The sequence below is a fragment of the Halalkalicoccus paucihalophilus genome (assembly GCF_001593955.1).
Taxonomy (GTDB): Archaea; Halobacteriota; Halobacteria; order Halobacteriales; family Halalkalicoccaceae; genus Halalkalicoccus; species Halalkalicoccus paucihalophilus.
The window spans coordinates 597,886-707,440 of record NZ_LTAZ01000004.1 but is presented as its reverse complement, the minus strand read 5'-3'; the positions used below and the strand labels follow the sequence as shown (position 1 = coordinate 707,440).

The following is a 109,555-nucleotide window of genomic DNA, read 5'->3' as shown; positions in this document are numbered from 1 at the left end:
TCCCGGAGGTATAATTCAGCGAACCGAGGGGTAACTCCGACGGATCACCGGTCGGTGAGGTATTGCTCGACGCGTCCCGTGAACGCGCCGTCTCCGCTACGGGAACTTCCGATTGTCCGGATAGAAGGAAAGCGGGACGCGTCGACGTTTACGCGTCGACGTAGTCGTCGTTGATCTCCCAACCGCCGTTCCCGTCGCGAACCATGTATTCGCCGTAGAAGGGCACGCGGTTTTCGACGGTCTCGCGGAACGTCTCGCGGATCTCGTCCCTGCTCATCTCGCCCATCGGTCGGAGGTCGTCGTTGCGGTTCAGACACCCTTTCAGGTACCCCTCGTGAGTCACTCGAACCCGGTGGCAGTTCGCACAGAACTCGGGGTTCTCGACGGGGTCGACGATCTCGACCATCCCGCCGTCGAAGTCGCCCGCCGGAACGGTACCTCCGTCGCTCGCGACGTCCTTGCCGATCCAGTAGCGCGCGCGGTGGTGCATCTCGCGGCGTTCGACCCGATCGGCCTGCTCTTCGAGCCAGCCGTGGACCCGCTCGATGTCGATGTTCCACTCGGGGTGGCCCGCGAGTTCGGGCATGTACTGGATGAGCTGGAGCTGGAGGCCGTCGTTTTCGACGACGTGATCGACCATCTCGGGGACGTAGCCCGCGGTGTGCTCGAAGACGACCATGTTGAGTTTGACCGGATCGAGACCCGCATCGAGCGCCGCGTGGACCCCCTCGATCACCCGGTCGTACGCGCCGCTTTTGGTGATCTCGGCGAACTCCGTCGGGTCCAGCGCGTCCTGTGAGACGTTGACCCGATCCAAGCCTGCCTCGACGAGCCCCTCGGCGCGACCGGGGAGGAACGTGCCGTTGGTGGTCATCGAGACCTCCATCTCCTCTGGGGTACGTCGAATGATCTCCTCCAAGTCGTCACGGAGCATCGGCTCCCCGCCCGTGAATTTTACCTTTCCGACCCCGAACTCTGTCGCGACTTCGAGAAAACGAACCACGTCGTCGGTAGACATCTCGTCGTCCTGTGGATCCATTGGACCGCGCGTATCGCCCAGCCCCTCGTTGTGGCAGTACACACAGTCGAAGTTACAGCGATCGGTCAGAGAGATACGAACCCCCGTGACCTCCCGTCCGAAGTCGTCGGCGAGGACACTCATGGTTCCCCGTACCAATCGGAGGGACTTAAGATAGTGGTTGGAGATACCGACCACGTAACCGCTACTGGTTACCAGAGGTACGCGACCAGAAGGGTGAGAAAGCACAGCATGAACGCGGCGGCCAGCGCGCCGACGACGTTCATCGCGCCCGCGGTGGCGACGAAGAGTAAGAGCAAATAGAGGACGGTGATTCCGAAGCCGAGCCCCGCGATCGGGCCGGTCTCGCCCGCGATCCCAACCCTGTCGTCGAACCGGCGATTCGGGTCCTCGGCTCGCCACTCGCCGTCGACCCGTTCGAGGACGATCTCCTCGCCCTCGATTCCCCCGAGGCTACTCGGACTGTAGCCCAGATCCTCGATTACGCGCGCGAACTTGAAGCGGTCGCTCCACGGAATCGGCTTCTCGAACTCCTCGACGGCGTAGGCGTCGTGGGGAAGACGGTACCACAGACGAATCGTCTCGGCGTCCTGATCGACGACCGTTTCGATCCGCGCGCGCAGCCGTCGATCGTCGATCGATCGGAGTTGGATCCGACCGAGTTCGTCGGCGAGGGCGTCGGCGTCGGACGCCGCCGTGGCGACCCCGTCGGCCGGCTGTGCTGTCGTCGTTCGGCCGCTGATGTCGTGTTCGTGCGGGTCCATTATCTCCCCCTCCCATCGTGGGATATCTACACACTACTTGGCCGACCGACATATGTATTGTGTCCGGGACTCGACCGTTCAGAAGCCTTATCGGCCCGAGAACGCCTACCACGACTATGGACGACAACGCTATCCTCGATCGACTGCGTCAGGTTGAGGATCCCGATCTCGGCGGCGATATCGTCTCGCTGGGTCTCGTCAACGACGTCTCGGTCGACCCCGAGCGGATCTCGATTTCGCTCGCGCTCGGTGCGCCGTACTCGCCGACCGAGACGGGGATCGCCGCCGATGTCCGCGAAGCGCTCTCCGATCTCGACCGGGAGATCGACCTCTCGGCACACGTCGAGTCGGGGCTCTCGGCGGACGAGCAGGTCCTCCCGAACGTCGAGAACGTCATCGCCGTCTCCTCGGGGAAGGGCGGCGTCGGCAAATCGACCGTCGCGGTCAACCTCGCGGCCGGCCTCTCCCAACTCGGCGCACGCGTCGGGCTGTTCGACGCCGACATCTACGGGCCGAACGTCCCGCGGATGGTCGACGCCGACCAGCGCCCGCAGGCCACCGAGGAGGAGAAGATCATCCCGCCCGAGAAGTTCGGGATGAAGCTCATGAGCATGGACTTTCTGGTAGGTAAAGACGACCCCGTGATCTGGCGGGGGCCGATGGTCCACAAGGTCCTCACGCAACTCTGGGAGGACGTCGAGTGGGGCCACCTCGATTACATGGTCGTCGACCTCCCGCCCGGGACCGGTGACGCCCAGCTCACCCTGCTTCAAAGTGTCCCCGTCACTGGCGCGGTGATCGTCACCACCCCCCAGGAGGTCGCGCTCGACGACGCTAACAAGGGCCTGCGGATGTTCGGCCGTCACGACACCGTCGTGCTGGGGATCGCGGAGAACATGAGCGGCTTCGTCTGTCCGGACTGTGGCAGCGAACACGAGATCTTCGGGAAAGGAGGCGGCAAGGCGTTCGCCGCCGAGAACGAACTCCCCTATCTGGGTGGGATCCCGCTCGATCCCTCCGTTCGAACCGGGGGCGACGAGGGCAAACCCATCGTCCTCGATTCGGACAGCGAGACGGGCGACGCCTTTCGGGTGCTGACCGAGAACGTCGCGAACAACGTCGGGGTGACGAAGCGCCAACGGCAGAGCCAGAAATGAGCGATTTCGAGGATCGCGACCCGGACCCCGAGCGCGTCCGATTGCTCCGAGAGACTGCAGACGATCTGCGGAGTGAAAGCTCCGAAAGCAAGCAGTTGGCAGCGATCCTCTACCGGGTGAGCGACCTGTACAACGCCGACGAGGAGACGGATCCCCAGGAGATCTACATCGCCGTGCGCAACATCCTGAACGTCAAGGAGAGCGGCGGTCTGGGGCGGTAGACGGGACGACAAGACGTTTCCCTGCAGGTCGCTTGGTGCGGGACATGGACGCCAATCAACTCTCTTCGAGCAACCCCTTTGGGATGGACGAGGAGTGTACGAACTGTCCCGAACTCTGCGAAACTCGCGAGAAAGTCGCCCACGGCTACGGTGACGTCGGGGCCGAATTCCTCTTCGTGGGCGAACGACCCTCGCCGGGGGCCGACGGGACGGGTATCCCCTTCTTCGGCGACGACCGCGGCGAGGCCGTTCAGGACGTGTTGCGTGCGCTCGACTTTGCGGGTCAGGATCCGGGCGAGGAGCCCGAACTCGACAACGCCTACCTCACCCTGCTGACACGCTGTCGCCACCCCAAGCGACCGCCGACGGACGGGGAGATCGCGAACTGCGAGCCCTATCTGAACGCCGAGATCCGGATGATCAACCCCGAGATCCTCGTCCCCGTCGGCGAGCGCGCGCTGGCGGAGATCACGGCGGAGTACACGACGACGCCCACAGAGGAGTTCGACATCGAGGAGAATCACGCCACCGAGATCAGAGGCCGGGGATTCGAGATCGTGCCGACGGTCCACCCCGCGGAGGCGACCGACGAGCAGCGCGAGGCGTTCCTGCAGGCCTTCTCGGACCTGTTCGGCCGGGACTACCGCCAGACCAAGGGGCGGCAAGGGCGATAGGAGGTCACTCCGTCCCGAAGGAGGCGTCGTAGCGGGCATACCAGTGGGCGAAGAGGGCGAACGCGACGAGCGCGCCGACGAATACGCCGATGAAGCCGGCGACGGGACCAGCCATCGAGACGAGCGGTCCGCCGACGGCCCCGCCGACGACGTACATCAACGTGAGGACGGCGAACCCGAGGATGAACCTGGTGACGACGTTCCGCTCAACGGGGTTCCGCGGCATACATATATTATTATTTTCTGATATATAATCGTTCGGATCGGGGGCGTGGTGGCCTCGCTTCGCGGAAAAGCCGCAAAGCGAACGGGGGAAGGCTGGCGTCCCGAGCGAGCGATTTCGATCGAAATCGCTCGCAACGCGGCCTGGTGGTCTCGAAAATCGCGGAGCGATTTTCTGGACCCGAAAAGGGCGAGGACAGCGAGGCGCTACGCACCTCGAAACGCGAGCGGTAAAACCGCGAGCCCGGACTGCCAAGTCCGGCCGAGGGCTTTCGTTACCAGTAGGGCGTCCGTGGCTTCTTGTCCGCCAGGGTCCCGAAGCCGACCGCGGCCAGCACCACGAGAACCACTACGAGAAGCGTTCCGACCGCCCCTGTATCGGCGAGCGTGGTCGTCACGAGCGTCACGAGCGCTCCGACGGCGAGAACCCCCGTTCCGAGAAGGAGGGCAGCGATGGCAAACGAGTCTGCGTGCATGGCTCGTGAGTCGTGCTACCGCGCTATAAACGATCCGTCCGGTAGCTTATGATCTCCCGGCCCGTACCTATTCCCGATGGTCACCCGCGTTTCGGGATGGGGAGAATCGAATCGCCAGAGGTCACGATGATCCGGCGGCTGATCGGTGCGGTGTTTTCGCTGTTGAGCCTCGTGCTGTTCGTCGGACTCCTGCTCGGCTTGATCTGGTCCGCCTCGCTGATGGGGCTGGTCGATACGAGCGGGGTCGACTCGCCCGTCATCGAGGACGTTGTCGAACCGCCACAATGGTTCATCGACTCGCCGTTCGTCTGGGAGGTGCCCGCAGAGAGTCAGGGCGGCGAACCGCCCGAGGTGGACCCGAACGCCTCGCCGCCCGAGGGTGATCCAGGCACGACCTCCGCGGGCGACGTGACCTCCGACGAGGTCGAAGCCGAGATCCACACACAGGTCAACGAGATCCGCGCCGAACACGGCCTCTCCCAGTTGGAACACGACGACGAGATCGCCGCGATCGCCCGCACCCACAGCCAGGACATGAACGAGCGCGAGTACTTCAGCCACACCAACCCCGAGGGCGAGTCGCCCGCCGACCGCTTCGGGAACCTCTACCCCAGCGAGTGTCGTGCCGTCGGCGAGAACCTCGCGTACATCCAGACCGGCTTCGGATCCGGTGGCTCCGCCGAGGAGATCGCCGAACGGATCGTTCAGGGATGGATGGATTCCGAGGGCCACCGCGAGAACATCCTCCGTGAGGGCTGGGACACTGAGGGGATCGGCGTCTACATGGCCGACGGCCGGATCGACGCCACCCAGAACTTCTGTACGACGACCTGAGTCGGTACCCGCGGATTGAAGGCGGTCGCTGGCCGACTGGCGAGTATGACTACCGTCGCCGTGTTCGCGGACCCACCACGACCGGGACTCGTCCTACCGAACCTCGTCGAAACGACGCCGATATCGCCCGAGGAGGCCGCGGATCTCTACGGCGCGATGCTCGCGGACACGTGTCTCGCCGTCGAGCAAAGCGGCGGCGAGTTGCTGGTCAACTACCGGACCGAAGAACTCCTTCCGAACGAGTACAGCGGCGATCCCGAGGCCGAGATTCGGTCACTCCTCGACGGCGCCCTCGATGAATCACCCCGCATGGAGGAACAGGTCGGGTCGACCCATGCGGCACGCGTCGGCAACACCCTCACCTATCTGCTCGAAACCGAGGAGGTCGCCTCGGCGGCCGCCCTCTCGCCGACCGCACCGCTCTGTTTCCGAACCCATATCGACAGCGCGGCGATGAAACTCAGGAACAGCCCCGTCGTGCTCGGTCCCGCCACACTAGGACGGATCGCCTTTGCCGGCTTTACCGATCCGATCGATTTCGAGGGGGCCTACGACTCGCCCGCGGTCGAGACTCTCGCGTGGCGTGCCGGTGACGCCGGCCTCGAAACGGATTTCCTCCCGATGCTCCCGGTCGTCGAGACCGGATCGGACCTCACGACGGTCGTCTCGCTGATCCGGGCGCGCCGCGTCGCGGGACGGATCGTCCCGCCGAACACGACCGAGTGGATTGAGGGCGGTGGAATTCGCGTCGAGAGCGGCGAACTCGTATCGGACCGATAGGACTTAGAAGCCCGGCCGGGAAATCCGAACCGAGGTGGGGTGGCAGAGCGGCCCAATGCGCCTGCCTTGAGAGCAGGTGTCCGAGAGGACTCATGGGTTCAAATCCCATCCCCACCGCTTTTCCGCGAGCCACGAACGGCGAGCGTCGCGAGGACGCCGCACGTTACAGCAACAGGACCGCGGGAACGCTACCGGTGGTCGTCGCCCAGTAGAGGATCAGGAACTGGATCGCGTTGAATAGACCGTGGATCGTGGCGGGGACGACCAGGTTGCCGCTGTACTCGTAACTCACACCGAGGATGAGGCTCAAAACCACGTAGGTCACGAGCGTTGGAACCAGCCCCTCGCCGGTGAGGGAGGCGACGTGGGCAAAGGAGAAGATCACGCTGGCGATACCGATGCCGATGACGACGCCGAAGCGAAGCCGGAGCAGTTGCTGAATGACGCCCCGAAAGAGCAACTCCTCGCCGGGGCCCACGAGAAGGATCGATAGCGGAACCAGTACGAGGAGCAACTCGGGGTTCTGCGTGCCGAGTTCCTGGAGGCTGTGCTGTGCGGATTCGATCCCGAAGGTAGTCTGGACGACGTTCATTCCGATCAGCGCGACGAACAGCGAGATCAGTCCGACCGCGATCCAGATCACGTCCTGGAGGTCGGGCATCGAGAGCATTAGCAGGCCGAGTCCCTCCTCGCGGGTCGAGAGGTAAAACAGCGCGACAGAGCCGAAACCGAGCCCTTGAAGCGTGACGACGCCGACGACGATCTGGAGGACCGGGCTGGCGAAGACGTCGATCCCGATCGCACCGAGGAGCCCGGCGGCGACGAAGGTAAGGAGCGTTCCGATGGCGAAGCCCGCAACACCGATCAGGAGGACGGTCACGAGCGTCGTGGCGTAGTCGAGCGCGCTCGCATCCGTCGTTCGAGAACTCATTGAGGGGAGTTCGTACCGACATGCCTTTTCCCTGTCGTTCGAGGACGACACACAGTAACCTTTTTTCGCCCTTCGCGCTCATCCCGGGTATGGACTGGCCCCACGACCCCGACGGCGAGGAGGGAAGCGAAGGGATGCGCAAGTACGGCATGGCGATCTTCGCGAAGAAGGTCGACGAGGAGGGGGACTTCCCGCTTCGATTCGAGGACTTTCTCGCCGAGCACGGCGAGGACCCGATTCGAATCAACTCCGCGAAGGTCGTTCCCGCGCGGGAGATCTTGGAGGGTGTCGACACCGAAGAGGTCGCCGACATCGTCGAGTTTCACCGCGCGATCGGGCGTGCGATGCGCGAGGGAGGGTTCTGGGACTACCATCCCGTCGGTGTAAAGCCCGAACGGAAGCCGGCCTAGTCGTCGTACTCGATCAGCGGCGGTTCGGACTCGACCGTCGACGACCCGCTCATCTGTCGGTCGCGGGCCGCCGCGATCGCGTCCTCGAGGAGGTCGATCGCGACCGTGTTGGCCCCCTCGGGGATGACGAGATCCGCCCTTTTTTTCGTCGGTTCGACGAACTGCTCGTGCATCGGCTTGACCGTCGAGAGGTACTGCTCGATCACCCCTTCGAGACCCCGGCCTCGTTCGAGGACGTCCCGGCGGATCCGCCTGAGGATCCGCACGTCGGCGTCGGTCTCGACGTAGAGTCGGAGATCGAGCCGCTCCGTGATCGTCTCGTCGTAGAGCGCGAGGATCCCCTCGAGGACGATCACGTCGGTCGGCTCGACGCGCACGCGCTCGTCGGTACGGCTGTGGACCTCGAAGTCGTACTGTGGCATCTCGATGGGCTGGCCCGAAAGCAACCGATCGAGGTCAGCTCGGAGGAGCTCCCAGTCGAACGCCGAGGGGTGGTCGTAGTTGATCGTCTTCCGCTGGCCGAACAGGAGGTCGGAACGGTCCTCGTAGTAGTTATCGAGCGGGATATGGGTCACCGATCCGGGGGCCAATGTTGTTCGGTCATCGGACCGCTCGATATCGCCGCCGGAACCCGTCCGTGAGTCACTCGAGGGTCGATCGGGACTGCCGTCGAGAGCGTCGGTCACTTCCCGGGCGACCGTCGTCTTGCCCGCACCGGTACCCCCGGCGATGCCGAGGACGAACGAGGGGGTGCTCATCACCGGTGGTGACACGCCGGCAGATTTCAACGTCCCGGTTCGCTCCCGACCCCCCCGATTCGACCGATCGGAACGACCATGAGAATAGCACACACACGATCATAACTCTGCCGGGAACACACTTTAGATCACCTGTGTGAAACACCCTCATATGGTTGAAGATCTCACCGTCAGAGACGCGATGACCACGGCCTACGTGGGGGTGAGCGAATCGGACACGATCAGGGACGTCATCGACGTGATGGTCGAGGACGGCGATACGGGTATCGTCGTTCTCCGAGGGACTGAGGCCGTCGGCACCGTCACGGAACGGGATCTCCTGCGTGCGACGACCGGAACGATCCCGACCGACGCAAGCATCGCCTCCGTGATGTCCGGCCCCGATCCGAGCGTCGAGGCGGACGTCCCCCTCTCGGACGCCGCGAACCTCCTCTCGACGGAGGACGGACGACAACTGCTCGTGCGAAACGGCGATGGGATCGTCGGCGTCCTCACTCCACAGGACGTGATAACGGCCACGGCATCGCTCCTGTCCACACCGGAACGGGAGCCCGAGACATTCGCGGCCCCCGACGAGACCGAAATGGAGAACGCCGAGTACACCACACAGAGCGTCTGTGAGATCTGCGGCTCGCTCATGCCGGGCCTCGAATCGATCAACGGTCAGGCCGTCTGTTCGGACTGTCGGGAGGTCTGAGCGGCATCGGTCGGTTCTTTGTGCTCGCGTGACTCCGTCGAGTCGATGCGGATCGAACAACCGGAACTCGACGAGGCCGCCGTGATCGCGGACCTCTGGGTGGACCTCGCTCGTGGACAGCGTGCGTTCGGCTCACATTTGAAAAGCGAGGCCAACAGTGAACCGATCGGAGAGTCGATCGGTCGCCATATCGCCGACGGCAACCTCCTCGTCGCCCGCTCGGACGACGGGATCATCGGGTTCGTGATGTTCGCCGTCGAACGGCGGCTCTACGCCGTCGATACGACGCGCGGGGTCGTTCACAACCTCTTCGTCGTGCCGGACCGGCGCGGTACGGGGATCGGTACGATGCTGCTGGAGGAAGCCGAAGCCGCCATGCTCGAAAAGGGAGTTTCGGTGGTGGCACTGGAAGTGCTCGCCGAGAACGAGGACGCACAACGATTCTACGCCGAGCAGGGCTATCACTCCCACCGGATCGAACTCGAAAAACGAGTCGAAACGGATAACACCCCGTAGCGACAGCACACAGATGCGCCAGAGGAGCTTGGGCGGTTCAAGCACCCGACTTGTAATCGGGAGTTCGGGGGTTCAAATCCCCCCTCTGGCTTTCTGCGAGCGCAGTTACGCGCGAGCGAAAGCTGACGCGATTCGAATCAACGGGGTGTCTCGCTCCGACCGTGGTTCGAATCCACTCTCCGGCTCGTTGTGGACGAAAACGGGTTTCGATCGCCGTTAGAGTCCGGTTTTTCGGTTCGACTACGGGTCTCCTAACAGGCGATTAGTGTCTATATATCTATATGATGGTCGGCCGTAGCAGTAGTCGCTGGCACACCGCCAGCATGGTGAGGAGGAGTGTGGTACTCAGGTCGCCACTCGCCGCCCACCCCCGCTTGGTCTGCTGGCTGTACGATCCGTCTCCTGTTCAGGACGAGGGCGTCTCTCGTCCCCATCCACTACGCTCGCTTGAACTCCCTCTCGCTTCGAATCTACTTCGAAAAACCGATGCGGGAAATCAGTACAGCGTTACTGCGAGCGAGGAGCGAAGAGCCACTCGGTCACGAACAGCGCAACCGCCAACGGCACGACCAGCGTGATGAGCAACAGCGATGACACACGTATTCACCTCCATATCATGATATTATTGGATATTATAAAAATATATTTATTTTGATGTATGAATTATCGGATAGTTTCTTTGACCGGTGGGAAGTTCGTTCGATGGTCGTTTCGCCCGCGTTCGCGGGCTTTGCTCCCTGTCCGGATGCCTTCGTTTCCTCGCAGTCGTTCGCGTCCGCTCATGACACGCTACGGAAGGGGCGGGATTCGAACCACGCGAAGCCTGTTGCACGAAACCGTGCGTCGGCGCTCTACCACTGAGCCACCCTTCCCAATCAAAGGACGATGTTTGTGGACATGAAACCAGCGGTCAGCAGCCGGTTCGTATATAGGTCGCGCTCACGGAGGGTTCGCCATGCTCCTCAGCGGTACGGTCGTCGTCGACTCCTCGACGATCGTCGAAGACGGTGCGGTCGTCGTCGATGGCGATGAGATCGCCGCCGTCGGCCACGCGGTCGACCTCGTCGATCGGTATCCCGACCACGAGCGTCGAGCGTTCGACGTGCTCATGCCGGGACTCGTCGGCGCACACGTTCACTCGGTTCAGAGCCTCGGTCGAGGGATCGCCGACGACACCGCCCTCCTGGAGTGGCTCTACGAGTACGTCCTCCCGATGGAGGCGAACATGGACGCCGAGGCGATGGAGGTCGCAGCGCTGCTTGGCCATCTCGAACTGATCGAAAGCGGCGTCACGACCTGCATCGACCACCTCTCGGTCTCCCACGCGGACCGGGCGTTCGAGGCCGCCCGTGCGGTCGGGATTCGGGGGCTGTTCGGTAAGGTGTTGATGGACAGGGACGCTCCCGAGGGCCTGCGCGAGGACACCGACGCCGCACTCGACGAGAGCGAACGACTCCTCCGTCGCTACGACGGCGCGAACGACGGCCGGATTCACTATGCCCTCACACCACGGTTCGCGGTCTCCTGTACCGAGGCCTGTCTCCGCGGGGTCCGCGACCTCGCCGACGAGTACGGGGTTCGGATCCACGTCCACGCCAGCGAGAACCGCGAGGAGTGCACGGCGGTACGTGAGGAAACGGGAATGGAGAACGTCGAGTGGCTCGACGAAGTCGGCCTCACCGGTGATGACTGCGTACTCGCTCACTGCGTCCACACGAGCGAGCGGGAACGGGAGATCCTCGCCGAAACCGGGACCAACGTCGTCCACTGTCCCTCCTCGAACATGAAACTCGCGAGCGGAGTCGCCCCGATCGAAGAATACGTCGAGCGGGGGATCAACGTCGCACTCGGTAACGACGGCCCGCCGTGTAACAACACCCTCGATCCCTACACCGAGATGCGCCAAGCGAGCCTCCTGGGAAAGGTCGACTCGCTCGATCCGACCGCCCTCCCCGCAAAACGGGTCTTCGAGATGGCGACGGTCAACGGTGCTCGTGCGGCGGGATTCGACCTGGTCGGCGAACTCCGAGAGGGGTGGCGCGCCGATATCGTCGGCCTTTCGACGGAGCTGACACGGGCGACGCCGATCCACGACCTGCTTTCGCATCTCGTGTTCGCCGCCCACGGTGACGACGTCCGCTTTACGATGGTCGACGGTGAAGTCCTCTACGACGACGATGTGACGACTGTCGACGCCGAGGCAGTGAGAAAACGGGCCACCGAACTCGCGAAAACGATCGTCTGAACCTCAGTAACTCCGAACCTTCGGCTCGTAGGTCTTGTCCTCGCCCTCGAGGATCACGGGCTTGTACCAGAGTTCGGGCGTCCCGTCGTTCCACGACAGCAGCGTGTGTTTGAGCCACTTCTCGTCGCGGCGTTCCTGATACTCCTGACGCCAGTGGGCACCGCGGAACTCGTCGCGCGCGAGCGCGCCCAGCGTGATCGCCTCGGCGGTATCGATGAGGTTGCGCATCTCGATGGTCTGTTGGAGGTCGGTGTTGAACGTCCGCGAGGGATCGTCCACGTAGACGTCCTGATACTGTTCTCGCACCTCGCGGATGTCCCGGAGCGCCTGCTTGAGCCCCGCCTCGGTCCGGAAGACGTTGACGTTTTGCGTCATCGTCTTCTGGAGCTTCGCGCGGAGTTCGGCCTGCTGGACGCCCTCGTCTTTCTCCATCAGGTGGTCGATCCGTCGGTTCTCGGCCTCGAGCGCCCGCTCGACGACCTCGTTCGGTTCGGGAATGACGCCTGCGCCCTCGCCTCGTGGGTCACCACCGTCGGCGACCGCGTCCTCGTCGGTGTCGCCCGCGTGGATCGCCCCGGGCGCGACCGGGGTGTCGACCTCGCCGATCTCGGTGTCCTCGGTCCGGCCGGTCTCGATGATCGCCTCGCCGAGGTCGGTGCCGGCGGCGTGGCGGCCCGCACGGGCACCGAAGACGATGAGTTCGGGAAGCGCGTTACCCCCGAGTCGGTTCGAGCCGTGAACGGAGACGCAGGCACACTCGCCGACGGCATAGAGCCCCGAGACGAGCGTCTCGCCGTTCTCGTCGGTTTCGATCCCGCCCATCGCGTAGTGCTGGCCGGGTTTGACCGGCATCGGCTCGACCAGCCCGTCGACGCCCTCGAAATCGCCCGCGAGATGCAGGATGTTCTCCAGTCGGTCGATGATGCGCTCCTCGCCCAGATGACGCATATCGAGGTGGACATACTCGTCGTCGACGCCGCGGCCCTCGTTGACCTCGGTGAGTTCCGCGCGCGCGACCACGTCGCGGGAGGCCAGTTCGCCGTCGTTCGAGGCGTAGCCGTGCTCGAACATGAACCGCTCCCCGATGTCGTTGTAGAGGATCCCCCCCTCGCCACGGACCCCCTCGGAGATCAGTACACCCGTCGAGGGCAACGTGGTGGGGTGGAACTGGATGAACTCCATGTCCTCCATCGGGACACCTGCTCTATAGGCCATCGCGGGGCCGTCGCCGGTACAGGAGACGGCGTTGGTGGTGTGATCGAAGACCTGCCCGGGGCCGCCGGTCGCGAGGACGACGCCCTTTCGCGCCCGGAACCCGGCGACTTCGCCGGTTTGGACGTCGAAGGCGACGATCCCGTGACACTCGCGCTTTTCCGGGTCGGGGTCTTCCGTCACAGCCAGCCGGCTGACGTACCACTCGTCGTAGACCTGAATACCGCGTTTGACGACCTGCTGATAGAGGGTGTGAAGCAGGTGGTGGCCCGTTTCGGCCCCGGCGTAGGTGGTTCGGGGGAAGGACAGTCCGCCGAAGGGTCGCTGGGAGACCCTGCCGTCGTCCTCCCGCGAGAAGGGCATCCCCCAGTGTTCTAGCTGGATCGTCTCCTCGGGGCTGTCCTGACAGAGGGTCTCGATCGCGGGGGCGTCCCCCAGATAATCCGAGCCCTTCATCGTGTCGTAGGCGTGGTCCTGCCACGAGTCGCCGTCGCGCAGCGCAGCGTTGATGCCGCCCTCCGCCGCGCCGGTGTGGCTGCGAACGGGGTGGAGTTTCGTGACGATCGCCACGTCCGCGCCCTCCTCGTGGGCCGCGATCGCGGCCCGGAGGCCGGCACCGCCCGCGCCGACGACGAGTACATCGTGTTCGTGCATGATTGGTGATTTGAAGTGTGTCGTATTGAGGCTGTGGTCTGTGTTGCTGTGGTACTCGGGTTACCAGAACTTGAGGTTCTTCTTGACCGCTTCGCGTTTCAGTTCCTGGATGTGCTCGGTCAGCGGGATGTCCTTCGGGCAGACGTTCGTACAGGAGAACTGGGTCTGACACCGCCAGACGCCGTGTTCCTGTTCGATGATCCGAAGCCGGTGGTCCTGTATGTCCTCGCCCTCGCGTTCGTCCATCGCGAAGCGATAGGCCATGCTGATCGGCGCCGGACCGAGATACTGGTCGTCGCCCGCCGCGATATTACACGAGGACATACACGAGGCACACCAGATACACCGGGTCCCCATCTTGATCTTCTCCCTGTTTTCCCGGCTCTGGCGCTGTTCGTCGAGGTCGCCCTCGGGCAGGTCGTTTGTCTGGAAGTACGGCTCGACGGCTTCCATCTGCTCGTAAAACGAGTCCATGTCCACGACGAGGTCCTTGACGACCTCCTGGTGGGGAAGGGGCTCGATCCGAACGGGGGTGTCCAGTTCCGCGATCTGGGTCTGACAGCCCAGCCGCTGGCGGCCGTTGATGAAAAACGCGTCCGAGCCACAGATCGCCTGCCGACAGGAGTGTCGGAAGGTGAGCGAGGAGTCGTAGTGATCGCGCGCGTACATCACCGCGTCCAGCACGGTCATCCCCTTCTCGAAGGGCACGTGGAAGGTGTCGAAACGGGGTTCTTGCTTCTCGGCGACCTCCGGGTCGTAGCGAAAGACCTTGATCTCGACGGTCTCCTCGCGTTCTCTCGTGCGCTCGTCGCTCTCACGCTGGCTCTGTTCCTCTCGTGTCGCCTTCTCTTGGAGACGGCGGTCCTGATGGGGCGAGTGTGGTTTCGAATCGCCCGCGTCGACCTCCGCGCCCTCCTGTTCCTGTGTAGCGTGTGTGCTCATGTTAGAACGAAATCCCCGCGAATGCGTTTGCCGTTCGAATCCCCTGAACGATCAACAGCGCGCTCGCGACGACCAGTACCCACTTGACGGCCGTCTTCTGGGTGCCGTCGAGTCCCTGATTGACCAGCGCGTTGTAGACGCCGTTGACGCCGTGAAACGTCGCAGTGACGAGAAACGTCACCATCAGCGAGTAGTAACTCAGCGTCCCCATTCGATACTGGCTGCCCGCGAAGGTGATCTCCGAGGCGTGGTTCACGAAGTGAAGCAGGAAGAAGTGAAAGGCCAGTACGATGACCAGAAACGCCGCCGTCACGCGCTGGAGCAACCAGAGGGTACCGCCGGGTTTGAACGAGGAGTAGCGCTCGGCCATCTAGAACACCCCCTCGACGAACGTCGGGACGCTCGCGATGGCGATCACGCCCGTCAGAATCAATGCCGCGTAGAAACTCTTGTCCTGTGCTTCGAGGCCGACCCCGAGGTCGACCATCAGGAGCCGGACGCCGTTCAGGATGTGAAAGACCGCGACCGAGAGTAGTCCGACCTCGAGGACCCGAACGATGAACAGGCTCTCTAAGCTCTGGAGGGTCTCGGTGTAAACCCCGGTTCCGATGGTGGCCGTACTCAGGACGGCGATGTGCGTAAAGAGGTACCCCACGAGCACCCAGCCGGTGAACTTGTGGAAGATCCACGCCCACATGCCGGCGGTGAACTCCCGCCACCGGCCGAAATCCTCGATGAGACCGCGATTGTACGACTGACTCATTCCTGCTTGGGCCTTGGACTCATGGACTAAAGAGGTTACTACCTCACACGATCGGCCGACTCGATAGCGGTCGCGTCGGGCCTCGGAGGCTACGTACTCTTGACCGGGTGTTGGGACGAGACGATGTGTTCGATGGCTTCGTCGAGTTCGACGAGGTGGCACAGCGGGTTGCCCGGATAGACCACGGGGTTCTCGAGAACGCCGACGAGCAGCCCGGTAAACGGGGCCTCGACGACGTCCGTTTCGGTCATGAACGGGTTGGTAATCGTACAGATCGCCTCGTCCTCGTAGACGAGTGCTCCCCGTCGATGATGCATGTCGACGATCCCACCCGAGTCCGCCCGGATCCACGTCTTTTCGAGATCGTCTTGGATCACGGTTCGCCACCCCGGCCACCGGACCTGCTGTTTGGGCCGGAGTCCGTACTCGGCGAAGACGCTCTCGGTGCCCGACAGTGCCTCATCGATCAGGTCGCGCTGGAACTGGTGGGCCCCACCCATCTCGATCGTCACAGTGGGGATCCCGTCGTCACTGGCCTCCCGGCGGAGGGTTCCTTCGGGGCCTTCTCCGGCGATGATGACGTTCGAGGCGAAGGCGTTCGCGAGGCGCTCGACGGAGGGGTCCTCCATGTTCGCCCGGACGTGGAGCATGTTGTTCCGCCCGCGCGTCGAGGTGTGGAAGTCGAGCACGAAGTCGCCCGGTTCGATGAAGTTGCTGTAGATCCGATGGGCCATCCGCCGGGCGCTCGTTCCGGACTCGTAGCCGGGGAAGGATCGATTGAGGTCCCGGTCCAGAATCGGGAGGTATCGCTGCTGGGCGAGGAATCCGGGGACGTTCAACACGGGCAGACAGACGATCGTCCCGTGGAGGTCGCTGTGGTCCCACTCGTAGGCGACCGCGCGAACGACCTCGATCCCGTTCAGTTCGTCTCCGTGGGTCGCAGCAGTGAGACACGCGGTCGGCCCGTCGTGTTCGCCGTTGACGATCGTCACGGGGATCCTGATCGGGTCACCGAGGTAGGTCTCGCTGACGGTGTACCGGATGTTCGCCGTCTCACCGGGGGCGACGGTCCCCCCGTTGTAGGTAAACGGCGAGGGCGCGGGTGTCATGGGTGTCCCTGTGGTCCGAGCGTATAATAAGCCTCCCACGCGGCCGCATCGGCAACGTTTTTGCACCCGCCACGAGTTGTCGCTGGTATGGAATCCGGGAGCGTCCGTGTCGGGGTGCTGAGCCTGCACAGCAGCAAGGAGACGAAAGCCATCCTCAACGCCGTCGAGGACCTCGGCCACCACGGGGAGTGGATCCGACAAGAGAACACCGCGATCGAGATCGATTCCGAGGGGGTGCATCTCGAACCCGACGTCGACGTGATCGCCAACCGACTCCTGCTTTCGAACACCGGCCATCCGAGCGAGGAACTCGGACTCGCGACGACCTACGAGTCGCTTCGCCCGATGCTCAACAAACCACAGGCGACGCTCACGGCCCTCCACAAGTTCGCGACCGGCGTGAAACTCGCCGACGCCGGGGTCCCGGTGCCGGACGCGCTGCTCGCACTGGACAACCGCCGGCTCAACGAGGGAAGAGGCGAGTTCGGCGAGGAGGTCGTCTACAAGACCGCGATCGGCACCCACGGCGGCGGGACGTGGAAGATCGGCCCCGACGAGACGGTCAACCCGCGGGTCGGAAACCGACAGGCGTTCCTCCAGAAGCTCATCGAGCGCGACGGCGAACACCACCGCGACCTGCGCGTCTACGTCGTCGGCGACCGGATCATCGGCGCGATGAACCGCTACGCCCCCGAGAACGACTGGCGAACGAACGTCGCCCTCGGCGGGGACGTCGAGGACGCCAGTGACCGGCTTCCCGACGAGGTCATCGAGATGGCGACCGAAGCGGCCGACGTAGTGGGGCTGGACTACGCCGGCGTCGACCTCATCGAGGGCGAGGACGGCTGGTTCGTCCTCGAGGTCAACCCCACGGCGGGCTTCCGAGGGCTGTACAAGGCGTCGAACGTCAGTCCCGCGCCCTACATCGCACAGCTCGCGATCGAACTCGGCGGGGGCGAGGTCGACGAAGAACGCGTCGCGGACCTCTCGGCGACGCTCGACGACTCGCGGCCCGCCTCGATGCCACCCGAGGCCGAGCAAGTACGCAACGAAGCCGTCAGTATCGGTTACACCGAGGAGGTGCTGGTCAGCGGGACCAGCGGGAGCCAGACAGTCATCGCCAAATCGGACACCGGGGCCGCCCGCACGAGCATCGACACCGGACTGGCCGCCGAGATCGGCGCCGGCCCGATCAAGTCCATCACGCGCGTTCGCTCGGGAAGCTCGAAATCCAGCCGCTCGCGGCCGGTCGTCGACCTCGTTGTCGGCGTCAGCGGCAACCAGCACACCGTCACCGCGAGCATCGAAGACCGCAGCCACATGGACTATGCGCTGCTGTTGGGTCGGGACATCCTCGAGAACTACCAGGTCGACGTCCGCCGGCGCGCGGAGGCCGAAGACTACGACCCCGATAAAGAAGAAGAGGAAGAAGAAGAGCTCTAAGGCGGCTCAGTCGCTCTCGTAGGACGCCCAGACGTACTTCGTCCCCGCCGATCGGTACGGCCGCCAGGCGTCTGCGATCTCGCGCATCTCCGTTCGGGTGAGCGTTTCGCCGTCGTTGTACAGCTGTTCGATGCCGCGTCTGACCGCGAGATCCCCCAGCGGGAGGACGTCCTCGCGGTCGAGGACGAAAAGCAGGTACATCCGGGCGGTCCACTCGCCGATCCCGCGGATCCGTGTCAGTTCCTCGATGACCTCCTCGTCGGTGTGATCCGCGAGTCCCTCGCGGGTCAGATCGCGGTCGAGAAACGCCTCGGCGGCGTTGTTGACGTACTCCGCCTTTTGCTCGCCGAGTCCCGCGTCGGCGAGCGCTTCGTCGTCCGCCGTGAGGATCGCGTCGGGCGTGATCGGTCCGTCGAACAGTGCGTAGACTCGCTCTCTGACGGCGTTTGCGGCGGCCGTCGAGATCGACTGGTTGATCACCGAAACGACGAGACGCTCGAACTCCTCGTTCCACTCGGGCTCGGTGTAGGGGTCGTGTTTCTCGATCAGCCGCGCCATCACCGGGTCGCGTCGGAGGACGGCCATCGCATCGTCATCCATGGTCGGAATACAGCGTCGAGAACCCTGAGTGTGGCGTTCGGCTCCTCGGGTTCCCACGAGTCGTGGTTGCAACTACCTGTCACAGTATTAAGTGGACGGGTCACCAGTGATCGATCATGGCGGAGAATTCGAACCGACGCGACGGCCCGGAGAACCGATCCGCCGCGGACGCGGACGCGGACGCGACCAGCGATGCCACGGACGAGGAGTTCGGCAGGTCCGAGCGGGGCGCTGGAACCAGCCAAGGAGCGCGAGCCGACACGACGGGGTCGACCCTGACCGACGCCGAGGGGAAGACCGTCGTCGACTACGAGGGTAACACCGTCGGCCTCGTCGACGAAATCGAGGGCGAAACCCTGTATATCGAGCCTGATCCCGGGATCACCGACCGTATTTCGGCGACCCTCGGCCGGGCCGGCCGCTACGACGGGGACTGGCGGATCGAAACCGACCGGATCGATACCGTGACCGCGACGAGGTCGTCCTCGAGCACACCGAGGACGTCGATACAGGTGGCGACTCCGCCGCCGACACCGACGTAAGCGGGGCGAGCAGCGGGCCATAGCGGCCCCGATCGTCCCCTTTGCGGCTCTATCTCGAAATAATCTCTCGCATCTCCGCTCGTCCCACCAGCAGAAGCCCCGTATGGGCCGAACGGGGGACCGTCGATGGTCCCGACGGATCACGAATTTTCGACGAATAAACTAGCTACGGGTTGTTAACTACGGAGAGGGAAACGTTGAAACGGCTTCCAGTCACACTGTCGGTATGGAGATAGACGACGTCAACACCATAACGGTTCTCGGTGCCGGAAACATGGGCCACGGGATCGCGGAGGTCGCTGCGCTCGCGGGCTACGACGTGTATATGCGGGATATCAAAGAGGAGTTCGTGCAGAACGGCTACGAGGGGATCGAGTGGAGCCTCGGGAAGCTCGCGGAGAACGACCGGATCACACAAGAAGAGGCCGACGCGGCCCTCGCTCGAGTCACACCCGTCGTCGACGTCGAAGAAGCCGTCTCGGGAACCGACTTCCTCATCGAGGCGGTCCCCGAGCAGATGGAGATCAAAAAGGACGTCTACGAGGAAGTCGAGGGGTACGCTCCCGACGAGGCGATCTTCACGACCAACACCTCCTCGCTTTCGATCACCGAACTCTCGGAGGTCACCGAACGACCCGAGCGCTTTTGCGGGATGCACTTTTTCAACCCGCCGGTCCGGATGCAGTTAGTGGAGGTTATCACCGGCGAACACACGAGCGAGGAGCCCCTCGAACTGACAGAAGCGCTCGCCAAGGACTTCGGGAAGACCCCCGTGCGCGTCCACAAGGACGCCCCCGGCTTCATCGTCAACCGCGTGCTCGTTCCGCTGATGAACGAGGCCGCGTGGCTCGTCAGCGAGGACGAGGCGACGATCACCGAGGTCGACTCGACGACGAAGTTCGACATCGGCCACCCGATGGGCGCGTTCGAACTCGGCGACCAGGTCGGCAACGACGTGAGCTACCACGTCCTTCAGTACATGAACGAGGTGCTCGGCGAGGCCTACGAGCCCGCGCCGCTGCTCGCCGAGAAGGTCGAAAACGAGGAACTCGGGAAGAAGACCGGCAAGGGCTTTTACGACTACGAAGACGGTCCCGGTGCCGAAATCCCGGCCGACGAGGGCTCGGAGTTCGTCGAGGCACGCCTGCTCGCCTCGATGGCCAACGAGGTCGCAAAACTGATCGGCGGCGACATCGCCCCACCCGAATCGATCGACGAGGCGGTCATGCTTGGCGGCGGATGGCCCGACGGCCCCGTCAAACTCGTCGACGACTACGGACTCGGATCGCTTCTCGAAACCCTCGAGGCGGCGTACGAGGAGACGGGCCACGAGCGGTACCGGCCCGACGAGTACCTCAGAGAGCGCGTCGAGGCAGGCGGCTTCTACGACGCTGACGGCGACGCGGATGACTCGGAGGGCTACGAGTACGACACCATCGCGGTCGAGATCGACGACCGGGTCGGCCATCTCGCCATCGACCGGCCCCACCGGATGAACACGATTACGACCGACATGATCGAGGAGATAGACGACGCCCTCGACAAACTGACCGAGGACGAGGCGGTTCGTGCGATCCTCCTGACCGGCGCCGGCGATCGGGCGTTCTCGGCCGGGTTCGACGCGTCGACGGCAGCGGCCGGTAGCGGCCTCGAAGCCGCCGAACTGTCCCGTCGGGGCCAAGAAGTGTTCGGCCGCCTCGAAGCGGTCCCGAAACCCGTCCTCGCCGCGATCGACGGCTACTGTCTCGGCGGCGGGATGGAGCTCGCGGCTTGTGCGGACATGCGCCTCGCAAGCGAGCGCTCCCAGTTCGGACAGCCCGAACACAACCTCGGTCTCCTCCCCGGTTGGGGTGGAACCCAGCGCCTCCCGCGGATCGTCGGCGAGGGTCGCGCAAAGGAGATCATCTTCACGGCGGACAACGATTACGAGCCCGAGACGATGTACGACTACGGCTTCGTCAACGAGGTCGTTTCGACCGAGGAGTTCGAAGAGCGTGCTCGGGAACTCGCGCGTGATCTCGCGGGTGGCCCGCCGATCGCTCAGAAGCTCACGAAACGCGCGATGCTCGCCGGCCGCGGCGACGTCGACGCCGGTCTAGAGTTCGAAGCGAGCGCGTTCGGCCACCTCTTCACGACGGACGACCTCTGGGAGGGGCTCTCGGCGTTCCAGAGCGATCGGGATCCGGAGTTCGAGGGTAAATAAGCCGACGCGGAACGGAACGTTTAAACGAATCTGCCGGGAACGGTAGAATGCGCTCGGTTGGTGTAGTCCGGCCAATCATATTGGCCTTTCGAGCCGATGACCGGGGTTCAAATCCCCGACCGAGCACTCCGTTCCAGTAATTCTCTGCCACGGATAACTGAAAATCGTTCGATATAGCCAATAGTACCGAGACGGAGGGAAGGAAGAACGGCATACGAAAAGTGCCGACGATTGGAGGAACGAACCGAGGTCGACTCGACCGTGACAGCGGTTGAACCCACCAACTGCGCCGGACGAAACCGCGGCTCACTCAGCGATTGAGAAGGGATCGGACGGTGGAGAGGCCGAACGACGAACGGTCGTCGGAAACCGTGATGCGCTGATCGAGCGGAGCAGCGTCGAACTCCGCTTCGAGATACGGTTCGAAGAGGGCGGTCAGCGGGGTCGGAACGATCAGTCCACGCGATTGATTATACTCGATGACGCCGTAGTCGTCCAGTTTGGGGAGGTGTGACTGGTACAGCGCGATGTACACGCGCTGGCGTTGATTGGAGGTGAGCTGTTCGACGCTGGTCTCGTTCTCCCAGGCGGCGATCGCTTCCGCGACCGTACGCATGTTGAACTCCTCCTGTTCGGGATGAACGGCGAAGTACCGGAGTACTGCACGGCGGCGACCGTTCTGGAGGAGGTGGAACAGATCGTCCTTCGAAAGCGAGAGGTGGTCGTCAACCGTCTCAGCGGTGGCGTCTTCGGCGGGCGGCGTTTGGATACTCATGATGCCTACACAAATGTATGACATAAAGCATAATAAAAACAGAATATAGTTCAGCGACTTTTTGTCCTCCTAATCGACTCAAACGTGTCTCTAATCCGTTTTAGCGACATATTAATAACGTGATAGATAATATCGGCGGGGACGTCTCCAAAAATCCGAACGTGAAACGCTCTCCAGTGACAAATAATAGGTTCTCTTATAGGTAGTATCTACATCCGGTTCCTACCGACCGTCCGTTTACCTAGTACGTCGAAGCCAATAGAGACGATCTAGACCGCGAGTTCGCGGTTCGGGAATTCGGTGTGAACGGTATCACGAGTACTTCCGGAACGTGTTTAGTGAGGGGATAACCTCTGATGTCGTACTATCGGGAGGTGTATCGGTCGCCATCGAACGACTATCTCCCCCACAGCTGGTACCCACCAAGAGCAGCGATGATCACGAACAACGGAAGTACCCATATCCAGAGTTCGGCAACAGAACCAGCGACGAACGATCCTATCGTCAACAGGGCACCGAGGATCCCTATCGCGACGTAGACCAGTGGAAACCGGTCGCTCGTCTCGTGGGTTTGATCCATGTACGCTTCGACGTGGCCCGCCCGTTCGCGGAGTTCGACGTCCTTACTATCAGTATCGTAAGAGACGACACCCAATCCTTCGAGCTTCGGTAGATGTGTCTGATGAAGCGAGACGTAGACGCTTTGGCGGATGTTTCGCGGTGGCGGGTCTTCACCGCTCTCGAGGGCGGCGATATGTTCTGAAAGCTCCCTGATCGTCGCGCGTTCGTTGTGTTCCAAGAGAAATTCGATGACCGCCCGCCGTCGATCGTTTCTGAGGATATCGTGTATGTCACCTTCTTCCAGTACCGACGGCTCCTCGCTCATACTACCTCACATCGTCTCTCGGACGACCGATCTCCCATCATCCCCACTCGATCCACACCCGGAGATGTTATTATTGTTACGTATTTTTCCACTGGTGAGGAATCAAACATTAATATAACCGATATGTTCTCTAAGCACTGATTATCGCGTATAGTGACGTTCCGAAAGGATTAGGGTGCGATTTAGGTAATCGATGAGGAGTCTACGATCTGTCCAGCGCTCAGGCGAGCCACTCATCGGGCTTGGTATCGTAATCGATGTCGTCCGCCTCGATTGCAGCGGTTTGGTCGTCGTCCAACTCGCTCGTCTCGAACTCCATCCCGTCGTATCTGATCCGAATTCCCCGTTCGGTGGGTTCGGGTTCGCGGCTGCGTCGGCGAGCAACCTCGAGATCTTTCTCGGAGACCTCCTTGTGGATGGTCATGAGGTTCACCGGCCGGCCCCAGAGTTCGAACACCCGAGAGAGCGTCTGTTTCGCCTGTTCGATATCGAGGGCGACGCCGTTGTAGCGATGACCGAGCAACAACTCGTTTCGATTCGCGAAGTTACCGTCATGGACCTCAATGGTCGGTTTGCCGAAGTTCGTAAACTGCAACAGCAGTTTCTTCTTGACGTCTGTGGCGTCGGTGCTGGTCGCCCGGTAATCGCCCGTGGCGTGGGCGTATTCGTAGGTGAAGTAGTCGTGGCGGTCGACGAACTCCTGTGTGAGGAACTCGTCGATGAACGTTACGTCGTTGTGATTCGCCCTGATTTCGGCCATCCGCCTCCACCCCGCCGTTCGATCCACGTCCGCGATCGCCTCTTCGACGCTCCGGTAGACGGCGTCGTCGAGGACGTACCGTCCGATCCGCTCGAGATCCGTCTGGGTGATCTGCGGGAGGAGACCTCGGTTTTGTGGCTTTACGAGCGAGTAGTGGCGCTCTGCGAGTCCCTCGTAGGTGAGAACCTTCCAAGGATACCGATCCACGTCGATCTCGCCGGTTCGTGCAGACGAAAGCGCCTCGTGATCGACCGCGCTCCCGAGAGCCCCCAACTCGTCGAGTCGGTCGCTACTGATCCGGATCAGAGCATCTCGAGGTTCGAGGAGCTCTCGAACCCGGTCGAGATCGACGGCGTCGTGGAAGTTGCGCCACGTCACGCCGTCGACTCGGAGGAGTTTGTCGATCACTTCGCGCCTGTTCTCGGTGTTCTCGATGTACTCCCAGAGCTCCTTGCCGAGTTTGTAAGGATTCAGGCCGGGCGAGCCGAGCACTCGGGCTTGGTGATCGGCGTAGTCGATGAACTCCGATGCGTCGGCAAATCCCTCCTCACCCATCATCATCGACTCCCAGTAGGCCGCCCAGCCCTCGTTCATCACCTTCGTGATGCGTTGGGGAGCGAAGTAGTACGACTCCGTCCGGAGTGCATCGAGCACCTCCCGCTGCCACGGTTCCATCTCGCGGGCACGTTCTGCCTCGTCGTCGTACTGCTTTCCGTGTTCACGGAGGAACGCGAGCAGATCGGGATCGGGCGTTTCGGGGAACGACTGCGTAGAGCCGTCCTCGCGCTGGCGTTCGAGCCACTCCTCGTCGAACACCTCCCGTCTGACCGCCTCCGAGAGACCGAGTCCCTCGAGCGCTGTCTCGATGTCCTCGTGGTCGTGTTCGCTCTCGATCGTCCGCTGGCGGGCGAACACGCTGTGTTGATCGATGACGTCATCGATACAGAGCACGTTGTCGATCCAGCGTTCGACCTCGCTTCGTTCGACGTCGGTGTCTGCGATCGCCGACTCGACCGTCTTCGCGTGGCGTGCGAGCATCGCCGCCGCTTTCGGGCTGGATCCGGGCGCGTCACCCGTGAAGAGGCCGAACCAGCGGTTGTTCGCGAAGAAGTCGGCGTGTGCCTCGACGTGGGTAATCACGGCCTTCTGATCCGCCAGCGAGTTCGATTCCTGGAGGAAGGCGTTCGAGGGGTCGTCGTTGTTGACGAGTTCGAAGGCCTTCCCGCCGACGTACTGGTTCTGTTTTCGCTGGCGGTCGAACTTCATCCCCCAGCGCCAGTGTGGGTACCGTTCCTGAAAACCGTCGTAGGCGATCAGCTGGTTCATCTCGTCGTTGTCGACGATCCAGTAGTTCACCGGATACGGTTCGAGACCCAGCTTTCTCGCCAGTTCGTTGGCCTCCCGTACTGGCTCTTCGAGTTCGTTCGCGACGCGCTGGGCGTGGTAGTTCGTGGTCATGAGTCGTCCTCCGTGCTGAGTATCTCGTAGATCGCGCGTGTGACGTCGTCGGGTCCCGAGACGTACGCGACCGCGACGTTCTCCCGATCACCGAGTCGCCGCTCGACCTCCTCGGCGTGAGTCGCGTTGATCGCGCTGCCCGAGGGCTGGGTTTCGACGTAGGCGTGCAGGTTCGCGTCGATCCCCTCTATCAGCGGGAGCACGCGCTCTTCGGTGTCGTTCGAGGAGTTCTCCGAATCGCCCGCGGCGAAGACGTAGCGGTTCCACTCGCGCCACGGGTAGCGCTCTTCTAGGATCTCGGCGGCGAGTTCGTACGCCGAGGATATCTTGGTGCCGCCGCCCGATCGAATGCCGAAGAACTCCTCGCGTTCGACCTCCCAGGCGGTGGCGTCGTGGGCGATGTAGACGAACTCGGCGGTGTCGTACTTCCCGGTCAGGTACCAATCGAGCGGGGTGAAGGTGCGCTCGACGAGTTCGCGTTTGTCCTCGCGCATCGATCCCGAGACGTCGCGGATGTTGACCACGACGACGTTGTGTTGGGGTTTCGTGACGACTTCGGGGTACCGGTAGCGTTCGTCCTCCTTTCGGAAGGGGATATGGCCGATCCCTTCCCGACGGATCCGTTGGGTGAGCGGTTCGCGATCGACGTTCTCTTCCATCGCTTCGATGCTTGCCCACCGCCCGCGCTCGTCGTCGGGAATCGCGGCGAACGCGTCGTCGATCCACGCCTTCGAGACCGGAACGTTGCTCTCGCGGGCGTAGCTGAACGCCTCCTCGGGCGAGATCCCCTCGACACGGAGGAGTTCGCGGACGTACTCCTCGTCGAACTCCATCGAGAGCTTTCGCTTGAGCCCCTGTTTGAACAGGCGTTCGACGTCAAGCGTACTGTCCGGTCCCGTCCGCGTGCGGTCGGTCAGCTCGCCTTCCTCTTCGGTCTCGACCCTCTTTCCCTTCGGTTTGAGATCGAGGCCGAGCTTCTCGTCGAGTTCCTGGGCGAACTCCTCGGGGTCCATCTCGTAGTACTCGTGTTCGCCACCCTCCTCGCCGGCCTCGCCTTCGTCGCCGTCGCCGGGTTGGGGCTGGGGTTTGCCGACCGGATCGCCGGGTTCGGGCGTCCCGCCCTGTCCCTGCCCGACGCCACCTCGATCGAGGCGGTCGTAGGCGAACTCGGGCAGGGAAACGATCTTGATCGGGATGTGGATCTCCTCACTTCGTCCGAGATCCCCGTACTGGATGAACTCCGCGAGGTCCTGCCGGCGCTGTTCGCCCACCTCGCGGTAGCGTTCGAGGTCGTCCCTCAGTCCCATCGGTAGCTCACCTGTCCCATGACGTGCCGGCTCGTCAGTTCGGCCGACGCCGCCGAGTAGCCGAACTCCGAGACGAGGGTGTCGATCGTCCGCGCTTTGACCACCGCCGTCTCGGTGTTCGCCGGTGGATCATCCCACTGGTCGGGATCGAGGTCCTCGTAGACGCGGGCGGCGTCGCTCCAGCCGTGCGTCTCGAGGACGTCCCTGATCACGGGGATATCGAGCAGGTTCACCTCGTCGATCGCGAAGTCCTCGCTTCGGTTCTGCCACGCGTGGCGGTTCAGCGCCGTGATGATCCGCTCGCGTCGGAACGTCCTGACCGTCGGCATCGGCGTCGTTCCGTCGTACTCCTGTTCGCTGAACCGGCCGAGATGCTCGATCTCGAAGACCTTCATCTTCAACGGGCTTGGTTCGGTCTCGCCCTGCTCGGTTTCGACCGTGCCGTCGGTCGCCCACGCGTAGACGTGCTCGACGTACTCCTCGACGGTTTCGGCCTCGACGCGTTTTTCGTGCATGATCGCGTCGATCACGTCGGTCTCCTGCTGATCGAAGACGTGATTCTTGACCGAGACGAGACGATCCTCGAACTCCCGACGCTCGGCCCGCGAGAACATCGGTGCGTCGTGGAGCCGTTCGGCCATCGCGTTGAGCACGTCACGGGGCATGAGGACGTTTTCGACGGCCAGTTCGGGATGGCTCCGGTCGCGAGCGGTGTTGAGCAACTCCGCGATCACGTCGCGGGTGAAGGTGACCGGGATCCCGTGCGAACCGTCGCTCGCGTTCGGATCGAACTCGAAGTCGTCGGTTTCGACACGCTGATCGCCCTCGCGGAGATAGCCCCGATCGAACAGGAGCGCCTTCTCGACCAGCGAGAGCCCCTCGGGGAGGTCCTCGCGGTCCAACCGGGAGACGACGCTGTAGAGCGCCGCCGCCTCGACTGTGTGGGGCGCGAGTTCGCGTTCGCGTACCCGACCGCCGCGCTCCCCAACGCGGATTGAAAGCGGGGCCCGAACGCGTTCTCGCAGCTCTTCGCCATCGGTTCCCTCCCAGATCGCCGTTTCGCCGGCGAGTTCGCGGTGGATCAGCTCACACTCCAGTCGGAGGTTCGTTAGGTATCGGAACTCGTGTCGGTCGAGCCGGCGTTTGAGCGCCCGGAGCGGGTCCGCACCATTGCGGTCGGCGTGCTGGTTCAACTGCGCGTCGAGGTCGGGGTTCGAGATGATCAGCAGTTGAGTGTCGACATCCATCCCGATCGCCTTATCGAGCTTGACGTGGCGTTCGTCGGGCACGTTGAGCAGCTTCTGAAGCAGGTCGGCGTGCTGGGCGGCGTCCTCGACGATCGTCAGGAGGCCGTTTCCCTGTGAGAGGACCCCGTCGTAGCTGAACGCTTGCGGGTTCTTTCGCCCTCGAGAGTCGAGCTTCTGGAGCATGCCGGTCATCCAGCTTCCCACGAGGCGTTCTTTTGGTCGGCCGGCGTCCTCCGAGTGGAGCACGCCGATCCCTCGACCAACGTCCACGACGTAGTTCGTCACCCGCAGATGGCGGGGATCGGTCACCGCCGAGAACAGGTCGGCGACGCCCTCCCGACGGTAGCGCTTTTCGAGGTACTCGTAGGCCTCCCGACAGAAGGGGTCGAGGTTCGTCTCCGCACGGATCGGCGTGTGATCGCCGTATTCGGCGTCGAGGTCCTCGAGGATCGCCTCGCGGACGGGTTCGGGAAACACCGACAGCGGGTTCGACTGGACGGGACTCTGATACCAGCTGTCCTCGTCGACCGTCGGAATGTCCCCATAGGTCAGCCCGGGGGCGTCCTCGGCGCTCGCGATGTTCCACTCGACTGTGTAGCGTCGTCCTTCGGGCGTCTTCGAGTACTCGCGCAGCCCGTTGACCAGACACCGTTTGAGTTCGGACTTGCCCGTGGCGGTCGGCCCGTCGAACCAGATGATCTTCTCCTCCTTGCCGCGGCCCGCGGCGATCGAGCGCAGGTCGTCGACGAACTCGTTCAATACCTCGGTGTTGCCGAGGATCGCGTGCTCGCCGTCGTTGTGCGGGTCGTCGAAGAACCGGTAGCGATCGCGCTCTTCGCCCTCCTCGATCACGGTTCGCGTACCGGCGGCCTCGATCGCACCGAGGAGGTACTTCGAGGCGTGAGCGCCGATCGAGGGCTGGGCGAACAGCCGGTCGACGTACTCGGCGAGGCTCATAGGCTCCTCGTAGGCCGCATCGAGCTCGCGGTCGGCCTCCCGGACGTATTCGTTCCCGCTCATGTCTCGAGTTCGCTCTTTGCGACCTCCGCGCCGGCGAACTCCAGCAGCTCTATCGCGCCCTCTTGGGAGTAGCCCTGTTCGATCAGGGCGTCGACCCACGCGTTGCGCTCGTCGTCGTCGAGTTCGTTCGCGCTCACCAGCGCCGAGAAGTTGATGTTGTGTTTCTTGTCCTCCCAGAGTTTGCGTTCGAGCGCGCGGCGCAGGCGGTCGTTGTCCTGCGGGCTGAACGCCTCGCCCTCGCGCGCTCTTCTGGAGACCCAGTTCGAGACCTCCTGTCGGAAGTCGTCCTTCCTGTCCTCGGGGATCTCCAACTTCTCTTCGACAGCCCTGAGAAACGTCTCGTCGGGGTCCTGTTCGCGCCCGGTGAGGTCGTCGGGCACGGTGTCGTCGTCGATGTACGCCATCACGTGGTCCATGTACTTCTCTCCCTGACGCTGGATCTCGTCGATGTCGTAGGCCAGCGCGTGGCGCACGTCCTCGATGGCCCGCTCCTTGTACTCCTCGCGGACGAGTTCGAGATACCGGTGGTAGCGCTCGAAGTTCTCCTCGGGAATCGAGCCGTGATTTTCGAGGTTCTCTTCGAAGTGGGTGAACACGGCGAGCGGCGAGAGATACGACCGTCCTCGGTGCATCGAGTCCATGATCGCTTCGGCGATCTCGTCGCCGATGAACCGGGGCGAGACGCCGACCATCGCTTCTGCGATCTCGGCGTTGGATTCGCCCTCCTCGCGGAGCTTCTTCACGTCGATGTCGTCGCCGTCGCTCGACTCGCCGTTGTAGGCTTTCGCCTTCTGGACGATGTCGACAGCCTCGGTATCGGGCTCCTCGATCCGCGTCAGAACCCCGAACAGCCCCGCCATCTCCAGGGTGTGGGGCTCGACGTGGATGTCGGGGACGTCCGCGTTGTTGAGCAGTTTCCCGTAGATCTCCGATTCGGCGACGTACTCCAGCACGTACGGGAAGTCGATGCGCTTGGTCCGGTCGTTGAACGCCTCCATCGATTCGTCGCCCTTCTTCTCGCGGTACTCGGGCATGTTCGTGCGGCCGACGATCACTTGGTCGATATCGATCCGGGGGTTGTTCTTGGGCTTGATCGTCTGTTCCTGGGTCGCGTGCAGGAAGTCATAGAGGAACTCCCGCTGGAGTTTCAGCAGTTCCTCGCCCGAGAAGATCCCTCTGTTGGCGTTACAAAAGGCTCCCGAGTAGTCGAACGCCCGCGGATCCGACTCGCCATAGACGGCGATCTTCGAGTAGTTGACGTCGCCGGTGAGTTCGGTCTCGTCCTGATTTTTCTTGTCCTTGGGCTCGAAGGTCTCGATCGCCTGGCGCTTGTTCTCGTCGGCGATCAGTCGAACGACCTCGATGTGGTTTTCGAGCACAGTTTGAAGGTCGTCGTCGTAGTAGGCGAGCAGGCGATCCATGTAGAAACTCGACGCCGGGTCCAGGCTCTGCTCGTTGCGGATGGTGTAGGGCGCCTCGAGGCGCTCGTTGAGTTCGTCGATGACCTGCTGGCGCTGTTCGAGGGGCAGGAGGATCAGGGGGTCCTGGTTCATCGGCGACTGGACGACGTCGTCGGCGGGGTCCTGATCCGGGATCACGTCACAGAGGTTCGTCCACCGGAACGTGTACATCCGGCCTTCCTCGCGAGCGGTGTAGTCCTCGAAATATTTCCGGAGTTGGGCGTCGAACGCGGACTTCCCGGAGCCGACAGGACCCAAAAGCAGCTTGATCCGGCGGTCGGGACCCAGCCCGCGGGCCCCGCTTTTGACCTTGTTGACGAACTCGTGGATCGCTCGGTGGACGACTTCACCATAGAAGGTGTTCTCGCCGTCGCCGAGCGGGTCCTCGGAAGCGAGGAGGTACTCGACGGTTCCGGACCCCTCGTCGTAGTGCGTGCCGTAATAATCGAACATATCGGCGACGCGCTGGTGGGCGTTTCTCGTGATCTTCGGATCGTCGTGAACGGCCCCTAAGTACCACGCGAACGTCTTTGCGTCGCGCAGGTCGCTTGGAACCGTCTCTCTGTACTGCTGGCTGAGCGTTTCGAGGGTGTTGTCACCGGTCATGGTTGTTGTGGGTCGAGAGAGAGCAGAGAGACCGACGGATCCACGTCACCGACGAGATGGTGTCACACGCGACGACGAACCGCCCCGGCTGACTCGACGCGGGCCAGCATGGAGAGCGCACGCGATTGATGAGTGCTGTCATGGGACGGAAGGCCCTGCCAGCGCCCCGGTCGGAACTATCGGAAGGGGGACACGGACAGCGCGGGTCGTTCGGCGGGCGGACACCGATACTGTTTAATAATGGTGTGCTACGTTAACATAAATCTTTCTCCGGCAACGCTTGCGAAGTCGGCGAATCCGAGCGCACTTGTCGGGAGAACGCCAACGAGGGATATGGAGGAACCCCCGGGAGGATGGGTGTGCTGGAGCGACGAACCCGATCGACAGGTGTTCGTCTACCGACCGGACGTCTTCGATTCGCAGGCGTTTCCCGCCCCCTGTCTGCCGACGCTGTATCTGAGCAACGGTCCCCACAGAAACCGGCGACCCGAACAGCGCTCCAGAAATCCGGGCGATGAGTGGTATCTGACCTGTTATCTCGAACCCGACGTCGTCGTCGCGGAGAAGCGCTACGACGACCGTGCGAGCGCCGAGGAGGAGGCCGCCGAGTTCGCTCGGCGGTTCGCTGTGGGCGAGATCGACTACCGGGGCGCGTATCAGGTCCCCAGAGGGGAGTATCTCGATCGGCTCGACGAACTGACGGGGCGAGAGGCTTAACCCCCATCTGGGTCTACTGACGACAATGACCACACTCACGCTAATCGGAACGAGACTCGCCGAGGAGGGAACCGAGTTCGTCTATCACGGCGAGGCCGACGCCTGTGAGGGCTGTCCCTACCGGGGACAGTGTCTGAACCTCGTCGAAGGACGCAAGTACCGCGTCGAGAGCGTCCGGGAAAACGCCCAGACCCTCGAGTGTGGCGTCCACGATACGGGCGTCAACGCCGTCGAGGTCGAGCCTACGGGGATGAAAGCGAACGTCCCCTCGAAGGGGCTGTACGCCGGAAGTAAGGCGAGTCTGGCCGGCGAGTGTCCCTATACGGAGTGTCCGAGCCACGAACTCTGTGTACCCGACGGCGTCGAGTTCGGCGAGGAATACAGGGTCAGAGAGGTTGTCGGCGACCCACCGCACGACTACTGTATGCTGGATCGGGAGCTCACGACGGTGGAGTTCGCCCCGCCCGAGGAGTGATCGAGGCCGGTTGCCGGTGGACAGATACCGACGTTTGTGTGCATCCCTGTCGCGGCAGCATTAAACGGGTCTCGTCCGATCTCCGGGTATGTTCTCCTATACGTCGGGGATGGCGTCGCCGACCGAACTGCTCCCCCAAAAAGAGCGCGAACGACGCCTCGAGGAGGCGGGACACAACGTCTTCAACCTCGCGAGCGAGGACGTGTTCGTCGACCTCCTGACCGACAGCGGAACGGGAACGATGAGCGACGCCCAGTGGGCCGCCCTAATGGAGGCCGACGAGGCGTATGCGGGCAGCGAGAGCTTCAAAGCGCTGAAAAGCGCGATCTCCGAAGTGATGGGGTTCGATCGTGTGGTTCCGACCCATCAGGGCCGCGGCGCGGAGAACGTCCTTTATGGGTGTCTGATCGAGGACGGGGACGTCGTCCCGAACAACACCCACTTCGACACCACCCGAGCACACGTCGCCGAGAACGGCGGCGATCCCGTGGACTTCCCCGTCGAGGGGGCGGACGACCCCGACTCCGAGGAGGCGTTCAGGGGGAACCTCGACTCCAAGAAAGTCCGCGAACTCGCCGCCGATGTCGGCGCAGAGCGGATCCCGGCCGTGATACTCACGATCACGAACAACTCGGTAGCCGGTCAGCCCGTAAGCATGGGAAACATCGAGGAGACGCGTGAGCTCGCGGACGAACTCGACGCGACGTTCGTGATCGACGCCTGCCGCTTTGCGGAAAACGCCTTCTTCGTTCGCGAGCGAGAGGACGGTTACGCCGACCGTTCGACGGCGGAGATCGCCCGCGAGCAGCTCTCACACGCCGACGCGATCGTCATGAGCGGGAAGAAGGACGGCCTCGTCAACGCGGGTGGTTTCGTCGGGGTTCGCGACCCCGAGTTGTTCGAGCGCACAAAACAACGGGCGATCCTCTACGAGGGGTTTTCGACCTACGGCGGAATGGCCGGCCGGGACATGGCGGCGATGGCCGTCGGACTCCGGGAGGCCGTCACCGAGGAGTATCTCGGCGCACGGATCGGACAAGTACGTTCGCTCGGCGAACGACTCCGGCAGGAGGGTGTTCCGATCTATACCCCCGTCGGCGGGCACGCCGTCTACGTCGAGGCCGGCCGAGCGCTTTCTCATATTCCCGACGAGGAGTTCCCCGGACAGGCGCTGGTCTGCGAACTCTACCGCGAGGGCGCGGTTCGCGGTGTCGAACTCGGGAGTTTCGCCTTTCCCGACACCGATAGGCCGGAACTCGTCCGCCTCGCACTCCCCCGGCGGACCTACCACGACGAACACCTCGCCCACGTCGCCGAGACGGCCGCGGCGGTGGTGGATCGAAGCGAGGAAGTCCGTGGATTGGAGATCGTTTCCGAACCCGAAAACGAGGCCCTTCGACACTTCAGCGCCGAACTCAGACCAGTTTAGGGTCCCCTTTCGAGCGCCTCGACGTAGGTGTAGTCCTCCTCGCGGGCCTCCGGCTTTCGTCCGTCGAGAGCGATTCGCCAGCCCTCGATGGCGGCCGGACTCTCGAGGGCGTTCGTCAGTTTCGTGCGCACGTCCGTCACGTCGACGCCGTAGAAGTCCCGCGGGACGCCGTGGAGGTACTGAAGCGCGGTTTCGAACAGCGAGCGCATCCCTGCGTCATCGTGGAAGTCGACGTGTTTGTAGGTACCTGCGGCGACCTGCACCATCCCGTGGAGGAACTTGCTTTCGGTGTTCCCGCTGCCGTAATTGTACCACTCGTCTTCGAAGCAGTCGTGCGATTCGTGGTATGCGGCCGAATTGAACAGTCGCACGCCGTGGACCGTCGCCCGTCTGAGCGTTCCGTGTTCCCACCCGTTTGATGCCCCTCGATTCGGGTCCCAGCCGGCCGGCCTACCCGAAATCGGCGGCCCGACGGTGTCGTCTCGGGTGTGCTCGTCCATACGGAGCCATCAGCCCGAGGCCGCCTAACGGTTCGGGTAACTCAGTACACCGCCTCGCGGATCTCCTCTCGAAGGGTCTCGAATTCCGCGAGGTACTCCCGGCGTTCCTCGCGGAGTTCAGCGAGCTTTTCGTCGTATTCGTCGTGGTTCTCGTCGAGACGGAAGCGCTCGATCTCCATCCCCGGAACGTGTGTCGGCACTTCGAACCCGAGGGTCCCGTCATGTGCCCACTCGATCTCCTCGCGGGCGGCGGCGGTGAGAATCGCGATTGTGTCCTCGACGCCGATCCCCTCCGAGCCCACTGAACCGGTGTTCAGGACGAAACACTCGGCGTCGGTCTGACTCATGAGGTCGGCAAAACGGTTACCCTCCTCGCCCTCCGGCCCGACGATGAATGGGTTGGTACCGACGACGCGGATCGATTCTCCCGCGCGCTCGGGATCGCCCGCGCTGGTCTCGATCGACTCGCCGAGCATGAACGCCACTGCCGCCTGCTCGGGTGTGAGCCGTGCGATGGGCGGCATCAACGGGTTACGCGTGATGAAAAAGACTTGATCGGCGCGCTCACAGTCGATTTCGGGGGCGGCGCTCGGTAGGTCTTCTCGTCGAACTACCGCCCGGCCGTTGGTAGTCAGCGAGCCGTCGTCGAAGTCGATCGCTCCGTCCTCGGCGACGGCGACGTTCTCGAGGACCGCCTCGGGTTGGGTGGCGGCCCGATAGAGCGCAGGCTGTTCCTCGGCGTCGAGTCCGATCGTCTTGATGTAGAGGCCACCGCCCTCGCTTCCCGCGAGCGTATCGGGAAAGAGCGCACAGACGTCGTCCTGGAGCATGACCGCCGATTCGGGAGAGTCGAGCCAGCAGCCGTGACCTGTCAGCGTCGACTTCCCGGTGCCGGAAAGCCCGAGGAACGCCTGATACACCTCCGAGAGTCCGTCGTCGGTTTCGAGCGTGAGGCGCTTGGTCCCCGCGTGGAGTCCGAGACCGCCGCGTTGTTTCGCGCGATACATGAACAGTCGGAGGAACGACTTCTTTGCCTCTCCGGTGTAATCGCTGCCGAGAACGACGGTCACGCCCTCGTCGGGCAGGACGCGGATCGCGGTCTCCTCGGCGTCGGGGAGCTGAACGGTGTAGAAGTCCGGCTCCCGTCCCTCTGGAGCCGGATCGAGTAGCTTCACCCACGCGAGGGCGATACGGCCGTACTCCTTGGGAACGAACAGGCGACAGCAGTAGGCGTGTTCGGGGTGACGGCCGACCATCCGGTCGAGGCAGACCAGGTCCGTCGTCTCAGCGTGATCGAGCGCTCCTTCGACGAGGCGCCAATCCTCCTCGGTAAAGGCGTCGTCGACCGCGTTCTTCGTCCGATCGGCACTTCGGGACCGAAGGTCACTGACGTAGGCGGGGCTGCCGTACTCGGTCGTGGTTTCGAGCGGTTTCGAGAACTCACGGAGGGCCTCGAAACTCGGCTCGTAGGTGACCGTCCCCGAGTTCGGATCGGGGAAGGCCGAACGGGGATCGATCGACCGGATCGTCCCGACCGTCTCACCGGAGGTAGCGTCGCCGGACATATGTCCACTCTACGACCGCCACGGGTCTTAATTATACCGTGGCTACAAACCACATGGACACCTATTGTCAAAAAGTAACTCGAATTGAAGTACGAATTGTAACAGAGGTGGACGTGTGGTCGAATGTAGTGCCGTCGGTGATTCGGAATCTTTTAGCGGACGGCTAACGGAGGATGGCGTGCGTGCGAGGGTAGCCAAGCCCGGAAACGGCGGCGGACTCAAGATCCGCTCCTGTAGAGGTCCGTGGGTTCAAATCCCTCCCCTCGCACTCGAAAGAGTGCGGGAAGACGCTCTCGGAGCGCTCTTCCCTCGCAAAGTTCTCACCGGCGCCGAACGAGGAGCCGAAGGCTCCGCGACGATCGGATGCAAAAACCGATATCGACCGTTCGTATCGCTCAGTCCGCGGATGCAGGCCCCAACCGCTGGCGATGGTGGCAGTTGAGACACGGCCGGATACGAAGCGGCTTCCCACACGTCTGACAGTGCCATTCCGGGTATCGTCTGTTCATCGATCCCACGGTGTGACAGAGAACAACATGGGGTATATGTCTTTGGGTAGCTGTCACACGGATTTCCAGTCCGTTCATACCGATCGGGGCGCTCTACTCACCATGCCGACGCCGACTGATACGACCCTGTTGCTCGACGTAATGCTCGGCAAACTCGCGACCTATCTGCGGATGTGTGGCTACGATACCGTCTACGCGCTCGATCGCGGCGTCGAGACCGACGGACGAATTCGGGAACTCGCCGACGAGGAGGGGCGACGGTTGCTGACGCGGGACGTCGATCTCGGACACGACACGGACGGGGCGCTTGTCTTGCGAGGGCGGGAGATCGAAGAGCAACTCACGGAACTCCTCGAAGCGGGGTTCGTACTCGCCCTCGACGAGCCCGTGCGGTGTTCGGTCTGTAACGGGCGACTCCGCGAAGTCGGCGCGGACGAGCGGACGCCGCCGTTCGCCCCCTCACCTGCCGAGCAGCCGGTGTGGCGCTGTCGCGACTGTGGCCAACCGTTCTGGCGTGGGAGCCACTGGGACGACGTCGAGACGACCCTCGAATCGCTTCGATAAGGCGGGCGGGTCGAAACGTATCGGCACGACTAGACCGGAACCCTAAAAGTTCCCGCACGCACCCTCTGAAATATGGACGACGTTTCGGATCGTATCGACCCTGCACGGGCGTGGGTCGCCGTGGCACTGACGGTGCTTACCGCTCTCGTCGTCGGCGCTTTCGCGTTCCCCCGACAGGTCTACGACGGATTTCTCTGGCGATACTTCTGGGGCCCGGTCGTCGCGGACGGTACCGGAAGCGCCTGTGCACAGCGGATTGACGGGCGGACCGTCCTCGATGGCGACTGTCTGACTGGCATCGTCGCCGAACCCGGCTACACGACGGTATCGACGGTGAGTTACGCGATCGTGCTGGTGTTCGCGCTGCTCGGCGTCGTTTTCTTCCTCCGCCGGCTCGATATCGGGACCGGACAGGGCTTTTTCTTCGCGCTGTTCCCGTTCATGCTGTTCGGTGGCGCTCTACGAACCGTCGAGGACGCAAGCGTCGCCCTCCTCCGAACCACCGGAGAACCGGCGATCTCCTTCCCGCTGAGCGGCCTGTTCATCAGTCCGTTCATCTACTTTACGGTCTTCTTCGTCACACTCGCAGCGGTGCTCGTGAGCGTCGCGGCCGCGAGGGGAGACCTCGTCGAACGATACGAGTACCCGCTCGCCGCGATCGGGACGCTCGCGTTTACGGTCACGATCGGCTACCTGGGCTGGCTCGCCGCCTCGACTTCGGTTCTCGAGTTCCACCCGGCCGTCGCGGCCATCACGCTCGTCGGCGCGACGCTGGTGGCTGCCCTCGCCTGGATCGGAACCGAGCGGTTCGCCCCCGAGGTGAACGTCGCCACCGGTTACATGGGCGTTCTCGTCGTTTGGGGCCACACCGTCGACGGGATCGCGAACGTCCTCAGCCTCGACTGGGCGAGCGAACTCGGACTTCCGAGCTACACGCCGAAACACGTCGTCAACAGCGCGATCATCGAGGTTACGAGCGCGGTTCAACCCCCCTCGGTATCGGCGGCCATCGGAACCGCGTGGCCCTTCTTGCTCGTCAAGATCGGAGCCGCGCTGTTCGTCGTCTGGGTATTCAACGACGAGATCTTCGAGGAGAGCCCGCGCTACTCGATGTTACTGCTCGTTGCGATCCTCGCCGTGGGGCTCGGCCCCGGCACTCGCGACTTCCTGCGAGCGACGTTTGGTGTATAATTGAGAACTCTAGTATTGTCAATAATTGTATAGATTTAAGTAATCACATGTGGTATCTACGATGATGATAGGAGAACGGGGTCCGGAGAAAAAGCGCCACCTCCCGAAGTACAGTGGGGGATGTTATCGCGGTCGGATCGACGACTGTTGCTGGCTCTGTGTCAGCCGAGTGGTCACGGACCACCTACTCGGTTTCCTGCGGATCGGGACGAAACACGCTACCGCACAGACACACGAACTGATCGGCAATCACGTCGAGCTACCGATGGTACAGCGTGAGGGCGGGACCGAATGCATCGAGCACGTTTCGGGGGAGATCACCGACGTGTTCGACCTCGATGACGAGCCGAGCGTCTTCGCCGTCCAGTTGGAAAACGGTGAGCGCCTCGCACTGTCGGTCAAACACCTCAACTAGGGATAGGGGTGGGGATCCCGTTCGAGGCGTGGTTCGAACCCCATCGTGCGGGGAACCGTCTCCGCGCGCTCGCCGAAGACCGGCTTGCGGGTGAACAGCGGTTGGGCCTCGGGGACGACCACGCGTGTCGCCTCGAACCCGAGTTCGCGCACGTCAGTCGGCGTGATCCACGCCGCCGATGGCGTCAACCCGGCGTCGCTCACACGGGAGACGATCGCGTCGAGTTCTCCTGACGAGCCGAGCGTCTCGGCCCCGAGCGCGTTCGCATCCACCGTTCCCGAGGTATCGAGCAAGTCGCGTGCAGGGTCCGGAAAGGAGGCGTAGCGCCCGATCCAGCCCGATTCCTCGCCCGCAGCCTCGGGACCCATCGATCGGAGCTCCATCCAGTTCTGAAGGGCCTCACAGAGCGCGGATCGAGCGGCCGCCGTCGCGTCGAGATCGGCGTCCGATCCGAGTGCGAAGCGTGGCCACTCGTCCCCCCCTCTCCCTTCGCCTTCCCGATGGACAGCGACCGCCACGACCGGCACGTCGACGTCCTGAGTCACGAGGAGCGACGTCACCGAGAGCCCCTCACTCGCCGCCCGGCGCACGAGCATGCTGAAGGTATCGTCCTCGACGACGAGTCCGAGCGGCTCGAACGTTGAGTACCACGCGAGCATCGTCGCGTCGCGCTCGATTACCTCGTAGAGTCCGGACAGAAGCGCCTCATTGCGTGTGTTCCCGAGCCCCAGTCCGGTCGTGATCGACGGCCCGAAGCGTTTTTCGGGCGGCGGGAACTGAACGAACTCCGCTGGAAGCGACACCGACTCGCCGGTATCGAGGCGCTCGCCTGCAACCCACGGGATCTCGGCGCCGGTCGCGTCGACGCCGACGAACCGGTCGGGAGCGACTGCATCCTGCAGTTCGTCCGGGTGAGCGAACTCGAACCACTCGCTCCGATAGACGCCCGCACTGTAGCGTTCGAGCGCCTCGCCCAACGCCTTCATGTATGCCGTGTTCCAGTCGGCGGCGACGCCTGCCGCCTTGTTCGCCGCGCTCGCGTCACTGAACCCGTCGGTTTCACCTGTCGTCGCGAGGTAGTAGGGGACGGGAAACGACGCGAGTTCGCCGATCGACCGGACGATCCCGACCCGCTCGTCGACACCGCCTTCGGCGTGGGCGATCGCCTCCTCGACGGATCGACTTTCGTTCTCGTCGGTCGGTTCGGACGGGCGACCGCCACACCGCTCGCAGGTCGGAACGCCGAGAAACCGCCGCTCGGTGTACGGCAGTTCGATCACACGACCGAACAACCGACTCTCCTCGCCGCGAAGCGCGGTGACGATCCGCTGACCGGCGATCGCACCCGCGAGGCGTGCGAGAGCGGGATCGGGGTCGGGAGCACCCGCTGCAAGCTTGAACTCGCCGGACTCGATTCTGGTCCGTAGACAGCGATAACAGCCTACTTCCGGAGTGAACCCCGTGATCGACGCCTCGACACTCTCGATGGCGTAGCCGCCGATACCGCCGAGTTCGACGGCGATCCACGGTTCGTCGTGTGACTCGTCGACCTCCAAGAACGTGTCTGTACCGACCCGATCGACGACGACCGCGAGACGTGTGGAGAGCGTTTCGGGTGATCCCTGCCGTGTGTCGATACCGACGTCGTCGAGTGCGGCCGCTACTGCTTCGATCGCGGGACCCGAGCCGACGAGGCCGATGGGAACGTCCATACGTCGGCTCGGGTGAGAGAACGAATAAAACCGATCGGTCGCCGATCAGTTCAGCAGGTTCTGTGCGACGCTCGCGAGCTGGTCGGTGTTGGCTTCGCGCAGGCGTTCGTCACCGAACTTCAGTCGGAGGCGCGGTCGACCGACGTCGATCGGGACCTTCTCGGTGTCGATCAGGCCCATGTCTTCGAGGCGCGTCTTGGTCCGCGAGAACGTCGCCTTGCTCGCGATGCCGACGTCCTCACCCCACTTCGAGATGTCGTAGAGCAGGACCTCGTTTTTCGCGGCGATGAGCAGGCTGATCGTCACCTCGTCGAGACCGTCACCGTCGCCACGAGCGGTCTGCAGCGAGTTCAGAACGCCCGTGAAGTCGGCTTCGACCGGCTCGCCGATGTCGTCCGCGAGCGTAGATCGAACACGCGAGAGCGGCGGTGTGCGAAGCTTGAACTCCGCTGCGTCCTCCCACGCGGTCGCATACGAGTCGTGCGTGAGCGAGACGAACTCCTCGTCGTCGGTCGCCAGTCCTGCAACGGTGTCGCCGACGTTGATCAACGCGACGACCTCGTTCGGCGAGACCAGCAACGAGTTCTCGTTTCCGTTCTCGAGCGTCCGGAGTTCGAGACTATCGTCGTCGATCAAGTCCGCCGCATTGCTCGCGAGGATGAAGTCGCTCATCACGTCCTTCAGCGTCGATTCGTCTCCAAGCAACCGAATCCGCGGAAGCTCCGAGACACCGCCGGCGACGTCGATCAGTTCCTCGATCGCGTCCGCGGACGGATTCACTACGATCAGATCCTCGGAAGCGGACTCGAGGACCGTCCTGAGGATATCTTCGATGTTATCATCGAGTAAATTTGAGGCCATAGTTGTGGGTGCACAATGGTTTCACAACTATTTAATTATAACGGCCGAGAGACAGGGATATCACGATGACAACAAATACCATCATATCAGCCGACTTCATCCGTCTCGGTCCCGATTTCGATATATAGCGGTGGTTGACACCACACACGGTGGCGGTATCACTGCTGAGAACGGAGATGCGAGGCCAGATCCTCGGGCCAGAAGAACTGCCCGTCGTAGATGACCGGTGCGTCGGTCGACTCCACGACGGCGAGCAATGACGAACGGTCGAGCGTCGATTCGGTCGTCGTTCCGGTGAGATGCGGCGTATCCTCCCCGATCTCCCGCGGATAGTACCAACCGCCGGCCGTCCAGTTCGGAAGCACGTCGTACGTGACCGAAAAGCCCTCGTCGGTCGGCTCGGCGAGCAGCGTTCCGGGGTGACGATCACGCCGTCCACCGAGGACGTGTGTGCCGTCGCCGACGACCGCGTAGTTCTTGCCCATCATGATCTGTCGGCGCGCGAGGCTCATCGCCCGATCGATGCTAAAGCCGTAGACGAGCAGGCGAGCGAACGTCGTCCCGACGGTCGCGGCCTGTTCGTTGAGCACCTTCGAGAACGTCACCCCGCCGGCGACGCTGCCCCGTTCGACGAGCGCCTCTCCCTCGTAAAACGTGCCACAGGCGTTCAAGAAGAACGTCTGGGCGTTGCTCTCGGGAATCTCCTCGACCGAGAGGTTGCCGTCGGTACAGCGCAGTCCCTCCTTATCGCAGTGGCCGACGTAGTGGACGAACGCGCTCGGGCGCTGGAACACCGCCGAGAGTTCCTCACACGTGAGGTTTCGATGGGCGGTGACGTCGATCGGGAGGTCCGCCGCGTGGTCCTCGTAGATCCGGGCGACCTCGGCGTACTCCTCGCCCATCTCGGGATCGTTCTGGACCACGATGAAGGGGAGCCGTCCGTCGGTGTCGAGTCCCGACAGGCCGTTTTCGAACGCTTCCGTTCGGGCGTTGAACACGTCGATTGGGACCGTCTCGTCGAGCCAGGCGTGCGAGCGGGCGGGCCCGAGAACGGGCGTGACCGCGTCGATCGACACCGACTGCCTGTCTCCCCGCCGGTAGAAATCCGTCAACGACCGCCGGAGCAGCTCCTTTCCGTCGAGCGGGCGCGTCTCGGGCGGTTGGATCAGGCTGAGTCGATCGAGCGCGTACGGCAGCGCACGGGCGGCCTCGGACTCCGCGGGGAGGTACGTCGCGAGGTGCCACTCGGGGAGGTCGAGCGAATCCCCGTCGATATCGAGGTAGGCGGCGAGGCGTCGAACCGGATTCGCGAGGCTGTCGGGGTCCAGCCCGAGCGCGTTCGGATCGGGAAGGCCGGCGAGCGAGGGCCCCGCCTCCCGACAGCAACAATCGAGGTAGAACACCCGCCTGAGCACCGAGGCGACTACCTCGGGGAGGTCTCCCTCCAGACGGTGGGTCAGTCCCGGCGCGGTGATCGTCGGAACGGCACCCTCCTCGATGGAGACGCACGCCTGCAAGTAGTACGCGAGCGGCGAGACCGTAAGCACCGTCCCGAGGTCCGCGGGCACGCGCAGTTCGATGTCGGTTTCGGCGGTCGCGTTCGCGATCCGGTCGGGGATCGCGACGGTATCGGCGAACTCGATGCGTGAGGGGTGCCCGCGGAGCGCGGGAAGCGACTTCTCGACACCGGTCGTCTCGAAGCCGGCGTGGAGATGGGAGATCGCGTGTGCGAACCCGGCGGGCGTCGGTGGAATTTCGATCGTGAATTCGGGTCCCCTGAACTGGCTCTTGAACCCGAGCGTGACCGACTGGCGGTCGACGAAGGAGAGTTCGAACGAGCGTTCGGGTGCATGGATCGTCGCGGGGCCGTCGAACTGGACTGCGGTCTCGATCGGCGCGGCCACGTCCAGCAGGTAGGTGTCGGGCGGCAGGTCCGTCCGCCCGTCGCCGATCGAGGTGTGTGTGTTGCCATCAGTAAGGCTCGTGACCGTCGCGCGCGGCGTGCCGAACCCGAGTTTCGAGACCTGACCGGAAACTGTCGTATCGACCGGGCGAGGTAGCGTCCCGCCAGCGTAGAACTCCCCCCAATCGGGGGCCGCTATCTCGACGGCGGCGCGGCGATCCGACACCCGGAGTCCCGCCGCCGTAACCTCCCAGTCGATCATGTTGCGACATGAACTGATATCACTGATAGATAATAGGTCTGTCGGAGGAGGATAATGTTTAGTTAAACGACCACATATGGAGCGGTCCGGAGTCCCGCACCGATATGGGGTAGATTTTAGCCCGCGGTGATCAAGGCCTATCCATGGAGTACGACACCGTCCGCGAGACCGATCCCGAGATCGCAGACGCGCTCGAAGGGGAAGTCACACGACAACAGGAGGGCCTGCAGATGATCGCGAGCGAGAACCACGTCTCGCCCGCCGTCATGGAGGCCCAGAGCAGCGCGCTGACCAACAAGTACGCCGAGGGATACCCCGGCAAGCGCTACTACGCCGGCTGTGAGCACGCAGATACCGTCGAGGAACTCGCCATCGAGCGAGCCAAAGAGCTCTGGGGCGCCGAGCACGTCAACGTCCAGCCCCACAGCGGCTCGCAGGCTAACATGGGCGTCTATCTGGCCGTGCTCGAACCGGGCGATAAGATCCTCTCGCTGGACCTGACCCATGGCGGACACCTCTCGCACGGCCATCCGGCGAACTTCGCGGGCCAGCTGTTCGATGTTGAGCAGTACGAAGTCGACGCCGAGACGGGCTACATCGACTACGAGGGCCTCGCAGAGCAGGCAGAAGCGTTCGAACCGGACATGATCGTTTCGGGGTACTCGGCCTATCCCCGCGAGGTCGAGTGGGAGCGCATCCAAGCGGCGGCCGACGAGGTGGATGCGTACCATCTGGCGGACATCGCCCACATCACCGGCCTCGTCGCCGCGGGCGTACACGCCTCACCGGTCGGGACCGCCGACTTCGTCACCGGTAGCACCCACAAGACGATCCGCGCGGGCCGCGGCGGGATCATCATGTGCGAGGAGGAGCACGCGAGCGACGTGGATTCGGCCGTCTTCCCCGGCGCACAGGGCGGCCCACTGATGCACAACGTCGCGGGCAAGGCCGTCGGGTTCAAGGAGGCGCTCGAACCGGAGTTCGAGGAGTACGCACGGCAGGTCGTCGAGAACGCCGAGACCCTCGGCGAAACGCTGCAGGACCACGGCTTTTCGCTCGTCTCGGGCGGTACCGACACCCACCTCGTGCTCGTCGATCTCCGTGAATCGCATCCCGACACGACGGGTGGGGACGCAGAGGACGCACTCGAAGACGCCGGGATCGTGCTCAACGCGAACACCGTACCCGGGGAGACCCGAAGCGCGTTCAACCCCAGCGGCATTCGTGCGGGGACGCCCGCGATCACTACCCGCGGGTTCGGCGCAGAAGAGATGCAGGCGGTCGGCGACGCCATCGCCCGCGTCGTCGATAGCCACGACGACGAGACCGTGCGCAACGAAGTCCGCGAGGAGGTTCGCGCGCTCTGTCAGTCCCACCCGCTGTACGAGAAATAGACGCCCTCCGCGCGCTTATTTCTCTCGACGACGTACTACGTGGTATGACAACAACCACCAGCACTGCGGCTACGAACCGTGAGCGGATCGTCGAAACCGTTTCCGGGTGGCCCGGCGTCGAGACGGGACCCCACCGGTTCGGAGCGACCGAGTTCACCGTCGACGGCCGTGAGATCGGCCACATCCACGGCGGACGGGTGCTCGATATCAACTTCCCGAAGCGGATGAAAGAGCGACTGATAGCCGACGAGGAGACCGGCGAGCATCGTTTCGCCGGCGGGGGTTGGACGACCTACCGGATCACAACGGCCGGGGACGTCGACCACGCCCTCCGGCTGTGTCGCCTCTCGTATCTCTATCTCGTGTTGACGATGCGACACAGGCCCACCGGGAGCGCGATCCTCGCGGAACTCGATCTCGATACGGAGCTAGATGGACTGGATCCCGATCTCCGTGCGATGTTCGACCGAATGCGGCGATGAAAACGGGAGAAGGTTATCCGGCGTAGGAGCTCTCGCCGACGACTTCCACGAACTCGCCGTATCCGATGGAATCGTCGGGCTGGAACTCCCTGACGGCGACCCGAACGCGCTTGCCGACGTGTTCGGGGCCCGTATTCGAGACGTAGAGTCGGGTGTCCCCGACGAGCGCGATGGCGGCTTCCTCGCTGGGGTCGTACTCGGCGAGGAAGACGTTGACTTCCTTTCCGGGCTCGAGAACCGGATGCGTCGTTCGGAACGACCAGCCTCTGAAATACTTCGAGAGGAGGCTCATACACGTGCCACCTCCCCGGACTCGCGGTCGATCAGGTACTCCCGTCCGAAGCCGGTGATCGCCGCGAGGACGAACACCGCCACCAGCAGCCAGCCGTGGAAGACGAAGGGGACGACCTCGACGGGGTTGACGACGAGCGATTGATCGAACCACTCGTACTGGGCGGGAAGTTCCTGCATCGCCGTATATCCAACGAGGACGCCGCCAGACCACGGGAAGATGTAGCCAAGCGCCGCAGTTTGGGCGTCGAGGATGTTCGCGCGGCGATAGCCGTTGAGGTTGAACCGTTCTCCGATCTTCGAGATGTAGGGGCCGATGGCGACCTCGGCCGCCGTGTTGATCGTGATGATGGCGTTGATCAGCGCCGCCGAACCGACCATCGTGAGTTCGGCGTTTCTAACGTTCGTCGCGAGGTTCTCGAGCGACCAGTCGAGGATCGCCTGAAACGCCCCGCCGCGGATCATGATCTGTGCGGCGGCGATGATGAGCAAGACGAGGATCGAGAGGGCGAAAAACCCCGATGCACCGTCGATAATGCTCCCGGAGACGCCAACGGCCTCGGGGTCCTCGACGATCCGGAGGAACGGCAGAAAGGCGAGCGGTTCGGCCAGCGGCGCGTCGGCGGGCGCGTTAAACGAAACGATGTCGGCCACCGATGAGAGGCCCAACAGCAGGTTCGCGGCGACCGCGACGACGATCCCCCACGAGATCGCTTCGACGATATGTCGTCCGGAGATCGCGAGTACGAGCAACACGCCCATCGACAGCAGGTGAACGAGCCCGACGGGATCGCTCTGGGCGACGAGCAATTGCTGGGCGTCGCCGGCGACGTCGACACCGGAGAACGCACCACCGACGAGGACGTAGGCGATGGCCGCCGGGATCGCCGCCGCGAGCGCGTACTTGAACCGGGAGGCGACCACGCCGCCAATGTCCGAGTCCTGCGTGACCGCGCTGACGATGGTGGTGTCCGAGACCGGCGCGAGGTTGTCCCCGAAGATCGCCCCCGAGAGGATCGCCCCGAACATCACGACGGGGTTCGCCCCGAGCAGGACACCCGCCGGGAAAAACAGGGTGACGAACGCGACCGTCGAGCCGTAGCCCGTGCCGATCCCGGTCGTAAAGACCGCCGCAAGCACGAACGTCACTGCGGGAAAAAGCGCCGCGCCGACGCCCGCGACGTTCGCGAGCCAGATCAGCCCATCGACGAACCCGCCGTCCTGGAGCAACTGAGCGAACATCCCCGCCCAGATCCACGCGACGATCGCCGTCACCGCTACCGGTTGGGTCATTCCCTCGAAGATCGTGTTGGCGTAGGTCTTCCAATTACCCTTAACGAAGAACATCCCGACGATCAGCCCGATCAGCATCCCCGCGATCAGTCCCGCGGTGTCGGAGATCCGCCAGAGGGCGGTCTGGGCGATCGCCCAGACGATGAAAAACGCGATCGGAACCGCGCTCATGCCCCGCCCGCCGTAGAACTCGATCCGCGGGCCCTCCTCCTCACCGTCGCCGCCGAACCCGGTCATGACTTCCGGGTCTGTCGATTCGCTCATCTCACTCTCATCCCATTCACTGTATGGCTCAGAATCGGCCCATATAAACTTGACGTCTGTCATGCTCGGTCGACCCGACAGATCGAGGGTCGACGGGTTCGGCGGACGCGATCACTGACTGTGTTCGTACTCCTCGTAACTTCGAGTGGGATCGATCCGCGAGCCGACCCACGTCCCGAGAGCGATCCCGTAGACGGCGTGGCTCGCGTGAAACACCGTTTCGGCGTCGGATCCGAGGTCGATGTCGAGCAGCCGGTTCAGCATCACGCGCTCGCCGAAAACGGAGAGGGCGAGTCCGAAGACCGTCCCCCAGACGACCCCCTCGGTTTCGCTCGCGGACTCCGGGAGGTTCAGCCGCGGGTAGAGCAGGCCGAAGAGCGCGCCGAAGGAGATCCCGTAGAGGAAATGGAGAAGGATTCCCATCCCGGTGTACTCCTCGGGGTGGCCGTTCCCGACGTACTTCGCCCAGAAGTTCGCCGAGGGTGGTAAGGAACGAAGGATCGGTAATCGAAAGACGGTCATTACGACCGTCGCGAACGCCCCGCCCTGTGCGGCCCGGAACAGCGACCGGGCGACGTGAATCGGCCCCGTCCCGTCACCGTTCGCATCGGATTGGTTCATCCACCGACCGTTGGCCGTCCGGTTCCATAGTTCCCGACCCCGTTCGACCGACATATGCATATATATGTATATATGACGCAAGGAAACGTCCGAGATAAACATGAATCCGAGCGTTGAAGGCGACGGATCGCTCACCCCCAGTCATGACGACTATCATCGACGGGAACGCGGTCGCGAGCGAGATTCGGGACGACCTCGAGGGCGCCATCGAGACGCTCGCCGACCATGGGGTAACCCCCGGACTGGCGACCGTGCTCGTCGGCGACGATCCCGCGAGCCAAACGTATGTAAACATGAAACAGCGCGACTGCGAGGAGGTCGGTATCAATGGGATCCACGTCGACATCGCCGGCGACGCCTCGCCCGAAGAACTGTACGACACCATCGAGGACCTCAATGCCGATTCCGACGTACACGGCTATCTCGTTCAGGACCCCGTCCCCGAGCAGATCGACTACCGGGAGGTGCTCCGGCGGATCGACCCCCACAAGGACGTCGACGGCTTTCACCCCGAGAACGTGGGTCGACTCGTCGCGGGGAACGCCCAGTTCAAACCGTGTACGCCCCACGGGATCCAGAAGCTCTTTGCGGCATACGATATCGAAACCGAGGGCGCGGACGTAACGATCGTCGGCCGATCCGACATCGTCGGCAAACCGATGGCGAACCTGCTGATGCAGAAATCGGCGGACGGCAACGCCACCGTCACGGTCTGTCACTCCCGGACCGAGGACCTCGCGGCGAAGACGCGGGGCGCCGACATCGTCATCGCAGCCTGTGGCGTGACCGAACTGATCGACGGCTCGATGATCTCGGAGGGTGCGACGGTAATCGACGTCGGGATCAGCCGAGTCGAGGACGACTCCGAGAAGGGCTACGAACTCGTCGGCGATGTCGAGTTCGAGAGCGCGAAGGCGAAGGCGGCCGCGATCACTCCGGTCCCTGGCGGTGTCGGGCCGATGACGCGGGCGATGTTGCTCTACAACACGGTAAAAGCCGCGAGTGAGTACGAGGACGTCCCCGTCGAACTACCCTAACCGGTCGAGCCGGTCCTCCGCGCGCGCGAGTGCGACCTCGTCGTCCTCCTCGAGCGCGAACCCGAGATCGTGGGCGGCCTCGACGAGGCGCTCTGCGGTTCGCGGCTCGACGGTGCCGTCGAGCGCCTCGATCCGACGGACGTGGTCGTCGAGCCGACCGAGCGCACGCCGGACGGCAGGATCGGGGTCGTCGTTCGTGTCGAGCAGCGTCAGCAGGTCCTCTCGGTAGGTCGACACCGCCTTCGCATACGCGAGTCCGCGCGCGGACGCGAGCGAGTCGGGTACCGCCGAGGGCGACGGTCGTTCGCGCCCTAGTAGCGCGAGGAGATGCAGCTGTTCGGCGTTATCGGTGCCCGGATCCAACGCCCCCGACGACAGCGAGCGCTCGTAGGCTCCGATCGCGGCGGCCAGTTCGCTCGCGATCAGGTAGGTGTCGTCGAGGTCGCGAAGCGTTCCGCCGTCGATGAAGCCCCGTTTGCGGACGTAGCGCCGACAGCGCTCGGTCACTTCGCTTGCGACCTCGGCGAGCGGCCGCTCGTCGATCCCCTCGATCAGCGGGGCCAGATCGAGTTCCGCCGGGCTGTCGGTGTGGAGCTTTCGCTCCTCGCGGCCGACGCTCCTGAGGCTGCCACACTCCGGGCAGGCGACCTCGCCGGTCTCGTAGTACGACCAGCGTGTGCCACACTCAGTACATTCGCGCTCGCCTCTGATCTCCATACCGGTCGTTTAGGGTCCGGGGGTAAAACCCGTCCGCCCCGACGACCGCCGGCGGCGGGTGGTTTGATGTGACGGGCGATCGTAGCGGACGTATGCGCACGGAAGAGGAGATCCGCGAGCAGTACGAGTTCCTCGCCGAACAGCTCGAAAGCGAGGAGATGCGCCACGAGGGCGTCCGGGAGATGTTCACGTACTACAAGCGTGCGATCGGCTGGGTCCTCGAAGAGGAGTACATCTAAGCTGTCGGACTAGTGTCGGTAGGTTTAAGATGGCATAGCGTGATTGGTCATGTGACGCTTCGCTTTGGAGGGCCGAAGCGTCAGCGGGGACCAATTCAGGGCGGCAAGCAGTCACGCGGGGATTTTTCCTCCCCGCGTGGATTGCTTCCACGATGACCAACGTCCGTGAGCCGCAGCCAGTTCTCCCTCGAATCCGAACGGATCGATAGTGGCGACCGGCGGGTTCGCTCTGACGGGGACGGGCGTCCAGATATTTGCTCCAACTCCCAGTCAAAATTCCACACTAGCTGCTAGTCAATTAGTTGGGTATTCTTCAATCACATAGTAGATACTATACCTGTTCGACGTGCGAAAATCGATACACGGAGTTGCACTCCCCGACATGTTTATGAGAATCGCCCCCGATTTGTCAGCAAGGTATAGCCATGCATGACCTGACAGGCTTTCAGCGGGATCTACTCTACGTTATCGTGGGGGAGGAGGAACCACACGGACTGGCGATCAAGGAGGAACTCGAGGGGTACTACGAAAAGGAGATCCACCACGGGCGGCTCTATCCCAATCTCGATACGCTCGTCGACAAGGGACTCGTCGAGAAGGGCCAACGCGACCGGCGGACCAACTACTACACGCTCACCCGGAGGGGTCGACGGGAGATCGAGGCGCGCCGCGAGTGGGAGGCCCGCTACGTCGACCTCTGAAGCACAGCCGTTAACAGGGGCACTCCGAGTAGGGAGTTCGTGAACAGCGTCGGCCTCGTCGTCGAAGGGGATCTCCTCCGGATCGTCGTAGCCGGGGCGCTCGGGCTCTTCTTGGGGCTCGAACGCGAGTGGTCACACAAGTCCGCCGGGATCCGGACGTTCTCGTTGATCAGCCTGCTGGCGGCCGTCTTCACCGTCCTCGATCAGCCGCTGTTGCTGGCGGTCGGCGGGCTGTTCGTCGCCGTCCAAGGGCTGTTACTCGCCGTCCAAGGGCTTCTCGTCGAGGAGTCGGGCCTCTCGCTTACGACCAGCGTCTCGATGCTCGTCGCCTACGGCATCGGGGTGCTCGTGGGCACGGGCCGACTCATCGAGGGCGTGACCGTCGCGATCCTCTCCTCGCTGTTGCTCGTCTTGAAGCGGGAACTCCACAGCTTCGCATGGGGGCTCAGCCGCGAGGAACTGCGTTCGACCGCCGAGTTCGCCGTCCTCGCGTTCGTCGTCTACCCGCTCCTTCCCGCCGGGGACGTCCCGATCGCCGCGGCGGGCTTCGAGGTGGCGGTCGAACCGCGCGTGATCTGGCTGATGGTCGTCACGGTCGCGGGGATCGGCATCGTCAACTACGCGATCGTCAGCTCGTACGGAGGGCGAGGGATCGCCGTCACGGGCTTTTTCGGTGGACTGGCCTCCTCGACGGCCGTGGTCGGAACGATGCTGGATCACGTCCGCCAGCACCCGGCGGCCGCCTCCTATGCGGTGGCGGCGATCCTGCTCGCGGACGCCGCGATGGCCGTGCGCAACCTCGGGATCGCGCTCGCCTTCACCATCGATTCACCCCTCGTGGGAGCGATCGTCCCGCTGGCGGCGGTGGTGGTCGGAGCGGTCGTCATCGCCGCCGTCATCGCCGACTGGAGCGAGGAGGTCGAGATGGACTTAGTGAGCCCCTTCTCGCTTCGCAACGCGCTCGGGTTCGGCGCGATCTTCCTGCTGATCGTCGTCTCCGGGGCGCTCGCGGAGGCCCACCTCGGAACCGCCGGCTTCTACGCGACCGCGGTGCTCTCGGGACTCGTCTCTAGCGCCGGTGCGACGACGTCGGCGGTCGTCCTCTACCGGACCGGATCGCTCGACCACGACGTGGCGGTGATCGCTATCTTGTTGGCGACGGCTTCTAGCCTCGTGGTAAAGGCGGTGCTGGTCGCAGCGAGTTCCAACCGTGAATTCGCCCGACAGGTCGGTATCTGGACCGCCGTCCTGCTGGGAGTCGCCGGGGTGGCGACTGCAGCGGTGTTGCTCTGAGTACCGTGCAAATACTGTCGTGACCATAACGAATATTTTACGGCGTCGTACCGCCAGTTCGTCCTATGAACCGAGAGACGGCCGAGCCACACGTCGAGGAGATGCCCGGCGAGCGCGCCCGCGAGTGGGCCGCCCACCACCGCCGAACGGCCGCAAAAAGCACCTACGTCTACGATTTCGTCTGGGATATCACTGAAGAGGCCACGGGGCCGTTCTGTACCGATCTCGACGGGAACGTGCTGCTCGATTTCACGAGCCACGTCGCGGCCGCTCCGCTGGGCTATAACAACCCCCTGATCACGGATCGATTCCGCGAGTTCGACCTCCCCGACCCGACGAAGATCGCCGGCCAGGACTTCTACACTGGTTCGCCCGGGTCGCCCGAAAACCCCGAATTTCCGGGCCCGACACAGCTCATGGATCGGCTGGTCGAGATCACGAGCGAGTACGGGATGGATCGGGTATTCCTCTCGAACTCGGGGGCCGAGGCCGTCGAGAACGCGATCAAGATCTGTTACGACGCCTCGGGGGGAACCCGGGGAATTACCTTCGAGGGTGGGTTTCACGGCCGGACGCTGGGTGCGCTCAGCCTGAATCGCTCGAAATCGGTGCAACGAAAGGGCTATCCGGAGCTCTCGGGGATCACGGACGTTCAGTACTGTACGGATCGGACCTGTGCGCCCGAGACGTGCGAGTGTGGCTTCTTCCGGGGCGGGGGTTCGGCCCTCGCAGACAAACTCGACCCCGAGACGGGCCACCTGCCCGTGGAGGACCTCGCCTATCTCGTCATCGAACCCGTTCAGGGAGAGGGTGGCTATCGGATCCCGAGTGACGCGTTCGTAGAAGAGGTACAGCGGGTCTGTGAGGTCTACGACGTACTTCTGATCGCCGACGAGATCCAGACAGGGCTGGGTCGGACGGGGGAGATGTGGGGATCGGATCACTCCGCTCTCGAACCCGACGTGATCACGTGTGCGAAGGGGCTCCGGGTGGGCGCGACGGTCTCGCGCTCTGGGGTGTTTCCCGAGGAAGGTGCCAGGATCTCCTCGACGTGGGGCGGCGGCGACCTCCTCGCCGCGATGCAGGGGGCGCTGACGATCGACGCGATCCGCGAGGAGGACCTCGTGGGAAACGCCCGCGAGCGTGGCGAGCAGGCGAAGGAACTGCTCCGGGACGCCGACCCCGAGGGCGTCGTCGACGTTCGTGGGCGGGGATTGCTGATCGCCGTCGAGTTCGACACTAAGGAGCGCCGGGAGGCCGTCATTGAGGCGGCGCTCGAACAGGGGTTGCTCACGCTCGGGTGTGGACACGCGACCCTTCGGCTGTTGCCGCCGCTCGACGTGACCGAGCGCGAGATCGAACTCGGGATCGACCTCCTGCTGGAGGCGATCGCGGCGGTCGAAACGCGGTAGGGGGCTGGCGGCCGGTCGCGACCGCGAGTCGACGCCATCGGGAGAGATTTATTCCTGACGCCGTTACCGGGGGCATGGAGTCCCCGTTCGACGTCCTCTCGATCGATCCGGGTGCGGACGACGAGGAGATCGATCGCGCGTATCGACGACGGATACTGGAGGCTCACCCGGATCAGGGCGGTTCGATACGGGAGTTCCAGGCGGTCAGGGCGGCCTACGAGGAGGTCACGTCACATGCCTCACGCGAGCTCTCCGACCCCGAACACGTCGAGGGAGGTGAGAACGCCGACGAGGAGGACGGAGAGGACGCCCGCGTCGAGTATCTCAACTACGAGGTACTGGCCGATCACGGGTGGGACCTCGGGGACGAGGACCTCTTCGAGAAGGCCGCTGACGCCGATCTCGATACGGCGGACTACGGTCGGATCCTGGTCCACTCCGACGAGTCGATGCTGGAGGCCGCCGAGAACCGCGGGTTCGAGTGGCCCTATGCCTGTCGGGGCGGGGCGTGTGCGAACTGCGCGATCGCGCTCGCCGAGGGCGAACTGTCGATGCCGACCAACCACGTCCTTCCCCCGGAGATGCTCGATCGGGGCTTCAGGCTCTCGTGCAACGGCTCCCCGACCACCGACGAGATGCGGGTCGTCTACAACGTCAAACACCTGCCCGGCCTCGATGAACTCCGATTGCCCCCCAGACCGTTCGAACAGGCCTACTCCGACGACTGACGAGTCAATACGAACTACCGACATGAGTCTTCCCTGCGGAGGCGGCGGCCTCGATTCGCGGTCGCTGGCCGCGAATCGACGGGGGAAGGCTGGCCGGACATGGAAAGGGCGAAGCACGCACGCCAGTGCGTGCCGAGGGCGTTCGTTAGAACTGGTAGCGCCGTTCCTTGTCGTCAGATTGAGAGGGCGAGATCCCGCCGCTCATCTCCTCATAGGTCATCCCCGAGAGGTATTCGTCGTAGGTCACGTCGTAACCCTGCCGGAGGTGGAAGTCGAGCTGGCCGGTGTCGGTCGTCGACTGAAAGAGCAGGTGAACCGCCCGTCGGACGAGATCAGCAGTAGTTTCGGGACCGAGGGCGGCGCTCAGAAGGGAAAGTTCGTTCTTCGTCTGGCTGTCGAGCGAAACCAGGAGCTCGTCGTCGAGGTCGGCGTAGGTCGATTCGACGTCCGTAGTCAGTTCGTCGAGACTCATACCACCGATCCGGCCGGCGGCCGAATACGGGTTTCGACTCCGGCTATAGCTCCTGTCGGGTCGGACGGATCAGGAGCTCGTTGATATCGACGTGGGTCGGCTGAGTCACCGCAAAGCGGATCGAGCGGGCGATGTCCTCCGGCCGGAGCGGCTCCATCTCGTCCATCATCCCCTCGATCTGTTCCTTCTGATCCTCGTCGGGGATGTGTTCGGCGAGTTCGGTGTCGACCGCGCCGGGTTCGATCGTCGTGACCCGGATATCGCTGTCGGCGACCTCCTCGCGAAGCGCCTCCGAGAAGGCCGTGACGCCGAACTTCGAGGCGTTGTAGCCGCTCGATCCCGCGTACGCCTTCCGACCGGCGACCGACGAGAGGTTGACGATGTCGCCCGATCCCTGCTCTTGCATGTGACCGAGGGCGGCCTGCGAGGCGACCATCAGCCCCTGAACGTTGAGATCGAGCATCCGCTGCCAGTTCTCGGGGTCGGCCTCCGCGACCGGTTCGAGCAGCATGACGCCCGCGTTGTTTACGAGCACGTCGAGGGTGCCGAGTTCCTCGACGGTCTCCTCGACCATCTCACGGACCTGCTCCTCGTCGGTGGCGTCGGTCGGTACGACAAGCGCCTCGCCCCCGTCGGATTTTATCCCGTCCGCCAGCTCTTCGAGGCGCTCCTCGCGGCGGGCCGCCAGCGCGACGGCCGCCCCCTCCTCGGCGAGTGCGCGTGCGGTCGCCGCGCCGATACCCGAGGAGGCTCCTGTAACGAGTGCGACGTCGCCCTCAAGTGCGTCTGATACCATCGAGTGATCGGAGGTGCGTCGCACGGAAAGGCTACCGGGAGGCGACAACCCGCGCCGGATCCGACAGGCCGATCAGAGCCTGTGGTAGTCGTTCTTCAACGTCGCAAGGGTCGCGCCCAGAACGCCCAGTGCGATCGGGCCGACGAACAGCCCGACGAATCCCAGCGAGTAGATCCCGCCGAAGACGCCGATCAGGATCACGCCGGGGTTGAGCCGCGCCCGCGAGTCGATGACGACCGGGCGGACGTAGTTGTCGATCATGCTCACGACGACGACCCCGTAGACGAGCAAGAACAGGCCCGCATAGGGCTGCCCAACCAACACCAGGTAGATCCCGGCGGGTGCCCACACGAGGAACGCCCCGATCAACGGGAGGAGCGCGAGCAGGATCATCACGGCGGTCCAAAAGACAGGGCTTGGAGCCCCCGCGATCAGGAGCCCGATTCCGCCGGCCATCCCCTGGACGAACGCGACGAAGACGTGGCCGACGATGACCGCCCACGTGGTCGTGTCGATCCGACAGTAGAGCCGGTCGGTGACGTCCGGGGGCAACGGCGTCGCCTCCTTCAGCCACGAGACGAAACACGCGCCGTCCTTGAGCAGGTAATAGAGCAAAAAGAGCACGAGCGCGAGCCTGAACGAGGCCTTGAGCGCCGCCCCGAACAGTTCCGTAATGCCGTCGAACGAGAGCTCGAAGACGGTCTCGGCCCCGGTTCGGAGCCACCGCTCGAGGTCGACCGAGCGCCCGGTATACGCCGCGATGCGTCCCTCGATCTCCGCGATCTCGAGGCCGCTCTCGCCCGCCGCGATCGCCTCCACGTCCCGAACGAGTACGGCGAAAACGAGGACAAACGGGAACACGATGGTCGCCCCCGCGAACGCGATCAGGACGATCGGGGAGAGTCGTGGTCCGATCCGGGGGGCGAGCCGTGCGTGAAACGGGTGGAGGACGTACGCGAGGAGGACCGCCGCAAGCACGTACTCGAGGAACGGAAGCACGACGTACAGACCCAGCAGTCCCGAGAGCCCGACGAGGAGGAGGAGGAGAAACCCCTGCTGTTTGTTCATACTCATTAGTATATTCCAACAAACATATACTTTATTACATTATTGGAAGGGACGAATTGTGGTGAGCGGATCGCGGGGACTAAACCGGTGCGAGCCGTCTTCCGGGTGAATGAGTGGTGCGGATTCGTTGCCGACGGACCTCGACCGGGTACGCGAGTCACTGATCGCGTGGTACGAGTCGGACCACCGGGAGTTCCCGTGGCGACGGACCGACGACCCGTACGCGATTCTCGTCAGCGAGGTGATGAGCCAGCAGACGCAGTTGGGACGGGTCGAAGAGGCGTGGGAGGAGTTCCTCGAACGGTGGCCCGACCCCGAGACCCTCGCGGCGGCGGATCGCTCCGAGGTGGTCGGGTTCTGGACCGACCACCGGCTGGGCTACAACAACCGCGCGAAGTACCTCCACGAGGCGGCCCGCCAAGTGGGAGAGGAGTTCGGCGGGGAGTTCCCGACGGAGCCGGAGGAACTCCAGAAACTGCAGGGCGTCGGTCCCTACACCGCCAACGCGGTGGCGAGCTTCGCATTCAACAACGGCGAGGCGGTGGTCGATACGAACGTCAAGCGCGTGCTGTATCGGGCGTTCGACGTTCCCGACGACGATTCGGCCTTCGAGGAAACAGCAGGAAACCTCATGCCCGTCGGCGAGTCCCGGGTCTGGAACAACGCGATCATGGAACTGGGCGGGGTCGCGTGTCAGAAAACGCCGCGCTGTGAGGAAGCTGGATGCCCGTTTCGTGAGTGGTGTTCCGCGTACGCGACCGGCGATTTCACCGCGCCGGACGTGCCGACCCAGCCGACGTTCGAGGGGTCTCGGCGGCAGAAACGCGGGCGGGCGATTCGTGTGTTGAAGGAGTACGAGGAGCTGTCGCTCGACGAGTTGGGACCCCGCGTGCGGGTCGATTACGGCGGCGAGGACGGCGAACAGTGGCTCCGGGGACTGCTCGGGGACCTCGAATCCGATGGTCTGGTCGAGGTCGAGGGCGACCAAGTGCGACTCAGACGGTAGTTTTCCGTAGCAGATCGCCAAGGTGTTTCTCGCAGTACGACCCGTTGATTCCTCGAAAGCCCCCGTATTATCGTCCCGGTCGACGTATGTCGGGGATGGTGCTCGTGGACGACCCTGACGGAGAACGGACGGGATGACGGGTAACGAGGGATCACAATCGGAGTCGATCGTCGGCGTCGGAAGGGTCGGAGAGACCGCACGCCGACTCGATACCGAGCGGACGGTCGCCGAGCGGGTCCGGCTTCCCCGGAGGACGATCCGACGGCTCGTCGCCCTCGCGGGGGTGTATCTGATGGTCGTCCTCAGCCTCGTGTTCGTCCCGGAATCCATCGGTGGGACAGCAATTGTCGTGCTTCCACTGGTCGTTCTGCTGGCGTTTACGTTCGAATTGGTGGACTCGGCCGCGGGGATGGGTTTTGGCACCGCACTGGCGCCGGCGCTGTTCGCCCTGGGGTACGATCCGCTGCAAGTCGTTCCGGTCTTGCTCTTCTCGGAACTGTTCACCGGCCTCACCGCCGGCGTCGTCCACCACGAGATGGACAACGCGACCTTCTCGTTCCGGCCGATCAACGAGAGCACGAAACTGCTCGCTCTCCTTGCGGGGGTCGGAGGAATCGCCGGAGTCGTCTCGATCGTCCTCGTCTACGCCGCGCTCCCGGTGCCGGGGACGGTGATCGAACTCTACGTCGCTTTGCTGGTCATGGGAATGGGGCTGATCGGTCTCGTCCGCGCGCGTCTGCGTGTGAGCGCCGGATCACATCCCCGTCGACTCGTTGCGTTCGCGTTGTTAGCCGGGATCAACAAGGGAATCGGAGGTGGCGGGTACGGACCCGTGGTGACGCTCGGGCAGGTGCTCTCGGGCGTCTACGAGAAAAGCGCCGTCGCGGTCACCACGCTGGCCAAGGGGATCGTTTCGCTGGTCGGCGTGGTCGCATTCCTCCTGTTGCGTATCTACGGCGTCGGAGTGGATCTCTCGCTCCTCCCGTCGGTTTTCGTCGGCGGGATCGGCGCGGCGCTGGTTTCTCCGTATCTCGTCGGCGTCGTCCCGAACGCGGTGTGGCGCTACGTCATCCCGATCTACGCGATCGCGATCGGGGCGGGAGCGCTCGTGTTCGGTATCGGGGTCTGAGACACGGACCGCTTCCACCGACCGGACGGTAGACTTTCCCCGCCCTCGTCCCTACTCGGGACATGGCCAGTCCACCACACGTCGTCGCGATCACCGGGAGCCTCCGCGAGGGGAGTCACACGAGGACCGCGCTCCGCGAGGCGCTTTCGGGCGTCGAGGACGCCGGGGGGAGGGGCGACCTGCTCGACCTGCGCGAATACGACCTCCCGCCGCTGAACACCGACGACGAGGAGACCGAGGGCGTCGAAACGTTCACCGAACGGGTTAGGGAGGCCGACGCGATCCTGCTCGGGACGCCGATGTACCACGGTTCGTATTCGGGCGTGCTGAAGAACGCGCTGGATCACTGCGGGTTCGACGAGTTCGAGGACAAGACCGTCGGCTTGCTCGCGGTCTCCGGCGGGAGTTTCCCGATCACTGCCCTCGACCACCTCAGATCCGTCTGTCGGGCGCTCAACGCGTGGGTCCTTCCCCATCAGGCGGCCGTGCCCCGATCGAACAGTGCCTTCGAGAACGGCGAGTTCGTCGACGAGAAGACCGCAGAACGGGTTCGGATCCTCGGGGAGCGAGTGGTCAGGTATGCGAACATCGAACCGGATCCCGACTGTTTCGAGAGCGAACAGAACGTGGGCGCGGCCGACGACTGAGCCGGGAGATCGGAAAACCGTTGTACCCGGTCGTCCAAACCCGTAGTGGCTGAATCGAGGTGATCGACTGCGATCCGTTCGCCGACGAAATCGAGGACCTCGCCCACGGCGAAGATCCTACCATTCGGTCGAAGCCGAGGAGTCCTCCGAGGCGCGATGTCGCAACAGACATACCCTGCGTAGCGTCTAGTCGGGACGTGACACAGTGGGTAGAGAACCCGACCGGCGGGCGCGAACGCGGGCCCCGTGGGATCGCTCGCGCGTGGGTCGAGGTGCTCCTGCGCCCCCGACGGTTCTATCGGGTCGGGATCGCTCCGGGGGATCAAGCGCCAGGCCTCGTTTTCGCCGTGTGTGTGGTGACGGCCGCCTCCCTGCTTCGACTGGCCCTCGCGGGCGAGACGGTCGTCGGGTCGCCCTATCCGACGCTCGGGAATCAGCGCCTCCTCTCGGTCGCGCTCGTCTTCTCGGTGATCGCCGCACTCGTCGCTCCGCTCGTCTTGCATCTCACCGCGGCGCTTCAGACGTTCTTGTTGCTCCCGTTCGCCCCCGATCGGGCCGGGGTCAGCGAGACCGTACAGGTGATCGGCTACGCGACAGCACCCTGCGTTCTGGTCGGGGTTCCGATACCCGCCGTTCAGGCGCTCGCCACCGGATACGGGGCCGTCCTGTTCGTGATCGGTATCCACGAGATCCACTCGGTATCGCTCCCGTGGGCGACGGCACTCTGTGCGCTGCCGGCGGCGGCGGTGTTCGGGGTCGGATTCGGCGGGTTCGAGGCGATAGAGGCGTTACTTTCGACGGTGAGGTGAGGGGATCCGAACGGCCGGCTGAGCGACGTTTCGACAACCGTTTTAGTGCGGGACCACTCTGGCCTTCTAAATGGGTCAATGTATCATCTGCGGCACCTCGGTCGACGGGGTCGTCTGTCGTTCACACCAAGAGGACGTCGCCTTCCGATTCACGGGGAGCCGTCCGGACCAGCTCACCGCCGGTCGGTTTTACGAAGGGACCGTCGACGGGTTCGCCGATTTCGGCGTCTTCGTCGATATCGGCGACTCGGTCACCGGCTTGCTGCACCGAAGCGAACTCGACCGGCGTCTCGAGAGCCTCGACTGGGACGAGGGCGACACCGTCTACGTCCAGGTCACGGGCGTTCAGGACAACGGTAACATCGACCTCTCGTGGTCGATCCGGCAGTCGTCTCGGGAGTTCCGCGGCGAGGCCATCGACAGTCCGGAAGGGGACTATCTCCCCGGCAAAGAGGAGGAACCGGCTCCCGAGCATGAACCCGAACCCCGATCGGAACCCGAACCTGAACCCGAATCCCGCGACGACGGGGGGTCCGAACTGTCGACCAACGGCGGCACCGCGACCGTCGAATCCGAGTCAGCCACCCCCGAACCGATCGAGACGGGGCCGCCCGCACGGGTGACGGTCGAGGCCCTCGAGGAATCGATCGGCGAGCGCGTCAGTATCGAAGGGCGAGTCGTCGATATCCGCCAGACCGGCGGGCCGACGATCTTCGAGGTCCGCGACGAGTCCGGCGTCGCCGAATGCGCGGCGTTCAAGGAGGCCGGCGTCCGCGCGTATCCCGACATCGAGGGTGGAGATCTGATTCGATTGACCGGCGAGGTCGAGCGCCGTCGCGGCGGCATACAGGTCGAAACGGAGTCGCTGAAACCGCTCGCGGAGGCCGACGCCGACGCCGTCGTCACTCGACTCGACGACGCGCTCGAAGCCGAGGCCCATCCCGGCGAGGTCGAACCCCTCGCCGAGGACCCGGCGCTCGCCGGTCTCACCGACGCGATCGCCGACGCCGCCGGCGAGATCCGCCGGGCCGTCATCGAGTCCCGCCCGATCGTGCTCCGCCACACCGCGACCGCCGACGGCTATGTCGCCGGGGTGGCCATCGAGCGGGCCGTTCTCCCGCTGATTCGAGAACAACACGACCGCGACGACGCCCAGTATCACTACTTCGACCGCCAGCCCTTGGAGGGCGAGGACTACGATATGGGCGGCGCGACCAGCGACGTCACCCGGATGCTCGACAACCACGAGCGCCACGACGAGAAGCTCCCGCTGGTGGTGCTCGTCGACACCGGTAGTACCGCCGAATCACGCGACGGGATCGAGCTACTCGACGTCTACGACGTCTCCCGGCTCGTCATCGACGCCGATTCGGGCTTCGAGACGGCCGACCTCGTTGAGGGTGTCGTTCCCGACGAGGATTCAGTCACGACCACCGTTCTCGCTGCAAACGTCGCCTGTGGCGTCAACGACGTGCGCGAGGAGATCTCCCACCTGCCCGCGGTCAGCTACTGGGAGGAGGCCCCCGAGGCGTACACCGACCTCGCACGCGAGGCGGGCTACGACACCGATACCACCCGCGAGCTCCGGGAAGCCGTCGCGCTCGAGGCGTACTACCAGTCCTACGAGGACAAGCGCGAACTCATCGCCGATCTGCTCTTTGCCGGCGACGAGGAGGTACGGAGCCTCGCCTCGCACGTCAGCGAGCAGTTCCGTGCGAAGCTCGACGACGAACTCGATGCGGTGCGCCCGCACGTCGCGATCCGCGAGGAGAGTGACGTGACCGTCGCCGTCCTCGATACGGACGCCTTCACCCACCGCTTCGACTTCCCGCCGACGGCACTGTTGCTTGACGCGCTGTTCCGGGATCTGCGCGCCGAGTACGAGCGACTGGTCGTCGTCGGCCTCGACGAGGCCGACCTCCAGATCCGAAGCACCGAGGCGTTCGACGTCCGCGAATTCGGCAAGCGGGTCACAGAACGCGTGCCCGAGGGCGGCGTGCTCACCGCCGGCGTTCGTCGCGGTCGACTCTCCTTCTTGATCGGCGAGCGCGAGGCGGTCCGCGAGGCGGCCATCGAGGAAGCCGCCTCGCTCGCCGCGTAGGCCGATATCCTTATTCCGCAGAACCTCGGAGGATCCGACAACCGAATGAGTACCGACGCCGAACCAGCGGAATCCGAAGCGTTCGAGCGGACCTGCGAGGAGTTGGCACGGCGCGTTCTCGCCGGCGAAATAGAGCGCGAGGACGTCGAATCCGCCAAGCTCGAGGTCTGTTCGGAGTTCTCCTCGCCGAAGGTGCCGACCAACAGCGACATCCTCGCGAAAGCACCCGACGACCGCCGGGAGGAGGCCGAAGCAGTGCTTCGCAGGAAGCCCGTTCGCACGGCTTCGGGCGTCTCGCCCGTGGCGATCATGACCTCGCCACACATGTGTCCCCACGGGAAGTGTCTCTACTGTCCGGGCGGGCCCGCAAGCGAGTTCGACAGCGCCCAGAGCTACACCGGTCACGAGCCGGCGGCCGCCCGCGGGGTTCAGAACGATTACGACCCCTACGGGCAGGTCACGCTCCGGCTCGCCCAACTCAGAGAGATCGGCCATCCGGTCGACAAGGTCGAACTGATCCTGATGGGCGGGACCATGACCGCCCGTTCTCATGACTATCAGGAGCACTTCGTCAAGCGCGCTCTCGAAGCGATGAACGACTTCGACCGCGAGGACCCACCCGAGCCCGCTGAGGGCGAGAGCTTCGCTCAGAGCCACGAGGAATACGAGTTTTCGTACCTGGAGGACGTGATCGCCGAAAACGAGACGAACAGTGTGAGAAACATCGGGACGACCTTCGAGACCAAACCCGACTGGTGTGATCCCGAACAGATCGACCGGATGCTTCGGCTCGGGGGAACGAAGGTCGAGGTCGGCGTCCAGACCACCTACGAGCGGATCAATCGGGAAATGCACCGTGGTCACGGGGCACAGGCCAGCATCGACGCCAACCGTCGACTGCGCGACGCGGCGTTCAAAGTCGGTTTTCACATGATGCCCGGCCAGCCCGGCATGAGCCTCGACATGTGCCGGGAGGACTTCCGCCAACTGTTTTCGGACCCGAACTGGCGGCCCGACTACCTCAAGATCTATCCCAACCTCGTCGTCCGGGGCACCCGCACCTACGACCAGTGGCGCCGCGGGGAGTTCGAACCCCTGACCAACGAGCAGGCCGCCGAACTCGTCGCGGAGATCAAATCGATGTTGCCCAAATACGTCCGGCTTCAGCGCGTCCAACGGGACATCCCCGCGGACTTCATCGACGCGGGCGTCTGGAAGTCGAACCTCCGGCAACTGGCCCGAAAGCGCATGAGAGACCACGGCTGGACGTGTGACTGCATCCGTTGTCGGGAGGTCGGGATGAACGACGAGGAACCCGAGTCAGTCGAACTCGACGTCATGGAGTACGAGGCGGCGGGCGGAGTCGAGAAGTTCATCAGCTTCGAAGATCCCGAAAAGGACCTTCTCATAGGATTTTGCCGGCTGCGGTTCCCGGGTGAGACGGTCCGTCGAGAACTCGATAACGCCGCGTTGATCCGCGAACTCCACGTCTACGGCAACGAACTCGGCGTCGGGACGGCCAGCGACGCCGACTGGCAGCACAAGGGGTACGGCCGCCGCCTGATGGAAACCGCCGAGGACCTCGCACGCGAGGCGGGCTTCGGGAAGCTAAGCGTCATCTCGGGGATCGGCGCGCGCGAGTACTACCGAACCAAACTCGGCTATCATCAGGACGGTCCGTACGTCTCAAAGCGGTTATAGCGTTTTTAGTGCACTCACTGAGAGAATCTCAGTGGTGTCCAGCGGGACCATCGTCCCGCGTGACAGATCTTTGCGATCGGAGCGAGCAAAAGTGCGACCGGCCCGTACGTCTCGAAGCGGCTGTGAGCGGTTTTTGATTGGATTCAGCGTCGAAATCGGACCGCCGCGACCGGGAAACCGGCGAACGTTGACCGACATTTCGAAGACGGGGAATTTCGAGATGTCGATATATCCGATAAGATGGTCTAAACGTGCAAATTTTAGAGGGTCTCTTACGCAAATGTTTAAGCTCTCGCGGAGCGACTATTGGGTACTGAGCACTCACGTTGTGAGCGATCAGCAAGAGGGATACGATGAACATCACGAATACCAGTGTAGCGTATAGCGATTCGAACGAGGGGAAGGGCCGATGATCTCGGAGGCGATCAGGTATCTCAACGAGAGTGACGACGCCGTCACGACCGTGCTCCTTGGCGGGGTTATGACGCTCTTTGCGTTCTTGCTCGTTCCGCTGTTCGCGGTCGCGGGCTACCTCGTACGGGTACTGGATAGAACCGCGAGAGGAGACGACGAACCGCCGGTCTTCGACGAGTGGGGCGAGCTGATTGTCGACGGGCTGAAGGCGAGCGCCATCGCGTTCGTCTACGCGCTCGTACCCACGGTCGTCCTGCTCGCGTTCCTCGTGAGCGGCGGCCTGCTCGGGGCGAGCGGCAGCGACGTGCTGGGCGCGATCGGCGGCATCGGGGTCTTCGTGGGCCTGTTGGTTTGGCTCGCGCTGACCCTGCTGGTCGCCTACGCCGTGCCCGCCGCGATGGCGAACTTCGCCGAGACCCGCCACATCGGTGCGGGTTTCGAACCCGCGACCATGCGACGGGTGCTCGTCGACAGGACCTACGCCACCGGCTGGTTGACCGCCTTCGCGATCATCGTCGTCGGCGGGGTGGTTTCGAGCCTGCTCAACGTGGTTCCGATTCTCGGATTCATCGCGAGCGCGTTCGTGGGATTCTACACCGCCGTGGCGGCCTACTACGTTATCGGCCACACCTGGGGCGAGATCCAGCACGCACCGATGAAAGAACAGCCCGCGGTCCGCGGTCAGGTCGAGATCTGATCGCCTTTTTATACGCATCCGCCGTATTTCAGTCATGGAAGAGGAGACCCTTTTCGAGTTCGCAGCCGAACGGAGCCGCGGCGAGATCGCCGCCTATCTTCGGGCGCTCGCCGCACAACTGGACGGCGACGGTTCCGTGACCGTCCGCGACGGCGAGTACACCGTCGCCGTGACGCCGTCCGAGCGCGCCGTATTCGACGTGGAGGTCGAACGCGAGTCCGGGGACGAGGGGAGCGAACTGGGGATCGAACTCGAGATGGAGTGGAACGAAAGCAAGGAGGCGAGCGCCGAGCGGATCGAGCCGCCGGAACCCGACGTCGGAATACAGTTCGCGCCTGACACAGAGGATCGTCCCGAACCGAGTCAGGGACGCTTCGAGGTCTATCGGGACAGGGCGGGCGAGTGGCGCTGGCGGTTGGTGCACCGAAACGGCAACATCATCGCCGATGGCGGCGAGGGCTATTCGAGCAAGCAAAACGCGATCAAGGGGCTCCGAAGCGTCCAGCACAACGCTCCCGGCGCGAGGATCGAGGAGCTCGACTGGGAGTAGGGAAGACAGAACAGTTTTGTTCGACGGTAAGAGATCCGATGTATGGCAGCGGACACACCTGAAAAACGGCTCCGCGAGAACGCGGTGTCGGTCGCGAGCATGCTCGTCGTCGGTGTGGGGCTCCTCTCCCTGTTTACCGGAACCGGCCCGTTCTGGCTCGTCTTTCTGCTCGGCTTTCTGATTTTCGTCCCGTTGGTCGCGTTGCTCTTCGGCAACGAAAAGGAGCGTGCGGAGTGGTGGGACGGTATGTGGGGCGAGACCGACTGGGAGGATTGGGGCGACTGGTGGGACTGGTCCGACGATTCCGAGGGGAAACCCCTGAAACGTTCCGAGCCCGAATCGACTGTAGAGCCGACGTCGAACCGCGACGCCCTCGAGACGCTCCGCTATCGGTACGCACGGGGCGACCTCACCGACGAGCAGTTCGAGCGCAAACTCGAACGACTGCTCGAAACCGACACCTTGGAGAACGTCGAGGACCGCCGGCGGGCACGCGAACGACTCTATGAGCGGTAGTCCGGCCCGAACGACAACGCCTTTTCCCCGCGGCCTGCGAGTATCGCCATGGACCAGAAACGGGAGCTGACCAGCATCGATCTGGCGGCGCTGGTCGGCGAACTGAACGAGTACGAGGGAGCGAAGGTCGACAAGGCCTACCTCTACGGGGAGGACTTCCTCCGCCTGAAACTGCGGGATTTCGATCGCGGTCGGGTCGAGTTGCTGATCGAGGTCGGCGACGTGAAACGCGCCCACGTCGCCGTTCCCGAACACGTCCCCGATGCGCCGGGCCGCCCGCCCGATTTCGCGAAGATGCTTCGAAACCGGCTGTCGGGCGCGGACTTCGCGGGGGTCTCCCAGTACGAGTTCGACCGCATCCTCTCCTTCGAGTTCGAACGCGAGGATCAGAACACGACGCTCATCGCCGAGCTGTTCGGAGAGGGAAACGTCGCGGCCTGCGACGAGACGCGCCACGTCATCGACTCGCTCGAAACGGTGCGACTGAAATCCCGCACCGTCGCGCCCGGCTCGCGCTATCAGTTCCCCGATTCGCGGGTCAACCCGCTCGAGGTGACCGAAGAGCAGTTCTCGGCGCTCATGGCCGAATCGGACACCGACCTCGTGCGGACGCTCGCGACCCAGCTCAACCTCGGGGGACTCTATGCGGAAGAGGTCTGTTCGCGTGCTGGTGTCGAGAAAACTATCGAAATCGAGGACGCCAACGAGGAGGAGTTCGACCGGCTTTACGACGCCCTCTCGCGGCTCGCCGCGGAGGTCACCGAGAAACGGTTCGATCCCCGGATCTACCGGGACGAAGACGGGCTCGTCGACGTGACACCCATCGCGCTGAAGGAACACGCCGCCCTCGAGAGCGAGTCGTACGAACGGTTCAACGAGGCGCTCGACGACTACTTCTTCGAACTGGATACGAGCGAGGACGAAGAAACCGATACGAGCCCCGAGTTCGACGAGGAAATCGAACGGAAGAAGCGGATCATCGACCAGCAGGAGGGGGCCATCGAGGGGTTCGAACAACAAGCGGCCGAGGAGCGCGAGCGCGCCGAACTCGTCTACGCGAACTACGGAACCGTCGACGAGGTCCTGACGACGGTCCGGAACGCGCTGGAGGAGGGGCGAAGCTGGGAGGAGATCGAGGCGACGTTCGAGCAGGGGAAAGAACAGGGGATCGACGCCGCGGAACGCGTTTCGGGCTTCGACCCCGAGAACGGCATGATGAGCGTCGACCTCGACGAGGCGACCGTCTCGCTCGAAGTCCGCTCGGGCGTCGAGAAGAACGCCGATCGCCTGTATACCGAGGCCAAACGGATCGAGGAGAAGAAGGCGGGCGCCGAGGAGGCCATCGCCGAGACCCGCGAGGAACTCGACGCGCTCCGGGAGCGAAAGCGCCAGTGGGAAGAGGGCGACGCCGAAGACGACGAAGACGAGGAACCCGAAAACGTCGACTGGCTTGCGAGAGCCTCGATTCCCGTCCGAAAGAGCGAGGAGTGGTACGAGGACTTTCGCTGGTTCCACACGAGCGACGATTTCCTCGTGATCGGCGGTCGGAACGCCGACCAGAACGAGGACCTCGTCAAGAAGTATCTCGACCGGGGCGACCTGTTCTTTCACACGCAGGCCCACGGCGGCCCCGTCACGGTCCTGAAGGCGACGGGACCGAGCGAGCCCGCAAAGGACGTGGAGTTTCCCGAGTCGTCGATCCACGAGGCCGCCCAGTTCGCGGTTTCCTATTCCTCCGTCTGGAAGGAGGGTCGCTTCGCCGACGACGCCTACTCCGTCGATCCGGATCAGGTCTCGAAGACGCCCGAGAGCGGCGAGTACATCGAGAAGGGCGGGTTCGTGATCCGCGGCGACCGGACCTACCACCGCGATACCGAGGTCGGCATCGCCGTCGGGATCACCTGTGAACCGACCACGCGGGTGATCGGCGGGCCGCCCTCCGCGATCGTCCCACGGGCCGAGACGGCGATCGAGGTCGAACCCGGACGGTACGCACAGAACGACATGGCGAAGATGCTCTACCGGGAGTTCCGCGAACGATTCAACGACACGGCGTTCGTCCGGAAGGTCGCGAGCCCCGATCTGATCCAGGAGTTCCTCCCCGCCGGGGGGAGCCGAATAGTCGAGGAATGACCGCGATTTATATCGGATCGTCGACCATAGCCGGACGATGCTAGGCGACGCGATCGAGTACCCCGCTCGTGGCGAGGACGCGCTCACGACGATCCTCGTCGGTGGGCTGTTGCCGGTGCTTTCGGCGATGATCGGGTTCGCGGGCCTCGCCCTCTCGGTCGTCCTCGTCGGCCTCGCGCTCCTCCCGCTCGCGTTGCTCCCGGGACTCGCGTTGTTCGGCTACTACGTCGCCGTTCTCAGAGGAGTGACCGCTGGCGGGCCTGATCCGCCGCGCTTTCGCGACTGGAAACGTCTGCTCACGGACGGCGTCTGGTTCGTCGCCGTCAGCGTCGCCTACGCGGTGCCGTTCGTCCTCCTCTCGGGGGCCTTTCTCGCCGTCCTCGCCGCGAGCGAGTCGGCCGTTGGGAATCCCGTCGCCGAGGCGGTCGCAGCCGTCGGCGCGGCCCTGACCGCCCTGCTCGCGGCGTGCTCGTTGCTCGCCTACACCTACCTCCAGCCCCTCGCGCTCGCGAACCTCGCTCGTGAGGGGGGGCTGCGAGCCGCGTTCGACCTCGATACGATCCGAAAAGCGGGCATCTCGAGGTCGTATGCCGCCGCGTGGCTGCTCGGGGTACTGGTCTGGATCGTCGGCGGCGCGCTCCAAGGGACGCTGTGGATCCTCGTCGTCGGCCCGTTCGTCGGTTTTTACGCCGACGTCGCCCGGTACTACCTCTACGGTCGGGGGCTTCGGCGGGCGCTTTCGAACTCGAGTACCGACGGGCGGACACACCCCGAGGGGCGCGAACGAACGGATCCGGCTCCCGCGGTCGATCAGTTGGCGGACCCCTTCAAGAGAGCGACGATCCCCCGGATCGAGACTCCGGACGAGTTCGCGACCCGAACCGGAAAGCGCGATCACGAGCGGGGCTGGCCCGACTGGGAGTCGGAAGCCGACGAGCGCCGATGAGCGAACGCCTCGCGTTTCTCCGGGGCGAGAACGCCGAGGAGGCGCTGCTGGTCGGCTGGATCTGCCTGCTGGCTCACTCCCTCTTCCTCCCGTGGCTCTCGCTCGTGCCCGCCGTCGGCTACCTCGTCGCGGTCGCGCGAGCGGTGATCGACCGCGAGTCCGACCTACCCGCCGTCGAGTTTCGCACCCTGCTGGTGGCCGGACCGGTCGCGAGCGTGATCGGTCTCGGTTACGGGTTGGTCCCGCTCGCCGTCGGCGTGATCACGGTCTCGCTCGCGACCGGGACGACGGTCGATCCGACCGGCGGGACGGGCCCCCTCTTTCTGGTCGGATCGACGATGACGCTGTTCGTCCTGCTGGCGGCACTGTATACCGTCCCGGTCGCGCTGTGTGGCTACGCCCGCGGTGGAGTCGGTAGCGCGCTACCCGATAGCTCCTTCGTGCGGATCATGGGCCGGGCGGCCTACTTCGTCGGCTGGACGAGCGCGCTGGTCGTCCTCGCGGCCGGTGCGCTCGCCGGAAGCGTTGTCGGGGCCGTTCCCCTGATCGGCCCGCTTCTCGGGCCGCTCGTCTGGTGGGTCGTCGCGCTCGCGGCGACCCGGCGGCTCGCGGCCGGCTACCGGGAGGCGTAGGCGCTTCGGGAGGACTATGGCTCGCGAGCGCCGACTCCGGGTATGCAGATAAAGAGCCAACAACGGGTCGAGGGCGGCAAGGAGCGTCTCACGCTCGTTCCCGAACACCTCGACGACCTCTGGCATCTCACCTACGTCCTCGAACCCGGCGACCTCGTTTCGGCCGACACCACCCGCCGGATCCAGCGAAACGACGACCAGATGCGCGACACCGGTGGCGAGCGCGAACCCATGCGTGTGACGATCGCCGTCGAGGACGTCGAGTTCCACAAGTTCGCGAACCGCCTCAGAGTGGGTGGCGAGATTACGTGGGCCTCCCGCGAGGATCAGTTGGGACATCACCACACCCTGAACATCGAGGAACACGACGAACTCGAGGTCGAGAAGGTGCTGAAGGCCGACCAGCGCGAACGGTTGGAGGAGGCCGAAGAATCGACGGAGAACCCCGACGTGGCGATCGTCACCGTCGAGGAGGGCGAGGCCCACATCCACACCGTCGCCCAGTACGGCACCGAGGAACGAGCCACGTTCACGGGCCCCAGCGGCAAAGGCGAGTTCGCCCGAGCACGATCGGAACTCTTCTCACAGGTCGCCGACGCCCTCTCACGAATGGACACGGATGCGATCATCCTCGCCGGGCCGGGATTCACCAAACAGGACGCCTACGACTACATCGAGGAGAACACGCAGGACGTCGCCGAGTTGATCACGATGGTTGATACCTCCGGGGTCGGGGATCGCGGCGTCCACGAGGTGCTCAAACGCGGGGCAGTCGAGGACGTGCAGGCCGAGACGCGCATCGCCCGCGAGGCGGAGTTGATCGACGAGCTGACTCGGCGGATGGCCGAGGGCGCGAAAGCCGCCTACGGGATCGAGGCCGTCGAGGAAGCCGCGGAGTTCGGGGCGATCGAGACGCTTCTCATCACCGACGAGCGCCTGCGCGAGGAGCGAGCCGGTTCGGGCGACTGGGACATGGACGTCAACGACCTGATCACGACGGCCGAGCAGAAGGGCGGCGATGTGGTGGTGTTTTCGAGCGAGTTCGATCCCGCTCAGCAGTTGGGTAATCTGGGCGGCGTGGCGGCGCTGCTCAGGTATCGACTCCAGTAATCGTGGTTTCGCGCCACTTTTCGTGCTTCGGACCCGAGCACGGGTGATGGGTGAGACGACGTACAGCGTCGAGATCGTCGTTCCGGAGGACGCCGACTCCGAGCAAGCCGGCGAGACCGTCGAGGTTCGAGTGAACGAGGACGACTACGTGCTCGCGGCCGCCCGCAGCCAGGACGTGTGGCTGGCCGCCGACTGCCGGCAGGGTTGGTGTACGACCTGTGCGGCCGAACTACTGGAAGGCGAGGTCGACCAGTCGGACGCCAAACGCTATTTCGAGAGCGACGAGGAGGCTGACATGATCCTGCCGTGTACCGCGAAACCCCGTTCGGACCTCAAAATCCGGGCCTTCCAGTACGAGGAGATGCTCGAACACCGCGCGGAGAACGACAACCCGCCGGGCGACTCGAAGTTGAACTGAGTTAGCGATCAGCTGATCGTCACACTGAGGCCGTCCTCGGCGAAGCGCACCTCGCCGTCGTAGGCCTCGGCGATCGAGTCGAGCATCCCCTCGTGGCGACCGTCCGTGTGGGGATAGAGGTGGGTCAGGTACACCCGGCCGACCTCGTGGCCCGAAAGGGCCTCGCCCAGCTGCGAGGGGGTGGGATGGCCCGAGACGTCGGTCTCGTCGGGAAACGAACAGTCGTGAGCGAGCACCGCGGAGCCCTCGGCGAAGTTCGCAAGCCCCTCGAAGGCGTCGCTGTCGGCGCTGAACGCGAAGCGGTCGTCGAACCGGTAGGCCAGACAGTACATCGAGTGGCGCGTCTCGTAGCCCTCGACGGAAAACCCCCCGATCTCGAACTCGTAAGGGCCGATCTCGCGGACCGCGAGGTCAAGGCGATCCTGCATGTACTCGTGAACGTCGAGCAGGCCGTCGACGAGCGATTTCGTTCCCCGCGGCCCGACGATTTCGAGGTGTTTCTCGCCCGCGAGCCAGCGGGCTTTCATCAGGGGGAGGAGGTCCGCGACGTGATCGAGGTGGTGGTGGGTCAGCAGCACCGAGGAGACGCCCTCGTAGCCGACACTTGTTCGGGCGAGTCCGTGGAGGGCGCCGCTGCCACAGTCGACCAGCAGCGTTCTGCCCTCGTCTTCGAGCAGCAGGCCGGTCTGAAAGCGCTCGCCCGTGGGCATCGCGCTGCCGGTACCGAGGAAGGTGATGCGCATACCGAGGGCGGGTGCGCCAGCGACGAAACGCCTTCGGTCGCCCGTCGTGATTCACTTTCGGTGCGGTAGCCCAACGCACTTGATGGCTCGCCCCCAACTGCGGGCGATGGGAGTACGCGAGCGCCTCGCCGCTCGGAACGTCGACGTCGATAGGGTGGGCGACGCTGACGTTCTGGAGTCGTTCTCGCCGGTCGTCCAGGGGTGGTGGATCGACCGCTTCGGCGAGTACGTGCCCGAAAACGGTGGCGTGTTCACCCCGCCACAGCGTGAGGCGATCCCGCTGGTGCGGGAGGGAGAAAACGCCTTGATCTGTGCGCCGACGGGTTCCGGCAAGACGCTCGCTTCCTTCAGCGCCGTCATCGACGACCTGATCGAACGGGATCGTGAGGACGATCTGGAGAACTCCGTGTACTGTCTGTACGTCTCGCCCCTGAAGTCGCTCGCGAACGACATCCACCGCAACCTCGACGTGCCGCTCTCCGAGATCACGGATCGGCTCGCCGAGCGCGGCGAGGACTGCGAGGTGCGCCACGCGATCCGCCACGGCGACACGCCAGACAGCGAACGCCGAAGGATGCTGGATGAGACGCCCCACATTCTCAATACGACCCCTGAAACGCTCGCGATCCTGCTCAACTCCCCGAAGTTCAAGGAGAAGCTCTCGACAGTAGAATACGTCATCGTCGACGAGATCCACTCGCTTGCGGCGAACAAGCGCGGTACCCACCTCTCGGTGAGCCTCGAACGCGTCGAGGAGATCGCCGAGCGCTCGCCCACGCGGATCGGCTGTTCGGCGACCGTCGAGCCGCTCGAGGCGATCGCGGAGTTCCTGGTCGGGTGTGAGAACAGCTCTCCGAGGGAGTACGAGATCGTCGATACCCGGTTCGTCCGGGAGTTCGACCTCGAACTCGCCTGCCCGACCGACGACCTGATCAACACGCCCCGCGAGGTGGTCCAAAACCGGTTTTACGAGGGGCTTCACGACCTCATCGGCGATCACGAGAATACCCTCGTGTTCACGAACACGCGCTCGGGGGCCGAACGCGTCCTCCAGAACCTCCGCGAGCGCTTCGGGTACGACGAGAGCGATTCGGGCTGTCACCACGGCAGCCTCTCGAAGGAGTCGCGCCAGTCGGTCGAGGAGGGGCTGAAGGGCGGCGAACTCGACGTGGTGACGACCTCGACGAGTCTGGAACTCGGGATCGACATGCCCCACGTTGACCTCGTGGTTCAAGTGGGATCGCCCAAGTCGGTCGCCTCGTTGCTCCAGCGCGTGGGGCGGGCGGGCCACCGTCTCGGCCAGACGGTGACGGGTCGAGTGATCGCGCTGGACCGCGACGAACTGATCGAGTGTGCGGTGATGCTCGCAAAGGCCGAGTCAGGCTTCGTCGACCGGGTCTTCGTCCCAGAGAAGGCGATGGACGTTGCCACCCAGCACGTCTACGGAATGGCGATCAACGGGATGCGGCCCGAACGCGAGATCCGCGCGACCCTCGAACGCGCCTACCCCTACCGGGACGTTTCCGACCGGGACTGGGAGTCGCTGATGGCCTATCTCACCGCCGACTACGAGGGCATGGAGGAGAAGAACGTCTACGCGAAGGTCTGGCGCGATACGAACGACCCGCCCGAGGGCGAGCACCACTACGAGGAGTACCCAGTAGGGACCCCTCTGATCGGCAAACGGGGGCGACTCGCGCGGGTCATCTACATGACCAACATCGGGACGATCCCCGACTCCTTTACCTGCAGCGTCTTCACCCGCGGCGAGAACGAGCGCGTCGGCGACCTCGACGAGAACTACCTCGACACGCTCGACCCGGGCGACGTGTTCGTCATCGGCGGCCGACACTTCGAGTTCCGCTATCGGAGAGGGTCGAAGGTCTACGTCGACCACACGAGCGCCCGCCCGACCGTTCCGACGTGGTTCTCCGAGCGCCTCCCCCTTTCGTACGATCTCGGTCGGGAGATACTGGCGTTCAAACGCGACCTCCTCGAACGCCACGAATCCGGAGGTCCGCCCGCAGTCCGGCGGTGGCTCCGGGAGTTCCCGATCGACGACGACAGCACCCGGGCGCTGGCGCGGATGTTCGACGAGCAGATCCGGTATCTCGGGACGGCAAGCGTTAGCACCGACTCCCGATTGGCCATCGAGGAGGAACGCGACCGCACCGAGTACAAGCGCCGCTACTACGTCCGTTCGGGATACGGACGACGGTTCAACGAGGGGTTTTCGCGCCTGCTCGCGTATCGCTGTGCTCAGGAAGCCAACGCGAACGTCACCGTCGCGGTCGCGGACAACGGCTTCACGCTCGCGATGCCGCTCAATCGGAAAATCGATCTCGCCGGGATAATCAAGGGGACCGACCCCGACGGGGTCCGGGAAACTCTGCGGGCGGCCCTCGAGGGAACGGATCTCCTCCAGCGATACTTCCGGATCAACGCCACCCGGTCGCTGATGATCCTGAAGCGCTACAAGGGCTACGAGAAGAGCGCGAGCGAACAGCAGGTCGCAAGCGAGATGTTACTTGGCTTCGCCCACGATCTGGAGGACTTTGCGGTCTTAGAGGAGACCTACCGCGAGATCCTAGAAGATAAACTCGCCGTCGGGGCGGTGGCGGACGTCCTTCGGGAGGTTCGATCGGGGGAGATCGCCCTCTCGATCGACCGCGTGGACTCGCCCTCGCCGCTGTCGTTCGGCCTGGCAACGCTCTCGGCCAGCGACGTGGTCCTCGCCGAGGACGAGAGTGCGGTCCTCAAAGAGTTCCACGAGCGCGTCCTCGAATCCATCGGCAAGGGTGAGCGCGCCGGGAGCGTACCGCCCATCGAGGACTAAACCGCAGGGGGCCGGACGAGAAACCGGCTATGGGTCGGTCGCCCAGTCGACCACGCTCGCATAGAGGGGGTCGACTTCGAGCGCCGCCCGCGTACCGACCAGCACCAGCGACTTCTTCGCCCGCGTGAGCGCGACGTTCAACCGGCGGTAGTCGTCGAAGATCGGTCCCTCCAGATCGGCGGGCGTGGTGGCGACGAAGGAGACCAGGATCACTTCTTTGCTCGACCCCTGGAACCGGTCGACTGTATCGACCGCGACGCCGTCGCGAATCGCTCGGGAGACCGTCGCGACCTGCGCGCGAAACGGCGCGATGACGCCGATATCTCCGGGGGCGACACCCGCCTCGACGAACCGCTCGACCAGCTCCGCGATCCGCGCGGCTTCCTCACCGTCGGTATGGGCCGCGTCGTCGCCCGCACAGTCGACGAATACGACGGAATCGCGCAGCTTCTCCGGGAGCGCATCGCCGGAGATTCCTTCGAGATCCCCGATCCGCTGGGCGGCGACGGTCCCCGTGGCAGGTCTGAGTTTCCCGTCGTAGAACTCCCGTGAGGAGAAGGCCTGAATCCGCTGGGCCATCCGGTACTGGCGTTCGAGCATGACGCCCGCATCGGGGTGCTCGTCGATCAGGCGCTCGAACAGCGACCGCGAGAGGTCTGCGACGGTGTCGTCCTCGCTCGCCTCGTCCTCGGACTGGACGACCGGCGGGAGCTGGTGGTGGTCGCCGACCAGTACGAATCGTTTCGCTCTGTTGATCGCCGCGAGCGTCGCGGGCTCGGTCAGTTGGGAGGCCTCGTCGACCAGCGCCACGTCGAAGGACTGCTCGCGCATAACCCGCGAGCCACAACTGGAGGTCGTCGAGGCGACTACGGGGGCCTCCCGGAGGGTACGCGCGAGCTCCTCGGGATCGCCCCGACTGTCCAGCCGGTAGGGCTGCATGTCCTCGCGTACGCCGTGTTCGGTGCCGACGCGGACGAAATCCGTAAAGCCCTGATCGGAAAGCGCCTCCAGGGCGTTGTCGACGGCCCGATTGGTGAACGCCGACAGGAGGACGCGCTCGCCGCGCTCTACCAGCGCGCGGATCGCTCGGGCGATGGTGTAGGTCTTGCCCGTTCCCGGCGGCCCGTGGATCAGTGCGAAGTCCTCGGCCGCGATGGCTCTGGAAACCGCCTCGTTCTGTGCGGCGTTGTTCGGAATGAACTCCTCGTCGACCGTCTCGAACTCGGGACTCGCGTCGCCGAACAGCAGCTCCTTCCGGCGCTGTTCACCTTTTAACAGGGCGTCGTGAAGCGCCGTGAGCATCCCGCTCGCGCTCATGTCGGAGGGGTACACGTCGAGGCGTTTCAGGGCGACTGGCTCGTCGGTGCTCACGACGATGTCTCGCGGGCTTTGCCCGCTCGACTTTTCCGCGGAACGTGGTTCCGCGCCCAACCGCTCCACCCGAGCTAGTTCGGCGTGTCCGTTGATCGGGTCGCCGTCGCTTGCCAGCGCCACGTCGCCCTCGCGGATCTTCGAGACCGCCCCGTCGTACCGGGCGCGGAGCTCCCAGCGCCCGTCCTCGCGGAGTTCCTCGCCTGCGGGTTCCAAACCGATCAGTGCCCGATCGTCCTCGGCCCGCTCTCGTGCACTTTGCTCCCAGAGTTTGGCGTACTCGCGGTGGGCCGCCCGGCGCTCGCGTTCGATGGCGCGATACGTTCGGTCGAAGTACTCCCGTTCGCGTTCGGGGAGCGCGCTCCCTATCTGTCCCGCCTTCGATTCCTGATCGAGTCGTCCAGAGACGACCATGCAGGTGTCCCGTTCGAAGCAGTACTCGCATTTCGCGTTCGACTCGTAGCCCGTGGGCACCCCCGAATCGAACTCCATCGCCGCGATCTCGTTTCGGGTGCGCACGACGAACTCCAGCAAGCCCCGCCCGATCGAGAACTCCTTTGCGGGCGAGAGGTCGCCGGCCTCCTCGGTGCGGTCGAGCGCGGTGTTCTTCGTATAGAGCAGGGTGCCGGTGTCGGGCGCACCGCCGTCCGTTTCCAACTCGTCACTGACGCCGCCCTGTTCTTCCAGCAGAAGGGCATAACAGGCCGCCTGGATCTTGTCGGGGAATCGCGGCTCCCGATTGGTGTTCTTGCCCGTCTTGAGCTCGACCGGCATCCCCCGGCGAAGGGCGTCAGCCCGGCCCTTGATCCCGAACCGCTCGCTGATCAGGGTGTACTCGCTTCGCCACGAGTCCTCGGCGTTCAGGGTCCCCTGCGAGAGCCATCCGTCGATCGCGCGGGCGTTCTGTCGGACGTCCTCTCGCACTGCCTCGGGGTCGCGATCCAACAGTCCGAGCTCCAATCCCGCCTCCTCGACACGGTCGTCGATCGCCGCCTCGAAATCGGCCCCTCGGAGGAGGTCGCCGAAGACCTCGTGGACGATCGTCCCCTTCACCACGGGGTAGTTCAGGGGAACACCGGAAAGCTTGTTGAGGTAGTACATCCGGGGACACTGAACCCACGAGCGGACGTCGGTGACGTTCACCAGAAAGCCCGGCTCGACGATCACGTACGACTCGCGGGTGGTCGCAAATCCACGCTCGCCCTGCCATTCGGTCTCCTCGGCGTCGGTGACGACCAGTTCCATGCCCGACTGGAGGTACTCGACGGTCTCAGCCCACTTGCCCCAGAGCGTGACCGAGAACTCGCCGTCGGCAGTTCGAATCAGCGGTTCTGCGAGGTCGCGTTCGCCGTGGCGGGTGCTGACGGTTCGGGTCTCGCCGGGCGAAACGACCGTGCCGCGTAGCTGCACGGTCGAATCACGCTCGTGGAGCGAAAAACGCTGTCGGTTACCCCTGGACGAGCGGGACGTACGTGTCCATCCCGGCGGCCAACCGGTCCGAAAGCGGGAGGGGCTGCCAGAACAACTCGTAGACGAGCCCCGAATCTTCGCCGTCGCCGTCTACCTCGTGGGCCCACTCGTCGCGCGTCTCGGAGACGGGAAAGTGAAAGAAGTGTCGCGCGACGCGCTTGCCGTCCGCCCGCCGGTATCGGTCCGAAGCGAGATGGTAGACGGGGCGGTCGTGATCCAGTCCGGCCTCTTCCCGGAGTTCGCGTCTGACCGCTCGGTCGGGTGTCTCGTCCGGCTCGATTCCGCCTTTTGGGACCTGCACGCCGGCGTCGGGGTCCGCACGCTCGCGAAAGACGAGGAGTTGTCGGCCATCGCCGTTGGCTCTCGTCACGTACGCGTAAGCCTTCTGGCTGTAATCCGCCCCCGGGCCGTACATATCGCCCCCCTATTCGGGGCAGTGTATAAACTGTTTCGGCCGTGTCATTTACCCGCACGGGACCGACACGTTCTTTCGGACCGCGCGAGAAGGATACGCATGCGGATCCGCGAGTGGCAGGAGATCCTGCGTGACGTAATCGAGTCGGGAGCGGAGCCGGACGGCTGGCGGGCGGTCGCCGGGGACCGCTCGCAGGGACTGGGCGAGGACCTCTATCTCGGCCATCCCGGTGTCGGCGTCTATCACCTGAAGACCTACGCGAAGAACCCTTTTTCCGTTCGCGGCGTCGGCACGCAGGTCGCACGCAACCTCGACGACGAGATCGGGTCGTATCTCCCCGAGGACGACGACAGCCGCTTTGCCGTCCGGTCGGCCCCCGACGGCGAGGACGCCGCAAAGGAGCAAGCCACCCGGTTGGAGGAAACGATCAAGGCCCACGCCGACGCGCCGACAACGCCCGACGCGCTGTTCGAGGACGTGATGGACGCCGTCGAGAGCCCCGCGTTCGGTCCGATGGAGTACGATTCCTACGGCCGGCCTGAGAACCTCGACCGGCTCGCGGAGGGGTTCGAGGAGGCAGAAGAGCTGTTGAACGCCGAACTCGACGACCTGATCGGCGAGGACGACGTCGACCGGGGCTTCCAGTAGGTTAAGGGTTCACGGACTAACGACGATGTATGAGCGCCGAGGAGACCATCGAGGAGTACTACGACGCACTGCGCTCGAACGATCCGCTCGTCCCGTATTTCGCCGAGGGTGACGGACTCGTGAAAGTCGGCATTTCCGAGCGTCTCGTCGGCTTCGAGCGGGTCGCCGAGGGACTGCGCGAACAGACCGAGACCACGACCGACTGGGTCGTCGAGAGTCGCGACCTGCGCGTCAGCGAGCGCGAGTCGGTCGCGTGGTTCGGAGACGCGGTGCGGATGGCGTGGACCACGGAGGAGGGCGAACGCCACGACTTCGAGACGCGCTGGAGCGGAACCCTCGAACGGGACGGGAAGTGGCGGTTCGTCGGGATGCACGTCAGCGTACCCCGGGACCTCTGATGGTCGGGCCGATGAGCGACGAGGAGCGACGTGCGGGGTACCAGCGACTGTACACCGGATTCGTCGTTCTGGTCGGCCTCTCGGCGGGACTGATGGCGCTGTCGGGCGGGGCGACGCTCGCGCAGGCCGCACTCGTTACCGGCGTGGGGCTGGCGCTGGGCGGGGCGTTGATCTGGTGGCTGCTCTGGACCGCTTAATCGACGCGCGCGAGCCACTGCATTGGCTCGTCGAGTTCCTCGCTCGACGGGAGCGTCTCCGGGGAGTCCCAGACGACGCTCGCACCCTCGACCCCCCGGACGTCCGCGACGGCCTCGAAGAAGGCCTTCCCGCGTTCGTACTGGCGGCGCTTGAGGCCGAGTCCGAGGAGTCTACGCATCAGTTGTGCGAGCGGGCCGCCGCCGCGGCGTCGCTCGTCGACTTTCTCGCGCAGGTCCGCGTACTCGTCGTCGAAGGCCCGATCCATGATCAGTTCGGCGTACCCCTCGACGGCGGTCATCGTCGCGTCGAGTTCGCGGAAGGCGTCGCGGTCGAACCGACCGTTCGCCAGTTCTTCGATACCGCGTTCCATTCCCCGTTCGAGGTGGCCCGACAGCCATGGGGCCGCGCCGAACTCGGCGGCGTGAGCCACTTCGTGGAAGGCGATCCATCGCCTGAAACGCTCCTCTTCGACGTCGAGTTCGGTCGCCACCCGTCGGATGTTCGGGTGGACGAAGTACAGCGCGTGCTCGGCGTCGCCCTCCGCGAGCAGGAGGGGGTCGTACTGTCCCAGTACGTTCTTCCCGAGAAACGAGAGCATGAGCGTCGTCGAACCGGTGTTCAGTACCCGCGAGACGTCCGGAAAGAAGACGTCGGTGCGGGTCTCGATCGGGGCCATCACCCGACGAAACGTCGAGACGTTGGCGTCGATCCAGTGGTGGCGGTTCTGGATCTCGATGGTTTCGGGGAGATCGAAGGAGACCGAAGCGACCTCCCGGATCGAGCGGCGGGCGGCTTTGACGTCCGTGCGGTAGCCCTCGATCTCGCTCTCGGTGAGATCGACCGAACCGGGCGAAGTGACGTCCTTTGCGGCCGCCCCGACCGCGGCCCAATCGACAGGGCCATTGCCGGAGGCCTGCGAAATAGTGCGGAGACTGCGAAGGGGATTCACGCGACTCCGTTGGGGCCGCGCGGAGAAAATGCTTCGGGACTAGTTCTCGTACTCGGAGAGTTCGACTTCCTCGTACTCCTCGACGTCGCCGCCCGCGACGAACTTCTTCGCGACCGCGGCAACGACCAGCAGGAACAACAGCCCGATGACCAGTCCGAGGCTCCCGCCCGATCCCTCGGCGTCCGCCTCGTCCCCGTTCTCGTCTTCGACTTCGACCTCGGTCGCCTCGCTCTCCTCGTCGACGGCGTCGTCCCCGCTCTCTTTCGATTCTCGCGAGAACAGGCCACTGGAGGCCTCCTCGTCGTCCCCGGTCTCCTCGTCGGCCGCCTTCTTCGAGCCGAACAGACCGAGTTTCGAACCCTTATTCTCGAACTCCTCTACTTTCTCTGCGAGTTCGCCCCCGAAGCGCGGACTCGGGCTGAACTCGAAGCCGCCAGCGTCTTCGATGTTGATCTCGAGCAGCGTCGTCTTCTTCTCTCCCATGGTCCACAGTGGGCCGACCGAACACTTAGCCGTTGTGGACGGTCCCAACGTTGATAGGTGGGCGCTCGACACCACGGGTATGGACGATCCTCAACGCGCGTTCCTCGAGGAATTGCTCACTACGCCTTCCCCCTCCGGATTCGAGACCGACGGCCAGCGCGTCTGGACCGAGTACGTCCGCGAGTTCGCCGACGACGTGCGAACCGACGCCTACGGCAACGCTGTCGCCACGAGAGAGGGCGGCCCCACGGAGATCGCGGTCGTCGGCCACGCCGATCAGATCGGCTACATCGTTCGCCGGATCGACGACGACGGCTACCTGCACCTCGGATCGATCGGCGGAGTCGACGAGACCGTCTCGCGGGGCCAGTACGTGGTCGTTCACGCCGATTCGGGGTCCGTCTCGGGCGTGATCGGGCAGACCGCGATCCATCTGCGCGAGGGCGACGAGGAGGGCGACGAGATCCGCGATCAAAAAGTCGACATCGGGGCGGCGGACGGCGAGGCCGCCCGCGAACTCGTCTCCGTGGGCGACCCGATCACGGTCGAGTCCCGAGTCCGGGAGCTTCAGGGGAGCCGACTGGCGGCGAGCGGCCTCGACAACCGGGTCGGGACGTGGATCGCCGCGGAAGTCCTGCGGGCGGTCGCCGACGACGAGGGACCGACGGTCCACGCCGTGAGCACGGTCCAGGAGGAACTCGGCGTTCGGGGTGCGCGGATGGTCGGGTTCGACCTGTCGCCCGACGTCGCCATCGCCGTCGACGTGACCCACGCGAGCGACGGTGCGGACGCCCCAGCGGACCGCGGCGGCGACATCGACCTCGGTTCGGGGCCGGTGATCGGGCGAGGGAGCGCGAACCACCCGGCGCTGGTCGAGGCGCTCAGGTCCGCGGCAAGTGAGGCCGAGATCGCCGTCCAGCTCGAGGCCCTCGGAACCGCGACCGGCACCGACGCCGACGCTTTTTATACTGCTCAGGGCGGGATTCCATCTCTAAACCTCTCGATTCCCAATCGGTACATGCACACCCCGGTCGAAGTCGTCGACACTGACGACCTCCGCGATTCGGTAGCGCTGCTTACGGCATTTCTCGACCGCACGGCGGATGACGAGGAGTTCTCGGTCGGGGTGTAAATTCCGGTACCCTTAAGTGAGAATCGGGTGCGGGTAGGGGTATGAGTGGACGACCGCTAGACGTACTCGAAGCGGCGATCGGCGACGTCGTGACCGTGCGCCTGAAGGACGGCGAGGAGTTCGTCGGCACGCTGACGGGGTACGACCAGCACATGAACGTCGTCGTCGAGGAGGACGACAACACAACGATTATACGCGGCGATAACGTCGTTTCGATAACTCCATGACTGGTGCAGGCACCCCGAGCCAGGGCAAGAAGAACGTCACTACGCACACCAAGTGTCGGCGCTGTGGCGAGAAGTCGTATCACACGAAAAAGAAGGTCTGCTCCTCGTGTGGCTTCGGCAATTCGAAGAAACGCCGCGGCTACGAGTGGCAGGGCAAGACCGGCGACAACTGACCCGACTCTCTCTTTCCGGTTTCTCCTCCGGTGAGCGACGCGTCGGTGCGGTCGGTCGGTTCGTCAGTATCACCCACAAACGTGCATACAACAGGTGATACGGGGCGGTAGCGATCCATCTACGTGGGATTTTTACTGTTGGGAACCCATCCGACTCGTATGGACACGGGGCAGACCGTCGACGGGCCGACCGAGAAGTGCGGCGTCGTCGGCGTCTCCTTCCGGGACCGGGACGCCGCACGGCCGCTGTATTACTCGCTGTACGCGCTTCAGCACCGCGGCCAGGAGTCGGCGGGAATCGTCACCCACGACGGCTTCCAGCAGCACAGTCATGTGGGGATGGGACTGGTCGGCGACGCCTTCTCGGAGGACGATCTCGACGGTCTCAACGGGCGGACGGGGATCGGACACGTCCGGTATCCGACCGCGGGAAGCATCGACTCCTCCTGTGCACAGCCCTTCTCGGTCTCCTTCAAGAGTGGGTCGCTCGGACTGTCTCACAACGGCAACCTCGTCAACGCCGACGAGATCCGCGACGAACTCGCCGGAATGGGCCACGCCTTCACGTCCGACGGCGACACCGAAGTGATCGCCCACGACTTGGCGACGAACCTGCTGAACGAGGATCTGGTACGGGCGGTCAAACACACGATGAACCGGATCCACGGCTCCTATTCGCTCGCGATCTCCCACGACGACACCGTGCTCGGCCTGCGCGATCCCGAGGGCAATCGCCCGCTGTGTATCGGGAAACTCGAGGAAGGCTACATGGTCGCCTCCGAGTCGGCGGCGATCGACACCCTCGACGGCGAACTCGTCCGGGACGTGCGACCCGGCGAACTCGTCGTGCTCTCGCCGGAGGGCTTCGACTCCTACCAGCTCGTCGAGCGCGAGAACACCGCCCACTGCTTCTTCGAACACGTCTACTTCGCCCGGCCCGACAGCGTGATCGACGGGAACCTCGTCTACGAGGTACGCCGCGAACTGGGGAGACAGCTCTGGGCCGAAAGCGGGATCAACACCGATGTCGTGATGCCGGTCCCCGATTCGGGGCGTGCGTTCGCCTCAGGCTACGCCGAGGCCTCCGAGGGCGTGGAGTTCGCGGAGGGGCTGATGAAGAACCGCTACGTCGGACGCACCTTCATCATGCCCACCCAGGACGAACGCGAGCGCGCAGTCAGGCTGAAGCTCAACCCGATCAAGTCGACCGTCGAGGGCAAGTCCGTGACCCTGATCGACGACAGCATCGTCCGGGGGACGACCTCGAACCAGCTGGTCTCCCTGCTGCGGGAGGCCGGCGCAACGGAGGTCCACCTCCGGATCGGCTCGCCGCCGATCACCGCCCCCTGTTACATGGGGATCAACATGGCGACCCGCGAGGAGCTGATCGCCGCCGGCGGGCCGGTCGAGGACGTCGAAGAGGAGATCGGAGCGGACAGCCTCGCGTATCTCTCGGTCGACGCGATCGCTGAGGCCCTCGGCGAGGACCACGACGACCTCTGTCTCGGCTGTGTCACGGGGGAGTACCCCTACGAGATCAGTGGGGAAGAGACCGACCGGGACGTCGAGCGCCCGCGGACCGACGATCGAGAGCTTCCTGCGGACGACTGATTTACGCTATCAGTAGACGACGTGCAACAGCGTGTAGACGACGATTCCGAGGCTGAAGGAGACCAACCACAGCGAGGCGGCGACTCGACCGATCGTCGGGTGAGGTGTACGCCCGAGTTCGCTCACCGGATACGAAACCGCGAGCAACAGCGCGTAGTAGACCAGCGGGATACAGACCACGGCAAGCAGGATATGCACGCCCAAAAGCGGGAGGTAGACGAACTGATAGACCGTCTGTGGGCCGGGAAACGGTTCGGGACCGCCTAAGCGGATCAGCCGATAGAGATAGAGCGCGAGAAAACCGGCGAACAGGCCGGTCGAGGCGAGCATCGCGCGACGGTGTTTTCCGATCCGTCCGTGACGGATCCAGTACCACCCGGCCGAGATCGTGACGATCGCCGAGAGGCTGATGAGGGCGTTGAGAAGGGGGATCGAACGCACGACCCAGTCAGGGGATTCGGGGACGAGGCCGCTCGGGATATACCCGAGGGCGGCGCCGAAGACGATCGCGAGCGAAACGACGGTCAACACGCCGGTCAACGCGGGTACGTGTGCACGGACCTGCCGTTGCATACCCGATGGAAGGGGCGAGGGGCGTATAGCCGTTGTCACCCGTCCCTAAAATACATAATCAATCCGTTATGAGAAGGTTAATAGGATTTAAGCCCCGTATTAGAAAGAGGACGCGGTACGGAGAACACATCGACATGAGAAAATCACTATCCCGACGGACCTTCATCGGCACGGTTGGCGCCTCCTCCATCGCACTCGCCGGCTGTATGGGCGATGGGAACGATACCAACGGAAACGACAACGACGACAACTCCGGGAACGGAAATGGTAACAACAACAATAGCGACAACGAGGGCAATGACAACGGTGGCGGCTCGAACGAGGCCGCACAGGCCGCTGCGACCGAGTACGGCGAGGTACTCGACGATTTCGAGAGCATCAACTGGTACGCGCTCCGGGACGAGCAAATCAATCCTGACGACAGCCAGGCGGTCACCGGCAACCAGTCGATGGCGGTCACGCTGGACAGCAACGTCTCGACGGTCGCGTTGGCACCCTCCTCGCCGCTTGACCTCACCGACAAGTACCTCTCGGCGGCGGTGAAGGTCAACTCGCCCGTCGGCGGACGACTGTCGCTTCACGTTCGGGCGCCCAACGGCGACAACTACGTCACCTCATCGCGCACGCTTCCGAGCGGCGTCGACGAGTGGTTCCGGGTCGACTTCGGGTACACGGTGGGCTACGGTGGTCCTGATTTCTCACAGGTCCAGGAACTCCGCCTCGAGATGGTCGGTCCCGACGGTAGTTCGGTCGACTATCGGGTCGACGACCTGCGGACGACGCCCGCACAGGACGAGAGCAACATCATCCTCGCCTTCTACGGCGGGCTACAGGAGCACTACGAAACGGTCTTCCCGATGCTCGAGGAACGTGGCTGGGTCGGGACCCTCGGGATCTCACAGGACCTGCTCAACACGTCGGGGCGGCTCTCGATCGACCAACTGCGGGAGATGCGTGATGCCGGTTGGGACGTCTGTTCGTACCCGATGCACGCCGGCGACATGACCCAATACGGAATGGAAGAACAGCGCCGGATCGTCGAGAACAACCGCGATTACCTCGCGAACCGCGGGTTCGAAGAGGGATCCCAGCACTTTTTCACGCCGCGCAATCGGATGAACAACGACCTGCTGAACGTCCTGCGTGACACCCACGAGACGGCGTACGTCTTCGGCGGGTGTTCGAGCGGTATCCCGCCGACGGGACGTCACACAATCTCCGCGATCAGCGGGTCGAGCTTCCAGAGCACCCGCAAGCCGATTCTCCGGGCGGACATCCACAATCAGGTCGTCGTCCCGTACTTCGAGCATATCGGTCCGGAGGGGATGAGCGTCGAGGAGTTCGAGATGCAACTCGACCGCATCGAGGACAACTCCTACGGCGCCGGCCTCGAACCGATCACGCCGACCCAACTGCTCGAGAACTACTGAACTGACCGAACTCACGCGACCGACTTTTCGAGGATCGGTTTTTGATCACGGGGCGCGTCCCCGAGATGCGAGAACGCGACGAACCATCGACTGGTGAGGGGAATTGCGCCGCTGATCGGTATGTAACGTCGGAAGTATTGTGCGTGGGTGATGTCCACGGAGGGACCACGCCGGAACGGCGAAGCCGTTCCGACCGGCCGCCGAGCGGTGCCCGGCGGAATCACCTGCATCGGTTCGCTCGGCGGTGTGGCCGCCTCGCGTTTCGCGGCGGAGCCGCGTAGACGATGCGTGGGACCGGATTTGAACCGGCGGACCCCTACGGGACAGCGCCCTCAACGCTGCGCCGTTGGCCTGGCTTGGCTACCCACGCTCGTTGTGTCTTTGCACCCGTCTCTATTCCACCTCCCATAAAAGGGCTTTCGCTTCGCCAGCCCCGTGGTTGGGCCTGTCACTACCCCGGTGGCGACAGTATATTCAAATGTCCGTGTTGCGTATCGGTCACATGGCGAAATACTCCACCGGCGACTCCACGGGCGGGGGCGACGCCGGCTCCTGTGAACTCTGTGGGGCCTCTTCGGGCTCGCTCAAGACGGCCTCCATCGCCGGGGCGACCCTCAAGGTCTGCGCTTCGTGTGCGCCCCACGACGACGCCGAGAAGAAACGCGACGGGCAATCGAAAGAGAGCGACCGGAAGAAACGTGCTGCCCGGAAGGTCGCCGAGCTGCAGGACGCCCAAGGGGGCGATTCGAGCCGCTGGGAACGGGAAGGGACGAACTACGCCGACGACCCGCTTCCCTACCTCGTCTCGGGCTACGGCGACCGATTCAGGGAGGCCAGACAGGACGCCGGACTGCAGATCCACGAACTCGCCGAGTCGTTGGACGTTCCCGAAGAGCAGCTCATGGCAGTCGAACAGGGTCGGGCCGCCCGCGCGGGCGTCGGCGGTTCGCTCATCGCGGACATCGAATCCGACCTGGGTATCGAACTCGCCGAGTAGGTTTTTGGCGCTCGGGTGACAGCCCCACCTATGGACTCGCTCGCACCACAGGATCCCGAGACGACCGCGTTCGAAGCGCGGGTCGAAAACCGAACCGGCCCGGAGGTCGTTCTCGACCGCACCTACTTCTACCCCGAAAGCGGCGGCCAGCCCGCCGACAGGGGCGAGATCAACGGAATCCCGGTGATCGATGTCCAGAAACGCGACGGCGAGGTCGTCCACACGCTCGTCGAGGAAATCGACATTAAACCCGGTGGGACCGTCTCCTGTACGATCGACACGGGATTTCGGACCTACTGTATGCGCACTCACACGGCGAGTCACGTCCTCTATGGGGCCGCCCGACCCCTACTCGACGAACTGGGCTACGGCGGGTTCGATATCGACGAGCGAAAGGCCCGGATCGACTTCGAGACCACCACGGACATCGACGACGGCGTGCTGGTCGAACTCGAAGCCCGCGCGAACCGAGCGGTCTGGGAGAGCCGGCCGGTCACGTGGGAGACGGTCCCCGTCGACGAAGCGCGTTCGCGCGAGGAAGTCGCCTTCAACACCAAGACCGAAGAGGGCGTCTTCGGCGACGGCAAGGGGGTTCGGATCGTGACCATTGGAGCCGCCGGAGCCAACCGGGACGACGCGAAGCGTCGCTCCGCTGGTCCCACGACGACGCCGTGGGACGCGGCGGCCTGTGGCGGCACCCACGTCTCGAACACCCGCGAGATCGGTTTCATCTCGGTTCTCGACCGCTCGAACCCCGGCGAGGGCCTCACGAGAATCGAACTCGCGGTCGGTCCCGCGGCCATCGACCACCGCACCGAGACTCGGACGGCGGCGCTGTCGGCCGCCCGGGAACTCGGAGTCGGCGTGGCGCCCCTTCCAGAGGCGATCGAGCGCCAGCGAGAGACGCTGACGGAACTGGAAGGCGAGCGCGACGCATTGCTCGACCGGATCGCCGAGACGCAGATCGAGGCGATCCGCGAGGAGACCGTCGAGTGTGCGGGTGAACGCTGGCTCGTCGGATCGCTGTCGGGTGTCGATGGCGACACGCTGGCGGATCGGGCGCGTGCGCTGGCCGGCGAGGACTGCGAGGTCGCCGCGTTCGTGAGCGACGAGCGGCCCGTGACGGTCGTGGTCGCGAGCGCGGGCGAGACGGATGCAAGCGCCGTGATCGACACCCTGACTACGGAGTTCAGCGGCGGCGGTGGCGGTGGTCCGGAGTTCGCACAGGCCGGCGGGATAGACGCCGATTCCGAGACGGTCGTCGACTCGCTACGGAGCCACTGAAACGATCATCTTTTTTCGCCCGTGACCGAACGGGCGGCATGGAACTCACCGCGGAACAACGGGCGATCCGGGACGTGGTCCGGGAGTTCGCCGTCGAGGAACTACAACCCCGTGCGGCCGAGGCCGACCGGACACAGACGTTTCCCGAGGCGGTCTGGGACGGGCTCGCCGAACTAGATCTCACCGGGCTCACGGTCCCCGAGGAGTACGGCGGGTTCGAGTCCGACAGGACGACCTACAGCCTCGTCAACGAGGAGTTGGCCCGCGGGCATCTCTCGATCGCGACCGCGCTTTCGGTTCACTGTCTGGCCACCTCGTGTATCGCAGGGTTCGGGAGCGACGACCTGAAAAAGCGATGGCTCCCCGAGATGGTCTCGGGGCGGCCCGTCGGGGCCTTCGCGCTCTCGGAACCCGACGCGGGCTCGAACCCCGCAGAGATGTCGACCCGGGCCGAACGGGACGGAGACGAGTACGTGATCAACGGGAAGAAACAGTGGATCACGAACGGCTCGCGCGCGGGCGTCGTGATCCTCTTTGCTAAGACCGGTGACGGCGAGGTCACGCAGTTCCTCGTGCCCGCCGACAGCGAGGGCCTCGAAGTAGGGAAGAAGGAGGAGAAACTCGGGCTTCGCGCGAGCGACACCACCGCCCTGTTGTTCGACGACGTGCGGATCCCGGCCGAGAACCGCCTCACGGAGGAGGGGCGCGGGCTGAGCGCCGCCCTCTCGATCCTGACCGGCGGGCGGATCGGGATCGCGAGTCAGGCGGTCGGACTGGCGCAGGCCGCAATGGACGACGCGCTGTCCTACGCCACCGAGCGCGAACAGTTCGGCGGCCCCATCTCGGAGATCCAGACGATTCAGCACAAACTCGCCGATATGGAGACGAAGCTCCGGGCCGCACGCCTCCTGACCCGCGAGGCCGCCCGCAAGGAGGACGCGGGCGAGGACCCGCGGCTGGACGCGAGCGTCGCCAAGTATTTCGCGAGCGAGGCGGCGATGGAGATCACCAACGAGGCCCTCCAGATCCACGGCGGGGCGGGCTACACCACCGACTTCGACGTCGAGCGCTACTACCGGGACGCTCGGATCACGACGATCTACGAGGGGACGAGTCAGATCCAGAAAACCGTGATCGCCCGCGAGTTGCTGAAATAGCGGTGCCGTACGTTCGATAGCGTTTCGGTGCGGATGCTGTCACGGCTGTGGTGGCCGGCGCGAACGTGGGCGGCAACAGCGCCGCCCGCGTGAGCGGGGGCGGGGAAGGGCTGGCGTTCCTAAGAGCGGCACGCGGTCGCGTGCCGCGACTCGGCGGAGCCTGGCGGTCCTCAGAAATCGGAGATTTCTGGGATCTCGCGGGAACGCAGTTCCCGCGGACCTCGCGGCGACTTCGTCGCCGCTCAGCCCAGAAAGACCGCGTAGCGGTCTTTTCTTGAGAACCGAAAAGGGCGAGGCGCGAGTGCCAACGAACGCCGAGGACTTTCGTGGGCAAGCTATTTTTCCCCCTCATCACCTACCACCCGGTATGACTGACGGCCTACGTTGGATCGACGACGGCTGGGAGGCGATCGTCTACGACCTCGACGGCACCCTCGTCGATCTGGCGGTCGACTGGGACGAGGTCGCGACCACGGTCGTGGGAACGTTCGCCGAGCGCGGGATCGACGCCGACGGCAACCTCTGGGACCTGCTCGAACGCGCCTCGCGGGTGGACCTGCGCGGTCGAGTCGAGGAGATCATCTCCGAGTACGAACGCGAGGGGGCACGGTACTCAGAACGGTTGCCCCTCGCAGAGCAGGTCGTCGCGGAGACGCGTCCGGTCGCGGTCTGCTCGCTCAACTGCGAGGAAGCCTGCCGAATAGCGCTCGATATCCACGGGTTGGAGGAACACGTCGACGCGGTGATCGGCCGGGACTCGGTCGCGAAGCCCAAACCGGACCCCGGGCCGCTCAAAGCGGCCGCAGAAGCGCTCGAAGTACCACTCGAACGGACGATGTTCGTCGGCGACACCGACAGGGATGCGATCACGGCCGAGCGCGCCGGAACGGGGTTTCTGTACGTTCGGGACCTTGTCTGAGTCGCGCTACGCCCGCGATACCCGTTTTCGCGCGTAGAAGAACGTGGTGAGGCCGATCGCGATCCAGACGACCGATCCCACTCGGATCGTGAACTCGAGGCGGTCGCCCCACGTCGGCAGCACGGTCGCAGTAGAGAGCAGTGCGACCACGGGCGCGCCGACGACGATGGTGAGGACGAACGTGACCTGCATGACCCAGCCGTAGTCGACTCCCTCGGGATCGTGGCGCTCGACGGGGGTAGGCACGGTCGGGGAGACGGTTGGGGCGGTCGTAAGCCTGTGGATTCGAGCCACACGAACCGCGGGCGTTTAGGCCGGGCGGCGATAACTCTCACCCATGCCGACTGTCGCGGACATTCGCGCGGCCGACGAGACGATAACGATGCTGACCGCTTACGACGCCCCGACCGCCGAACTGGTCGAGGGCGCGGGGATTGACGTGATCCTCGTCGGCGACAGCATGGGTAACGCCGTGTTAGGCCACGACTCGACGCTTCCCGTGACGGTCGAGGAAGTCGCGAGCCGTACCGCCGCCGTCTCCCGTGTGACGGACGAGGCGCTCGTGGTCGCGGACATGCCGTTTCTCTCCTTCGGGGTCGACGAGGCCGACAGCATCGAGAACGCCGGCCGAATGATCAAGCAGGCGGGCGCGGACGCGATCAAGCTCGAAAGCGGCCCGCATACCGTTTCGCTGACCGAGCGCCTCGTCGAACTCGGGATCCCCGTGATGGCCCACCTCGGGCTCACCCCACAACGTGTGAACCAGCTCGGGGGCTACGGCCGGCAGGGAACGACGAAGGACACGGCAATGGAGATCGCCGACCTCGCACGTGCACACGAGGAGGCCGGCGCCTTCTCGCTCGTGCTCGAACACGTCCCGGCGAACCTCGCGGCACAGGTAACGGACGAACTCTCGATCCCGACGATCGGGATCGGCGCAGGATCGGATTGCGACGGTCAAGTCCTCGTGATCACCGACGTCATCGGACTCGGCGAGTGGTCCCCGCCCTTCTCGAAGCAGTTCGGGGACGTGCGTAGCGAGATCAGCTCAGCCGTAAGCGCGTACAAGGAGGCCGTCGAGGGCGGTGAGTTCCCCGCCGAGGAGCACTCCGAGACCGTCGAGGAAGTGAAGGACGTCTACTGACTGTTCTGCCCGAGAAATCGAGAGACAGTTTCGTTGAACTCCCGGGGACGTTCGAGCATCGCCAGATGGGCAGCCCCGTCGATCGTTTCGAACCCGCAGTCGGGCATCTCGCGCGCGAGATACTCGTGGTAGTCGGGGGGAGTCAGCCGGTCGTGTTCGCCACAGACCGCGAGCGCCGGAACCTCGACCCGGTCGAGGTCCCCCCGGACGTCAAACGTGTGACAGCTCCTGAAATCGCGCTCGACCACCGCGCGCCCACAGCCCTCCATCGCCTCCCGGGAGAGCGCGACGAGGTCGGTGTCGGCGTCGTAAAAGAGGTGTTCGGGCTCGTGGAGAAAGTCGAGGGCGCGCTCGAAGTCCTCGTCGAGCCACGCGAGCAGGTCCTCCAGAACCGCGAGTCGCGCGCCGGTACCCGTGAGAACGAGCGCGTCGAGTTCGAACTCCCGGTAGAGGGCGATGTGGAGGGCGACGGCCCCGCCCAGCGAGTTGCCCACGAGGACCCGTGAATCGGTTTCTCGCGCGACCGCAAGCACGTCGTCGGCGTACGCCGACAGCGTACTGAACCCCGCGTCGGCGTCGGTGTCCTCGCTGTCGCCGTGGCCCGAGAGGTCGAGCGCGATTACGGGCCGTTCGTCCGCCAACCGCGCTTGTGACTTCCAGACGGCACGCGAGCCCCCGCTTCCGTGAACGCAGACCATTGGGGCTCCTTGCCCACCGCGGTCGTGGCGTTCGTAGGCGGTCTCCCGACCGTGGTGTGTGACGGTTTCCATACGACCGGTTCGATCCCTCGTCTGATAAAGCTCATTACCCTGAACCACAATACAACCGTTTACGAGTGACCGCCCCCCGTGGATGCTACTGCTGGGAAAATATTTATATATTCTTGTGACTAACCTATAGTTAGTACCATCATGACGCCACAACACAGGACGGACGGGCGTGAGGTCTTCGCGCGTCGCTACGAGTACGACGACGAGTCCGTGATCGCGATCGATCTCGGTGGCGAGACGACCGACGCGACCGTCGACGTTATCGACGGGACCGCGATCGTCGTCATCGAGACGGAGGAGGGCGAACGCCAGGAGGAGTTCGACCTTCCCAGCGAGGAGGCACGAGCGTTTATCAGAAACGGCGTTCTCACTATCGAGGTAGAGGCATGAGCACGAAACTCACCGTCAAACCGTTGAAACAGAAGGACGCGGGTCGCGGGCTCGCGGCCGTCGACCGCGCCTCGATGCAGGAGCTGGACCTCGAGAACGGGGATTACATCCTCATCGGGGGACAGGACGGGGACCGTGCCGTGGCTCGGGTCTGGCCGGGCTACCCCGAGGACGACGGCCGCGGCGTGATCCGTATCGACGGCCGGCTCCGACAGGAGGCGAACGTCGGGATCGACGACCGGGCGAGCGTCGAGAAGGCCGAGGTCAAGCCCGCATCCGAGATCACCATCGCCACCCCCCAGAGTCTCCGGATCCAGGGCAACATCGGCCCACTCGTTCGGGATAGACTCAGCGGGCAGGCGATCACGCAGGGTCAGACCGTCCGCGTGGGCTTCGGAATCGGCCCGATGTCCGGCGGCGGCCGCGAGATCCCGCTGAAGATCGCCGACACGAGCCCGTCGGGAACGGTCGTCGTCACAGACAGCACGGAGATCACGATCAGCGAGAAGCCCGCAGAACAGATCCACGAAGGGGGCGGTGGAGCTTCCGAGGGCTCGCCCGACGTCACCTACGAGGACATCGGCGGGCTGGACCGTGAGCTCGAACAGGTCCGGGAGATGATCGAGCTGCCGATGCGTCACCCCGAACTGTTCCAGCAGCTCGGCATCGAGCCGCCGAAAGGCGTGCTGCTGCACGGCCCGCCGGGCACCGGCAAGACGCTGATGGCGAAGGCCGTCGCCAACGAGATCGACGCCCACTTCGATACGATCTCCGGCCCGGAGATCATGTCGAAGTACTACGGCGAGAGCGAGGAACGCCTGCGTGAGGTGTTCGAGGAGGCCGAAGAGAACGCCCCCGCGATCGTCTTCATCGACGAACTCGACTCGATCGCGCCCAAACGGGGCGAGACCTCCGGCGACGTCGAGCGCCGCGTCGTCGCCCAGCTGCTCAGCCTGATGGACGGCTTGGAGGAGCGCGGACAGGTCATCGTCATCGGCGCGACCAATCGCGTCGACGCGATCGACCCCGCACTCCGGCGTGGCGGTCGCTTCGACCGCGAGATCGAGATCGGCGTCCCCGACAAAGAGGGACGCCAGGAGATCCTGCAGGTCCACACCCGAGGCATGCCGCTTGCCGACGGGATCGACCTCGAACGATACGCCGAGAACACCCACGGGTTCGTCGGCGCGGACATCGCCACCCTCACGCGCGAGGCGGCAATGAACGCCCTCAGGAGAATTCGACCCGAACTCGACCTCGAGAGCCAAGAGATCGACGCCGACGTCCTCGACGCCCTGCAGGTGACCGCGGAGGACTTCAAGACGGCGCGCAAGGGTATCGAGCCCTCGGCGCTGCGTGAGGTGTTCGTCGAGGTTCCCGACACGAGTTGGGAGCAGGTCGGCGGTCTCGAGGACACCAAAGAGCGCCTGCGCGAGACGATCCAGTGGCCCCTCGAATATCCCGAGGTGTTCGAGGCGATGGATCTGGACGCCGCGAAGGGCGTCCTGCTGTATGGCCCGCCCGGAACTGGGAAGACACTCTTGGCGAAGGCCGTCGCCAACGAGGCCGAGTCGAACTTCATCTCGATCAAGGGCCCCGAACTGCTCAACAAGTTCGTCGGCGAGTCCGAGAAAGGAGTCCGCGAGGTGTTCAGCAAGGCCCGCGAGAACGCCCCGACGGTGATCTTCTTCGACGAGATCGACTCGGTCGCGGGCGAGCGGGGCCGCCAGTCGGGTGACTCGGGCGTCGGCGAGCGCATGGTCTCCCAACTCCTCACGGAGCTCGACGGCCTCGAGGAACTCGAGGACGTGGTCGTGATCGCGACCACCAACCGTCCGGACCTGATCGACTCGGCGCTGTTGCGCCCCGGTCGGCTCGACCGACACGTCCACGTGCCGGTGCCCGACGAGGAGGCCCGCCGGGCGATCTTCGCGGTCCACACCCGCGAGAAGCCGCTTGCGGACGACGTGGACCTCGACGAACTGGCCGAGGAGACGGAGGGCTACGTCGGCGCGGACATCGAAGCAGTCTGTCGGGAGGCCTCGATGGCCGCGACCCGCGAGTTCATCAACAGCGTCGGCCCCGAGGAGGCACTCGACAGCGTCGGCAACGTCCGAGTGAGCCGCGAGCACTTCGAGCAGGCCCTCGGGGAGGTCAACCCGAGCGTCACCGCGGAAACCCGCGAGCGCTACGAGGAGATCGAACAGCGCTTCGACCGGGGCGGAGCGGAACTCGAAGAGGACAACGTCAGCCGGACGTTCCAGTAGTCGCCCCAACTCCGTTTTACCCGACCCTCGCCGTCCGAAATCGACTCGTGGCGTGGCGATACGACCAGACGCTCGTTCCGACGACCGCGGCCGCGACTACACAGACGAGTCCGAGTCGAACCGCGTTCGTCGGTGTCGATCCAGAAAGCGCGCCGAGGATCGGCGGTCCGAAGACGGCGAGGCCGACACCGGCGATCCCGACGACAGCCACGTGACCGATCACCGCTCCCAGACTCGGCGTGATCGTCTCGTTTTTCGTCGCGGCGATCGGCTCGAACCGGGGGAGTGCGATCCCGAAGACGGGTGCGACGGTCGCACTCAGGGCTCCGAGCGACCCGACGACGATGGCGAGAAACGACGCGTTCAGCGGATCGAATCGCCCGATTACGGCACCGAGGGCGACACCGGCGAGTGAAACGGTGATCCACGGGAGGCCGGCGAGGACCCGAGCGCGGACGAACCGGTCCCCTGCAGGGGTCGTAAGCACTGCCGGAAGCGCCTTTCGTTCGTCGCCCAGCGGGTTCAACCCGAAGGTCGCGCCGGCGAAGGCCACACCCAGAACGACGAGGGCAGTCGAGAGCGCTGATGGCAGGGTCGACGGATCGCGAATCGCATCGAAGACGAGCCAGAAGAGGGGAAAGGAGTAGTAGATGAGGTGCGTGAAGCGCGAGGGCGCACGCAGTCCCCGGAGCCAGTACCACCAGACGAGCCAGCCGGTCGACCCGCGTGGCAGCCACGCCGGCGGTGTGTGCGCACTCGTCCGTACCGCCCCGGTCGAGTCCGAGGCGCCGAACCAGAGCGCCACCGACAGTCGATAATCGAGGGCGATCAAGACCGGAAGCGCACCGAGGACGAGCGCGACCGCCACGACCGTATCGAGCCCGACCGACGCGACAAGCGGCGTTCCCACCGCCAGTAGATCGACATACGCGGCGATCGGCACGATCGCGAGCAGGGAATCGAGATCGATCGAGAGGCCGAGCCATTCGGCCCCGCCGAAGAACAACATGGGCAAACTCCCGACGAGAACGCCCGCGAGGACGCCGAGAACGGTTCGGAGCCGATCGAACCCGCTCATGCGCTCGGCGGCGAGTTTCGTTGCGATCCCGGCGGTATGCCCGAGCAACACGACGAACACGAGCAACGGAAGCGCTACGAGGGCGGCGACGGGCACCAGCGTCGGCGCGCCCGCCCCGATGGCGAACCCCGTTGCGCCGACGAGCACGGCCGGGCCGAACAGGAACAGTTCGCGCGCGAACTCCGCGCTCAGGAGTCCCAGGAGGACGGTTCGGGGCGATACCGTCGTGAACAGGAGGTCCTCGTTGTCGATCCGGGCGCGGCGTTCGACGACCTGAAAGGCGATCATCCCCGCGAGAAAGAGGGTCCATCCGACCGCCTGACCAGCCATCGATTCAGTGATCGCCAGCGTTTGACCGGTCGGGAGGAACGACCCCATGACGTAGCCGATGACCCCGATGAACAGCGTCCACGCGGCGAACAAACAGAGCCCGAGTCCGACCGCGACCAGCGTCCAGCGATCGACCGTCGAGCGCCACCCCCGCAGGAGTTCGGTTCGTGCGATCCGAGTGACGTGGTGGAACTCGCCGCTGAGGGACATGAATCAGTATCGATACTGTAAACTAATCAATTATCCGATTAGTAATACTGTGAAAAATCGCCTCCGCTGACGATCAGTCGAGGCGTTCTGCGGCCTCGCGCTGGACGAGCGCGCCGGCGTTGGCCTCCGGCAGGCTCACGATGTCGTCGGCCGCGAGATCGTACTCGCGGTCGTCGATGCCGACGATCTCGCCGACGTCGCGGGTGATCCGGAGGGTGGTGCGGTCGATATCGTCGGTATCGCCCGCTGACTCCGTCGGGGTCGCCCCGTCCACCGGTTCGTCGGCGGGCGCTTCGTTGGAGCCGGAATCCGGTGTTTCGGGATCGTCGGTCACCGCGCCCGCGGCTGATGGGACCTGCTCGGGTTCGGGCTCCGAACCGTCGCCCATGAGGTCGGCGGCGCTCACGGACGACCCCTCGGTCGGAGTCGGCGTGTCCTCCGGGGGCGCGGCCGAATCGACCCGCACGGTCGCGCCGGTCTGCTCGGGATCGTCCGGCGATCCGACGGGGTCGGTGTCGGCCTCGCCGGCCAGTACGTCGAGGACGTGCGCACGGTTGTCCTTGATTCGGGCCACGAGATCAGAAAACAGCTTGCGTTCCTCGCTGGTGAGGCCGTCCTCGTTGGCGGGCATGTCGGCGGCGGCGAAGCTCGCGAGCTTGACGAGCTTCCCGACCCGGCGCTCGTAGATCGATTTCACCACCTGTTCGGTCGAGTCGATCTCGCTCGTCAGACGCTGGATTTCGGGGTCGTCGAAGGGGTCGTCCGCTTGGGCCGCACGCTCCGTCCGCTCGTCCTTCAGCGACTCGATGTGGGCCGCCACGTCCGTATAAAACGTATCTGAGAGGTGCTGGAGGCTATCCTTTCCCCGCTCGGTTTCCTTTACCTGTTGGAGTTCGCCGAGATCCACCTACCGACACACCTCCTCGACGAACCAGTCCATACCCGCGACTGTCATTCCCGATCCCCTTAACTGTTTCACTCGCGACCCTTCTCCGCCCAGCCACGTGCCATCAGAAATATCCCCGCGTACTCGGGCAGGGTGTGCGTCCCGGGCGCAAGCGAGCGGTCGAGCCCCCCCAGTTCCACCCGACGGGATTCGGGGAGTTCGACCGTTATCTCGTGGTTCTGAAACGTCTCGGGGACCGCATCGACGAGCGGGGAAAAGTCGTCGAGTTCCTCGCGGCTCAGTCGCTGGACCGCGAGGCCGCTGCCGCCATGGAGGCTTCCGGGCAGGCGGATCAGCCGGTTGGTGTCGGTCGTGACCGGTTCGTCGATCGGCGCGTTGTCCCGGGCGACGCTCTCGGCGACGACCTGCCGGGCGAGGCTGAAGAAGGCCGGATGGACGTCGACGTTACCCGATTCGATCTCGCTTCGGTTCTCGCGCATCGCTTTCAGGGCGGCTTTCGCCTTCCCCTCGCCGATCCCCTCGAACTCCCGGAGCCGAGAGATGGCCGTCGCTTCATCCATCTCGGCGAGTTCGGAAACGAGAGCCACGACGTGTTCGTGAGCGCGCCTGGACCATCCGCCACGCGTGTCGAGCGTTCGCTTTTCGGCGGGGGTTCGTCGTCCGAGACCCGCGACCGTCTCGCGGGTGATCAGCTCCTCGAAGTCCAGCCCGATCCCGCGGACGTAATCGACGATCTCCCGGCGCGCGTCGCGTTCGAGGTCCTGGACGCCCGGATCGCGGACGTGGACGTGATAGCCCCGCCCGCCCGAGAAGACAACGGTCAGCGCCTCGAACCCGAAGTCGTCGTCGAGAAACGAGAGCAGTTTGTAGAGCGCCCCTTTGCAGGTCTCGAGCATCTCCCCATACGAGTCCTCACCCGGCGTGACGCCGGGAAGGTGGTCGGCGTCCAGATCGAAGATCAGGTCCGAACCGCGCCACCCCTTCTCACCCATCGAACCCGCACCGGGATCGTCGTATCGTCCGGCCGAGAAGTAAACGTGCCGTGGGCGTTCGCGCGCGAGGAAGTCGCCGATGTCGCCCAGATCGAGCAGCGAGCGATGGCGGATCATGGTCGGCCCGCCGGACCGCCACGGGATGTAGCCCCACTCGCGCTCGTTTGCGCTCGGCGGTGGCGTCACCGTCGCCCGGCGATAGTGGTCGCGAAACCGCCCCCGTAGGTACGCGCGCGTTCGCTCCTCCATACCCGAGTGACTCTCGGTCCTGGCGATATAGGGCTAGCGATCAGCGCCGGAGGAACTCCGAGAGCCGACCGGCGATCCCGTCGGTGTCCCCGCGTTTGAGGTAAAAGGAATCCCCCGAGTCTTCGTAGTAGTCCCCGATCCGGCGAACGATCTCGAAGCCCAGATGCTCGTAGAAGGCGAGCGCTTCTTCGTTCGTTGTCCGGGCGTGACAGGTCACCGTCCGGTGCTCTTCGGCGACGAGATCGATCAGCCGTTCGCCGAAGCCCTGTCCCCGGTACTCGGGATCGACCGCGAGAAAGAGGAGATAGCCGTCCCGGCGCGTCGCAGCAAAACCGACCAAACGATCGTCGAGAAAGAGGAGGTGGACCGTCGATCGACGGTAGGCGTTGGTGAAAAAGCCGCGACGCTGCTTGAGGACGTCCTCACGCAGCCGGATGTCCTCTTTGAGTCGCCACGCGGTCTCGACGTGGGCGTCGTCGCCCGGCCCGACGACCTGCAGATCGACGTTGACACTCACTCCCCGTATATAGTACGAGCCCCATTATAACTTCACCGCCCGTAACAACGCCTTTAGGCGCTCCACTACCTCACACACGCTATGAACACCGACGCGCGGTTCGAACTCCGCGACCACACCGCCGACGTGGGGATCGCCGCCGAGGGGGCCACACTCGATTCGGTCTTCGGCGCGCTCGGGGACGGACTGGCGGCCGCCCAGTGTGACGACATCCCCGATGGTGGCGAACGCTTCTCGTTTTCGCTCGCCGCCGAAGGCCGCGAGGCGCTGTTGTTCGACTACCTCGACGAGCTCATCTACGAACGGGACGTGCGCTCCGTGCTCCCCGTGGACAACGAGGTCCGAATCGAGGCCGACGAGGAGTGGCGACTCGAAGCGAGTTCGCGCGGCGTCCCCCTCGCCGACCTCGAGGCTCGCGAAGTGAAGGCCGTCACCTACTCGGAGATGCGAATCGAGGAACACGAGGAGGGCTGGGAGGCGTACGTCGTACTGGACGTTTGAAAGGGGCCGGCGGCCAGCTACTCCCCGCTCGGCCCAGTTCTCGTTACGTCCCACGAACAGGGTGCGATATCAGCCACGAGCTGTGAAACCTGTACCTCCGTCTCGGTCACTTCGATGATCCCATCGGAGGCCGAATCGCTAACACGGAAATCGAAACTAATCGTCCCTTCGTGGCCGGTGAGCGCTCTCGCGGTCAACTCGTACCGGCCGAACTCGTCGGTCGCCTCCATCTCTCGTTCCTCGCCCGCGGCGACGCCATGGTTTGGTCGAGAAGCGTATCGTCGCCCGCCAGTTCGACGTGTATCTCGTGGTCGCGCTCGCCGGAGTTCTGGACGGTGATGAGCCGCGGCTCCGGTGTCCGAACGACCTCGTCTTCGTGGAGTTCAAGCGTCCACCTCCCGTCATCGGTTTCGACGATCGGGTCATAGGGGGTCCCGTCGACGACGAGATACGACGATCGGGATCGACCACCTCGGCGAACAGGAGCCCGTCCGATTCGTATCGCCCCCCGTCAAGCGCAGCGTCGACCTCCTGTTTGACGTCCTCGGGAAGCCACTCGTACTCGATCGAGATCAGGTGGCACTCCTCGTAGGTCCGGTCCTCGATCGAGTACTCCGAACCGTTTCCGTCCGTGTCGTCGGTTTCCGAGTCGTTCTCCTCGGTACTGTTGCTCTCGGAGTCGTTTCCGACCACCTCATCGTCCCCGTCCCCGAGACAGCCTGCGACGGCGAAGACAAGAGTGCTGCCCGCCGTCGCAAGGGCCGTTCGCCGGTTCATAACGTCTACCGATGCATCCTGTATATATATTTTCTGAGTGTTCTGAACGGGATCGATCGTCAACCGGCTTCGGTGATCGGCCGCACGCGGATCACTCATCCGGACCAATCCGTAACGGCGCGGGTCAGTGGAGTCGATTCATCACCGGCGACGCCGTGATCCCGTGAAGGACGACCGAGACGAGGACGACCGTTCCGACGACCGCCCACAGGAGGTCCGCGTCGGCGAAGGCCGCCTCGTTCAGACCGTGGGCGAGATAATAGAACGAGCCGATCCCGCGGACCCCGAAGAAGGCGATCGCACCCCGCTCGCTCCACGGGCGATCGAAGCCGACGAGCCCGACGATTCCCGCCAGCGGCCGGACGAGAAAGACGATCGCGAGCGCCGTGAGCAGTCCCTCGAACGTGAGCGGGCCGAGCAGGCCCCCGACGATCGCGCCGCCGAAAAAGACCATGATCAGCGCCATCAGCGTCTGTTCTGCGAACTCCGCGGTCCGATGCAACGACTCGTTGTACTCGTGGGAGCGCTCGGAGTGGCGGATCATGAGCGCGGCGACGAACACCGCGATGAAGCCGTAGCCGCCGACCACCTCGGTCAGCCCATAAACCGCGAGCGTTCCGCCGATCGCTTCGAGCCCCTGGACCGACTGAGCGATCCGCGTCTCGGGGGCGGTCGTGAAGACGAGCCGGGCGAGCACCATGCCGAAGACGATCCCCGCGAGGGTTCCCACGACGATCTTGTAGCCGACGGCGACGAACAGCCACTCGCCGAGCCAGTTTTCGGGCGCGAGGCCCACGAGCGCGAGCGCGATCGCGAGATTGGTAAAGGGGAACGCCAGTCCGTCGTTGAGTCCGGCTTCCGAGGAGAGCGCGAATCGGGGTTCGGAGCCCTCCTCGTCCGTCTCGCCCTCGCCGGGCTCTTCGACCTGTACTTCGCTTGCGAGTACGGGATCGGTCGGCGCGATGACCGCCCCGAGCAACACGGCGGCCGGAGCGAGAAAACCGACGAGCCACCAGCCCAGCAGGGCGGCCCCGGCGATCGAGAGCGGCATGGTGATCGCGAGCAGTCGCCACGTCGAGGTCCACCCTCGGAGACTCGGCGGGCGGTCGATCTTCAACCCGAGGCCCATCAGCGCGAGTATCACCCCCAGTTCGGCGACGTGTTCGGTCAGCAAGCCCTGTTCGAGCGGGTCGGGAGCGGGAATGATCGGCACATAGAAGACCAGCGCGCCGAAGGCCACGAAGAAGATCGGGAGCGAAATCGGCCGATCGGAGACCAACAAGGGGAGGACGGCGACTCCCAGTAGCGCGATCCCGACCACGGCCAACCCGACGTCGTACAGTTCGATCGCCACACGACCCGTAGAGCCAGACCGCACAAAACGGGTCCGCATGCACTCGCCGGCCGTGGACCCATGCCCGGATCGGCCGTAGAGGGGTGTATGGACGAGCGTTCGCACTCGCGCCGGGCGCTGCTCTCCCGCGGTGTCGGCGCGCTCGTGGCCCTCGGCGGGCTCTCGGGCTGTGTCGAGGAGGTCGGCGAGCAGTTCCCGCCCAATCGGAAGTGGCCGACAAGCGAATACGCCCCCACGCTCCCCGTCACGAAACGCTCGGACGTGCTCGAATCCGGGATCGAGGCGTTCGAGGGACGCGAACTCGAGGACGAGGCGGGCTTCGAGGACGCCCTCGTCGAGTACGGCCTCGACGTCGAGGCCGTCGAGCGCGAACACGGGGCTCTCACCGTCGAGTACGTCACCAGCGGCCCCGACGACGGCGGGATCCTCCACGAGATCGGGCCGATCGCGGGGGCGTACGCCGCGCTCATCGGGACGGACTACGAGGCGGAGTTCCTCGAAGTGACGATCCTCGACGGTTCGTCGTCGGTCGGCGCCGCAGAGGCCGAAACCTCGTGGGCCCTCGAGTACAACCGGGGTGCGTACACGGCGACGGAGTACGGCGAACTGGTCGCGGGGACAATCGAGTCACAACGCTACCCCACGGCTGTCGGGACGACATCCGAGAACTGAGGGGGCGTCGAAACGTATTCCCCACCGCACGGTCGAGTGTCGTGTATGACCACCTTCGACACCGATGGAATCACGCTCGAGAAGGTGCGTGAGAACGTCTGGGAGATCCCACAGGACGGCGAAATGCGCGTCCCCGCCCGCGTGCTCGCGAGCGAGGCCCTCTTGGAGCAGATCAGCGACGACAAGACCCTCCAACAGCTGAAGAACACCGCCCACCTGCCCGGAATCCGGAAGTACGCGCTGTGTATGCCCGACGGCCATCAGGGCTACGGCTTTCCGGTGGGAGGTGTCGCCGCACTCGACGCCGAGGACGGCTGTATCTCGCCCGGAGGGGTTGGTTACGATATCAACTGCGGCGTGCGGATGATGAAGACGAACCTCACCTACGCGGACCTCGACGGGCGCGAGGAGGAACTCGTCGACGCGCTCTTCGCGAACGTTCCCTCGGGACTCGGCGGCGGCGGCGTCGTCGAGAGCGGCATCGAGACGATCGAGGCGATCCTCGACCGGGGCATGGAGTGGGCGCTCGAGGAGGGGTATGCGACCCCCGACGATCTGGCTCACTGCGAGGACGAGGGCGTCCGGCCCGACAGCGACCCCTCGACGGTGAGTCAGAAGGCAAAGGACAGGGGCAAGAACCAGATCGGCTCGCTGGGTTCGGGTAACCACTTCCTCGAGGTTCAGCGCGTGACCGACGTCTTTCGCGAGGACGTCGCCGACGCTTACGGCCTGAGCGAGGATCGGATCGTCGTCCTGATCCACTGCGGGTCGCGGGGACTCGGCCATCAGGTCTGTACGGACTACCTCCGGAAGATCGAGAAGCGCCACGGCGACCTACTCGCCGAGCTTCCCGATAAGGAACTGGCCGCCGCACCCGCCGGCTCCGAGTTGGCCGAGGAGTACTACGGTGCGATGTGTGCGGCGATCAACTTCGCGTGGGTCAACCGCCAGCTCGTGATGCACCGGACCCGGGAGGTCTTCGAGCGCGTCTTCGGGCGCGACTGGGAGGAGATGGGAATGGAGCTGCTTTACGACGTGGCCCACAACATCGCCAAGAAGGAGACACACGACGTCGAGGGCGAGGAGCGCGAACTCTACGTCCACCGCAAGGGCGCGACCCGCGCGTTCCCGGCGGGCCATCCCGAGGTGCCCACCGCGTACCGCGAGGTGGGCCAGCCGATCATCATCCCCGGGAGCATGGGGACGGGCAGTTTCGTCCTCCGGGGTGGCGAGCACTCCATGACCGAGACGTTCGGCTCGACGGCCCACGGGGCAGGAAGGGTCATGAGTCGAACGCAGGCGAAAAACGAGTTCTGGGGCGAGGACGTCCGCGACGACCTCCGGGATCAGGACCGCGTCTACGTCAAGGCCCAGAGCGGCGCGACCGTCGCCGAGGAGGCCCCCGGCGTCTACAAGGACGTCGACGAGGTCGTGCGGGTCAGCGACGCCCTGGGGATCGGCGACAAGGTCGCCCGCACGTTCCCGGTCTGCAACATCAAGGGCTAACGAACGCGAAACGGGTTCTCGTCCTCGTCGCCCTCGTCCTCGTTCGGATACTGTTTTCGTGCGCTGAGCGTGACCGACGCCTCGGGCGTCTCGTCGTCCTTCCAGGGGCTCTCGTAGACCGACAGCTCCGCGTCGGTGACGGTCCATCCGGCCGATTCGAGCAGCTCGACGAGTTCGCGCTGATCGGCGAGGATCTCCTCGTCCATGGTCGGACCTACGCTCCCAGCAGCCTTATCCTTCTGCCTGCTACGGCCGTCTTCCGGGTCCACGTGGACCACGCGGTCCGATCCCGGAACCGATCTCGACGTGCTCCGTGGGTGGTTCGGGCTCGACCTCCTTGCCGTTCTCGAACCGGACGAAACTCAGGTAGAAAGGCTCGCCACAGCCGACGGCTTCGGGTTCGCTCTCCCCTTCCGGGAGGCGAAAGGTGAGTGACGGTGAATCGTCTTTGCCGCAGACGAACCGGACGCCATCGAGCTCCTCGTACTCCTCCTCGGGGGTGGCATACTCCCACTCCTCGAGGGGATAGGGCGTCACCGACTTGTCGGCGAGGTAGGCGTCCCGGTCGAGTTCGGCGAGCGCTCCACAGCGCGGACAGTAGTAAGTGACGACGACCATACCGTCCGTAGGGTCCGTCGGGGTTTAGGTCTGCTGTGCCGTGGCTGTGGAGGCGGTCTGCGGTGCGGCGGCCGGCGCGAACGCGGTCGCCCCTCCGGAGACCGTGTTCGCGGGGCGGGGAAGGGCTGGTCCCTGAGAGCAGCCGTCCGGTCGGACGGCTGCGATGCGGTCCTGGCTGTCTCCGAAAACCTCCGGTTTTCGGGATCTCGCGAGAACGCAGTTCCCGCGGACCTCGCGGCGACTTCGTCGCCGCTCAGCCCAGAAAGACCGCTTCGCGGTCTTTTCTTGGGACATGAAAAGGGCGAGGCGCACCTGCCAAGGTGTCGCTGGAGAATCGAAGATTCTCCCGATCTCGAAGTGGCAGAGCCACTTCGACGACTCGTCGGAGCGGCGAAGCCGCTCCGAGATGCCAAAAACGCCGACGGCGTTTTTGAGCACGCCGAGGGCTTTCGTCGGAAGGTCTTTGCCCCGAGACCGAGAGGGTCGGGTATGATCGACGAGACGGTCGCGGAGATCGAGGAGATGCAGACACACAGCTCCTCGGTCGTGGCTGTCAAGGCCGCCCGTGCGCTCTCCGAATTGAACGACCGCGAGTACGCGACGGTCGAGGAGTTCGTCAGAGACGTCGAGCGAAACAGTTCCGTGCTCCGACGGGCGAACCCCTCGCACGCCTCGCTGTTCAACGTCCAACGGACGATTACCCGCGAGATCAAGGAAGCCGATCCCGAGGACGTCGAGGAGGCGAAGGCCGCGCTCACGGCGGCGATCGAGACGGTCGTCGAACGGATCGAGGGGGGAAAGAAACGGGCCGCAGCCCACGCCGCCGAGTACATCGAGGACGGGATGACGATCCTGACCCACGACTACTCTTCGACGGTGAACGCGGCGATCGAGCGGGCGGTCGACGGCGGCGCCTCGCTGTCGGTGTACGTCACCGAGGCCCGACCCCGACTCGCGGGCCGGAAGACCGCCCGAAAGCTCGGATCGATCGACGGTGTCGAACCGACGCTGATCGTCGACAGCGCCGCTGGCACCTACCTCGGGGAGTGTGACTGCGTGCTGATGGGGATGGACTGTCTGGTGAGCGATACGCTCTACAACCGCATCGGCACCTATCCGATCGCGGCGACGGCGGCGGATCTGGACGTCCCGATGTACGTCACCGGGTCCGGTGCGAAGCTCATCGACAGCGGGTTCGCCTTCGAGAACGAGTACCGCCCGGCCAGTGAGGTGATGCTCGAACCGGTCGAGGACTTCGCCATCGAGAACCCGCTCTACGACGCGACGCCGGTTCGACTGCTCGACGGGATCATCACCGACGACGGAGCGATGTCGTTTTAGCCGTCCCGAGCGGGAGACGCGGGCGCAGGGCGCAAGAACTACCCGCCGCCCGCACTCACCACCGACATGGACTGGTCCCACGAGGAGGCGATCGTCAACGGGGTTCGCATCCACTACGTCGAGGCGGGCGAGGGACCGCTCGTCGTCCTGCTTCACGGGTTTCCCGAGCACTGGTACAGTTGGCGCGAACAGATCCCCGCGCTCGTCGAGGCGGGCTATCGGGTCGTCGCCCCGGACATGCGCGGGTACAACCGCTCGGAGAAACCGCCCGGCGTGAGCGCCTACCGGATCGGTCACCTCGTCGAAGACGTCCGCGCGCTGATCGATCACTGTGGCGAAGAGCGCGCCCACCTCGTCGGCCACGACTGGGGCGGCGTCGTCGCGTGGGAGGTCGCCGCCCGCCATCCCGATCGCGTCGACCGACTCGTCGTCATGAACGCCCCGCATCCGAGCGCCTACCGCCGGGAGCTACGGGACCCCGAGTCCGATCAGGCGAAACGCTCGTGGTACGTGTTGGTGTTCCAACTGCCGTGGCTGCCCGAAGCGCTCGTTCGAGTCGGACGGAGGCGGCTGCTGGAATCGCTGTTTCGAGGAGGTACTGAGAACCCGGAGGCGTTCGACGAGGAGTCGATCGAGCGGTATACGGAGGCCTGTCTCCGACCGGGTGCGATGACCGCGATGCTCAACTACTACCGCGCCCTCTTCCGGGGGACGGTCCGCGCGAAGATCCCCGGATGGAAGATCCCGGGTGCGACCACGAGCGACGGGCTGATCGGGCGACCTACGCTGCTTCTCTGGGGTACGGACGACGAGGCGCTCTCGGTGCGTCTCACCGAGGGACTCGAGGAGTGGGTACCCGACATCGAGGTCGAGCGGATCGATGGGGCGAGCCACTGGGTCCAGATGGACGCCCCCGAGCGAGTCGTTGACTCGCTCGTCGAGTTTTTCAGTCGAGACTGACCCGCTCGCCGCTCGCGTCGCTCTCTTGGATCGCCGCGAGCACACGCTGGGTCGCCAGTCCGTCCTCGAAACTCGGTTCGAACTCGCCGGCCTCCGCCACTGCCGAGAGGAACTCGTAGTTCTCGTGGACGAACGTGTGTTCCCAGCCGATGACGTGGCCCGGGGGCCACCAGTGCTCGATGTAGGGGTCATCGGGGTCGGTGACCAGCACCGTCTCGAACCCACGCGACCCCTCTCGAAGGACCTCCAGTTCGTTCAGTCGTTCGAGCGAGAACTTCAGGCTACCCTTCGACCCTTCGATCTCGATCGTGTGGTCGTTCTTGTGGCCGGTGGCGTTCCGGGTCGCCTCGAAGCTCCCGACCGCGCCGCCCTCGAACTGGGCGGTCGCGAGGTACGCGTCGTCGACGGTCACCTCGCGGGTCTCGCCGTCCTCCGTGGGGCGTTCGTCGGTGAACGTCCGCAGTTGGCCCGAAACCTCCGAAATCTCGCCGGCTTCCCCGCCGACGAGAAAGCGCGCGAGGTCGATCGTGTGCGCGCCCAGATCGCCGAGTGCGCCCGAACCGGCGAGTTCCTCGTCGAGGCGCCACGCCCACGGGGCCTCGGGGTCGACCAGCCAGTCCTGTAGGTAGCGCCCGCGGACGTGGTGGATCTCGCCGAGTTCGTCCGACTCGATCAGGCTCTTCGCGTACCTGATCGCGGGCACGAACCGGTAGTTAAAGGCACAGCCGTTTGGGACGCCCGCCTCGCGCGCCGCCTCGGCCATCTCCTCCGCTTCCCCTACGGTGGGCGCCAGTGGCTTTTCACAGAAGACCGGCACGCCCGCCTCCAGCGCCTCGATAGAGTACTCGGGGTGGACGAAGTTCGGCCCGAGGTTGTAGAAGGCATCGACCGACTCGATCGCCTCCGAGGGGTCGGTCGTGGTTCGCGAGAAACCGAGGCGGTCGGCCGCGTTCGAGAGGGCCTCCTCGTCGCGGCCCACGAGGACCTCACGGTTGACCTCCGGGGCGTCGGGGAAGAACATCGGGAGTCGTGCTATCGCGTTCGAGTGGGCCTTGCCCATGAACCTGTAGCCGAGGACGCCAATATCGAGTGTCATATAGGCTCGTTCACTGCTCTTGTAGTTAGGAGTTTCCGTCTCGGAGGTGCTCGGTTCAGTGGTTGCGAGAACAAGCCCCGCTTTTATCCAGATGACTGTCGAGTACCTACTCGTCATGAAAGCGCTCCGCTGGCACGGCGAGGGGGACGTCCGCGTCGACGAGGTTCCCAAACCCGAGATCGAGGAGCCGACCGACGCGATCGTCGAAATTACCGCAACGGCGATCTGTGGCTCGGACCTGCACCTCTACAACGACTTCATGCCCGGCATGGAGGAGGGGGACATTCTGGGTCACGAGCCGATGGGCGAGGTCGTCGAGGTTGGCGAGGAGGTCGAGGACCTGCGGGAGGGCGACCGGGTCGTGGTCCCTTTCACGATCAGCTGTGGCGAGTGTTGGTTCTGCGAAAACGATCTGTACTCGCTGTGTGACGAGACGAACCCGAACGCCGAGATGGCCGCCGAATCGATGGGCCACTCGCCGGCGGGACTCTTCGGCTTCTCTCACACCCTCGGTGGGTACGACGGCGGGCAGGCCGAGTACCTGCGGGTGCCCCACGCCGACGTCGGGCCGATCAAGATCGACTCGGACCTCTCGGACGAGGAGGTTCTGTTCCTCTCTGATATCTACCCCACTGGGTATATGGCCGCCGAGAATGCCGAGATCGAGGAGAACGACACGGTCGCCGTCTGGGGCTGTGGCCCGGTCGGCCAGTTCGCCGTCCAGAGCGCCTGGATGATGGGCGCCGACCGCGTGATTGCCATCGACCGAATCGAAGAACGCCTCGGGATGGCCGAGGGCCACGCCGACACCGAGGTGATCGACTACTCCGAGGACGACGTCTACGAGTGGCTGATGGACGAGACTGACGGGCGCGGACCCGACCGGTGTATCGACGCCGTCGGCTCGGAAGCCCACCACACCTGTGTCGATGTCCCCGACGAGCCCGACCGGCCATACGTGCTCCAAGAGGCGATCAAGTCCTGCCGGAAGGGCGGGACGCTCTCGATCCCGGGCGTCTACATCGACGGGGTGGACGACATGCCGATGGGCCCGCTGATGAACAAAGCGCTCACGGTAAACTCCGGCCAGACTCACGTCCAGGCCTACCTGAACCCGCTGCTCGAGACGATCGAGAACGGCGAGATCGATCCCGCCGAGATCATCACCCATCGGGGCTCGCTCGAGGACGGCCCGGAGCTCTACGAGACGTTCAACGACAAGGAGGACGACTGCGTCAAGGTTGTTCTGGAACCCTAAGCTCTACTCCGCCCAGTAGGCCTCGCCGGGCGTCGTCTCGAAGACCGCCCGATCGAGCACGTCGACGGCCTTCTCCAGCCCTTCGTTCGCGCTCGTCAGGGAATCCTCGTGTTCGATGCTGAGCACGTCGTCGTAGCCGACCATTCTGAGCGTGCTGACGACGTCCTTCCAGTGACTCTCGCCGTGGCCATACCCAATGGAACGGAACAGCCACGAGCGGTTGGGTTCGTCGGTGTACGGCGTCGTGTCGAGGACCCCCTTCTCGCGCGCTTGTTCCTCATAGACCTTGGTGTCCTTCGCGTGGACGTGGTGGATGGCGTCGCGCTCGCCGAGATACCGGATCGCATCAGTAATAGAGATCCCCTGCCAGTAGAGATGCGAGGGGTCGAAGTTCGCGCCGATGTGTTCGTTGGTCTCCTCTCGCAGTCGAACCATGCCGTGTGGCTCGTAAACGAGCATGTTCGGGTGCATTTCGATGGCGACGTCCACGCCGTGCTCCGCGGCGTGGTCTGCGATCTCCCGCCAGTAGGGGATCGCGACCTCCTCCCACTGGTATTTGTGAGCGTCTGCGTGCTCGGTCGGCCACGGCGCAGTGATCCAGTTGGGAACCTCGTCGTTCGGTCCTCCCGCTGGGAGCCCCGAAAAGCAGGTGACGACGCCCACGTCGAGTTCGTCGGCGAGTTCGATTGCCTCGCGGAGTTCGGTGTCGGCCTCCTCCGCCCGAGTGTCATCGGGATGGAGCGGGTTGTTGTGGGTCGCGAGTGCACTGATCCGGAGGTCGTGTTCGTCGAGCAGGTTGTGTAGCTCGGACTGGGCCGTCTCGTCGTCGAGAAACTCCTCGCGCGGGAGGTGGTCGTTGCCCGGATAGCCGCCACAGCCGAGTTCGACCGCGCCGACGCCGATATCGGTGAGATACGAAAAGGCCTCTTCACGCGACTGGCCGCCGAGCGGGACGGTGAGTACGCCGATGTCCATACTCGGGAATAAACTCGAACGAGAATAAATCCCGGTGGTCGTAATTACTCGACAACCATCGGCCTCTCGTCGAACTGGATCGTCCGGCCCTGTTTGCTGGATCGGTAGATGGCGTCGATAACCCGCTGAACGAGCAGTCCCTGTTCGACGGTGTTCTGTCCCGGCGCCTCGCCCTCGGCGACCGCCTGTAGGAACGTC

General features: G+C 64.5%; 112 protein-coding genes and 6 tRNA genes (1 of these 118 cut by a window edge). 66 read left to right on the top strand and 52 right to left on the bottom strand.

Features of this window, described 5'->3' with window-relative positions:
* Positions 1–148: 148 nt before the first annotated feature.
* Positions 149–1,162, bottom strand: a complete 1,014-nt coding sequence (gene moaA / locus HAPAU_RS08825; protein ID WP_066381681.1) for a GTP 3',8-cyclase MoaA — start codon at positions 1,160–1,162, stop codon at positions 149–151.
* A gap of 68 nt (positions 1,163–1,230) precedes the next feature.
* Positions 1,231–1,803, bottom strand: coding sequence for a hypothetical protein (locus HAPAU_RS08820; RefSeq protein WP_066381679.1), 573 nt, complete (start codon positions 1,801–1,803; stop codon positions 1,231–1,233).
* A 116-nt stretch (positions 1,804–1,919) separates the two neighbouring features.
* Here HAPAU_RS08820 and HAPAU_RS08815 point away from each other — a divergent pair, with 116 nt between their 5' ends.
* The 3 genes from HAPAU_RS08815 to HAPAU_RS08805 are packed head-to-tail and all read left to right on the top strand — an operon-like array spanning position 1,920 to position 3,855.
* A complete protein-coding gene (locus tag HAPAU_RS08815) occupies positions 1,920–2,960 on the top strand; it encodes an Mrp/NBP35 family ATP-binding protein (protein ID WP_066381677.1) in 1,041 nt (346 codons plus the stop codon).
* A complete protein-coding gene (locus HAPAU_RS08810; RefSeq protein WP_066381673.1) occupies positions 2,957–3,181 on the top strand; it encodes a hypothetical protein in 225 nt (74 codons plus the stop codon). The genes HAPAU_RS08815 and HAPAU_RS08810 overlap by 4 nt, the downstream gene beginning before the upstream one ends.
* Positions 3,182–3,225: 44 nt before the next feature.
* Positions 3,226–3,855: a uracil-DNA glycosylase gene (locus HAPAU_RS08805; RefSeq protein ID WP_066381671.1), complete on the top strand. Its 630-nt coding sequence runs from the start codon at positions 3,226–3,228 to the stop codon at positions 3,853–3,855.
* Positions 3,856–3,859: 4 nt separating this feature from the next.
* Here the strand turns inward: HAPAU_RS08805 and HAPAU_RS08800 are convergent, their stop codons facing one another.
* Together HAPAU_RS08800 and HAPAU_RS08795 are read right to left on the bottom strand one after the other, a co-directional pair.
* On the bottom strand, positions 3,860–4,081 hold the full coding sequence (locus HAPAU_RS08800) for a hypothetical protein (RefSeq protein ID WP_066381670.1): 222 nt from the start codon (positions 4,079–4,081) through the stop codon (positions 3,860–3,862).
* 271 nt (positions 4,082–4,352) lie between these two features.
* Positions 4,353–4,553, bottom strand: a complete 201-nt coding sequence (locus HAPAU_RS08795; protein ID WP_066381668.1) for a hypothetical protein — start codon at positions 4,551–4,553, stop codon at positions 4,353–4,355.
* 96 nt (positions 4,554–4,649) lie between these two features.
* On the opposite strand from HAPAU_RS08795, the gene HAPAU_RS08790 reads away from it, so the two are divergent.
* The 3 genes from HAPAU_RS08790 to HAPAU_RS08780 all read left to right on the top strand — a co-directional run bounded on the left by HAPAU_RS08790 (position 4,650) and on the right by HAPAU_RS08780 (position 6,284).
* A complete protein-coding gene (locus HAPAU_RS08790) occupies positions 4,650–5,387 on the top strand; it encodes a CAP domain-containing protein (protein WP_066381666.1) in 738 nt (245 codons plus the stop codon).
* Between the two features lie 45 nt (positions 5,388–5,432).
* Positions 5,433–6,167, top strand: coding sequence for a hypothetical protein (locus HAPAU_RS08785; RefSeq protein WP_066381665.1), 735 nt, complete (start codon positions 5,433–5,435; stop codon positions 6,165–6,167).
* A gap of 33 nt (positions 6,168–6,200) precedes the next feature.
* Positions 6,201–6,284: transfer RNA gene (locus tag HAPAU_RS08780), tRNA-Ser, on the top strand.
* A gap of 46 nt (positions 6,285–6,330) precedes the next feature.
* Here HAPAU_RS08780 and HAPAU_RS08775 read toward each other — a convergent pair.
* Positions 6,331–7,098 (bottom strand): CPBP family intramembrane glutamic endopeptidase, encoded by a 768-nt coding sequence (locus HAPAU_RS08775; protein ID WP_066381662.1) that lies wholly within the window; start codon positions 7,096–7,098, stop codon positions 6,331–6,333.
* An 89-nt stretch (positions 7,099–7,187) separates the two neighbouring features.
* Between HAPAU_RS08775 and HAPAU_RS08770 the strand changes: the two genes are divergently transcribed.
* A complete protein-coding gene (locus tag HAPAU_RS08770) occupies positions 7,188–7,508 on the top strand; it encodes a DUF5785 family protein (RefSeq protein ID WP_066381659.1) in 321 nt (106 codons plus the stop codon).
* Here HAPAU_RS08770 and udk read toward each other — a convergent pair.
* Positions 7,505–8,266, bottom strand: coding sequence for a uridine kinase (udk, locus tag HAPAU_RS08765; RefSeq protein WP_066381658.1), 762 nt, complete (start codon positions 8,264–8,266; stop codon positions 7,505–7,507). The two genes, HAPAU_RS08770 and udk, sit on opposite strands and share 4 nt — an antisense overlap.
* 151 nt (positions 8,267–8,417) lie before the next feature.
* On the opposite strand from udk, the gene HAPAU_RS08760 reads away from it, so the two are divergent.
* The 3 genes from HAPAU_RS08760 to HAPAU_RS08750 all read left to right on the top strand — a co-directional run bounded on the left by HAPAU_RS08760 (position 8,418) and on the right by HAPAU_RS08750 (position 9,570).
* A complete protein-coding gene (locus HAPAU_RS08760; RefSeq protein ID WP_066381655.1) occupies positions 8,418–8,963 on the top strand; it encodes a CBS domain-containing protein in 546 nt (181 codons plus the stop codon).
* A 45-nt stretch (positions 8,964–9,008) separates the two neighbouring features.
* Positions 9,009–9,479, top strand: a complete 471-nt coding sequence (locus tag HAPAU_RS08755; protein ID WP_066381654.1) for a GNAT family N-acetyltransferase — start codon at positions 9,009–9,011, stop codon at positions 9,477–9,479.
* A gap of 17 nt (positions 9,480–9,496) precedes the next feature.
* Positions 9,497–9,570, top strand: a tRNA-Thr gene (locus HAPAU_RS08750).
* A 701-nt stretch (positions 9,571–10,271) separates the two neighbouring features.
* Here HAPAU_RS08750 and HAPAU_RS08745 read toward each other — a convergent pair.
* Positions 10,272–10,351 (bottom strand) — tRNA-OTHER (locus HAPAU_RS08745).
* Positions 10,352–10,434: 83 nt separating this feature from the next.
* On the opposite strand from HAPAU_RS08745, the gene HAPAU_RS08740 reads away from it, so the two are divergent.
* Positions 10,435–11,724 (top strand): 5'-deoxyadenosine deaminase, encoded by a 1,290-nt coding sequence (locus HAPAU_RS08740; protein WP_066381653.1) that lies wholly within the window; start codon positions 10,435–10,437, stop codon positions 11,722–11,724.
* Between the two features lie 3 nt (positions 11,725–11,727).
* Here HAPAU_RS08740 and HAPAU_RS08735 read toward each other — a convergent pair whose 3' ends face one another.
* The 5 genes from HAPAU_RS08735 to HAPAU_RS08715 form a co-directional block, all read right to left on the bottom strand.
* Entirely contained in the window at positions 11,728–13,590 is a 1,863-nt protein-coding gene (locus HAPAU_RS08735) for an FAD-binding protein (RefSeq protein ID WP_066381651.1), read from the bottom strand.
* A gap of 60 nt (positions 13,591–13,650) precedes the next feature.
* Positions 13,651–14,532, bottom strand: a complete 882-nt coding sequence (locus HAPAU_RS08730) for a succinate dehydrogenase/fumarate reductase iron-sulfur subunit (RefSeq protein WP_066381649.1) — start codon at positions 14,530–14,532, stop codon at positions 13,651–13,653.
* Between the two features lies 1 nt (position 14,533).
* On the bottom strand, positions 14,534–14,902 hold the full coding sequence (locus HAPAU_RS08725) for a succinate dehydrogenase hydrophobic membrane anchor subunit (protein ID WP_066381648.1): 369 nt from the start codon (positions 14,900–14,902) through the stop codon (positions 14,534–14,536).
* The gene (sdhC, locus tag HAPAU_RS08720) at positions 14,903–15,295 is read right to left on the bottom strand and encodes a succinate dehydrogenase, cytochrome b556 subunit (RefSeq protein ID WP_066381646.1); all 393 of its coding nucleotides are present in this window, start codon (positions 15,293–15,295) and stop codon (positions 14,903–14,905) included.
* A gap of 89 nt (positions 15,296–15,384) precedes the next feature.
* A complete protein-coding gene (locus HAPAU_RS08715) occupies positions 15,385–16,404 on the bottom strand; it encodes a succinylglutamate desuccinylase/aspartoacylase family protein (RefSeq protein ID WP_066381643.1) in 1,020 nt (339 codons plus the stop codon).
* An 87-nt stretch (positions 16,405–16,491) separates the two neighbouring features.
* On the opposite strand from HAPAU_RS08715, the gene HAPAU_RS08710 reads away from it, so the two are divergent.
* On the top strand, positions 16,492–17,847 hold the full coding sequence (locus tag HAPAU_RS08710) for a RimK family alpha-L-glutamate ligase (RefSeq protein WP_066381640.1): 1,356 nt from the start codon (positions 16,492–16,494) through the stop codon (positions 17,845–17,847).
* 6 nt (positions 17,848–17,853) lie between these two features.
* Here HAPAU_RS08710 and HAPAU_RS08705 read toward each other — a convergent pair whose 3' ends face one another.
* Complete coding sequence (locus HAPAU_RS08705) at positions 17,854–18,447, bottom strand: DNA-3-methyladenine glycosylase family protein (protein ID WP_066381638.1); 594 nt, start codon at positions 18,445–18,447, stop codon at positions 17,854–17,856.
* A gap of 116 nt (positions 18,448–18,563) precedes the next feature.
* On the opposite strand from HAPAU_RS08705, the gene HAPAU_RS08700 reads away from it, so the two are divergent.
* The 3 genes from HAPAU_RS08700 (at position 18,564) to HAPAU_RS08690 (ending at position 21,318) form a co-directional block, all read left to right on the top strand.
* Positions 18,564–18,989: a hypothetical protein gene (locus tag HAPAU_RS08700; protein ID WP_066381636.1), complete on the top strand. Its 426-nt coding sequence runs from the start codon at positions 18,564–18,566 to the stop codon at positions 18,987–18,989.
* A gap of 226 nt (positions 18,990–19,215) precedes the next feature.
* Positions 19,216–21,192, top strand: coding sequence for a 3-hydroxyacyl-CoA dehydrogenase/enoyl-CoA hydratase family protein (locus HAPAU_RS08695; protein WP_066381634.1), 1,977 nt, complete (start codon positions 19,216–19,218; stop codon positions 21,190–21,192).
* A gap of 51 nt (positions 21,193–21,243) precedes the next feature.
* Positions 21,244–21,318, top strand: a tRNA-Glu gene (locus tag HAPAU_RS08690).
* A 184-nt stretch (positions 21,319–21,502) separates the two neighbouring features.
* Here the strand turns inward: HAPAU_RS08690 and HAPAU_RS08685 are convergent.
* The 6 genes from HAPAU_RS08685 to HAPAU_RS08660 all read right to left on the bottom strand — a co-directional run bounded on the left by HAPAU_RS08685 (position 21,503) and on the right by HAPAU_RS08660 (position 30,711).
* Positions 21,503–21,967, bottom strand: coding sequence for a DUF7344 domain-containing protein (locus HAPAU_RS08685; protein ID WP_066381631.1), 465 nt, complete (start codon positions 21,965–21,967; stop codon positions 21,503–21,505).
* Positions 21,968–22,364: 397 nt separating this feature from the next.
* Positions 22,365–22,853, bottom strand: coding sequence for a DUF7344 domain-containing protein (locus tag HAPAU_RS08680; protein WP_066381629.1), 489 nt, complete (start codon positions 22,851–22,853; stop codon positions 22,365–22,367).
* Between the two features lie 220 nt (positions 22,854–23,073).
* Entirely contained in the window at positions 23,074–25,071 is a 1,998-nt protein-coding gene (locus tag HAPAU_RS08675; protein WP_066381625.1) for a SpoVR family protein, read from the bottom strand.
* Positions 25,068–26,378 (bottom strand): YeaH/YhbH family protein, encoded by a 1,311-nt coding sequence (locus tag HAPAU_RS08670; protein WP_066381622.1) that lies wholly within the window; start codon positions 26,376–26,378, stop codon positions 25,068–25,070. The genes HAPAU_RS08675 and HAPAU_RS08670 overlap by 4 nt, the downstream gene beginning before the upstream one ends.
* A complete protein-coding gene (locus HAPAU_RS08665; protein ID WP_066381621.1) occupies positions 26,369–28,645 on the bottom strand; it encodes a PrkA family serine protein kinase in 2,277 nt (758 codons plus the stop codon). Before HAPAU_RS08665 ends, HAPAU_RS08670 begins: the two co-directional genes overlap by 10 nt.
* A complete protein-coding gene (locus HAPAU_RS08660; protein WP_066381620.1) occupies positions 28,642–30,711 on the bottom strand; it encodes a PrkA family serine protein kinase in 2,070 nt (689 codons plus the stop codon). The genes HAPAU_RS08665 and HAPAU_RS08660 overlap by 4 nt, the downstream gene beginning before the upstream one ends.
* A gap of 333 nt (positions 30,712–31,044) precedes the next feature.
* On the opposite strand from HAPAU_RS08660, the gene HAPAU_RS08655 reads away from it, so the two are divergent.
* The 3 genes from HAPAU_RS08655 (at position 31,045) to HAPAU_RS08645 (ending at position 33,332) form a co-directional block, all read left to right on the top strand.
* Positions 31,045–31,428, top strand: a complete 384-nt coding sequence (locus HAPAU_RS08655; protein WP_066381614.1) for a DUF5820 family protein — start codon at positions 31,045–31,047, stop codon at positions 31,426–31,428.
* Between the two features lie 25 nt (positions 31,429–31,453).
* On the top strand, positions 31,454–31,903 hold the full coding sequence (locus tag HAPAU_RS08650; protein WP_066381613.1) for a UPF0179 family protein: 450 nt from the start codon (positions 31,454–31,456) through the stop codon (positions 31,901–31,903).
* An 88-nt stretch (positions 31,904–31,991) separates the two neighbouring features.
* Positions 31,992–33,332, top strand: a complete 1,341-nt coding sequence (locus tag HAPAU_RS08645; RefSeq protein WP_066381612.1) for a tryptophanase — start codon at positions 31,992–31,994, stop codon at positions 33,330–33,332.
* Here HAPAU_RS08645 and HAPAU_RS08640 read toward each other — a convergent pair.
* Both HAPAU_RS08640 and HAPAU_RS08635 read right to left on the bottom strand, forming a co-directional pair.
* The gene (locus HAPAU_RS08640; protein WP_066381611.1) at positions 33,329–33,832 is read right to left on the bottom strand and encodes a DUF309 domain-containing protein; all 504 of its coding nucleotides are present in this window, start codon (positions 33,830–33,832) and stop codon (positions 33,329–33,331) included. The genes HAPAU_RS08645 and HAPAU_RS08640 overlap by 4 nt on opposite strands.
* Positions 33,833–33,873: 41 nt before the next feature.
* On the bottom strand, positions 33,874–35,397 hold the full coding sequence (locus tag HAPAU_RS08635) for a phosphoenolpyruvate carboxykinase (ATP) (RefSeq protein WP_084383684.1): 1,524 nt from the start codon (positions 35,395–35,397) through the stop codon (positions 33,874–33,876).
* 184 nt (positions 35,398–35,581) lie between these two features.
* Between HAPAU_RS08635 and HAPAU_RS08630 the strand changes: the two genes are divergently transcribed.
* The 4 genes from HAPAU_RS08630 (at position 35,582) to HAPAU_RS08615 (ending at position 38,076) form a co-directional block, all read left to right on the top strand.
* Positions 35,582–35,665, top strand: a tRNA-Leu gene (locus tag HAPAU_RS08630).
* 343 nt (positions 35,666–36,008) lie between these two features.
* Entirely contained in the window at positions 36,009–36,470 is a 462-nt protein-coding gene (locus tag HAPAU_RS08625) for a Mut7-C RNAse domain-containing protein (protein WP_157078436.1), read from the top strand.
* A 72-nt stretch (positions 36,471–36,542) separates the two neighbouring features.
* On the top strand, positions 36,543–37,661 hold the full coding sequence (locus HAPAU_RS08620; protein WP_066381608.1) for a DUF63 family protein: 1,119 nt from the start codon (positions 36,543–36,545) through the stop codon (positions 37,659–37,661).
* A gap of 61 nt (positions 37,662–37,722) precedes the next feature.
* Entirely contained in the window at positions 37,723–38,076 is a 354-nt protein-coding gene (locus HAPAU_RS08615) for a hypothetical protein (protein ID WP_169802635.1), read from the top strand.
* On the opposite strand, the gene HAPAU_RS08610 is transcribed toward HAPAU_RS08615, so the two are convergent.
* The 3 genes from HAPAU_RS08610 to HAPAU_RS08600 all read right to left on the bottom strand — a co-directional run bounded on the left by HAPAU_RS08610 (position 38,073) and on the right by HAPAU_RS08600 (position 42,814).
* Positions 38,073–39,788, bottom strand: a complete 1,716-nt coding sequence (locus HAPAU_RS08610; RefSeq protein WP_066381604.1) for a YcaO-like family protein — start codon at positions 39,786–39,788, stop codon at positions 38,073–38,075. The two genes, HAPAU_RS08615 and HAPAU_RS08610, sit on opposite strands and share 4 nt — an antisense overlap.
* A gap of 45 nt (positions 39,789–39,833) precedes the next feature.
* Positions 39,834–40,649 (bottom strand): transcriptional regulator TbsP, encoded by an 816-nt coding sequence (gene tbsP, locus HAPAU_RS08605; protein WP_066381603.1) that lies wholly within the window; start codon positions 40,647–40,649, stop codon positions 39,834–39,836.
* Positions 40,650–40,807: 158 nt separating this feature from the next.
* Entirely contained in the window at positions 40,808–42,814 is a 2,007-nt protein-coding gene (locus HAPAU_RS08600) for a hypothetical protein (protein ID WP_066381602.1), read from the bottom strand.
* A 143-nt stretch (positions 42,815–42,957) separates the two neighbouring features.
* Here HAPAU_RS08600 and glyA point away from each other — a divergent pair, with 143 nt between their 5' ends.
* The gene (gene glyA / locus HAPAU_RS08595) at positions 42,958–44,208 is read left to right on the top strand and encodes a serine hydroxymethyltransferase (protein ID WP_066381600.1); all 1,251 of its coding nucleotides are present in this window, start codon (positions 42,958–42,960) and stop codon (positions 44,206–44,208) included.
* Positions 44,209–44,252: 44 nt separating this feature from the next.
* Positions 44,253–44,690 carry a luciferase domain-containing protein gene (locus HAPAU_RS08590; RefSeq protein WP_066381597.1) on the top strand — a complete coding sequence of 146 codons (438 nt, stop codon included), beginning with the start codon at positions 44,253–44,255 and terminating at the stop codon, positions 44,688–44,690.
* Positions 44,691–44,703: 13 nt separating this feature from the next.
* On the opposite strand, the gene HAPAU_RS08585 is transcribed toward HAPAU_RS08590, so the two are convergent.
* The 3 genes from HAPAU_RS08585 to HAPAU_RS08575 form a co-directional block, all read right to left on the bottom strand.
* Positions 44,704–44,982 (bottom strand): DUF7513 family protein, encoded by a 279-nt coding sequence (locus tag HAPAU_RS08585; protein ID WP_066381595.1) that lies wholly within the window; start codon positions 44,980–44,982, stop codon positions 44,704–44,706.
* The gene (locus HAPAU_RS08580) at positions 44,979–46,538 is read right to left on the bottom strand and encodes a Na+/H+ antiporter NhaC family protein (protein WP_211263544.1); all 1,560 of its coding nucleotides are present in this window, start codon (positions 46,536–46,538) and stop codon (positions 44,979–44,981) included. The genes HAPAU_RS08585 and HAPAU_RS08580 overlap by 4 nt, the downstream gene beginning before the upstream one ends.
* 111 nt (positions 46,539–46,649) lie before the next feature.
* Positions 46,650–47,213 carry a DUF6789 family protein gene (locus HAPAU_RS08575; RefSeq protein WP_084383683.1) on the bottom strand — a complete coding sequence of 188 codons (564 nt, stop codon included), beginning with the start codon at positions 47,211–47,213 and terminating at the stop codon, positions 46,650–46,652.
* An 89-nt stretch (positions 47,214–47,302) separates the two neighbouring features.
* Between HAPAU_RS08575 and HAPAU_RS08570 the strand changes: the two genes are divergently transcribed.
* On the top strand, positions 47,303–48,196 hold the full coding sequence (locus HAPAU_RS08570; protein WP_066381593.1) for a bifunctional methylenetetrahydrofolate dehydrogenase/methenyltetrahydrofolate cyclohydrolase: 894 nt from the start codon (positions 47,303–47,305) through the stop codon (positions 48,194–48,196).
* On the opposite strand, the gene HAPAU_RS08565 is transcribed toward HAPAU_RS08570, so the two are convergent.
* On the bottom strand, positions 48,188–48,913 hold the full coding sequence (locus HAPAU_RS08565; protein WP_066381588.1) for a DUF7117 family protein: 726 nt from the start codon (positions 48,911–48,913) through the stop codon (positions 48,188–48,190). The genes HAPAU_RS08570 and HAPAU_RS08565 overlap by 9 nt on opposite strands.
* Before the next feature lie 92 nt (positions 48,914–49,005).
* On the opposite strand from HAPAU_RS08565, the gene HAPAU_RS21625 reads away from it, so the two are divergent.
* The 5 genes from HAPAU_RS21625 to fer all read left to right on the top strand — a co-directional run bounded on the left by HAPAU_RS21625 (position 49,006) and on the right by fer (position 53,286).
* The gene (locus HAPAU_RS21625) at positions 49,006–49,152 is read left to right on the top strand and encodes a hypothetical protein (protein WP_169802634.1); all 147 of its coding nucleotides are present in this window, start codon (positions 49,006–49,008) and stop codon (positions 49,150–49,152) included.
* Positions 49,153–49,577: 425 nt separating this feature from the next.
* On the top strand, positions 49,578–49,853 hold the full coding sequence (locus HAPAU_RS08560) for a PadR family transcriptional regulator (protein ID WP_066381586.1): 276 nt from the start codon (positions 49,578–49,580) through the stop codon (positions 49,851–49,853).
* Between the two features lie 39 nt (positions 49,854–49,892).
* Complete coding sequence (locus HAPAU_RS08555) at positions 49,893–51,146, top strand: MgtC/SapB family protein (RefSeq protein WP_066381584.1); 1,254 nt, start codon at positions 49,893–49,895, stop codon at positions 51,144–51,146.
* Positions 51,147–51,211: 65 nt separating this feature from the next.
* Positions 51,212–52,558, top strand: coding sequence for a class-III pyridoxal-phosphate-dependent aminotransferase (locus HAPAU_RS08550; RefSeq protein WP_066381583.1), 1,347 nt, complete (start codon positions 51,212–51,214; stop codon positions 52,556–52,558).
* Positions 52,559–52,632: 74 nt separating this feature from the next.
* Positions 52,633–53,286, top strand: coding sequence for a ferredoxin Fer (gene fer, locus HAPAU_RS08545; protein ID WP_066381582.1), 654 nt, complete (start codon positions 52,633–52,635; stop codon positions 53,284–53,286).
* Positions 53,287–53,431: 145 nt separating this feature from the next.
* Here the strand turns inward: fer and HAPAU_RS08540 are convergent, their stop codons facing one another.
* The 3 genes from HAPAU_RS08540 to HAPAU_RS08530 all read right to left on the bottom strand — a co-directional run bounded on the left by HAPAU_RS08540 (position 53,432) and on the right by HAPAU_RS08530 (position 55,622).
* Positions 53,432–53,758 carry a hypothetical protein gene (locus tag HAPAU_RS08540; RefSeq protein WP_066381580.1) on the bottom strand — a complete coding sequence of 109 codons (327 nt, stop codon included), beginning with the start codon at positions 53,756–53,758 and terminating at the stop codon, positions 53,432–53,434.
* Between the two features lie 43 nt (positions 53,759–53,801).
* Positions 53,802–54,554 (bottom strand): SDR family oxidoreductase, encoded by a 753-nt coding sequence (locus HAPAU_RS08535; RefSeq protein WP_066381578.1) that lies wholly within the window; start codon positions 54,552–54,554, stop codon positions 53,802–53,804.
* Between the two features lie 72 nt (positions 54,555–54,626).
* Positions 54,627–55,622, bottom strand: a complete 996-nt coding sequence (locus tag HAPAU_RS08530) for an AI-2E family transporter (RefSeq protein ID WP_066381576.1) — start codon at positions 55,620–55,622, stop codon at positions 54,627–54,629.
* A gap of 109 nt (positions 55,623–55,731) precedes the next feature.
* On the opposite strand from HAPAU_RS08530, the gene HAPAU_RS08525 reads away from it, so the two are divergent.
* The 14 genes from HAPAU_RS08525 (at position 55,732) to HAPAU_RS08460 (ending at position 70,431) form a co-directional block, all read left to right on the top strand.
* Positions 55,732–56,628 (top strand): A/G-specific adenine glycosylase, encoded by an 897-nt coding sequence (locus HAPAU_RS08525; protein ID WP_066381574.1) that lies wholly within the window; start codon positions 55,732–55,734, stop codon positions 56,626–56,628.
* A 133-nt stretch (positions 56,629–56,761) separates the two neighbouring features.
* A complete protein-coding gene (locus HAPAU_RS08520; RefSeq protein WP_066381571.1) occupies positions 56,762–57,757 on the top strand; it encodes a TSUP family transporter in 996 nt (331 codons plus the stop codon).
* A 62-nt stretch (positions 57,758–57,819) separates the two neighbouring features.
* Positions 57,820–58,404: an NADPH-dependent FMN reductase gene (locus tag HAPAU_RS08515; RefSeq protein WP_066381569.1), complete on the top strand. Its 585-nt coding sequence runs from the start codon at positions 57,820–57,822 to the stop codon at positions 58,402–58,404.
* A gap of 197 nt (positions 58,405–58,601) precedes the next feature.
* Positions 58,602–59,213, top strand: a complete 612-nt coding sequence (locus HAPAU_RS08510) for a YIP1 family protein (RefSeq protein ID WP_066381567.1) — start codon at positions 58,602–58,604, stop codon at positions 59,211–59,213.
* Between the two features lie 70 nt (positions 59,214–59,283).
* Positions 59,284–61,314: a DHH family phosphoesterase gene (locus HAPAU_RS08505; protein ID WP_066381565.1), complete on the top strand. Its 2,031-nt coding sequence runs from the start codon at positions 59,284–59,286 to the stop codon at positions 61,312–61,314.
* Positions 61,315–61,359: 45 nt separating this feature from the next.
* A complete protein-coding gene (locus tag HAPAU_RS08500; protein ID WP_066381563.1) occupies positions 61,360–63,015 on the top strand; it encodes a tRNA uridine(34) 5-carboxymethylaminomethyl modification radical SAM/GNAT enzyme Elp3 in 1,656 nt (551 codons plus the stop codon).
* Positions 63,016–63,424: 409 nt separating this feature from the next.
* A complete protein-coding gene (locus HAPAU_RS08495) occupies positions 63,425–64,126 on the top strand; it encodes a DUF4013 domain-containing protein (RefSeq protein ID WP_066381561.1) in 702 nt (233 codons plus the stop codon).
* A 34-nt stretch (positions 64,127–64,160) separates the two neighbouring features.
* Entirely contained in the window at positions 64,161–64,676 is a 516-nt protein-coding gene (locus HAPAU_RS08490; protein ID WP_066381559.1) for an HVO_2922 family protein, read from the top strand.
* Positions 64,677–64,718: 42 nt separating this feature from the next.
* On the top strand, positions 64,719–65,192 hold the full coding sequence (locus HAPAU_RS08485) for an SHOCT domain-containing protein (RefSeq protein ID WP_066381557.1): 474 nt from the start codon (positions 64,719–64,721) through the stop codon (positions 65,190–65,192).
* A gap of 48 nt (positions 65,193–65,240) precedes the next feature.
* Positions 65,241–67,325 carry a ribosome rescue protein RqcH gene (gene rqcH, locus HAPAU_RS08480; RefSeq protein WP_066381552.1) on the top strand — a complete coding sequence of 695 codons (2,085 nt, stop codon included), beginning with the start codon at positions 65,241–65,243 and terminating at the stop codon, positions 67,323–67,325.
* Positions 67,326–67,362: 37 nt separating this feature from the next.
* On the top strand, positions 67,363–68,271 hold the full coding sequence (locus HAPAU_RS08475) for a DUF4013 domain-containing protein (protein WP_066381551.1): 909 nt from the start codon (positions 67,363–67,365) through the stop codon (positions 68,269–68,271).
* Positions 68,268–68,903, top strand: coding sequence for a DUF4013 domain-containing protein (locus HAPAU_RS08470; RefSeq protein WP_066381550.1), 636 nt, complete (start codon positions 68,268–68,270; stop codon positions 68,901–68,903). Before HAPAU_RS08475 ends, HAPAU_RS08470 begins: the two co-directional genes overlap by 4 nt.
* Before the next feature lie 42 nt (positions 68,904–68,945).
* A complete protein-coding gene (locus HAPAU_RS08465; protein WP_066381549.1) occupies positions 68,946–70,013 on the top strand; it encodes an mRNA surveillance protein pelota in 1,068 nt (355 codons plus the stop codon).
* Positions 70,014–70,059: 46 nt separating this feature from the next.
* On the top strand, positions 70,060–70,431 hold the full coding sequence (locus HAPAU_RS08460; RefSeq protein ID WP_066381548.1) for a 2Fe-2S iron-sulfur cluster-binding protein: 372 nt from the start codon (positions 70,060–70,062) through the stop codon (positions 70,429–70,431).
* A gap of 8 nt (positions 70,432–70,439) precedes the next feature.
* Here HAPAU_RS08460 and HAPAU_RS08455 read toward each other — a convergent pair whose 3' ends face one another.
* Positions 70,440–71,174: an MBL fold metallo-hydrolase gene (locus HAPAU_RS08455; RefSeq protein ID WP_066381546.1), complete on the bottom strand. Its 735-nt coding sequence runs from the start codon at positions 71,172–71,174 to the stop codon at positions 70,440–70,442.
* A gap of 106 nt (positions 71,175–71,280) precedes the next feature.
* On the opposite strand from HAPAU_RS08455, the gene HAPAU_RS08450 reads away from it, so the two are divergent.
* Positions 71,281–74,010, top strand: a complete 2,730-nt coding sequence (locus tag HAPAU_RS08450; protein WP_066381977.1) for an ATP-dependent helicase — start codon at positions 71,281–71,283, stop codon at positions 74,008–74,010.
* A gap of 27 nt (positions 74,011–74,037) precedes the next feature.
* On the opposite strand, the gene HAPAU_RS08445 is transcribed toward HAPAU_RS08450, so the two are convergent.
* Positions 74,038–76,791, bottom strand: coding sequence for an AAA domain-containing protein (locus HAPAU_RS08445; protein ID WP_066381544.1), 2,754 nt, complete (start codon positions 76,789–76,791; stop codon positions 74,038–74,040).
* A 37-nt stretch (positions 76,792–76,828) separates the two neighbouring features.
* Positions 76,829–77,266: an NUDIX hydrolase gene (locus HAPAU_RS08440; RefSeq protein WP_066381542.1), complete on the bottom strand. Its 438-nt coding sequence runs from the start codon at positions 77,264–77,266 to the stop codon at positions 76,829–76,831.
* A gap of 99 nt (positions 77,267–77,365) precedes the next feature.
* On the opposite strand from HAPAU_RS08440, the gene HAPAU_RS08435 reads away from it, so the two are divergent.
* The 3 genes from HAPAU_RS08435 to HAPAU_RS08425 are packed head-to-tail and all read left to right on the top strand — an operon-like array spanning position 77,366 to position 78,509.
* Positions 77,366–77,914 carry a hypothetical protein gene (locus HAPAU_RS08435; protein WP_066381540.1) on the top strand — a complete coding sequence of 183 codons (549 nt, stop codon included), beginning with the start codon at positions 77,366–77,368 and terminating at the stop codon, positions 77,912–77,914.
* 29 nt (positions 77,915–77,943) lie between these two features.
* On the top strand, positions 77,944–78,312 hold the full coding sequence (locus HAPAU_RS08430; RefSeq protein ID WP_066381538.1) for a nuclear transport factor 2 family protein: 369 nt from the start codon (positions 77,944–77,946) through the stop codon (positions 78,310–78,312).
* A gap of 11 nt (positions 78,313–78,323) precedes the next feature.
* Positions 78,324–78,509, top strand: a complete 186-nt coding sequence (locus HAPAU_RS08425) for a hypothetical protein (RefSeq protein WP_245634059.1) — start codon at positions 78,324–78,326, stop codon at positions 78,507–78,509.
* Here the strand turns inward: HAPAU_RS08425 and HAPAU_RS08420 are convergent.
* Together HAPAU_RS08420 and HAPAU_RS08415 are read right to left on the bottom strand one after the other, a co-directional pair.
* A complete protein-coding gene (locus tag HAPAU_RS08420; RefSeq protein ID WP_066381534.1) occupies positions 78,506–79,459 on the bottom strand; it encodes a zinc-dependent metalloprotease in 954 nt (317 codons plus the stop codon). The genes HAPAU_RS08425 and HAPAU_RS08420 overlap by 4 nt on opposite strands.
* Positions 79,460–79,498: 39 nt before the next feature.
* On the bottom strand, positions 79,499–79,942 hold the full coding sequence (locus tag HAPAU_RS08415) for a hypothetical protein (protein ID WP_066381532.1): 444 nt from the start codon (positions 79,940–79,942) through the stop codon (positions 79,499–79,501).
* Positions 79,943–80,021: 79 nt separating this feature from the next.
* On the opposite strand from HAPAU_RS08415, the gene HAPAU_RS08410 reads away from it, so the two are divergent.
* From HAPAU_RS08410 to purF, 4 genes are all read left to right on the top strand, one after another.
* Positions 80,022–81,074 (top strand): M20/M25/M40 family metallo-hydrolase, encoded by a 1,053-nt coding sequence (locus tag HAPAU_RS08410; protein ID WP_066381531.1) that lies wholly within the window; start codon positions 80,022–80,024, stop codon positions 81,072–81,074.
* Between the two features lie 41 nt (positions 81,075–81,115).
* Positions 81,116–81,301 (top strand): LSM domain-containing protein, encoded by a 186-nt coding sequence (locus HAPAU_RS08405; RefSeq protein WP_066381530.1) that lies wholly within the window; start codon positions 81,116–81,118, stop codon positions 81,299–81,301.
* On the top strand, positions 81,298–81,474 hold the full coding sequence (locus tag HAPAU_RS08400) for a 50S ribosomal protein L37e (RefSeq protein ID WP_066381528.1): 177 nt from the start codon (positions 81,298–81,300) through the stop codon (positions 81,472–81,474). The genes HAPAU_RS08405 and HAPAU_RS08400 overlap by 4 nt, the downstream gene beginning before the upstream one ends.
* Positions 81,475–81,633: 159 nt before the next feature.
* Complete coding sequence (gene purF, locus HAPAU_RS08395) at positions 81,634–83,085, top strand: amidophosphoribosyltransferase (protein ID WP_066381525.1); 1,452 nt, start codon at positions 81,634–81,636, stop codon at positions 83,083–83,085.
* Between the two features lie 9 nt (positions 83,086–83,094).
* On the opposite strand, the gene HAPAU_RS08390 is transcribed toward purF, so the two are convergent.
* Positions 83,095–83,658 (bottom strand): DUF420 domain-containing protein, encoded by a 564-nt coding sequence (locus HAPAU_RS08390; protein ID WP_066381523.1) that lies wholly within the window; start codon positions 83,656–83,658, stop codon positions 83,095–83,097.
* Between the two features lie 134 nt (positions 83,659–83,792).
* On the opposite strand from HAPAU_RS08390, the gene HAPAU_RS08385 reads away from it, so the two are divergent.
* Positions 83,793–85,088, top strand: coding sequence for a polysaccharide deacetylase family protein (locus HAPAU_RS08385; protein WP_245634058.1), 1,296 nt, complete (start codon positions 83,793–83,795; stop codon positions 85,086–85,088).
* Between the two features lie 285 nt (positions 85,089–85,373).
* Here HAPAU_RS08385 and HAPAU_RS08375 read toward each other — a convergent pair.
* Positions 85,374–85,458 (bottom strand) — tRNA-Leu (locus HAPAU_RS08375).
* A gap of 132 nt (positions 85,459–85,590) precedes the next feature.
* On the opposite strand from HAPAU_RS08375, the gene HAPAU_RS08370 reads away from it, so the two are divergent.
* The 4 genes from HAPAU_RS08370 to HAPAU_RS08355 all read left to right on the top strand — a co-directional run bounded on the left by HAPAU_RS08370 (position 85,591) and on the right by HAPAU_RS08355 (position 89,445).
* Positions 85,591–86,085 carry a helix-turn-helix domain-containing protein gene (locus HAPAU_RS08370; protein ID WP_066381518.1) on the top strand — a complete coding sequence of 165 codons (495 nt, stop codon included), beginning with the start codon at positions 85,591–85,593 and terminating at the stop codon, positions 86,083–86,085.
* Between the two features lie 30 nt (positions 86,086–86,115).
* Complete coding sequence (locus HAPAU_RS08365; protein WP_066381517.1) at positions 86,116–87,369, top strand: alanyl-tRNA editing protein; 1,254 nt, start codon at positions 86,116–86,118, stop codon at positions 87,367–87,369.
* Between the two features lie 38 nt (positions 87,370–87,407).
* Entirely contained in the window at positions 87,408–88,526 is a 1,119-nt protein-coding gene (locus HAPAU_RS08360) for an acyl-CoA dehydrogenase family protein (protein WP_066381516.1), read from the top strand.
* 367 nt (positions 88,527–88,893) lie between these two features.
* On the top strand, positions 88,894–89,445 hold the full coding sequence (locus tag HAPAU_RS08355) for an HAD family hydrolase (RefSeq protein WP_066381515.1): 552 nt from the start codon (positions 88,894–88,896) through the stop codon (positions 89,443–89,445).
* A gap of 6 nt (positions 89,446–89,451) precedes the next feature.
* Here HAPAU_RS08355 and HAPAU_RS08350 read toward each other — a convergent pair whose 3' ends face one another.
* Positions 89,452–89,691, bottom strand: a complete 240-nt coding sequence (locus tag HAPAU_RS08350) for a DUF5822 domain-containing protein (RefSeq protein WP_066381514.1) — start codon at positions 89,689–89,691, stop codon at positions 89,452–89,454.
* Positions 89,692–89,782: 91 nt separating this feature from the next.
* Here HAPAU_RS08350 and panB point away from each other — a divergent pair, with 91 nt between their 5' ends.
* Positions 89,783–90,589, top strand: a complete 807-nt coding sequence (gene panB, locus HAPAU_RS08345; protein ID WP_066381513.1) for a 3-methyl-2-oxobutanoate hydroxymethyltransferase — start codon at positions 89,783–89,785, stop codon at positions 90,587–90,589.
* Here the strand turns inward: panB and HAPAU_RS08340 are convergent.
* Entirely contained in the window at positions 90,583–91,359 is a 777-nt protein-coding gene (locus tag HAPAU_RS08340) for an alpha/beta fold hydrolase (RefSeq protein ID WP_066381511.1), read from the bottom strand. The two genes, panB and HAPAU_RS08340, sit on opposite strands and share 7 nt — an antisense overlap.
* A 141-nt stretch (positions 91,360–91,500) precedes the next feature.
* Between HAPAU_RS08340 and HAPAU_RS08335 the strand changes: the two genes are divergently transcribed.
* The gene (locus HAPAU_RS08335; protein ID WP_066381509.1) at positions 91,501–91,749 is read left to right on the top strand and encodes a DUF7127 family protein; all 249 of its coding nucleotides are present in this window, start codon (positions 91,501–91,503) and stop codon (positions 91,747–91,749) included.
* Positions 91,746–94,016: a CDC48 family AAA ATPase gene (locus HAPAU_RS08330; protein WP_066381507.1), complete on the top strand. Its 2,271-nt coding sequence runs from the start codon at positions 91,746–91,748 to the stop codon at positions 94,014–94,016. Before HAPAU_RS08335 ends, HAPAU_RS08330 begins: the two co-directional genes overlap by 4 nt.
* A 16-nt stretch (positions 94,017–94,032) precedes the next feature.
* On the opposite strand, the gene HAPAU_RS08325 is transcribed toward HAPAU_RS08330, so the two are convergent.
* The 4 genes from HAPAU_RS08325 to HAPAU_RS08310 form a co-directional block, all read right to left on the bottom strand.
* Complete coding sequence (locus tag HAPAU_RS08325) at positions 94,033–95,634, bottom strand: hypothetical protein (RefSeq protein ID WP_066381505.1); 1,602 nt, start codon at positions 95,632–95,634, stop codon at positions 94,033–94,035.
* A gap of 73 nt (positions 95,635–95,707) precedes the next feature.
* The gene (locus HAPAU_RS08320; RefSeq protein WP_066381503.1) at positions 95,708–96,541 is read right to left on the bottom strand and encodes a DNA replication complex subunit Gins51; all 834 of its coding nucleotides are present in this window, start codon (positions 96,539–96,541) and stop codon (positions 95,708–95,710) included.
* Positions 96,542–96,609: 68 nt separating this feature from the next.
* On the bottom strand, positions 96,610–97,782 hold the full coding sequence (gene priS, locus HAPAU_RS08315; protein WP_066381501.1) for a DNA primase small subunit PriS: 1,173 nt from the start codon (positions 97,780–97,782) through the stop codon (positions 96,610–96,612).
* Between the two features lie 40 nt (positions 97,783–97,822).
* On the bottom strand, positions 97,823–98,299 hold the full coding sequence (locus HAPAU_RS08310) for a GNAT family N-acetyltransferase (RefSeq protein WP_066381499.1): 477 nt from the start codon (positions 98,297–98,299) through the stop codon (positions 97,823–97,825).
* Positions 98,300–98,380: 81 nt separating this feature from the next.
* On the opposite strand from HAPAU_RS08310, the gene HAPAU_RS08305 reads away from it, so the two are divergent.
* A complete protein-coding gene (locus HAPAU_RS08305) occupies positions 98,381–98,800 on the top strand; it encodes an archease (RefSeq protein ID WP_066381497.1) in 420 nt (139 codons plus the stop codon).
* A gap of 156 nt (positions 98,801–98,956) precedes the next feature.
* Here HAPAU_RS08305 and HAPAU_RS08300 read toward each other — a convergent pair whose 3' ends face one another.
* Both HAPAU_RS08300 and HAPAU_RS08295 read right to left on the bottom strand, forming a co-directional pair.
* Positions 98,957–99,577 carry a hypothetical protein gene (locus tag HAPAU_RS08300; protein WP_211263543.1) on the bottom strand — a complete coding sequence of 207 codons (621 nt, stop codon included), beginning with the start codon at positions 99,575–99,577 and terminating at the stop codon, positions 98,957–98,959.
* A gap of 124 nt (positions 99,578–99,701) precedes the next feature.
* Positions 99,702–100,931 (bottom strand): cation:proton antiporter, encoded by a 1,230-nt coding sequence (locus HAPAU_RS08295; RefSeq protein ID WP_066381495.1) that lies wholly within the window; start codon positions 100,929–100,931, stop codon positions 99,702–99,704.
* Positions 100,932–101,018: 87 nt separating this feature from the next.
* On the opposite strand from HAPAU_RS08295, the gene HAPAU_RS08290 reads away from it, so the two are divergent.
* Together HAPAU_RS08290 and HAPAU_RS08285 are read left to right on the top strand one after the other, a co-directional pair.
* Entirely contained in the window at positions 101,019–101,603 is a 585-nt protein-coding gene (locus tag HAPAU_RS08290; RefSeq protein WP_066381494.1) for a hypothetical protein, read from the top strand.
* Positions 101,604–101,648: 45 nt separating this feature from the next.
* Positions 101,649–103,109, top strand: a complete 1,461-nt coding sequence (locus HAPAU_RS08285; RefSeq protein WP_066381492.1) for an RtcB family protein — start codon at positions 101,649–101,651, stop codon at positions 103,107–103,109.
* On the opposite strand, the gene HAPAU_RS08280 is transcribed toward HAPAU_RS08285, so the two are convergent.
* From HAPAU_RS08280 to HAPAU_RS08270, 3 genes are read right to left on the bottom strand one after another with little or no spacing between them, the layout of a single operon-like run.
* Complete coding sequence (locus HAPAU_RS08280; protein ID WP_066381490.1) at positions 103,106–103,315, bottom strand: hypothetical protein; 210 nt, start codon at positions 103,313–103,315, stop codon at positions 103,106–103,108. The genes HAPAU_RS08285 and HAPAU_RS08280 overlap by 4 nt on opposite strands.
* Before the next feature lie 40 nt (positions 103,316–103,355).
* A complete protein-coding gene (locus HAPAU_RS08275) occupies positions 103,356–103,727 on the bottom strand; it encodes a hypothetical protein (RefSeq protein ID WP_066381487.1) in 372 nt (123 codons plus the stop codon).
* Between the two features lie 24 nt (positions 103,728–103,751).
* Positions 103,752–104,165 (bottom strand): hypothetical protein, encoded by a 414-nt coding sequence (locus HAPAU_RS08270; RefSeq protein WP_066381485.1) that lies wholly within the window; start codon positions 104,163–104,165, stop codon positions 103,752–103,754.
* Positions 104,166–104,216: 51 nt separating this feature from the next.
* Between HAPAU_RS08270 and HAPAU_RS08265 the strand changes: the two genes are divergently transcribed.
* Positions 104,217–105,068 (top strand): translation initiation factor eIF-2B, encoded by an 852-nt coding sequence (locus HAPAU_RS08265; protein ID WP_066381482.1) that lies wholly within the window; start codon positions 104,217–104,219, stop codon positions 105,066–105,068.
* A gap of 66 nt (positions 105,069–105,134) precedes the next feature.
* The gene (locus HAPAU_RS08260) at positions 105,135–106,028 is read left to right on the top strand and encodes an alpha/beta fold hydrolase (RefSeq protein WP_066381480.1); all 894 of its coding nucleotides are present in this window, start codon (positions 105,135–105,137) and stop codon (positions 106,026–106,028) included.
* Here HAPAU_RS08260 and HAPAU_RS08255 read toward each other — a convergent pair.
* Complete coding sequence (locus tag HAPAU_RS08255) at positions 106,015–107,124, bottom strand: Gfo/Idh/MocA family protein (RefSeq protein WP_066381478.1); 1,110 nt, start codon at positions 107,122–107,124, stop codon at positions 106,015–106,017. The genes HAPAU_RS08260 and HAPAU_RS08255 overlap by 14 nt on opposite strands.
* 115 nt (positions 107,125–107,239) lie before the next feature.
* Here HAPAU_RS08255 and HAPAU_RS08250 point away from each other — a divergent pair, with 115 nt between their 5' ends.
* Positions 107,240–108,382, top strand: a complete 1,143-nt coding sequence (locus tag HAPAU_RS08250; RefSeq protein WP_066381975.1) for a zinc-dependent alcohol dehydrogenase — start codon at positions 107,240–107,242, stop codon at positions 108,380–108,382.
* A 3-nt stretch (positions 108,383–108,385) separates the two neighbouring features.
* Here HAPAU_RS08250 and HAPAU_RS08245 read toward each other — a convergent pair whose 3' ends face one another.
* Both HAPAU_RS08245 and HAPAU_RS08240 read right to left on the bottom strand, forming a co-directional pair.
* The gene (locus HAPAU_RS08245) at positions 108,386–109,357 is read right to left on the bottom strand and encodes a sugar phosphate isomerase/epimerase family protein (RefSeq protein WP_066381476.1); all 972 of its coding nucleotides are present in this window, start codon (positions 109,355–109,357) and stop codon (positions 108,386–108,388) included.
* 44 nt (positions 109,358–109,401) lie between these two features.
* On the bottom strand, positions 109,402–109,555 hold the 3' end of the coding sequence (locus tag HAPAU_RS08240) for a Gfo/Idh/MocA family protein (protein WP_066381474.1). The gene runs 932 nt beyond the window's last position; 154 of the gene's 1,086 nt are visible here — the last part of the coding sequence; its start codon lies beyond the right edge, outside the window; it ends in the stop codon at positions 109,402–109,404.

Excerpts from the sequence above, each read along its gene's own strand:
- moaA (WP_066381681.1), bottom strand. The coding sequence starts at position 1,162 with ATGAGTGTCCTCGCCGACGACTTCGGACGGGAGGTCACGGGGGTTCGT.
- HAPAU_RS08820 (WP_066381679.1), bottom strand. The coding sequence starts at position 1,803 with ATGGACCCGCACGAACACGACATCAGCGGCCGAACGACGACAGCACAG.
- HAPAU_RS08815 (WP_066381677.1), top strand. The coding sequence starts at position 1,920 with ATGGACGACAACGCTATCCTCGATCGACTGCGTCAGGTTGAGGATCCC.
- HAPAU_RS08810 (WP_066381673.1), top strand. The coding sequence starts at position 2,957 with ATGAGCGATTTCGAGGATCGCGACCCGGACCCCGAGCGCGTCCGATTG.
- HAPAU_RS08805 (WP_066381671.1), top strand. The coding sequence starts at position 3,226 with ATGGACGCCAATCAACTCTCTTCGAGCAACCCCTTTGGGATGGACGAG.
- HAPAU_RS08800 (WP_066381670.1), bottom strand. The coding sequence starts at position 4,081 with ATGCCGCGGAACCCCGTTGAGCGGAACGTCGTCACCAGGTTCATCCTC.
- HAPAU_RS08795 (WP_066381668.1), bottom strand. The coding sequence starts at position 4,553 with ATGCACGCAGACTCGTTTGCCATCGCTGCCCTCCTTCTCGGAACGGGG.
- HAPAU_RS08790 (WP_066381666.1), top strand. The coding sequence starts at position 4,650 with ATGGGGAGAATCGAATCGCCAGAGGTCACGATGATCCGGCGGCTGATC.
- HAPAU_RS08785 (WP_066381665.1), top strand. The coding sequence starts at position 5,433 with ATGACTACCGTCGCCGTGTTCGCGGACCCACCACGACCGGGACTCGTC.
- HAPAU_RS08775 (WP_066381662.1), bottom strand. The coding sequence starts at position 7,098 with ATGAGTTCTCGAACGACGGATGCGAGCGCGCTCGACTACGCCACGACG.
- HAPAU_RS08770 (WP_066381659.1), top strand. The coding sequence starts at position 7,188 with ATGGACTGGCCCCACGACCCCGACGGCGAGGAGGGAAGCGAAGGGATG.
- udk (WP_066381658.1), bottom strand. The coding sequence starts at position 8,266 with ATGAGCACCCCCTCGTTCGTCCTCGGCATCGCCGGGGGTACCGGTGCG.
- HAPAU_RS08760 (WP_066381655.1), top strand. The coding sequence starts at position 8,418 with ATGGTTGAAGATCTCACCGTCAGAGACGCGATGACCACGGCCTACGTG.
- HAPAU_RS08755 (WP_066381654.1), top strand. The coding sequence starts at position 9,009 with ATGCGGATCGAACAACCGGAACTCGACGAGGCCGCCGTGATCGCGGAC.
- HAPAU_RS08740 (WP_066381653.1), top strand. The coding sequence starts at position 10,435 with ATGCTCCTCAGCGGTACGGTCGTCGTCGACTCCTCGACGATCGTCGAA.
- HAPAU_RS08735 (WP_066381651.1), bottom strand. The coding sequence starts at position 13,590 with ATGCACGAACACGATGTACTCGTCGTCGGCGCGGGCGGTGCCGGCCTC.
- HAPAU_RS08730 (WP_066381649.1), bottom strand. The coding sequence starts at position 14,532 with ATGAGCACACACGCTACACAGGAACAGGAGGGCGCGGAGGTCGACGCG.
- HAPAU_RS08725 (WP_066381648.1), bottom strand. The coding sequence starts at position 14,902 with ATGGCCGAGCGCTACTCCTCGTTCAAACCCGGCGGTACCCTCTGGTTG.
- sdhC (WP_066381646.1), bottom strand. The coding sequence starts at position 15,295 with ATGAGTCAGTCGTACAATCGCGGTCTCATCGAGGATTTCGGCCGGTGG.
- HAPAU_RS08715 (WP_066381643.1), bottom strand. The coding sequence starts at position 16,404 with ATGACACCCGCGCCCTCGCCGTTTACCTACAACGGGGGGACCGTCGCC.
- HAPAU_RS08710 (WP_066381640.1), top strand. The coding sequence starts at position 16,492 with ATGGAATCCGGGAGCGTCCGTGTCGGGGTGCTGAGCCTGCACAGCAGC.
- HAPAU_RS08705 (WP_066381638.1), bottom strand. The coding sequence starts at position 18,447 with ATGGATGACGATGCGATGGCCGTCCTCCGACGCGACCCGGTGATGGCG.
- HAPAU_RS08700 (WP_066381636.1), top strand. The coding sequence starts at position 18,564 with ATGGCGGAGAATTCGAACCGACGCGACGGCCCGGAGAACCGATCCGCC.
- HAPAU_RS08695 (WP_066381634.1), top strand. The coding sequence starts at position 19,216 with ATGGAGATAGACGACGTCAACACCATAACGGTTCTCGGTGCCGGAAAC.
- HAPAU_RS08685 (WP_066381631.1), bottom strand. The coding sequence starts at position 21,967 with ATGAGTATCCAAACGCCGCCCGCCGAAGACGCCACCGCTGAGACGGTT.
- HAPAU_RS08680 (WP_066381629.1), bottom strand. The coding sequence starts at position 22,853 with ATGAGCGAGGAGCCGTCGGTACTGGAAGAAGGTGACATACACGATATC.
- HAPAU_RS08675 (WP_066381625.1), bottom strand. The coding sequence starts at position 25,071 with ATGACCACGAACTACCACGCCCAGCGCGTCGCGAACGAACTCGAAGAG.
- HAPAU_RS08670 (WP_066381622.1), bottom strand. The coding sequence starts at position 26,378 with ATGGGACTGAGGGACGACCTCGAACGCTACCGCGAGGTGGGCGAACAG.
- HAPAU_RS08665 (WP_066381621.1), bottom strand. The coding sequence starts at position 28,645 with ATGAGCGGGAACGAATACGTCCGGGAGGCCGACCGCGAGCTCGATGCG.
- HAPAU_RS08660 (WP_066381620.1), bottom strand. The coding sequence starts at position 30,711 with ATGACCGGTGACAACACCCTCGAAACGCTCAGCCAGCAGTACAGAGAG.
- HAPAU_RS08655 (WP_066381614.1), top strand. The coding sequence starts at position 31,045 with ATGGAGGAACCCCCGGGAGGATGGGTGTGCTGGAGCGACGAACCCGAT.
- HAPAU_RS08650 (WP_066381613.1), top strand. The coding sequence starts at position 31,454 with ATGACCACACTCACGCTAATCGGAACGAGACTCGCCGAGGAGGGAACC.
- HAPAU_RS08645 (WP_066381612.1), top strand. The coding sequence starts at position 31,992 with ATGTTCTCCTATACGTCGGGGATGGCGTCGCCGACCGAACTGCTCCCC.
- HAPAU_RS08640 (WP_066381611.1), bottom strand. The coding sequence starts at position 33,832 with ATGGACGAGCACACCCGAGACGACACCGTCGGGCCGCCGATTTCGGGT.
- HAPAU_RS08635 (WP_084383684.1), bottom strand. The coding sequence starts at position 35,397 with ATGTCCGGCGACGCTACCTCCGGTGAGACGGTCGGGACGATCCGGTCG.
- HAPAU_RS08625 (WP_157078436.1), top strand. The coding sequence starts at position 36,009 with ATGCCGACGCCGACTGATACGACCCTGTTGCTCGACGTAATGCTCGGC.
- HAPAU_RS08620 (WP_066381608.1), top strand. The coding sequence starts at position 36,543 with ATGGACGACGTTTCGGATCGTATCGACCCTGCACGGGCGTGGGTCGCC.
- HAPAU_RS08615 (WP_169802635.1), top strand. The coding sequence starts at position 37,723 with ATGATGATAGGAGAACGGGGTCCGGAGAAAAAGCGCCACCTCCCGAAG.
- HAPAU_RS08610 (WP_066381604.1), bottom strand. The coding sequence starts at position 39,788 with ATGGACGTTCCCATCGGCCTCGTCGGCTCGGGTCCCGCGATCGAAGCA.
- tbsP (WP_066381603.1), bottom strand. The coding sequence starts at position 40,649 with ATGGCCTCAAATTTACTCGATGATAACATCGAAGATATCCTCAGGACG.
- HAPAU_RS08600 (WP_066381602.1), bottom strand. The coding sequence starts at position 42,814 with ATGATCGACTGGGAGGTTACGGCGGCGGGACTCCGGGTGTCGGATCGC.
- glyA (WP_066381600.1), top strand. The coding sequence starts at position 42,958 with ATGGAGTACGACACCGTCCGCGAGACCGATCCCGAGATCGCAGACGCG.
- HAPAU_RS08590 (WP_066381597.1), top strand. The coding sequence starts at position 44,253 with ATGACAACAACCACCAGCACTGCGGCTACGAACCGTGAGCGGATCGTC.
- HAPAU_RS08585 (WP_066381595.1), bottom strand. The coding sequence starts at position 44,982 with ATGAGCCTCCTCTCGAAGTATTTCAGAGGCTGGTCGTTCCGAACGACG.
- HAPAU_RS08580 (WP_211263544.1), bottom strand. The coding sequence starts at position 46,538 with ATGAGCGAATCGACAGACCCGGAAGTCATGACCGGGTTCGGCGGCGAC.
- HAPAU_RS08575 (WP_084383683.1), bottom strand. The coding sequence starts at position 47,213 with ATGTCGGTCGAACGGGGTCGGGAACTATGGAACCGGACGGCCAACGGT.
- HAPAU_RS08570 (WP_066381593.1), top strand. The coding sequence starts at position 47,303 with ATGACGACTATCATCGACGGGAACGCGGTCGCGAGCGAGATTCGGGAC.
- HAPAU_RS08565 (WP_066381588.1), bottom strand. The coding sequence starts at position 48,913 with ATGGAGATCAGAGGCGAGCGCGAATGTACTGAGTGTGGCACACGCTGG.
- HAPAU_RS21625 (WP_169802634.1), top strand. The coding sequence starts at position 49,006 with ATGCGCACGGAAGAGGAGATCCGCGAGCAGTACGAGTTCCTCGCCGAA.
- HAPAU_RS08560 (WP_066381586.1), top strand. The coding sequence starts at position 49,578 with ATGCATGACCTGACAGGCTTTCAGCGGGATCTACTCTACGTTATCGTG.
- HAPAU_RS08550 (WP_066381583.1), top strand. The coding sequence starts at position 51,212 with ATGAACCGAGAGACGGCCGAGCCACACGTCGAGGAGATGCCCGGCGAG.
- fer (WP_066381582.1), top strand. The coding sequence starts at position 52,633 with ATGGAGTCCCCGTTCGACGTCCTCTCGATCGATCCGGGTGCGGACGAC.
- HAPAU_RS08540 (WP_066381580.1), bottom strand. The coding sequence starts at position 53,758 with ATGAGTCTCGACGAACTGACTACGGACGTCGAATCGACCTACGCCGAC.
- HAPAU_RS08535 (WP_066381578.1), bottom strand. The coding sequence starts at position 54,554 with ATGGTATCAGACGCACTTGAGGGCGACGTCGCACTCGTTACAGGAGCC.
- HAPAU_RS08530 (WP_066381576.1), bottom strand. The coding sequence starts at position 55,622 with ATGAACAAACAGCAGGGGTTTCTCCTCCTCCTCCTCGTCGGGCTCTCG.
- HAPAU_RS08525 (WP_066381574.1), top strand. The coding sequence starts at position 55,732 with ATGAGTGGTGCGGATTCGTTGCCGACGGACCTCGACCGGGTACGCGAG.
- HAPAU_RS08520 (WP_066381571.1), top strand. The coding sequence starts at position 56,762 with ATGACGGGTAACGAGGGATCACAATCGGAGTCGATCGTCGGCGTCGGA.
- HAPAU_RS08515 (WP_066381569.1), top strand. The coding sequence starts at position 57,820 with ATGGCCAGTCCACCACACGTCGTCGCGATCACCGGGAGCCTCCGCGAG.
- HAPAU_RS08505 (WP_066381565.1), top strand. The coding sequence starts at position 59,284 with ATGGGTCAATGTATCATCTGCGGCACCTCGGTCGACGGGGTCGTCTGT.
- HAPAU_RS08500 (WP_066381563.1), top strand. The coding sequence starts at position 61,360 with ATGAGTACCGACGCCGAACCAGCGGAATCCGAAGCGTTCGAGCGGACC.
- HAPAU_RS08495 (WP_066381561.1), top strand. The coding sequence starts at position 63,425 with ATGATCTCGGAGGCGATCAGGTATCTCAACGAGAGTGACGACGCCGTC.
- HAPAU_RS08490 (WP_066381559.1), top strand. The coding sequence starts at position 64,161 with ATGGAAGAGGAGACCCTTTTCGAGTTCGCAGCCGAACGGAGCCGCGGC.
- HAPAU_RS08485 (WP_066381557.1), top strand. The coding sequence starts at position 64,719 with ATGGCAGCGGACACACCTGAAAAACGGCTCCGCGAGAACGCGGTGTCG.
- rqcH (WP_066381552.1), top strand. The coding sequence starts at position 65,241 with ATGGACCAGAAACGGGAGCTGACCAGCATCGATCTGGCGGCGCTGGTC.
- HAPAU_RS08475 (WP_066381551.1), top strand. The coding sequence starts at position 67,363 with ATGCTAGGCGACGCGATCGAGTACCCCGCTCGTGGCGAGGACGCGCTC.
- HAPAU_RS08470 (WP_066381550.1), top strand. The coding sequence starts at position 68,268 with ATGAGCGAACGCCTCGCGTTTCTCCGGGGCGAGAACGCCGAGGAGGCG.
- HAPAU_RS08465 (WP_066381549.1), top strand. The coding sequence starts at position 68,946 with ATGCAGATAAAGAGCCAACAACGGGTCGAGGGCGGCAAGGAGCGTCTC.
- HAPAU_RS08460 (WP_066381548.1), top strand. The coding sequence starts at position 70,060 with ATGGGTGAGACGACGTACAGCGTCGAGATCGTCGTTCCGGAGGACGCC.
- HAPAU_RS08455 (WP_066381546.1), bottom strand. The coding sequence starts at position 71,174 with ATGCGCATCACCTTCCTCGGTACCGGCAGCGCGATGCCCACGGGCGAG.
- HAPAU_RS08450 (WP_066381977.1), top strand. The coding sequence starts at position 71,281 with ATGGGAGTACGCGAGCGCCTCGCCGCTCGGAACGTCGACGTCGATAGG.
- HAPAU_RS08440 (WP_066381542.1), bottom strand. The coding sequence starts at position 77,266 with ATGTACGGCCCGGGGGCGGATTACAGCCAGAAGGCTTACGCGTACGTG.
- HAPAU_RS08435 (WP_066381540.1), top strand. The coding sequence starts at position 77,366 with ATGCGGATCCGCGAGTGGCAGGAGATCCTGCGTGACGTAATCGAGTCG.
- HAPAU_RS08430 (WP_066381538.1), top strand. The coding sequence starts at position 77,944 with ATGAGCGCCGAGGAGACCATCGAGGAGTACTACGACGCACTGCGCTCG.
- HAPAU_RS08425 (WP_245634059.1), top strand. The coding sequence starts at position 78,324 with ATGAGCGACGAGGAGCGACGTGCGGGGTACCAGCGACTGTACACCGGA.
- HAPAU_RS08415 (WP_066381532.1), bottom strand. The coding sequence starts at position 79,942 with ATGGGAGAGAAGAAGACGACGCTGCTCGAGATCAACATCGAAGACGCT.
- HAPAU_RS08410 (WP_066381531.1), top strand. The coding sequence starts at position 80,022 with ATGGACGATCCTCAACGCGCGTTCCTCGAGGAATTGCTCACTACGCCT.
- HAPAU_RS08405 (WP_066381530.1), top strand. The coding sequence starts at position 81,116 with ATGAGTGGACGACCGCTAGACGTACTCGAAGCGGCGATCGGCGACGTC.
- HAPAU_RS08400 (WP_066381528.1), top strand. The coding sequence starts at position 81,298 with ATGACTGGTGCAGGCACCCCGAGCCAGGGCAAGAAGAACGTCACTACG.
- purF (WP_066381525.1), top strand. The coding sequence starts at position 81,634 with ATGGACACGGGGCAGACCGTCGACGGGCCGACCGAGAAGTGCGGCGTC.
- HAPAU_RS08390 (WP_066381523.1), bottom strand. The coding sequence starts at position 83,658 with ATGCAACGGCAGGTCCGTGCACACGTACCCGCGTTGACCGGCGTGTTG.
- HAPAU_RS08385 (WP_245634058.1), top strand. The coding sequence starts at position 83,793 with ATGAGAAAATCACTATCCCGACGGACCTTCATCGGCACGGTTGGCGCC.
- HAPAU_RS08370 (WP_066381518.1), top strand. The coding sequence starts at position 85,591 with ATGGCGAAATACTCCACCGGCGACTCCACGGGCGGGGGCGACGCCGGC.
- HAPAU_RS08365 (WP_066381517.1), top strand. The coding sequence starts at position 86,116 with ATGGACTCGCTCGCACCACAGGATCCCGAGACGACCGCGTTCGAAGCG.
- HAPAU_RS08360 (WP_066381516.1), top strand. The coding sequence starts at position 87,408 with ATGGAACTCACCGCGGAACAACGGGCGATCCGGGACGTGGTCCGGGAG.
- HAPAU_RS08355 (WP_066381515.1), top strand. The coding sequence starts at position 88,894 with ATGACTGACGGCCTACGTTGGATCGACGACGGCTGGGAGGCGATCGTC.
- panB (WP_066381513.1), top strand. The coding sequence starts at position 89,783 with ATGCCGACTGTCGCGGACATTCGCGCGGCCGACGAGACGATAACGATG.
- HAPAU_RS08340 (WP_066381511.1), bottom strand. The coding sequence starts at position 91,359 with ATGGAAACCGTCACACACCACGGTCGGGAGACCGCCTACGAACGCCAC.
- HAPAU_RS08335 (WP_066381509.1), top strand. The coding sequence starts at position 91,501 with ATGACGCCACAACACAGGACGGACGGGCGTGAGGTCTTCGCGCGTCGC.
- HAPAU_RS08330 (WP_066381507.1), top strand. The coding sequence starts at position 91,746 with ATGAGCACGAAACTCACCGTCAAACCGTTGAAACAGAAGGACGCGGGT.
- HAPAU_RS08325 (WP_066381505.1), bottom strand. The coding sequence starts at position 95,634 with ATGTCCCTCAGCGGCGAGTTCCACCACGTCACTCGGATCGCACGAACC.
- priS (WP_066381501.1), bottom strand. The coding sequence starts at position 97,782 with ATGGAGGAGCGAACGCGCGCGTACCTACGGGGGCGGTTTCGCGACCAC.
- HAPAU_RS08305 (WP_066381497.1), top strand. The coding sequence starts at position 98,381 with ATGAACACCGACGCGCGGTTCGAACTCCGCGACCACACCGCCGACGTG.
- HAPAU_RS08300 (WP_211263543.1), bottom strand. The coding sequence starts at position 99,577 with ATGAACCGGCGAACGGCCCTTGCGACGGCGGGCAGCACTCTTGTCTTC.
- HAPAU_RS08290 (WP_066381494.1), top strand. The coding sequence starts at position 101,019 with ATGGACGAGCGTTCGCACTCGCGCCGGGCGCTGCTCTCCCGCGGTGTC.
- HAPAU_RS08285 (WP_066381492.1), top strand. The coding sequence starts at position 101,649 with ATGACCACCTTCGACACCGATGGAATCACGCTCGAGAAGGTGCGTGAG.
- HAPAU_RS08280 (WP_066381490.1), bottom strand. The coding sequence starts at position 103,315 with ATGGACGAGGAGATCCTCGCCGATCAGCGCGAACTCGTCGAGCTGCTC.
- HAPAU_RS08275 (WP_066381487.1), bottom strand. The coding sequence starts at position 103,727 with ATGGTCGTCGTCACTTACTACTGTCCGCGCTGTGGAGCGCTCGCCGAA.
- HAPAU_RS08265 (WP_066381482.1), top strand. The coding sequence starts at position 104,217 with ATGATCGACGAGACGGTCGCGGAGATCGAGGAGATGCAGACACACAGC.
- HAPAU_RS08260 (WP_066381480.1), top strand. The coding sequence starts at position 105,135 with ATGGACTGGTCCCACGAGGAGGCGATCGTCAACGGGGTTCGCATCCAC.
- HAPAU_RS08255 (WP_066381478.1), bottom strand. The coding sequence starts at position 107,124 with ATGACACTCGATATTGGCGTCCTCGGCTACAGGTTCATGGGCAAGGCC.
- HAPAU_RS08250 (WP_066381975.1), top strand. The coding sequence starts at position 107,240 with ATGAAAGCGCTCCGCTGGCACGGCGAGGGGGACGTCCGCGTCGACGAG.
- HAPAU_RS08245 (WP_066381476.1), bottom strand. The coding sequence starts at position 109,357 with ATGGACATCGGCGTACTCACCGTCCCGCTCGGCGGCCAGTCGCGTGAA.